At 64.0% G+C, this 112254-nt stretch carries 103 protein-coding genes (1 of these 103 cut by a window edge); 45 read left to right on the forward strand and 58 right to left on the reverse strand.

Translation table 11 applies throughout. From position 1 onward, the window contains the following. Positions 1-523: 523 nt before the first annotated feature. On the forward strand, positions 524-1798 hold the full coding sequence (locus tag AB6809_RS20190) for an EAL domain-containing protein (protein WP_035569922.1): 1275 nt from the start codon (positions 524-526) through the stop codon (positions 1796-1798). Here the strand turns inward: AB6809_RS20190 and AB6809_RS20195 are convergent. Next, on the reverse strand, positions 1754-2995 hold the full coding sequence (locus tag AB6809_RS20195) for a sigma-70 family RNA polymerase sigma factor (RefSeq protein ID WP_371027056.1): 1242 nt from the start codon (positions 2993-2995) through the stop codon (positions 1754-1756). The genes AB6809_RS20190 and AB6809_RS20195 overlap by 45 nt on opposite strands. Positions 2996-3193: 198 nt before the next feature. Here AB6809_RS20195 and clpP point away from each other — a divergent pair, with 198 nt between their 5' ends. Both clpP and AB6809_RS20205 read left to right on the forward strand, forming a co-directional pair. Next, positions 3194-3853, forward strand: coding sequence for an ATP-dependent Clp endopeptidase proteolytic subunit ClpP (gene clpP / locus AB6809_RS20200; RefSeq protein ID WP_029968083.1), 660 nt, complete (start codon positions 3194-3196; stop codon positions 3851-3853). 138 nt (positions 3854-3991) lie between these two features. Next, a complete protein-coding gene (locus AB6809_RS20205) occupies positions 3992-5587 on the forward strand; it encodes an NYN domain-containing protein (RefSeq protein WP_029968086.1) in 1596 nt (531 codons plus the stop codon). Between the two features lie 82 nt (positions 5588-5669). Here the strand turns inward: AB6809_RS20205 and AB6809_RS20210 are convergent, their stop codons facing one another. From AB6809_RS20210 to xseA, 4 genes are all read right to left on the reverse strand, one after another. After that, entirely contained in the window at positions 5670-7433 is a 1764-nt protein-coding gene (locus tag AB6809_RS20210; protein WP_029968088.1) for a hypothetical protein, read from the reverse strand. A 294-nt stretch (positions 7434-7727) separates the two neighbouring features. Continuing rightward, positions 7728-8303, reverse strand: coding sequence for a glycine zipper family protein (locus AB6809_RS20215; protein WP_371027057.1), 576 nt, complete (start codon positions 8301-8303; stop codon positions 7728-7730). 318 nt (positions 8304-8621) lie between these two features. After that, the gene (gene sodB / locus AB6809_RS20220; RefSeq protein ID WP_006050063.1) at positions 8622-9200 is read right to left on the reverse strand and encodes a superoxide dismutase [Fe]; all 579 of its coding nucleotides are present in this window, start codon (positions 9198-9200) and stop codon (positions 8622-8624) included. A gap of 217 nt (positions 9201-9417) precedes the next feature. Further along, a complete protein-coding gene (xseA, locus tag AB6809_RS20225) occupies positions 9418-10797 on the reverse strand; it encodes an exodeoxyribonuclease VII large subunit (protein ID WP_029968091.1) in 1380 nt (459 codons plus the stop codon). Positions 10798-11377: 580 nt separating this feature from the next. Between xseA and lpxK the strand changes: the two genes are divergently transcribed. From lpxK to AB6809_RS20250, 5 genes are all read left to right on the forward strand, one after another. Then, positions 11378-12394 carry a tetraacyldisaccharide 4'-kinase gene (gene lpxK, locus AB6809_RS20230; RefSeq protein ID WP_029968094.1) on the forward strand — a complete coding sequence of 339 codons (1017 nt, stop codon included), beginning with the start codon at positions 11378-11380 and terminating at the stop codon, positions 12392-12394. Beyond that, positions 12375-12578 (forward strand): Trm112 family protein, encoded by a 204-nt coding sequence (locus tag AB6809_RS20235; protein WP_006050060.1) that lies wholly within the window; start codon positions 12375-12377, stop codon positions 12576-12578. Before lpxK ends, AB6809_RS20235 begins: the two co-directional genes overlap by 20 nt. A 290-nt stretch (positions 12579-12868) precedes the next feature. Continuing rightward, positions 12869-13669: a 3-deoxy-manno-octulosonate cytidylyltransferase gene (kdsB, locus tag AB6809_RS20240; protein ID WP_029968097.1), complete on the forward strand. Its 801-nt coding sequence runs from the start codon at positions 12869-12871 to the stop codon at positions 13667-13669. A 208-nt stretch (positions 13670-13877) separates the two neighbouring features. Next, complete coding sequence (adk, locus tag AB6809_RS20245; protein WP_006050057.1) at positions 13878-14543, forward strand: adenylate kinase; 666 nt, start codon at positions 13878-13880, stop codon at positions 14541-14543. Positions 14544-14715: 172 nt separating this feature from the next. Further along, positions 14716-15474, forward strand: a complete 759-nt coding sequence (locus AB6809_RS20250) for a 3-hydroxyacyl-CoA dehydrogenase (protein WP_006050055.1) — start codon at positions 14716-14718, stop codon at positions 15472-15474. A gap of 125 nt (positions 15475-15599) precedes the next feature. Here the strand turns inward: AB6809_RS20250 and AB6809_RS20255 are convergent, their stop codons facing one another. Together AB6809_RS20255 and murJ are read right to left on the reverse strand one after the other, a co-directional pair. After that, on the reverse strand, positions 15600-16442 hold the full coding sequence (locus AB6809_RS20255) for a SirB1 family protein (protein ID WP_029968099.1): 843 nt from the start codon (positions 16440-16442) through the stop codon (positions 15600-15602). 5 nt (positions 16443-16447) lie between these two features. After that, a complete protein-coding gene (gene murJ, locus AB6809_RS20260) occupies positions 16448-17998 on the reverse strand; it encodes a murein biosynthesis integral membrane protein MurJ (RefSeq protein WP_006050053.1) in 1551 nt (516 codons plus the stop codon). A gap of 553 nt (positions 17999-18551) precedes the next feature. Here murJ and rpsT point away from each other — a divergent pair. After that, entirely contained in the window at positions 18552-18830 is a 279-nt protein-coding gene (rpsT, locus tag AB6809_RS20265) for a 30S ribosomal protein S20 (RefSeq protein WP_006050052.1), read from the forward strand. 187 nt (positions 18831-19017) lie between these two features. On the opposite strand, the gene AB6809_RS20270 is transcribed toward rpsT, so the two are convergent. Continuing rightward, the gene (locus AB6809_RS20270; protein WP_006050051.1) at positions 19018-19365 is read right to left on the reverse strand and encodes a DUF3579 domain-containing protein; all 348 of its coding nucleotides are present in this window, start codon (positions 19363-19365) and stop codon (positions 19018-19020) included. Between the two features lie 494 nt (positions 19366-19859). Here AB6809_RS20270 and argF point away from each other — a divergent pair, with 494 nt between their 5' ends. Both argF and AB6809_RS20280 read left to right on the forward strand, forming a co-directional pair. Next, the gene (gene argF / locus AB6809_RS20275; protein ID WP_006050050.1) at positions 19860-20789 is read left to right on the forward strand and encodes an ornithine carbamoyltransferase; all 930 of its coding nucleotides are present in this window, start codon (positions 19860-19862) and stop codon (positions 20787-20789) included. 254 nt (positions 20790-21043) lie between these two features. Further along, positions 21044-22270: an argininosuccinate synthase gene (locus AB6809_RS20280; protein ID WP_029968101.1), complete on the forward strand. Its 1227-nt coding sequence runs from the start codon at positions 21044-21046 to the stop codon at positions 22268-22270. A gap of 176 nt (positions 22271-22446) precedes the next feature. On the opposite strand, the gene murB is transcribed toward AB6809_RS20280, so the two are convergent. Further along, positions 22447-23493, reverse strand: a complete 1047-nt coding sequence (gene murB, locus AB6809_RS20285; protein WP_029968103.1) for a UDP-N-acetylmuramate dehydrogenase — start codon at positions 23491-23493, stop codon at positions 22447-22449. 170 nt (positions 23494-23663) lie between these two features. Between murB and AB6809_RS20290 the strand changes: the two genes are divergently transcribed. After that, a complete protein-coding gene (locus tag AB6809_RS20290) occupies positions 23664-24149 on the forward strand; it encodes a YajQ family cyclic di-GMP-binding protein (RefSeq protein ID WP_006050047.1) in 486 nt (161 codons plus the stop codon). 137 nt (positions 24150-24286) lie between these two features. On the opposite strand, the gene plsY is transcribed toward AB6809_RS20290, so the two are convergent. Beyond that, positions 24287-24928, reverse strand: a complete 642-nt coding sequence (gene plsY, locus AB6809_RS20295) for a glycerol-3-phosphate 1-O-acyltransferase PlsY (RefSeq protein ID WP_006050046.1) — start codon at positions 24926-24928, stop codon at positions 24287-24289. Positions 24929-25073: 145 nt separating this feature from the next. Then, positions 25074-25565, reverse strand: a complete 492-nt coding sequence (locus tag AB6809_RS20300; RefSeq protein WP_029968105.1) for an aminoacyl-tRNA deacylase — start codon at positions 25563-25565, stop codon at positions 25074-25076. Positions 25566-25705: 140 nt separating this feature from the next. Here AB6809_RS20300 and AB6809_RS20305 point away from each other — a divergent pair, with 140 nt between their 5' ends. Next, entirely contained in the window at positions 25706-27274 is a 1569-nt protein-coding gene (locus AB6809_RS20305) for a class I adenylate-forming enzyme family protein (protein WP_371027058.1), read from the forward strand. 13 nt (positions 27275-27287) lie between these two features. On the opposite strand, the gene xerD is transcribed toward AB6809_RS20305, so the two are convergent. From xerD to queG, 3 genes are read right to left on the reverse strand one after another with little or no spacing between them, the layout of a single operon-like run. Continuing rightward, positions 27288-28256, reverse strand: a complete 969-nt coding sequence (gene xerD, locus AB6809_RS20310; protein WP_029968109.1) for a site-specific tyrosine recombinase XerD — start codon at positions 28254-28256, stop codon at positions 27288-27290. Continuing rightward, positions 28253-28723, reverse strand: coding sequence for a methylated-DNA--[protein]-cysteine S-methyltransferase (locus tag AB6809_RS20315; protein ID WP_029968111.1), 471 nt, complete (start codon positions 28721-28723; stop codon positions 28253-28255). Before AB6809_RS20315 ends, xerD begins: the two co-directional genes overlap by 4 nt. 46 nt (positions 28724-28769) lie before the next feature. Further along, positions 28770-30017 carry a tRNA epoxyqueuosine(34) reductase QueG gene (gene queG / locus AB6809_RS20320; protein WP_029968112.1) on the reverse strand — a complete coding sequence of 416 codons (1248 nt, stop codon included), beginning with the start codon at positions 30015-30017 and terminating at the stop codon, positions 28770-28772. 17 nt (positions 30018-30034) lie between these two features. On the opposite strand from queG, the gene tsaE reads away from it, so the two are divergent. After that, positions 30035-30598, forward strand: a complete 564-nt coding sequence (gene tsaE, locus AB6809_RS20325) for a tRNA (adenosine(37)-N6)-threonylcarbamoyltransferase complex ATPase subunit type 1 TsaE (protein ID WP_371027059.1) — start codon at positions 30035-30037, stop codon at positions 30596-30598. Beyond that, the gene (locus AB6809_RS20330) at positions 30580-32208 is read left to right on the forward strand and encodes an N-acetylmuramoyl-L-alanine amidase (protein ID WP_029968114.1); all 1629 of its coding nucleotides are present in this window, start codon (positions 30580-30582) and stop codon (positions 32206-32208) included. Before tsaE ends, AB6809_RS20330 begins: the two co-directional genes overlap by 19 nt. An 88-nt stretch (positions 32209-32296) precedes the next feature. Here AB6809_RS20330 and AB6809_RS20335 read toward each other — a convergent pair whose 3' ends face one another. The 3 genes from AB6809_RS20335 to AB6809_RS20345 all read right to left on the reverse strand — a co-directional run bounded on the left by AB6809_RS20335 (position 32297) and on the right by AB6809_RS20345 (position 33898). Continuing rightward, positions 32297-33178, reverse strand: coding sequence for an O-acetylserine/cysteine exporter (locus AB6809_RS20335; RefSeq protein WP_006050038.1), 882 nt, complete (start codon positions 33176-33178; stop codon positions 32297-32299). An 85-nt stretch (positions 33179-33263) separates the two neighbouring features. Then, positions 33264-33665, reverse strand: coding sequence for a type II toxin-antitoxin system VapC family toxin (locus tag AB6809_RS20340; RefSeq protein ID WP_006050037.1), 402 nt, complete (start codon positions 33663-33665; stop codon positions 33264-33266). Further along, complete coding sequence (locus AB6809_RS20345; protein ID WP_006050036.1) at positions 33665-33898, reverse strand: antitoxin; 234 nt, start codon at positions 33896-33898, stop codon at positions 33665-33667. Before AB6809_RS20345 ends, AB6809_RS20340 begins: the two co-directional genes overlap by 1 nt. 173 nt (positions 33899-34071) lie before the next feature. Here AB6809_RS20345 and AB6809_RS20350 point away from each other — a divergent pair, with 173 nt between their 5' ends. Together AB6809_RS20350 and trxA are read left to right on the forward strand one after the other, a co-directional pair. Further along, positions 34072-34947, forward strand: a complete 876-nt coding sequence (locus AB6809_RS20350; protein ID WP_006050035.1) for a pirin family protein — start codon at positions 34072-34074, stop codon at positions 34945-34947. 108 nt (positions 34948-35055) lie between these two features. Continuing rightward, positions 35056-35904 carry a thioredoxin gene (gene trxA / locus AB6809_RS20355; RefSeq protein ID WP_006050033.1) on the forward strand — a complete coding sequence of 283 codons (849 nt, stop codon included), beginning with the start codon at positions 35056-35058 and terminating at the stop codon, positions 35902-35904. Between the two features lie 42 nt (positions 35905-35946). Here trxA and tcdA read toward each other — a convergent pair whose 3' ends face one another. Next, positions 35947-36798 (reverse strand): tRNA cyclic N6-threonylcarbamoyladenosine(37) synthase TcdA, encoded by an 852-nt coding sequence (gene tcdA, locus AB6809_RS20360; protein WP_029968116.1) that lies wholly within the window; start codon positions 36796-36798, stop codon positions 35947-35949. On the opposite strand from tcdA, the gene AB6809_RS20365 reads away from it, so the two are divergent. The 4 genes from AB6809_RS20365 to AB6809_RS20380 all read left to right on the forward strand — a co-directional run bounded on the left by AB6809_RS20365 (position 36797) and on the right by AB6809_RS20380 (position 40662). Further along, positions 36797-37000: a hypothetical protein gene (locus AB6809_RS20365; RefSeq protein WP_307258132.1), complete on the forward strand. Its 204-nt coding sequence runs from the start codon at positions 36797-36799 to the stop codon at positions 36998-37000. The genes tcdA and AB6809_RS20365 overlap by 2 nt on opposite strands. A 35-nt stretch (positions 37001-37035) precedes the next feature. Continuing rightward, positions 37036-37677 carry a pyridoxamine 5'-phosphate oxidase gene (pdxH, locus tag AB6809_RS20370; RefSeq protein ID WP_006050031.1) on the forward strand — a complete coding sequence of 214 codons (642 nt, stop codon included), beginning with the start codon at positions 37036-37038 and terminating at the stop codon, positions 37675-37677. Positions 37678-37820: 143 nt separating this feature from the next. After that, entirely contained in the window at positions 37821-39035 is a 1215-nt protein-coding gene (locus AB6809_RS20375; protein WP_006050029.1) for a cyclopropane-fatty-acyl-phospholipid synthase family protein, read from the forward strand. A gap of 61 nt (positions 39036-39096) precedes the next feature. Continuing rightward, complete coding sequence (locus tag AB6809_RS20380; RefSeq protein ID WP_307258558.1) at positions 39097-40662, forward strand: DUF72 domain-containing protein; 1566 nt, start codon at positions 39097-39099, stop codon at positions 40660-40662. 33 nt (positions 40663-40695) lie between these two features. Here the strand turns inward: AB6809_RS20380 and msrA are convergent, their stop codons facing one another. Further along, positions 40696-41244 (reverse strand): peptide-methionine (S)-S-oxide reductase MsrA, encoded by a 549-nt coding sequence (gene msrA / locus AB6809_RS20385; protein WP_029968120.1) that lies wholly within the window; start codon positions 41242-41244, stop codon positions 40696-40698. A 257-nt stretch (positions 41245-41501) separates the two neighbouring features. On the opposite strand from msrA, the gene AB6809_RS20390 reads away from it, so the two are divergent. Continuing rightward, entirely contained in the window at positions 41502-42011 is a 510-nt protein-coding gene (locus tag AB6809_RS20390) for a flavin reductase family protein (protein WP_006050026.1), read from the forward strand. Between the two features lie 64 nt (positions 42012-42075). Here the strand turns inward: AB6809_RS20390 and AB6809_RS20395 are convergent, their stop codons facing one another. Next, positions 42076-42591, reverse strand: coding sequence for an Lrp/AsnC family transcriptional regulator (locus AB6809_RS20395; RefSeq protein WP_006050025.1), 516 nt, complete (start codon positions 42589-42591; stop codon positions 42076-42078). A gap of 129 nt (positions 42592-42720) precedes the next feature. Here AB6809_RS20395 and kynB point away from each other — a divergent pair, with 129 nt between their 5' ends. From kynB to kynA, 3 genes are read left to right on the forward strand one after another with little or no spacing between them, the layout of a single operon-like run. Next, positions 42721-43359 (forward strand): arylformamidase, encoded by a 639-nt coding sequence (gene kynB, locus AB6809_RS20400; RefSeq protein WP_029968122.1) that lies wholly within the window; start codon positions 42721-42723, stop codon positions 43357-43359. A 36-nt stretch (positions 43360-43395) separates the two neighbouring features. Continuing rightward, positions 43396-44646: a kynureninase gene (kynU, locus tag AB6809_RS20405; protein WP_029968124.1), complete on the forward strand. Its 1251-nt coding sequence runs from the start codon at positions 43396-43398 to the stop codon at positions 44644-44646. Positions 44647-44656: 10 nt separating this feature from the next. After that, entirely contained in the window at positions 44657-45601 is a 945-nt protein-coding gene (gene kynA / locus AB6809_RS20410; protein ID WP_029968126.1) for a tryptophan 2,3-dioxygenase, read from the forward strand. 81 nt (positions 45602-45682) lie between these two features. Here the strand turns inward: kynA and AB6809_RS20415 are convergent, their stop codons facing one another. Then, complete coding sequence (locus AB6809_RS20415; protein ID WP_307258139.1) at positions 45683-46813, reverse strand: lipopolysaccharide assembly protein LapB; 1131 nt, start codon at positions 46811-46813, stop codon at positions 45683-45685. A gap of 117 nt (positions 46814-46930) precedes the next feature. On the opposite strand from AB6809_RS20415, the gene AB6809_RS20420 reads away from it, so the two are divergent. Next, positions 46931-47197 carry a hypothetical protein gene (locus AB6809_RS20420; protein WP_029968130.1) on the forward strand — a complete coding sequence of 89 codons (267 nt, stop codon included), beginning with the start codon at positions 46931-46933 and terminating at the stop codon, positions 47195-47197. Between the two features lie 88 nt (positions 47198-47285). Here AB6809_RS20420 and AB6809_RS20425 read toward each other — a convergent pair whose 3' ends face one another. The 7 genes from AB6809_RS20425 to AB6809_RS20455 form a co-directional block, all read right to left on the reverse strand. Further along, positions 47286-48023: an SDR family oxidoreductase gene (locus AB6809_RS20425; RefSeq protein WP_029968131.1), complete on the reverse strand. Its 738-nt coding sequence runs from the start codon at positions 48021-48023 to the stop codon at positions 47286-47288. Further along, positions 48020-49564, reverse strand: a complete 1545-nt coding sequence (locus tag AB6809_RS20430; RefSeq protein WP_006050020.1) for an FGGY-family carbohydrate kinase — start codon at positions 49562-49564, stop codon at positions 48020-48022. Before AB6809_RS20430 ends, AB6809_RS20425 begins: the two co-directional genes overlap by 4 nt. A gap of 45 nt (positions 49565-49609) precedes the next feature. Continuing rightward, complete coding sequence (locus AB6809_RS20435; protein ID WP_371027060.1) at positions 49610-50707, reverse strand: alcohol dehydrogenase catalytic domain-containing protein; 1098 nt, start codon at positions 50705-50707, stop codon at positions 49610-49612. A 43-nt stretch (positions 50708-50750) separates the two neighbouring features. Then, positions 50751-51758: an ABC transporter permease gene (locus AB6809_RS20440; protein WP_006050018.1), complete on the reverse strand. Its 1008-nt coding sequence runs from the start codon at positions 51756-51758 to the stop codon at positions 50751-50753. Then, complete coding sequence (locus AB6809_RS20445) at positions 51745-53265, reverse strand: sugar ABC transporter ATP-binding protein (RefSeq protein WP_029968133.1); 1521 nt, start codon at positions 53263-53265, stop codon at positions 51745-51747. The genes AB6809_RS20440 and AB6809_RS20445 overlap by 14 nt, the downstream gene beginning before the upstream one ends. 71 nt (positions 53266-53336) lie before the next feature. Then, the gene (locus AB6809_RS20450; RefSeq protein ID WP_029968134.1) at positions 53337-54284 is read right to left on the reverse strand and encodes an ABC transporter substrate-binding protein; all 948 of its coding nucleotides are present in this window, start codon (positions 54282-54284) and stop codon (positions 53337-53339) included. A 122-nt stretch (positions 54285-54406) separates the two neighbouring features. Then, positions 54407-55387 carry an AraC family transcriptional regulator gene (locus tag AB6809_RS20455; RefSeq protein ID WP_029968135.1) on the reverse strand — a complete coding sequence of 327 codons (981 nt, stop codon included), beginning with the start codon at positions 55385-55387 and terminating at the stop codon, positions 54407-54409. A gap of 386 nt (positions 55388-55773) precedes the next feature. On the opposite strand from AB6809_RS20455, the gene dalD reads away from it, so the two are divergent. The 3 genes from dalD (at position 55774) to AB6809_RS20470 (ending at position 59853) form a co-directional block, all read left to right on the forward strand. Then, on the forward strand, positions 55774-57186 hold the full coding sequence (gene dalD / locus AB6809_RS20460; RefSeq protein WP_006050014.1) for a D-arabinitol 4-dehydrogenase: 1413 nt from the start codon (positions 55774-55776) through the stop codon (positions 57184-57186). 114 nt (positions 57187-57300) lie between these two features. After that, positions 57301-58782 (forward strand): xylulokinase, encoded by a 1482-nt coding sequence (xylB, locus tag AB6809_RS20465; RefSeq protein WP_006050013.1) that lies wholly within the window; start codon positions 57301-57303, stop codon positions 58780-58782. Between the two features lie 123 nt (positions 58783-58905). Then, entirely contained in the window at positions 58906-59853 is a 948-nt protein-coding gene (locus AB6809_RS20470; protein WP_029968136.1) for a sugar-binding transcriptional regulator, read from the forward strand. A 32-nt stretch (positions 59854-59885) separates the two neighbouring features. On the opposite strand, the gene AB6809_RS20475 is transcribed toward AB6809_RS20470, so the two are convergent. From AB6809_RS20475 to AB6809_RS20500, 6 genes are all read right to left on the reverse strand, one after another. Continuing rightward, positions 59886-60995 carry an ABC transporter ATP-binding protein gene (locus AB6809_RS20475; protein ID WP_029968138.1) on the reverse strand — a complete coding sequence of 370 codons (1110 nt, stop codon included), beginning with the start codon at positions 60993-60995 and terminating at the stop codon, positions 59886-59888. A gap of 61 nt (positions 60996-61056) precedes the next feature. Further along, positions 61057-61758, reverse strand: coding sequence for an HAD family phosphatase (locus AB6809_RS20480; protein WP_029968140.1), 702 nt, complete (start codon positions 61756-61758; stop codon positions 61057-61059). Next, positions 61755-62630, reverse strand: coding sequence for a carbohydrate ABC transporter permease (locus AB6809_RS20485; RefSeq protein ID WP_006050008.1), 876 nt, complete (start codon positions 62628-62630; stop codon positions 61755-61757). Before AB6809_RS20485 ends, AB6809_RS20480 begins: the two co-directional genes overlap by 4 nt. Continuing rightward, positions 62627-63562, reverse strand: coding sequence for a carbohydrate ABC transporter permease (locus tag AB6809_RS20490; RefSeq protein WP_006050007.1), 936 nt, complete (start codon positions 63560-63562; stop codon positions 62627-62629). Before AB6809_RS20490 ends, AB6809_RS20485 begins: the two co-directional genes overlap by 4 nt. A 275-nt stretch (positions 63563-63837) precedes the next feature. Further along, positions 63838-65160 (reverse strand): sugar ABC transporter substrate-binding protein, encoded by a 1323-nt coding sequence (locus tag AB6809_RS20495; protein ID WP_029968144.1) that lies wholly within the window; start codon positions 65158-65160, stop codon positions 63838-63840. Positions 65161-65251: 91 nt separating this feature from the next. Further along, positions 65252-66034, reverse strand: a complete 783-nt coding sequence (locus tag AB6809_RS20500) for an L-iditol 2-dehydrogenase (protein WP_029968146.1) — start codon at positions 66032-66034, stop codon at positions 65252-65254. A gap of 317 nt (positions 66035-66351) precedes the next feature. Here AB6809_RS20500 and AB6809_RS20505 point away from each other — a divergent pair, with 317 nt between their 5' ends. The 3 genes from AB6809_RS20505 to AB6809_RS20515 are packed head-to-tail and all read left to right on the forward strand — an operon-like array spanning position 66352 to position 69063. Next, on the forward strand, positions 66352-67302 hold the full coding sequence (locus AB6809_RS20505) for a metal ABC transporter solute-binding protein (RefSeq protein WP_107708632.1): 951 nt from the start codon (positions 66352-66354) through the stop codon (positions 67300-67302). Continuing rightward, the gene (locus tag AB6809_RS20510) at positions 67299-68288 is read left to right on the forward strand and encodes an ABC transporter ATP-binding protein (RefSeq protein ID WP_029968151.1); all 990 of its coding nucleotides are present in this window, start codon (positions 67299-67301) and stop codon (positions 68286-68288) included. Before AB6809_RS20505 ends, AB6809_RS20510 begins: the two co-directional genes overlap by 4 nt. Next, the gene (locus AB6809_RS20515) at positions 68281-69063 is read left to right on the forward strand and encodes a metal ABC transporter permease (protein WP_006050002.1); all 783 of its coding nucleotides are present in this window, start codon (positions 68281-68283) and stop codon (positions 69061-69063) included. The genes AB6809_RS20510 and AB6809_RS20515 overlap by 8 nt, the downstream gene beginning before the upstream one ends. A 68-nt stretch (positions 69064-69131) precedes the next feature. On the opposite strand, the gene fghA is transcribed toward AB6809_RS20515, so the two are convergent. The 3 genes from fghA to AB6809_RS20530 form a co-directional block, all read right to left on the reverse strand. Further along, entirely contained in the window at positions 69132-69998 is an 867-nt protein-coding gene (fghA, locus tag AB6809_RS20520; protein ID WP_029968153.1) for an S-formylglutathione hydrolase, read from the reverse strand. Positions 69999-70036: 38 nt separating this feature from the next. Continuing rightward, complete coding sequence (locus AB6809_RS20525) at positions 70037-71143, reverse strand: S-(hydroxymethyl)glutathione dehydrogenase/class III alcohol dehydrogenase (protein WP_006050000.1); 1107 nt, start codon at positions 71141-71143, stop codon at positions 70037-70039. Positions 71144-71356: 213 nt separating this feature from the next. After that, positions 71357-72853, reverse strand: coding sequence for a xylulokinase (locus AB6809_RS20530; protein WP_371027062.1), 1497 nt, complete (start codon positions 72851-72853; stop codon positions 71357-71359). Positions 72854-73292: 439 nt separating this feature from the next. On the opposite strand from AB6809_RS20530, the gene AB6809_RS20535 reads away from it, so the two are divergent. Then, positions 73293-74702, forward strand: a complete 1410-nt coding sequence (locus AB6809_RS20535) for a nucleobase:cation symporter-2 family protein (RefSeq protein ID WP_029968159.1) — start codon at positions 73293-73295, stop codon at positions 74700-74702. A 194-nt stretch (positions 74703-74896) separates the two neighbouring features. Here AB6809_RS20535 and AB6809_RS20540 read toward each other — a convergent pair whose 3' ends face one another. From AB6809_RS20540 to AB6809_RS20550, 3 genes are read right to left on the reverse strand one after another with little or no spacing between them, the layout of a single operon-like run. Then, complete coding sequence (locus tag AB6809_RS20540; protein ID WP_006049995.1) at positions 74897-76426, reverse strand: efflux transporter outer membrane subunit; 1530 nt, start codon at positions 76424-76426, stop codon at positions 74897-74899. 1 nt (position 76427) lies between these two features. Then, entirely contained in the window at positions 76428-79622 is a 3195-nt protein-coding gene (locus tag AB6809_RS20545; protein ID WP_006049994.1) for an efflux RND transporter permease subunit, read from the reverse strand. Positions 79623-79640: 18 nt separating this feature from the next. Next, entirely contained in the window at positions 79641-80873 is a 1233-nt protein-coding gene (locus AB6809_RS20550) for an efflux RND transporter periplasmic adaptor subunit (protein WP_006049993.1), read from the reverse strand. 427 nt (positions 80874-81300) lie between these two features. Between AB6809_RS20550 and AB6809_RS20555 the strand changes: the two genes are divergently transcribed. Beyond that, entirely contained in the window at positions 81301-81939 is a 639-nt protein-coding gene (locus tag AB6809_RS20555) for a TetR family transcriptional regulator (protein ID WP_006049992.1), read from the forward strand. 57 nt (positions 81940-81996) lie between these two features. Here the strand turns inward: AB6809_RS20555 and AB6809_RS20560 are convergent, their stop codons facing one another. After that, positions 81997-82623 carry a cysteine hydrolase family protein gene (locus AB6809_RS20560; RefSeq protein ID WP_029968161.1) on the reverse strand — a complete coding sequence of 209 codons (627 nt, stop codon included), beginning with the start codon at positions 82621-82623 and terminating at the stop codon, positions 81997-81999. A gap of 206 nt (positions 82624-82829) precedes the next feature. On the opposite strand from AB6809_RS20560, the gene AB6809_RS20565 reads away from it, so the two are divergent. Beyond that, the gene (locus AB6809_RS20565; RefSeq protein WP_029968163.1) at positions 82830-83831 is read left to right on the forward strand and encodes a helix-turn-helix domain-containing protein; all 1002 of its coding nucleotides are present in this window, start codon (positions 82830-82832) and stop codon (positions 83829-83831) included. 273 nt (positions 83832-84104) lie between these two features. Here AB6809_RS20565 and AB6809_RS20570 read toward each other — a convergent pair whose 3' ends face one another. The 6 genes from AB6809_RS20570 to AB6809_RS20595 form a co-directional block, all read right to left on the reverse strand. After that, positions 84105-84839: a CoxG family protein gene (locus tag AB6809_RS20570; RefSeq protein WP_006049989.1), complete on the reverse strand. Its 735-nt coding sequence runs from the start codon at positions 84837-84839 to the stop codon at positions 84105-84107. Positions 84840-84870: 31 nt separating this feature from the next. Continuing rightward, positions 84871-85263, reverse strand: coding sequence for a DUF427 domain-containing protein (locus AB6809_RS20575; RefSeq protein ID WP_006049988.1), 393 nt, complete (start codon positions 85261-85263; stop codon positions 84871-84873). Positions 85264-85390: 127 nt separating this feature from the next. Further along, complete coding sequence (locus AB6809_RS20580; protein WP_006049987.1) at positions 85391-85888, reverse strand: hypothetical protein; 498 nt, start codon at positions 85886-85888, stop codon at positions 85391-85393. Between the two features lie 255 nt (positions 85889-86143). After that, a complete protein-coding gene (locus AB6809_RS20585; RefSeq protein ID WP_029968166.1) occupies positions 86144-87652 on the reverse strand; it encodes a DegQ family serine endoprotease in 1509 nt (502 codons plus the stop codon). Between the two features lie 151 nt (positions 87653-87803). Next, a complete protein-coding gene (locus AB6809_RS20590) occupies positions 87804-89105 on the reverse strand; it encodes an ATP-binding protein (RefSeq protein ID WP_006049985.1) in 1302 nt (433 codons plus the stop codon). A gap of 4 nt (positions 89106-89109) precedes the next feature. Next, entirely contained in the window at positions 89110-89772 is a 663-nt protein-coding gene (locus AB6809_RS20595) for a response regulator (RefSeq protein WP_006049984.1), read from the reverse strand. A 155-nt stretch (positions 89773-89927) separates the two neighbouring features. Here AB6809_RS20595 and dacB point away from each other — a divergent pair, with 155 nt between their 5' ends. The 3 genes from dacB to AB6809_RS20610 all read left to right on the forward strand — a co-directional run bounded on the left by dacB (position 89928) and on the right by AB6809_RS20610 (position 94105). Beyond that, on the forward strand, positions 89928-91649 hold the full coding sequence (gene dacB, locus AB6809_RS20600) for a D-alanyl-D-alanine carboxypeptidase/D-alanyl-D-alanine-endopeptidase (RefSeq protein ID WP_029968168.1): 1722 nt from the start codon (positions 89928-89930) through the stop codon (positions 91647-91649). A 157-nt stretch (positions 91650-91806) separates the two neighbouring features. After that, the gene (locus AB6809_RS20605; RefSeq protein WP_029968170.1) at positions 91807-92769 is read left to right on the forward strand and encodes a sterol desaturase family protein; all 963 of its coding nucleotides are present in this window, start codon (positions 91807-91809) and stop codon (positions 92767-92769) included. Between the two features lie 82 nt (positions 92770-92851). Next, the gene (locus AB6809_RS20610) at positions 92852-94105 is read left to right on the forward strand and encodes an SGNH/GDSL hydrolase family protein (RefSeq protein ID WP_006049981.1); all 1254 of its coding nucleotides are present in this window, start codon (positions 92852-92854) and stop codon (positions 94103-94105) included. Positions 94106-94277: 172 nt separating this feature from the next. Here the strand turns inward: AB6809_RS20610 and AB6809_RS20615 are convergent, their stop codons facing one another. From AB6809_RS20615 to AB6809_RS20655, 9 genes are all read right to left on the reverse strand, one after another. Beyond that, positions 94278-95357 carry an L-threonylcarbamoyladenylate synthase gene (locus AB6809_RS20615; protein ID WP_029968171.1) on the reverse strand — a complete coding sequence of 360 codons (1080 nt, stop codon included), beginning with the start codon at positions 95355-95357 and terminating at the stop codon, positions 94278-94280. Positions 95358-95367: 10 nt separating this feature from the next. Next, positions 95368-96564: a 5-(carboxyamino)imidazole ribonucleotide synthase gene (locus AB6809_RS20620; RefSeq protein ID WP_006049979.1), complete on the reverse strand. Its 1197-nt coding sequence runs from the start codon at positions 96562-96564 to the stop codon at positions 95368-95370. 107 nt (positions 96565-96671) lie between these two features. Next, positions 96672-97190, reverse strand: a complete 519-nt coding sequence (gene purE / locus AB6809_RS20625) for a 5-(carboxyamino)imidazole ribonucleotide mutase (RefSeq protein WP_029968172.1) — start codon at positions 97188-97190, stop codon at positions 96672-96674. Positions 97191-97244: 54 nt separating this feature from the next. Then, the gene (locus AB6809_RS20630) at positions 97245-98135 is read right to left on the reverse strand and encodes a phosphoribosylaminoimidazolesuccinocarboxamide synthase (RefSeq protein ID WP_006049977.1); all 891 of its coding nucleotides are present in this window, start codon (positions 98133-98135) and stop codon (positions 97245-97247) included. 144 nt (positions 98136-98279) lie between these two features. Beyond that, on the reverse strand, positions 98280-99344 hold the full coding sequence (gene fba / locus AB6809_RS20635) for a class II fructose-bisphosphate aldolase (RefSeq protein ID WP_006049976.1): 1065 nt from the start codon (positions 99342-99344) through the stop codon (positions 98280-98282). A gap of 136 nt (positions 99345-99480) precedes the next feature. Then, positions 99481-100917 carry a pyruvate kinase gene (gene pyk / locus AB6809_RS20640; protein WP_006049975.1) on the reverse strand — a complete coding sequence of 479 codons (1437 nt, stop codon included), beginning with the start codon at positions 100915-100917 and terminating at the stop codon, positions 99481-99483. Positions 100918-101323: 406 nt separating this feature from the next. Then, the gene (locus tag AB6809_RS20645; protein ID WP_029968173.1) at positions 101324-102517 is read right to left on the reverse strand and encodes a phosphoglycerate kinase; all 1194 of its coding nucleotides are present in this window, start codon (positions 102515-102517) and stop codon (positions 101324-101326) included. 266 nt (positions 102518-102783) lie between these two features. Next, on the reverse strand, positions 102784-103107 hold the full coding sequence (locus AB6809_RS20650; protein WP_006049973.1) for an AzlD domain-containing protein: 324 nt from the start codon (positions 103105-103107) through the stop codon (positions 102784-102786). Further along, positions 103104-103850 (reverse strand): AzlC family ABC transporter permease, encoded by a 747-nt coding sequence (locus AB6809_RS20655; protein ID WP_006049972.1) that lies wholly within the window; start codon positions 103848-103850, stop codon positions 103104-103106. The genes AB6809_RS20650 and AB6809_RS20655 overlap by 4 nt, the downstream gene beginning before the upstream one ends. 289 nt (positions 103851-104139) lie before the next feature. Here AB6809_RS20655 and AB6809_RS20660 point away from each other — a divergent pair, with 289 nt between their 5' ends. From AB6809_RS20660 to AB6809_RS20685, 6 genes are all read left to right on the forward strand, one after another. Further along, on the forward strand, positions 104140-105063 hold the full coding sequence (locus AB6809_RS20660) for a branched-chain amino acid transaminase (protein WP_006049971.1): 924 nt from the start codon (positions 104140-104142) through the stop codon (positions 105061-105063). A gap of 44 nt (positions 105064-105107) precedes the next feature. Continuing rightward, the gene (locus AB6809_RS20665) at positions 105108-105302 is read left to right on the forward strand and encodes a zinc-finger domain-containing protein (protein WP_006049970.1); all 195 of its coding nucleotides are present in this window, start codon (positions 105108-105110) and stop codon (positions 105300-105302) included. A gap of 167 nt (positions 105303-105469) precedes the next feature. After that, positions 105470-106495 carry a lipopolysaccharide heptosyltransferase II gene (gene waaF, locus AB6809_RS20670; RefSeq protein WP_006049969.1) on the forward strand — a complete coding sequence of 342 codons (1026 nt, stop codon included), beginning with the start codon at positions 105470-105472 and terminating at the stop codon, positions 106493-106495. A gap of 168 nt (positions 106496-106663) precedes the next feature. After that, positions 106664-107110 (forward strand): nuclear transport factor 2 family protein, encoded by a 447-nt coding sequence (locus AB6809_RS20675; protein ID WP_006049968.1) that lies wholly within the window; start codon positions 106664-106666, stop codon positions 107108-107110. A 39-nt stretch (positions 107111-107149) separates the two neighbouring features. Then, the gene (locus tag AB6809_RS20680; protein WP_029968174.1) at positions 107150-108313 is read left to right on the forward strand and encodes a YheT family hydrolase; all 1164 of its coding nucleotides are present in this window, start codon (positions 107150-107152) and stop codon (positions 108311-108313) included. Then, positions 108306-108896: a DUF2946 family protein gene (locus tag AB6809_RS20685; RefSeq protein WP_029968175.1), complete on the forward strand. Its 591-nt coding sequence runs from the start codon at positions 108306-108308 to the stop codon at positions 108894-108896. Before AB6809_RS20680 ends, AB6809_RS20685 begins: the two co-directional genes overlap by 8 nt. A 61-nt stretch (positions 108897-108957) precedes the next feature. On the opposite strand, the gene AB6809_RS20690 is transcribed toward AB6809_RS20685, so the two are convergent. Continuing rightward, entirely contained in the window at positions 108958-110688 is a 1731-nt protein-coding gene (locus AB6809_RS20690) for a M48 family metalloprotease (RefSeq protein ID WP_029968177.1), read from the reverse strand. 173 nt (positions 110689-110861) lie between these two features. Here AB6809_RS20690 and moaC point away from each other — a divergent pair, with 173 nt between their 5' ends. Then, positions 110862-111338, forward strand: a complete 477-nt coding sequence (moaC, locus tag AB6809_RS20695) for a cyclic pyranopterin monophosphate synthase MoaC (protein ID WP_029968179.1) — start codon at positions 110862-110864, stop codon at positions 111336-111338. 52 nt (positions 111339-111390) lie between these two features. Here moaC and AB6809_RS20700 read toward each other — a convergent pair whose 3' ends face one another. After that, a protein-coding gene (locus AB6809_RS20700) for a Wzy polymerase domain-containing protein (protein ID WP_029968181.1) crosses the window boundary here: on the reverse strand, positions 111391-112254 show its final stretch. The gene runs 915 nt beyond the window's last position; 864 of the gene's 1779 nt are visible here — the last part of the coding sequence; its start codon lies off the right edge, out of view — the gene reads right to left on this strand; it ends in the stop codon at positions 111391-111393.

A 112254-nucleotide genomic window follows, 5' to 3' on the forward strand; every position in this document is an offset into this window, starting at 1 on the left:
CGTGGTTCGTGGTTCGTGGTTCGTGGTTCGTGGTTCGTGGTTCGTGGTTCGTGGTTCGTGGTTCGTGGTTCGTGGTTCGTGGTTAAAGGTTAAAGGTTAAAGGTTAAAGGTTGAAGGTTAAAGGTTGAAGGTTGAAGGTTGAAGGTTGAAGGTTGAAGGTTGATGTGTGAGGTCTCAGGGCTGAGGGCTAGCCGCCTACGCGAAGCCGTCATAGCGCCGCACCGTCCGAGCGGCGGCTCAACCGATGCCACGCCGCAGATGGTCGCTTGCTCACATTCAGGCCCAACATGAGCACCACCAACTTCGACCCGCAACGGGGCGCAGCCCGCACCAGCGAAGTGCGATACATCATGCCGGTGCCCGCGTCGTTGACCGACACTCGGCAGCTCGCGCGCCAACTGCGCACCCCGCCAGCCTTTCGTATGCGCATAGATCTTGCTCGCCTATCCTGTAAACTTACGCATTGCGCGTGCAGCTTCCGCATTGAGCCCCTAATCCGGCCGCCACCCACACGACTGACATGATGAGCATGATCGAACTCGATCCTCCCGGTTTTCAGCCCCCCCGCCCGATGGCCGGCGACGAAGGCTCCCGGCGCACCGTTCTCTACGGCGGCTACACCGTTTTCAGCGTATTTCAGCCGGTTTTCTCCGTGTCGCACCGGCGCGCGATCGGCTATCACGCTTCGCTGCGCGCGCACGACGAGCATGCGCGGCAAGTCCCCTCGCACGAGGTGTTCACCCAGGCTGCGCGCCGCGGCGACTTGCTGGAACTCGGCCGGCTGGCCGAGTCGCTCCACCTTGGCAACTTCAATGCATTCGACAGTCATGACGAATGGCTCTTTCTGAGTCTCCATCCGGCCGCGCTGATGGACACGAGCTACGGCGACGCGCTGCTCGCCGGGCTCAAGGCGTTGGGCTTGCCGCCGCAGCGCGTAGTGCTCGAGGTCTCCGAGCAAGCGGGCGGAGAAACGACGCGTTTCGCCGAGATCGTCGACGCGTTGCGCAAGTCGGGCTTCCTCATCGCGCTCGATGGCTTCGGCGCCAAGCACTCGAACATCGACCGCGTGTGGAATCTGCGGCCCGATATCGTCACGCTCGACCGCTGCATTCTTGCGCAGGCAAGCGAGCACTCGCACATTGAACGCGTGCTGCCCGGCCTCGTCTCCCTGCTGCACGAATCCGGCCAATTGGTCCTGATGGGCGGCCTGACCACAGAGCGCGATGCGCTGATCGCACTCGAATGCAACGTCGATTTCGTCCAGGGCGCATTCTTCGCTGGGCCGAGCGTCGAACCGGTCAAGCCGCAAGCCGCTGCCGGCTTGATGGACTCGCTCTCCGCCGCGCTGCGCGAGCGTGTTGCCGCGCGTGAACGCGCGCAGGCGACGCGGCTCGCGCCGTACGTCAGCGCGCTCGAAACCGCAGCCGTACAGCTGGTTGCCGGGCAGCCAGCCGCTGACGCGACGGCCGCGCTGCTCAAGCTCGGCGAGACAGCACGCTGCTTCATTCTGGATGGCTCCGGACGGCAAATCGGCGACAACGTGCTGCCTCCTGGCCGCGCGTCGCAACGCGCGAAACGCTTCCGTCCGCTATTGCATTCCGAAGGTGCAAGCTGGGAGCGCCGGCCTTACTTCATTCAGGCGATGCGTACGCCTGGGCGCGTGCATCTCACTCCTCCTTATCTGTCGATCAATGAAGCGCATTTGTGCGTGACCGCTTCGATCGCCGCGCATACGCCCGGCGGCACGCAAGTGCTATGCGTAGACATCAACTGGGAAGTCGCGGCTCATCGCAATTGAGTCGGCCGAGTCCACCGAGCGCTGCTGAATGCGCGCCAGCAACTCGGTGACCGCCGTGCGGCCCAGCACGCGATTGGCGGCCTGCAATCGCGATGCGCTCGTCACTGCGTGCAACCAAACGATTCTTCCAGCGCCGTTGGCCGGACCGTGGGTCCGCCTATGACCGTGCGCCTCGCCGGTGGTGAGCCCGGTTGTAAGGCCGCTCTCGAAGCCAGTGTCGAAGCCGCCGGTCGTCCCGTTTTTCATGCCGCTCGCCGCGCCGCTGCCTGAGCCCTCGGTGGCGATGTCGATCAACGCAACGACGTCGCCTTCGATAAGCAGCGCGATAGACAACGCCCCCTCCACCGATACCAGTTCCACGTGGCTCGCCTGACGCGCAAGCGACGTCACCTTCTCCATCCAGTCACCCAATGCGCGGTCTGACGCGCCGGTGCGTGCCTGGGCGAACGCTTTCGGCGGCACACCAAGCGCGCGTGCATCGGCGTGTGCATAGCAATTTGTCGAGGCAGCGGCACGCACAACGGCCGGTGAGTCGCCCGGCACATTCAGCGGCGGGCCGCACACCGGCTCGTCGCTGACGACATGCGGCGCATCGCTAAACAGCTCGAGCAGGCTAGTCCTGTCCTGCGCCTCAAGTGCGTTGCGCAAGCGCTCGACAATCCGCGCGTGACTCTCCGGATCGGCCCGATGCAACGGTGCGCCCGCGCGCTGCAGGCGCGCCCTCGCCCGATGCACGATCTGCCGGCAACTGGTCGCGCTACGTTCAAGAATCCTGCCGATCTCCGCGTAGTCGCAATCGAACGCTTCATGCAGCACAAACGCGGCGCGCTCGTCGGGTTTGAGACGCTCGAGCAACAGCATCACGCCGTAGGACATTTCCGCCGCACGCAGCGCAAGTTCTTCAGCCGATGGCGCGAATTCGTCGAGCCACGGCTCAGGCAGCCAGCCGGTCGCCTGAGACTCGCGCTCGCGCTGCACATTTCTCAGACGGTCGATCGCCGTGCGCGTGGTGAGCGTGGTGAGCCACGCGGCCGGCGTCTGCACCTCATGCGTATCAGCGAGATGCCACTTCAGCCAGACGTCTTGCACGATGTCTTCCGCCTCCGCACGGCTGCCGAGCATGCGGTACGCCAACGCGAGCAGGCGGGCCCGCACCGCCCCGAAGCTGGATGCCTTGTCGATTTCGTGTTCTTTCATGCGTAGACCTCCAGATCGTGCGTGGTAAAAGCGCGTGCGCCGCCTGCCAGATTCCTCGACCGCGCGCCGCAAAGACATCCATTGCAGTTTGACGATTGGGCGAGCCGCCGCGTGACAGGCGCGCGAAAAAAAATTTATGTCACGCCGCCGACGGCCGGGTCGTCATAGGGACAGCAGCCCACTTTTGACGAGGCAAATATGCAATCGAGCTATCCACCTGTTACCGGCCTTGGCCTCGTGCCAACCGTGATCGAGCAGTCCGGCCGCGGCGAGCGCGCGTACGACATCTACTCGCGTCTGCTGCGCGAGCGCATCGTGTTTCTGGTCGGACCCGTGAACGAGCAATCGGCCAGTCTCATTGTGGCGCAATTACTGTTTCTGGAGTCGGAGAACCCGGACAAGGACATTTCGTTTTATATCAATTCGCCCGGCGGCTCGGTGTACGACGGGCTCGCAATTTACGACACCATGCAGTTCATCAAGCCGGAGGTATCCACTTTATGCACAGGTTTTGCTGCGAGCATGGGCACATTCCTGCTGTGCGCGGGCCAACGCGGCAAGCGGTACGCGTTGCCCAACGCGCGCATCATGATTCACCAGCCTTCGGGCGGCAGCCAGGGCACGGCGGCGGACATTGACATTCAGGCTAAGGAAGTGCTCTATCTGCGCGAACGTCTCAATGCAATGATGGCCGAACGCACGGGGCGCAGCATCGAGGAAATCGCGCGCGACACAGACCGGGACAATTTCATGTCCGCGTCCGCGGCAAAGACCTATGGCCTCGTGGACGAAGTGCTGGAAACGCGGGCGGCGCTGAACTCGTCTTCGGTGGCGTCGGACAGACACCATGACGTATAGCGCAGCGCGGCTGAACTGTGCCGGGCTCAACTGCCCGCGCTTGCACTGGTCTGCCCGACAAAAGCTGATCACGTTGGCTGGAATCGCTATCATGGTCGCGATTCGTCGACTCCGACGAGCGCTTCAATGGAGATTTACATGGCGTCATCCAACGAAACCGTCAGCATGGCGCTATTCTGCGACTTCGAAAACGTCGCGCTGGGCGTGCGGGACGCGAAGTACGACAAGTTCGATATCAAGCTGGTGCTCGAACGTCTGCTGCTCAAGGGCAGCATTGTCGTGAAAAAGGCGTATTGCGACTGGGATCGCTACAAGAGCTTCAAAGGTGCGATGCACGAAGCCAATTTCGAGCTGATCGAGATTCCGCACGTGCGTCAATCGGGCAAGAATTCGGCGGACATCCGGCTCGTCGTGGACGCGCTCGACCTCTGCTACACGAAGTCGCACGTCAATACGTTTGTGATCATCAGCGGCGACTCGGACTTTTCACCGCTCGTGTCGAAACTGCGCGAGAACGCGAAGCAGGTGATCGGTGTGGGCGTCCAGCAGTCCACGTCTGATCTGCTGATCGCGAACTGCGACGAGTTCTTTTTTTACGACGATCTGGTGCGCGAAAGCCAGCGCACCGTCGCCAAACGGGAGTCCTTGCGCCAGCAGAAGAGTGCTCAGCCGACAGCCAAGGTATCGCAGGACGAAGAGAAAAGCCGCAACAAGGAAGATCTCGAAAAGCGCCGTACCAAGGCGGTGGAGATTGCGGTGCAAACGTTCGACGCGCTTGCATCCGAGCGGGGCGACAGCGGGAAAATCTGGGCGTCCGTATTGAAGAACGCGATCAAGCGGCGCAAGCCCGATTTCAACGAAACCTATTACGGCTTTCGCGCGTTCGGCAATCTGCTCGAAGAGGCGCACGCGCGCGGGCTGCTGGAATTCGGCCGCGACGAAAAATCAGGGGCTTACGTATATCGGAGCACGGTTTCGGGCGCTGCGGGGGAAGGTGCCGGAGAAAGCGCGGGCGAACCGGCGGGCGAGCATGCAGCGGCGCGTGGAAGCGAAACTGTCGACACCGCAGAGGTAGCGGAACAACTTGACGAGTCGCAGACGGTTGGCGCGGCGCAAGCGGAAACAGGCGCCAAACACGAGTCTCGTCGCCGGGGTCGTGGAGATCGGAAGCGAGGCGCAAGCCAGCAAGCCGCCCGCGAAGCCACGCACGAGACGGCACTGGCAAGCGCAGAGGAAGCCGGCCACCAAACGGCGCCGCGAAGGACGCCGCAAGCCGCCAACACCCGACGCACCAGACGCGAAGAAAGCGGAGCCAACCTGAGCCAGGCTGAAGGCGATGCGATGTATGCCCCTGAAACGGAAAACAAGCGCGCGACGTCCGAGCTGCCGCAAGCGCTCACGAACGAACCGAGCCATGTTTCTGATCAGGCGGGCGCGGCCGAAAATGCCGACTTGCACCAGACCGACGAAACGCAGCCCAAGCGTCGCAAGCAACGCGAGCCGCGTAAAACGGCCGCGAAGAAAACGCGGAAGACCGCAGCACGATCGGACGACACGGCAAGCAACACGAACACGGCGAACACGGCGCACACTGCAGACACCGCATCGCCAGCAACCGAACCTTCACCGACCGCAGAGGAAACACCCGCGCCCGCCAGGAAAGCCGCGCGTAAAACCGCGTCGTCGCGCAACCGCCGTCCGCGCAAGACAACGGGAGGCAACGACACCGAGTGACACCGAACGACACCGAATGGCGCCGAACCACACCGAATAGTCCGCGCCTTGCTCCGCACCCGGCAGCGGCCGAAGCCAAGTGTCACCGCAAGCCGAACACCGCAACACCGTTGGTCGCGCCGACATAAACCTTGCCGCGCGCGATCATCGGCGTGATGAACTTGTTGCCCGCGCCCCATTGATCGCGCGTGCCCGCCTGGTTGCTGTTGTACAGCTCGTTGGCAAGATTGCTCGCGTCGTAGGCATGCAGGGCGCCGGTCGAGCCGTTCTCCGCCGCCCAGACAATGCCGTTGCTCGCGCCATTGGCGGATATCGCCGGCGTTGCGCCCGGATAGGCAAAGGTCGTCGGGCTTCGGGATGAAGCCGTCGTTGCGAGGAACGCGCCGGCGATCGGCAGGGCTTTGAGGTTGTCGTTTAGCCCTCCGTAGTACACGACGCCCTTGTAATACGCCGGCGAACCCCAGATGCCGCCAGCAAGCGTGCCGATGAGTTCTTGCCAGATGTTATTGGCCGCTGGGCTGAATTTGCCCATTGAATCGCGGTCGACCACATAAATGTGGTTGTCTTTGCCGGCCGCCACAGCAAGATGCTTGACCACGCCGGCCGCGGTCGTCTGGTCCGGCAGCAACATCACGCCTCCAGAACCGAAGTCGTTGTCCGTATTGGCCTCTTCGACTACGTTGGACATCGCGAAATAGTCGGTGACTTGCAGTTGGCCAGCCGACAGTTTCATCAGCGAGTTGCCGAAGTTGCCGTCGACGGGGAAGCCCTGTGCATTGAGCGTCGTGCCGAACGTGCCGTTGCCGTCGACGACATAGATGGACGAGCCGTCGGAAGCCATGCCGGAGCCGGCCATCCAGATCGAGCCCTGGCTGCCGTTCGGCGTGATGTTGAGCGCGCTGGTCTGCTTGAGTGTGCCGGCGTTGTACGCCATGAGCCAGCCGGTGTAAGCGCCGGACATGCAGTGCGCCGTCCAGCCCATATAGATGTTGCCGCCAACGAGCGTCAATGCCGCCCGCTCCGTGTGCAACGACGCGTTGAACGTAATGACGCCGTTGACGCTCCCCGCGCCGCCGCCCGGATAAGTCGCCGCAATCTCGGTGGGACCGCCCAACAGTTCGGCGCCCGTCGCAAGGTCGAGCGCATGCAGGCGGTGATGGTAGGCGCCGCCGCTGTCTTTCGTCATCGAGACCGCATATAGCGCGCCGTTGGGGCCGCGCGAGCGGTCGATCACCGGCGTCGACGTCACGCCAATCTCGGGCGTGATGTCCGGGCATCCGCGGTCGTCGCTGGGCGTTTCGCCGCTGCCGTTTAGCGTCGCGTGCCACAACTGCGCGTAGCTGGTCGCGTCGTACGCATAGACACTGTTGTGTTCGGTCGCGACGTAGACTACGTCGTGCGGCGCGCCGCCAATCGACAACGCTGTCGCAAAGAGCGGCTGGGCATCCACCTTGCCGTCCGCCGCAAGGAACGCGACTTTGCCGAAGCTCGATGCGTTGACGTTGGCGGGCGTCAGCGTGGTTTCGGCAAGCATCTGGCCGGTGCGCGCAAGGTCGTTGTGGTGCATCAGCACGTCGGTGGCGAATACGGGTCCGGCGGGTGCAGCCCCGCCCGCGCCGCTCCCCGCGCCGGCGCCGGAGCCTGACCCTGAGCCGCTGCTGCCCGCACCCGAGCCACCACCGCTCGCCCCCCCGCCCGACGATGTAGACGCCGCTCCCGGCGATCCGCCCGAGCCGCCGCCACATGAAGCAACCCCCCACGCAACAGTGAGCAGCGCCGCCACTGTGCACACACGAACCCACGGCCCGGCCGATAGCCGGTCGCCGCCACCTCGCGAGATGCGCATGTCCGCCTCGTCTCTCAAACGATGCGACGCTCAGTTCCGCAAGACGAAGGCTGCGCGTGATGCGAACACGTCGCGTGCCGCGAACGGGCGCCCCAAGCACATCTTCCGATGGCTGATGGATGATCACATTCAACGTCCGCGGCCAATTAACCGTACGCCGTTTGCGGAGTTTCATGCCGCCAGGGTCTCGCCACTCTCCGCCAGGCAAACACGCGGCTGGCGGCGCAACGCGAAAGCAAGGCGCGACCGCACGCGCGATCGCGTGCCAGGCATCAAAGCATCGTAATCAAAGCATCAGTAGTACGGATAAGGCGCGTAAATCACGGGCGGCGGTCCGTAATAGCGCGGCCGCGGCGCAACATAAACCGGTTGCGGCGCATACACAGGCTGCGGCGCGTAGACCGGCACTTGCGGCTGCGAGATCGTGTTGCCCTTCGACGTCATGCACTGCGCGTAGGCTGCGTCGTAGCGCGCCTGCAAGCTGTTCGCCGAGTACTGCGCGCCGTTTGCGCCAGCCGCGCCGCCGATCAGCAAACCGCTGCCCGCTCCGATCGCAGCACCCGCTCCGGCATTGCCCGCCGCCGCGCCAAGCAGCGCGCCGACGGCCGCGCCGCCCAACGTTCCCACCGCCGCGCTGTTGACGCTGCTGGTGGTCGCGCCTTGCGAAGCGCCGGCCGCATCGGACGAATGGAACGCATAGTCGCGACACGTGTAGTCGTCCTGTTGAAACTGGCTGAGCGGCTCGCCCCTGCGCGGCATGGCCACCACCGACGGGCCGCTCGGCGGCACGACGGCGCAGCCGCCCAATAGCGCGAGCGCGACGGCCCCGAGAGGCAGCGCGACGCGCAACGGTGTTAGACGTGAAATCATGATGGCGCGAATAGCGTGGATTGGAAATCACACGTTATGCGAATCCACGCTCGCGATGTTTACCGCATCGTTACCGTATGTTTTATGCCCGTGCGCGAAGCCGCGCCGCAAGCCTGAGCCACGCGATGTGCGTTATCGCGCGGTTACGAACGGTGACAAAGATTGTGCAAGCCCATGAACGATGCTCGCGCGGCGACGCGCGCAAAAAGCAGAAAAGCCCTCACAGGGAGGGCTTTTCTTTCTTTCTTGCATAGCGGCCGTTGTGAACCGATTCAGAGCCGGCTCAAAATCGATTCAACGCCGCAACACACCGAAAAATCACGCGAAGTTCTTCGACGCGAATTCCCAGTTGACGATGTTCCAGTAAGCTTCGACAAACTTCGGACGTGCGTTGCGATAGTCGATGTAATACGCGTGTTCCCACACGTCGATCGTGATCAGCGCTTTGGCGTCCGTGGTCAGCGGCGTCGCAGCGTTGCTCGTCGACACGAGGTCGAGCGAACCGTCTGCCTTCTTCACGAGCCATGCCCAGCCCGAGCCGAACGTGCCGATTGCGGTCTTCGCGAACTCTTCCTTGAACTTGTCGAACGAGCCCCACTTGGCGTTGATCGCGTCGGCCAGCGCGCCGGTCGGTGCACCGCCACCTTGCGGCGACAGGCTGTTCCAGAAGAAAGTGTGGTTCCACACTTGAGCTGCGTTATTGAACACGCCGCCCGACGACTTCTTCACGATTTCTTCGAGCGACAGATTCTCGAACTCCGTGCCCTTGATCAGATTGTTCAGGTTGGTCACATAGGTCTGGTGGTGCTTGCCGTAGTGAAACTCGAGCGTCTCTTCCGACATGTGCGGAGCGAGTGCGTTTTTCGCGAACGGCAGCGGCGGGAGCGTATGTTCCATGGTGCTTTCCTTCAGTCTGTATCTGTTGTGGGGAGTCTGCGGATAACGCTTTAGAGCACTCGATTGTAGGCGACTTGGAATAACCCCGCAAACGAACGGACTTTATGTCCGGCATCGGCGAATCGCCCGCAAAACCGCGTAATTAGTGCTTCCGTTTGCTCTACAAACGCGAGCTCGCGCAGTCAAAACTACGCACGCGCAGCGTGTCAGCGCGATGTCAGAAACCGTCGGCAAGACGCGGCTGCACATCGGCGAGAGCGACGTCGGCGGTGCCCTCGGCGAGATGCATCGTCAGGCGGCGTCCCGGTTTCAACGACGACGGCGCGCGCACCGCGCGGCCGGTCTGTGCATCGAGTACCGCGGCATAGCCGCGCTCGAGCGTGCGCTGCGGACTCAGCACTTCGAGCCGCGCCGACAGCGTGGCGATGCGCGCGGCCTGACGTTCATGCTGACGCAGCAATGCGGCGTCGAGCCGTTGCGTGAGATTGCCAAGCCGCGCCTGATGCGCAGCGAGATCCGGACGCCAGCGCTGCCAACGCATCTGCAGCAGCGAAAAACGCGCTCGGGCATCGCGCACGGGCCTTGCCCCTGCCGACGCGAGCCGCGCGCTCAGTTGCTGCAAATGCGTGCGCTGCCGCGCGAGACGCTCGGCGGGCGACACGAGCCGGCGCGCGAGCCAGTCGAGTTGCTGGGCGCGCCGCTCCATCATCCGGCCGAATCCGCGTGCAAGCGTCGCATGGCGATGGTCGAGCTCGCGCAGCAACAGCACGCGCTGCGGGCTCACCAGTTCGGCGGCGCCTGTGGGCGTGGGCGCGCGGACATCGGCGGCGAAATCGGCGATCGTGAAATCGGTTTCGTGACCGACGCCGCTCACGACCGGAACCGCGCTCTCCGCAATCGCGCGCGCAAGCACTTCTTCGTTGAAGGCCCACAGGTCTTCAATCGAGCCGCCGCCACGGCACACGATCAACACGTCGACCTCGCGCCGCGCGCTGACCGCATCGACCATTGCCGCGAGCTTCGCGCTTGCGCCCACGCCTTGCACCGGCGCCGGATAGACGATCACGGGAATATGCGGCGCGCGACGCGACAGCGTCGTCAGCACGTCGCGCAGCGCCGCGGCCTGCAACGACGTGACGATGCCAATTGCGCGCGGATGCGACGGCAGCGCGCGCTTGCGTTCGGCGGCAAAAAGGCCCTCGGCTTCGAGCTGTGCCTTGAGCCGCAAAAACGCTTCGTAAAGACGTCCCTGGCCGGTGCGCCGCACTGCCTCGACGTTCAGTTGCAGTTCGCCGCGCGGCTCGTACATCGTGACGAGCGCCCGCACTTCGATGCGGTCGCCTTCCTTCGGCGTGAACTCGGCGTATTGCGCGCGGCCGCGGAACATCACGCAGCGCATTTGCGCCTGCGCGTCCTTGATCGAAAAGTACCAGTGACCGCTCGCGGCGCGCGTGAAATTGGAGACTTCGCCGGCAACCCACACCAGCGGAAACGAGCGCTCGAGCATGCTGCCGATCGCGCGATTCAGAGCGGAAACTGGGACGACGACTTCGCCGCCGGGCATCGTCGACGAGGTAAGGGAACTGTCGGAATTCATGCGAAGGGATGGTGGTGACTGGCCGGACAGACGATAGACCGAGTGGCTAATCGCGTCCAGCGCGACGCGCAAATTGTTAAAAGTGTCCACATGCCGGGACCGTCAAGGCGAATTCCGCCACGCGCCCGGCAAACTACGGGAAACCGAAGCATCCCGTTGATTTATATGAAATTTACTGATGACCTCCGCAGGTGATCGCCGACGCAAGGCGCTTGCAACGGCCCTTGAGGCGCTGCGGCGGGCAGGTTCTCCACAAAGTTATCCACAGGCTGCAAGAGGCGCAACACGCGACGCGGCAGGCATAGGACGCAGCCACCGCGACTTGCGGCCGGGGACGCGTGCGCGCTAGAGTGGCGGGTTCGACAGTAAGGGAAAGTCACGCACGCAAGCGCCGCAACGTGCGCGTGACGAAGGGCGCTGCTGACACGCGCTGCCTATGCTTCCCTTTCTGTTTTTTAAGTTTTTCGACCGTCCGGAGAATCGCGCTGATGCCTGTCCCGCGTATTGCCCCTGGCGCCTTCACGCCGCCGCGCTCGCGCCGTCCCGCGAGCGGCGAGCCGCTCGTCCGCCCGGCCTGCCGATGAGCGGAATCTTCGATCGTTTTGAAGCGCGCGTGGCGCGCGAGTGGCAGCACCGCGGACCGCTTGCGTGGTCGCTGACGCCGCTCGCATGCGTGTTCGGCGCTGTCGCCGCGCTGCGCCGCGCGGCATTCTCGCTCGGCTGGATTAAGCCGGTGCGCGTGGGCGTGCCCGTCGTGGTGGTCGGCAATGTGACCGTCGGCGGAACCGGCAAGACGCCGACCGTGATCGCGCTCGTCGAAGCGTTGCGCGGCGCCGGCTTCAACCCTGGCGTCGTGTCGCGCGGCTACGGCGCGCGGGTCAAGACGCCGACGCCGGTTACGCCCGCCTCGGCGGCCAGTGTCGGCGGCGACGAACCGCTGTTGATCTCGCGGCGCACCGGCGCGCCCGTCTGGGTGTGCCCCGATCGCGTGGCGGCGGCGGAGGCGTTGTGCGCGGCGCATCGCGACGTCGACGTAATCGTCAGCGACGACGGCCTTCAGCACTACCGGCTCGCGCGCGACGCCGAGCTGGTCGTGTTCGATCACCGGCTCGGCGGCAACGGCTTTCTGCTGCCGGCGGGTCCGTTGCGCGAGCCGCTCTCGCGTCGGCGCGACGCCACGCTGATCAACGACCCTTACGCGAAGACGCTGCCTCCGTGGCCGAACACGTTCGCGCTTCAGCTTGCACCGGCCGACGCGTGGCATCTCGATAACCCGGCGTTGCGCCGCCCGCTCGCGCAGTTCCGCGGCGAGCGCGTGCTGGCGGCCGCCGGCATCGGCGCGCCCGAGCGTTTTTTCGCCACGCTGCGCGCCGCCGGCCTCGCGCCCGAGACACGCGCGCTGCCCGATCACTACGCTTTCGAGCGCAATCCTTTTACCGGCGCCGACGCCGACGCCATCCTGATAACGGAAAAGGATGCGGTAAAATTGGGGTCCTGGCGCGACGCGCGCATCTGGGTTGTTCCCGTCGAAGCCGCGCTCGATCATCGCCTCATTGCATTAGTTGTGGAGAAAGTCCGTGGACGCTCGCCTGCTTGAAATTCTCGTTTGCCCGATCTGCAAGGGCCCGCTCAGCTACGACCGTTCCGCGCAGGAGCTGATCTGCAACGCGGACAAGCTCGCCTATCCGATCCGCGACGGCATCCCTGTCATGCTGGTCGACGAAGCGCGGCAGACTGTCGAAGGCACGCCTGTGGATCTGAATCCGGGGTCGGTGGCCTGAGGCGTGTCGGGCTGGCGCGGCGCGAGGATTTCGCGCGGAGCCAGTTCAGGCCTGTTAGCGGCGGGTGGTTGGCCATGTTTACGAAGCGGCGATTGGTGCAAGATTAGTGTGCCGGTTGGCTTGCGGCTCGGGACTTGGCTGGCTCCTCGGCTCGCAGCTCATCGCGTGGCTTGTTGGCCCTCGTTGATTCGTCAAAATTGTCAGCCCTCGTTAGCCCGCTCCCGCTCCCACCCCCCTGACGCACCCCACACCACATCCCTCTCCTCTTCCCCCACTTCCTCATCTCTCCGATGACCCACACCGACTCCGCCACGCCCCCGTTCATTGCCGTCGTGCCGGCACGCCTCGCGTCGACCCGTCTGCCCAACAAGCCGCTCGCCGATATCGGCGGCAAGCCGATGGTCGTGCGGGTCGCCGAGCGCGCACGCGAATCGGGCGCCGAGCAGGTGTTGATCGCATCGGACGCTCAGTCGGTACTCGACGCCGCCCGCGAGCATGGTTTCGAAGCCGTGCTGACGCGCGCCGATCATCCGTCGGGCACGGACCGTCTTGCCGAAGTCGCGTCGCAATTCGGCTGGAGCGACGAGACGATCGTGGTCAATGTGCAAGGCGATGAACCGCTGATCGATCCGTCTCTCGTGCGTGGCGTCGCGTCGCATCTCGCGGCACGCAGCGATTGCGCGATCGCCACCGCGGCGCATCCTATCGCCGATGCCGCGGAGATTTTCAATCCCAACGTCGTCAAGGTCGTGCTCGACGCGCGCGGCGTCGCGCTCTACTTCTCGCGCGCGCCGATTCCCTGGGCACGCGACGCCTACCAGCCGCACTGGCCCAACGTTGCGTCGATGCCGGTGCCGCCGTCGCCCGCCGTGGTTCATCGGCATATCGGGCTGTATGCGTATCGCGCGAAATTCCTGCGCAGCTATCCCGATCTCGCGATCTCGCCGATCGAACAGGTCGAAGCGCTCGAGCAATTGCGCGCGATGTGGCACGGCGAACGCATCGCCGTCCTGGTCACGCCCGAAGTGCCGTTGCCGGGTGTGGACACGCCCGCGGACCTCGCGCGCGTGCGGGCTTTATTCGGGTCTTGAGCGCAAAAACCCGTGGCATAATCGGACGCTTGTGCGCGCCTCCCGTGATTAGCGAGAGCCAGGGTTTGCCCGGTCGCGCCGTACGTGTTTCAGCAGCGCCGTCGTCGACGTGCAGCGCGAAACGCGAAGCGGCAGCCGACGCGGGTCCCTTGCCCCTCGTGGGACGACCGCAGCGCCACCAAGAATTCACATAGATCTGGAGATACACATGCGTTTGATTCTTTTGGGTGCGCCCGGCGCGGGTAAGGGCACTCAGGCAAACTTCATCAAGGAAAAATTCGGCATCCCGCAAATTTCCACCGGTGACATGTTGCGTGCAGCCGTCAAGGCAGGCACGCCGCTCGGCCTCGAGGCGAAGCGCTTCATGGACGCAGGCGAACTCGTCACAGACGAGCTGATCATCAACCTAGTGAAAGAGCGTCTGCAACAGCCGGACTGCGCAAACGGCTATCTGTTCGACGGCTTTCCGCGCACCATTCCGCAAGCTGAGGCGATGAAGCAGGCCGGCGTCGCGATCGACTACGTGCTGGAAATCGATGTGCCGTTCGACGAGATCATCGTGCGCATGAGCGGCCGCCGCTCGCACGCCGCGTCGGGCCGCACATATCACGTCAAGTTCAATCCGCCGAAGGTGGAAGGTCTCGACGACGTGACGGGCGAGCCGCTGATCCAGCGCGAGGACGACAAGGAAGAAACCGTCAAGAAGCGCTTACAGGTATACGAAGCGCAGACCAAGCCGTTGATCGACTACTACAACGGCTGGGCGAAGAACGGCGACGCGACCACATCGCTGAAGGCGCCGCAATACCGCCGCATCTCCGGCCTCGGCACGGTCGAGGAAATCCGCGACCGCGTGTTCGACGCGCTGAAGTAATTCAACGCCGCAGCTTGCGTTGGCAAAAAACCCGCCTCTTTCCGGCGGGTTTTTTTATGCCTTCAGCACGGCCGTTTTAATTTGCTCCTCGGCGATGGCGATGTGGGATCATCCATGATCGAAAAGATATTCGATCTGGACGTTACTTACCGTATCAAGGAAAGGAGCAGAGATGGAGATTCGTGACAACGCATTCCTGATCACCGGCGGCGCATCGGGGCTTGGCGCCGCGACCGCGCGCCTTCTCGCGGAGAACGGCGGCAAGGTGGTGCTCGCCGACCTGAATCAGGACGCCGGCGAGGCGCTCGCCAAGGAACTCGGCGGCGTTTTCGTCAAATGCGACGTGAGCCGCGAGGACGATGCGACGCGAGCCGTCGAAGCCGCGACGAAACTCGGCACGCTGCGCGGCCTCATCAATTGCGCGGGCGTCGCGCCCGCCGCGAAGACCGTCGGCAAGGACGGCCCGCATCCGCTCGACGCGTTCGCGCGCACCATCTCGATCAATCTGATCGGCACGTTCAACATGATTCGCCTCGCGGCCACTGCGATGTCGAAGAACGAGCCGAATGCGAACGGCGAACGCGGCGTGATCATCAACACGGCGTCGGTCGCGGCCTACGACGGCCAGATCGGACAGGCGGCCTACGCGGCGTCCAAAGGCGGCGTGGTCGGCATGACGCTGCCTATCGCACGCGACCTGTCGCGCAACGCGATCCGCGTGATGACGATCGCGCCCGGCATCTTCGAAACGCCGATGCTGCTCGGCATGCCGCAGGAAGTGCAGGACGCGCTCGGCGCGATGGTGCCGTTCCCGCCGCGCCTCGGCAAACCGATCGAATACGCGATGCTCGCGAAGCAGATTCTCGACAATCCGATGCTTAACGGCGAAGTGATTCGTCTCGACGGCGCGATTCGCATGCAGCCGAAGTAACGACGCGCCGCGAATTGCCGTTGCGATTTGCCGCCGCAATAACGAAAAACGCCTGCACGCGAATCCCGTGCAGGCGTTCTGTTTTTAGCGCGCGGCCTAACGACCGTTGACGGCTTTGCTGCTCGCTAGTCGCGATCGTTATGCTGCGTGCGCTGACGCAATTCCTGCAACTGCGATTCCACAACGGTTGCGTCTTCCGCATCGGGGCACTCGCCGAGATAACGCTCGAGGTCTTCGAGCGCCGGGCGCAAATAGTCCAGACGCGCATACGCAAAACCGCGGTCGCGAATCTCGTCGATACTGTCGGGCAACAGGATCACGAGACGCTGCTGCACGGCAAGCAGGCGCTGCCAGCGCTCGGTCTGCAAATACGTGGACTTCAGATTGCGCAACATACGCGCGATGATCTCGCGCCGCGTGGCCGGCTGCAGCAGCATGCGCAGCGCCCGGCTCACCGACTCGCCGGCCGACGCCACATACGGCTCCAGCATGTCGACCATTTCCGATTCCGACAGCGAATGCCCGCTCGTCGGATCGAGCATCACGTCGCCGTCGGGTGTCGTGACACGCAACAGGAAATGACCGGGAAACGATACGCCGCGCGCCGGAATGCCGATCTGCTCGGCCATCTCCAGGTACAGCACCGCGAGCGAAATCGGAATGCCGCGGCGACGCTTGAGCACCGCGTTCAGATGGCTGTTGTCGGGGTCGTAATAGTCGTTCAGATTGCTGGCAAAACCCAACTCGCGGAAGAAGAACCGGTTCAGAATGCCGACCTTCTGGCGGATGTCCGCGTCATCCGGCATGCGGCGCTGCAGGCGCACCACCAGTTCGTCGATCTCGGCCAGCGTGCCTTGCAGATCGAGGTCCGGGTAAGCGTCCTGCGCGAGCGAGAGCGCCGCCTCTGTCAGCGGCAAGCTCTCGTCTTCGGCGACGAGCGTGCTGAAATAGTCGAGAACCCGCGTGATCGTCATCACTTCACTCGCCTTTTGAAATACGCGTACTTGAAGCCCATCAGCCAAAGCATACCGAAATATAGCGCCGCGAACAGCACGAGGCAGGCAGCGAGCAGCGCCATGCGGTCGATGGGCCGGTCATGCATGCCGATCCAGTCGAAGCTGATGGACAGCCAACGCATGGTGCCCGCGAGGACCAGACACGCGCCGAACAACTGCGCGAAGAACTTGAGCCAGCCGCTCGACGGCGTATAGATGCCGCGCTTGCGCAATCCGAGGAACAGCAACAGCGCGTTGCCGCAAGCACCGAGCCCGACGCTCAGCGTGAGCCCCGCATGCGCGAAGATCGGCACGAACACGTAGTTGCTCAACTGCGTAAGAATCAGCACGCCGATGCCGATCTTCACCGGCGTCTTGATGTCCTGCTTCGCGTAGAAGCCGGGCGCGAGGATCTTGATCAGAATCAGACCGATCAGGCCGACACCGTAAGCGGCCAGCGCGCGCGCCACCATCACGACCGCGTTGCCGTCGAACTTGCCGTAGTGAAACAGCGTGGCCGTCAACGGCTCAGCAAAAAAGAACAGCGCAACCGCGCTCGGCGCAGCGAGCAGAAACGTGACGCGCAAACCCCAGTCGAGCAGCGACGAATATTCGTGAGGATCGGCATCGACGTGCGCCTTCGATAGACTCGGCAGCAGGATCGTGCCGAGCGCGACGCCGAGCAGCGCGGTCGGAAATTCCATCAGCCGGTCCGCGTAATTGATCCACGAGACGGCGCCCGGCCCGATGCGCGACGCGATATTCGTATTGATGATGAGGCTGATTTGCGCGACGGAGACGGCGAACATGGCCGGCACCATCTTCCACAGCACGCGCTTCACGCCGCGATGCGCGAGCGCGCGCAGCGGATTCAGGCCGATGCGCGGCACCATGTCGATCTTCTTGAGGCCCGGCAGTTGCACGACGAACTGCAACAACCCGCCCGCGATCACTGCCCAGGCAAGCGCATAGACCGGCGTGTGCATGCGCGGCGCGAAAAACACCGCGGCGACAATGAACGACACGTTCAGCAAAACCGGCGCGAACGCGGGCAGTGAGAAGTTCTTGTACGTGTTCAGCACGCCGGACGCGAGCGACGTCAGCGAAATGAAGATGATGTACGGGAACATGATGCGCGTCATCGTGACCGCGAGCGCGTAGGCCTGGCCTTCGTGAGCGAGGCCCGACGCGACTACGAACACGACGCCCGACGCGCCCAGCACGCCGACGAGCGACAGCACCGCGAGCGCCCAGGCGAGCACCGTCGAGGTGGCATCGACGAGCGCCTTGGTGGCGTCATGTCCTTGCTGGTTCTTGAACTCGGCGAGGATCGGCACGAAGGCCTGCGAAAACGCGCCTTCGGCGGAAATGCGGCGCAGCAGGTTGGGAATGCGGAAGGCGACGTAGAACGCGTCAGTGTATTGACTGGCGCCGAACGCGCGCGCGATCAGCGTTTCGCGGGCCAGTCCGGTCACGCGCGACAACAGCGTGAAACCGCTGACCGTCAGCAGGGCTCGGAATAGATTCATGGGGCGCTTATTATAAGGGTGCCGCAAAGGCGGACGACGAGCCAGGAAGCGATTCGGACCGATTTCCTCTAGAGACGTTCGGTTGGGGCAGCGAATTCCGCTGCATTTTTTCGCGCGCGCCGGGGGCGGCCGGCAAGGGCTTGTGCAATCGGGCCGCGCTCGGGCGCGGTGAACCGCGGCCGGGCAGCAATCCGACTCGCGCGGGCGGGTCTGGCCTCCCCCGAGCCGGCGGCGCGGCATGCATTCCCGTTGCCACGTCCCTGATTTTGTTGCTATAATCGCCGGTTTCGAAGCTCGCTCAGTTCTCGGACGGCTTCCGGACGAGGGTCGAGGTCGGCGCCAGGTGTCACGAATGTGAACGAATATGGGCCGCCACTTCCTTCAGATATGCCGGAACATGGCGCCGCAAACACGGGCCCGCCTTCGCGTAGTTCGATCGTTTTTCGACACTTTTGCGCTCTTGGGCAATCGCTTCCAAGAGTTCGGATCTAAAAGCAGCGCCTCACCACTTGAAGGTCAGGTACTGGAAACAGGAACAGGATAAGGAACCGTCATGGCTAACTCCGCACAAGCACGCAAGCGCGCCCGCCAGGCCGCCAAGGCAAACTCGCACAACTCGGCACTGCGCTCGAAGTTCCGCACGGCCATCAAGGCAGTGCGCAAGGCAATCGACGCCGGCGACAAGGCCAAGGCCGCTGAAATCTTCCAGGCATCGTCGAAGACCATCGACATCATTGCCGACAAGAAAATCGTTCACAAGAACAAGGCAGCTCGCCATAAGAGCCGCCTCGCCGCAGCCATCAAGGGTCTGCAGGCTCCCGCAGCCCAGTAATTCCGGTCGGCCCGCTCCGGCGGGCTACCTCCTGTTTCCGCTGCGCATGAAGGCCCGCTTTGGCGGGCTTTTTTGTTTGCCACGCGCGCGTAGCGGAAGAGAATGGCCGATTGGCGCAGCAACGCCAGCATGAAAAAACCCGCCGATGTGGCGGGTTTTGCTTTTCTGCGAGCCGGTTTCGCTGGCGCTAGATGATGTGCCGCTTCGTCTGCGGCGGCGGCGCATGCTCCAGTTCCAGCTCGCACGCTTCCGTCACCACGAGGTCGTTGTCTTTGGCGAAGTTCATGACGAAGTCGAACGCCATGGGTTCGATGTCGCGCAGGCGCGAATCGAGAATCACGCACTTGAGGTCGCCGATCATGGTCGGCCGGACGTACACCGAGTACTGCATGTAGGCGTTGGGGCCCTTTCTGGCACCCGGTCCGAAAGATGACATCACACCTGCGAGACGCTCCGACCAGTCGCTCGGCCGGAATCTTTTTCCCGTCGACGTGATGCCCTGAATGAAGTATTCGGTTGGAGCTGCTTCGGCCATGTAGAAATACCTGTGTGACTGCCCAGCGGATGACGGCGACAGCAAGCAACAAAACGGATTTCGAAACGCTGTGCCCGGCGAGTGAACCGCTCCAGAGAGCGCCGCCGCAGGATCGTGCAAAGCGGTTTGGCCGCTATGACGTGCGCGGTGTGACGCACGCGGTGTGCCTAGCTCGAAACGGCGCACTAACGAAGCATCACGCGCGAAGGCGGCGCCTTGCGAACCGCTCGAGCCGCCACGCGACGCCTGTGCCCTCACCACGAAGCACGGGCCTGCTGGGCCTTTGAATAACCCGCAGATTATAGCGCAGCGGACCTTTTTCCGCACTGCACACAAGCTTGTTTCGGCAGCGCAGCGCGGCTTTCAAAGCGCTTTCCCGGCCTTTTGGCCGACTCGTCAAATGAGGCGAAATCCTTTATGCTGCATTGAGTTACCACAAAACGACGGCGGCGCCGTCCGGCAATCCTGCCGGGTGAGACCGCCGTATTTGTTTCATGACCGCCAAGAAAATTCGCCACTATCTGCAGTTCAAGGATTTCTCGCTAGACGACTACGAGTACGTGCTGGAGCGCGCGCGAATTCTGAAGCGCAAGTTCAAGAACTACGAGACTTACCATCCGCTGCACGACCGCACGCTCGCCATGATCTTCGAAAAGAATTCGACGCGCACGCGCCTGTCGTTCGAAGCCGGCATTTTCCAGTTGGGCGGGCACGCCGTTTTCATGAGCACGCGCGACACGCAGCTCGGCCGCGGCGAACCTATCGAAGACGCTGCGCAAGTCATCTCGCGCATGGTCGACATCATCATGATCCGCACGTTCGGTCAGGACATCATTCAGCGCTTTGCAGAAAATTCGCGCGTGCCGGTGATCAACGGGCTGACAAACGAATATCACCCGTGCCAGGTGCTGGCCGACATCTTCACGTATTTCGAGCATCGCGGTCCGATTCGCGGCAAGACGGTCGCGTGGGTCGGCGACGCGAACAACATGCTCTACACGTGGATCGAAGCCGCGCAGATTCTCGGCTTCAAGCTGCGCCTCTCCACGCCGCCGGGCTACAAGCTCGACCGCGGCTTCGTCGCCGCGGAAAGCGCGCCGTTCTACGAGGAATTCGACGATCCGAACGAAGCGTGCGCGGGCGCCGATCTCGTCACGACTGACGTGTGGACCAGCATGGGCTTCGAGGCCGAAAACGAAGCGCGCAAGAAAGCCTTCGCCGACTGGTGCGTCGACGCGGAAATGATGTCGCGCGCGCACGCCGACGCGCTCTTCATGCACTGCCTGCCGGCTCATCGCGGCGAAGAAGTGAGCGCGGAAGTGATCGACGGCCCGCAAAGCGTCGTGTGGGACGAAGCGGAAAACCGTCTGCACGTACAGAAGGCGCTGATGGAATATCTGCTGCTCGGCAAGCTCAATCACTGAGCGCATTGCCGCGCGGCATTTGCGCGAAGCGCGGCGCGGCCTTCGGCCTTGAGTACGACGCAAGCCGTCCACGCCGGGACCGCGTATCGCGCACCTCGCTTCGGCCCGCAGCAGCCTCACCAGCGCTCCGCAATATTCGCCGCAACAGCCAAAAACGCGGACGCGCGCCGTTTTAGTGTCAAAATAGTTGTTTTCCGCGCTCCGGAACCGCCGGCGCGCCTTGTTTTCCCGCTTTCTCCAGCTACGAGTTCACCATGAGCGATATCAAGAAAGTCGTGCTCGCCTATTCGGGCGGCCTCGACACCTCCGTCATCCTGAAGTGGTTGCAGGACAACTACGACGCCGAAGTCGTCACGTTCACGGCCGACATCGGCCAGGGCGAAGAGCTGGAACCGGCGCGCAAGAAGGCACTGCAACTGGGCATCAAGCAGGACAACATCTTTATCGAAGACCTGCGTGAAGAATTCGTGCGCGACTTCGTGTTCCCAATGTTCCGCGCCAACACGATTTACGAAGGCGAATATCTGCTGGGCACGTCGATCGCGCGTCCGCTGATCGCGAAGCGTCAGATCGAGATTGCCCGCGCCACCGGCGCGCAGGCCGTGTCGCACGGCGCGACCGGCAAGGGCAACGACCAGGTTCGCTTCGAACTGGGCTACTACGCGCTCGAGCCGGGCATCAAGGTGATCGCGCCGTGGCGCGAATGGGATTTGCTGTCGCGCGAAAAGCTGCTCGCCTACGCGGAAAAAGCCGGCATTCCCATTGAAATGAAGCACAAGCAAGGCGGCGCGCCGTACTCGATGGACGCGAACCTGCTGCACATTTCGTTCGAAGGCCGTCACCTCGAAGACCCGAAGGCCGAGGCGGAAGCCGACATGTGGCGCTGGACCGTGTCGCCGGAGCAGGCGCCGGATCAGGCCGAGTACGTCGACATCGAATACGAGCACGGCGATCCGGTCGCGATCAACGGCAAGCGCCTGTCGGCGGCGGAAATGCTGACTGAACTGAACAGTCTTGGCGGCAAGCACGGCATTGGCCGTCTGGATCTGGTGGAAAACCGCTATGTCGGCATGAAGTCGCGCGGCTGCTATGAAACGCCGGGCGGCACGATCATGCTGAAGGCGCACCGCGGCATCGAGTCGATCACGCTCGACCGCGAAGTCGCGCACCTGAAGGACGACCTGATGGCTCGCTACGCGGCGCTGATTTATAACGGCTACTGGTGGAGCCCGGAGCGCCGCGCGATTCAGGTGCTGATCGACCACACGCAGGAGAAGGTCAACGGCTGGGTGCGCGTGAAGCTCTACAAGGGCAGCGTGTCGGTTATCGCTCGCGATTCGAAGGAAACGCTGTTCGACAAGACCATCGCCACTTTCGACGACGACGGCGGCGCCTACAACCAGGCCGACGCCGGCGGCTTCATCAAGCTGAACGCGTTGCGTATGCGGATCGCGGAGAACGCGCGCCGTCAGCGCGGTTAAGCGGAGCGCCGTCGAGGCGCGGCTGGACGGAAACCTTGCGGTTAAACAGGGCTTCCCGCTAGCGCGATAGATCCAACGAAAAGAAAGGCGCCGCGAGGAAACTCGCGGCGCCTTTCTTCATGAGCGCTGTAAAACACCGGCAAAGCGGCGTTACTTTGCCCTACAAGCCCGCACGCTCACAAGCAAACCGGCTCCGCCTCCAACTCGACGCCGAATCTCTCCAGCACGTCATGCTGGATCGCACGCGCGAGGGCCAGCACGTCCGCCCCGCTCGCGCCGCCGCGATTCACCAGCACCAGCGCCTGGCGCTCGTGCACGGCGGCGGCGCGGATCGAGCGGCCCTTCCAGCCGCATCGGTCGATCAGCCAGCCCGCCGCGAGCTTCACGCGCCCGTCCGGCTGCGCGTAGGACACGACATCCGGCTCCCGGCTTTTCAGCGCTTCAAACTGATCGGCGTTCACCACGGGATTCTTGAAGAAGCTGCCCGCGTTGCCGAGTTCCAGCGGATCGGGAAGTTTGGCGCGCCGCACGGCGACGACCGCGTCGAAGATGGCTTGCGCATCCGGCTCCTTGCCGTCCGCGTGGTAGCCGTCAGCAGCGAGCTGGCGAGCGAGATCCGCATAGTTCGCGCGCGGTTGCCAGGCTTTCGGCAAACGGAACGTAACCGACGTGATGACGAAACGGTCGCGCCCTTCCCGCTTGAAAAAGCTGTCGCGGTAGCCGAACGCGCAGGCCCGCGCATCGAACTCGACCGACTCGCCGGAAGCCAGTTCCACGGCGCGCAGCCAGGCAAAGCGCTCGCAGATTTCCAGCCCGTACGCGCCGATGTTCTGAATCGGCGCGGCGCCCACCGTGCCTGGAATCAATGCGAGGTTTTCGAGGCCCGGCAAACCCTGCGACAGCGTCCATCCGACGAACTCGTGCCACGGCTCGCCGGCGGCTGCCTCCACATAGACGGCTTCGTCGTCCTCGCCGACGACGCGGCGTCCGCGCAGCGCCACGAGCAGCACCAGTCCCGCGAAGTCGCGCGTCAGCACGACATTGCTGCCGCCGCCGAGCACGAGCCGCGGCAAACCAGCAATGCGCGGATCGTGCGCCGCGGCCGGCAACTGCGCTTCACGCTCGATGCGGCACGCCCACTGCGCGTGGACGTCGAAACCAAAGGTGTTGTGCGCCTTCAGCGGATAGCCGGCAATGAACTCGGCGGAATCGGTTTGAGACATCGGAATGAGAACTATGGGGCGGGCAAACTGCCGTGGGCTGCGGGCCCGCGCGGCGGCCTTGGGCAAATGAGGGTTGCGTCGGTAAAATGACGTCGGTCCGTGATTATAGCGAGTGCCCCGCGACGAGCCGCCGGCCGCGTCGCGCACCGCCGCACTATTGGGAGAATGCAATGCCATCGTTTGACGTCGTCTGCGAAGCGAACATGATCGAAGTCAAGAACGCGATCGAGCAGTCCAACAAGGAAATCTCAACCCGCTTCGACTTTAAGGGGTCGGACGCGCGCGTCGAACACAAGGAAAACGAAATCACCGCCTACGCCGACGACGACTTCAAGCTCGGCCAGGTCACAGACGTGCTGATCTCCAAAATGGCCAAGCGCAACGTCGACGTGCGCTTCCTCGACTACGGCAAGATCGAGAAGATCGGCGGCGACAAGGTCAAGCAGGTCATCAAGATCAAGAAGGGCGTGTCGGGCGATCTGTCGAAGAAAATCGTGCGCCTCGTGAAGGACAGCAAGATCAAGGTTCAGGCGAGCATTCAGGGCGACGCGGTGCGCATCACCGGGGGAAAACGCGACGACCTGCAAAGCGTGATCGCGATGCTGCGCAAGGACGTGACGGACACGCCGCTCGACTTCAATAACTTCCGCGACTGAGCGTTTATGTCATCGACGCAGCGCCGGTTTCAGCGGCGCTGCATTGACAAGCGGGAGCGCCGCAGCGCATCGAAAGTCGGAGCGCGTAGGGCGCAGAGCGCACTTCGCACGTAGCAGCACTCCGCACTGCCACCCGCTCAACGATCCTCGCCGCTCACCGCACTCGCAGCCGCCGCCTTCTTCTTATCGCCGATACGGCTTTCCTCGCCGCGCATCAGCTTGCCGATATTGCCGCGATGACGCCACACGAGCAGCGAGCTCATCACGACGATCGCCAGCGCGATGACGTGCGGCCCGAACAGAAAGCCGTCGAAGATCGGCGCGAACACTGCCGCAGCCAACGCCGCCAGCGACGAATAGCGCGTGAAGAACGCCACGATCAGCCACGTCAGAAGCGTGGCGAGGCCGAGAATCGGATTGATCGCGAGCAACACGCCGGCGGCCGTCGCCACGCCTTTGCCGCCCTTGAAGCGGAAGAACACCGGATACAGGTGGCCGAGAAACACGGCGACGCACGCAATCGCCACCGACGTATCGTCGAGCCCGTAGCGCGCGCCGAAATGCGCGACGAACCACACGGGCAACCAGCCCTTGAAGGCGTCGCCGATCAACGTGAGAATCGCGGCCTTCTTGCTGCCGCTGCGCAGCACGTTGGTCGCGCCGGGATTGCCCGAGCCGTACGAGCGCGGGTCGTCGAGCCCCATCGCGGCGCTCACGATCACGGCGAACGACACCGAACCGATCAGGTAGGCAACGACAGCAACGATCAGGTTTTGCATCTGTGACTCTTATAAGGATCGGCGGTCTGCAACTGGATACCTCAACCGCAACAGGGAACGAAAGCCGGCACGCAGCACGCGGCGGCGAACCGAAGCGGCGCACATTCTACCGAACGCGCGCACCGCGGAAACATTCAGGCAAACGTCAATCGACGCTCGCGCACTGCACCGGCCTCGCGCCCAGCAATCCGGTCAGCACTTTCGGCTCGATACTGACGAGAAAACCGCGCCGGCCGCCGTTCAGCCAGATGCGCTCCATCTCCAGAATGGTGGACTCGACGTACACCGGCATCTGCTTGCGCGTGCCGAACGGCGACGTGCCGCCGATCAGATAGCCGGAATGACGGTTCGCCACTTCGGGCTTGCACGGCTCGACGCGCTTCACGCCGATCTGCCGCGCGAGGTTCTTGGTGCTGACGGTGCGGTCGCCGTGCATGAGGACGATCAACGGCTTCGCATGCTCGTCCTCCATGACGAGCGTCTTCACGACCTGATGCTCGTCTACGCCAAGCTGACGCGCCGATTCGCCGGTGCCGCCATGCTCCACATAATCGTACGGATGCTCGCCGAAAGCCACGCCGTGCCGACGCAGAAACTGCGTGGCGGGCGTTTCGGAAACGTGTCTGGATTTGCTCATCGGCGCATTGTAATGGCGACTTTGCACAACGGCTATTTGCCGAATGGCCAATTGTGCGGCTTCGGGCATTGTGGCACGATCGTTCGAAAATCTTCCGGCGCGATGCACGCCGGTCACGCAATCGCCTTTAGGAGACGCACTTGACCACCGCTTCGGCTTTACGCTCCACGATCGACGTTCCCGCGCTGCTGGCCGCCCTGCCCGCGCGCATTTCCGATATTCCCGCGCTGGCCGCCGCGCGCGATGCGCAACACGTCGCGCTGATCGAGGACGCGCGTCGTCTCACCAATGCGCAGCTCATGGAGGCCGTGGACACGGTCTCCGCGTTGCTGCGCGAGTGGGGCGTGCGAGGCGGCGACCGCGTGATGATCGTCGCCGAGAACAGCATCGCGCAGATCGTGCTGCTGTTCGCCACGGCGCGGCTCGACGCGTGGGCGCTGGTGTCGAACGCGCGTCTGTCGGCGGCGGAACTGGACGCGATCCGCGCGCACGCGAAGCCGCGCGTCACCGCGTATATGGTCGAAAGCTCGGTCGATGCGAGTCAGCATGCAGAGCGTCATCAGGCACGTGAAGCGCCGGGCATGACGCCGGACATCGGCGCATGGTCCTACGTGGCGGACGACTCGGCGCAAACGCAAGCGGAACCGGTAGAAGCCGCGAGCGAGCGCCAATGCGCGGCGCTGATCTACACAACCGGCACGACGGGCGCGCCGAAGGGCGTGATGCTGTCGCATCGCAATCTGCTTTTTATCGCCACCGTGTCGAGCCGGCTGCGCCAGGTTCGTCCCGACGACGTGGTCTATGCCGTGCTGCCCATCTCGCATGTGTACGGCTTCGCGTCGGTGTGCCTCGGCAGTCTGCACGCCGGCGCGACCTTGCGGCTCGCGCCGCGCTTCGCGCCCGAAGCCGTGCGCCGCGCGCTCACCGACGAACGCGTGTCGATCTTTCAGGGCGTGCCCGCGATGCACGCCAAACTGCTCGAGCATTTGCAGACGCACGGGCATGAATGGCGCGCGCCGCATCTGCGCTTTGTGTATTCGGGCGGCTCGCCGCTCGACGCGGCGCTGAAAGCCCACGTCGAAAGCGTGTACGGTTTGCCGCTGCATAATGGCTACGGCATGACCGAAAGCAGTCCGACTGTCTCGCAGACCATGCTCGATGCGCCGCGCGCGGACTGTTCGGTCGGCGAAGTGATTCCGGGCGTCGAAGTGCGCTTTGTCGAACTCGACGGCGCGGACGCCGCGCCCGGCGCAATCGGCGAGCTATGGGTGCGCGGCCCGAACGTAATGCTCGGCTACTACCGCAACCCGGAGCAAACGCGCGCCGCAGTGACCGAAGACGGCTGGCTGAAAACCGGCGATCTCGCGCGGCAGGACGCCGATGGCGCGCTGCATATCGTCGGACGCAGCAAGGACCTGATCATCCGCTCCGGCTTCAATGTTTATCCCGCCGAGGTCGAGCATGTGCTGAACGCGCATCCGCAAGTCGTGCAGTCGGCGGTGATCGGGCGCGCAGTCGAGGGCAACGAGGAAGTGATCGCGTTCGTCGAACTGGCGGCTCACGCGACCGTTACACCGGTTGAGCTTGCCGCGTGGTGCGCCGAACGCCTTGCGCCCTACAAGCGCCCCGCCGAAGTGAAGGTGCTTGCGGCATTGCCCGCGGCATCGACGGGAAAAATTCTCAAGCACCGGCTGCGCGAATTGCTTTGAAGCTGCGTGCACGTCACCCGCGCGGATGATGCACCGCATGCAGCGACTTGAGCCGCTCGCGCGCGACGTGCGTGTAGATTTGCGTGGTCGAAATGTCGGTATGGCCGAGCAGTAGCTGCACCACGCGCAGGTCGGCGCCGTGATTGAGCAGATGCGTCGCGAACGCGTGCCGCAACGTGTGCGGCGACAACGGTGCATGCACGCCGGCCGCCGCCGCATGCCGCTTGATGATGTTCCAGAACTGCTGGCGCGTCATGCCCTCGGCGCGATTCGTGACGAACAGCGCATCGGCGGCGCGCGCGCCGAGCAGCGCCGGCCGCGCGTCGCGCAAATAACGTTCGATCCAGCCGTGCGCTTCTTCGCCGAACGGAATCAGGCGCTCTTTCGAGCCCTTGCCCATCACGCGGACCACGCCTTCGTTCAGGCCGACTTCCACGGTCTTTAGCGTGACGAGTTCGGTGACGCGCAAGCCGCTCGCGTACATCAGCTCGAGCATGGTGCGATCGCGCAGACCCAACGGCGTGTCGATGTCGGGCGCGCCGAGCAGCGCTTCGACTTGCGCTTCGCTGAGCGTCGACGGAAAACGCGGCGGTTGTTTCGCCGAACGAATGCGCAGCGTCGGATCAACCTTCGCGCGATGCTCGCGCACAGCCCAACCGTAATAGCGGCGAAACACCGAGAGGCGCCGGTTCGCCGACGTCGATTTGTCCTTCCGACGCGCCGCGCTGTACGCGTTCAGATCGGCCTCGCTGGCGATGTCGAGCGAGGCGCCGCGCGTTTGCGCGAGCCACTCGCTGAAGAGACGCAGGTCGCGGCGATACGCGTCGAGCGTGTTGCGCGAGAGGCCGTGTTCGAGCCATAGCGCGTCGCAGAATGCGTCGATCGACGCCGAACTCGCCGCGAACAAGGGCGACTGCGCGAAGCCCGCGCTTGCGTCTGCGCCTGGGTCCGCGCTCGCGTCGTCAACCAGGGTATCGCTCATGCGTAGGGAATGCCTTCATGCGCGAGCAGCCAGCGCTTGACGTTGCGAAAGAAGCCGTCGTCGGCATGATGCGCGAATCCGCCGATGCCGCTCGAACTCACCACGCGATGACACGGAATCACGATAGGAAAACAATTGTCGCCGCACGCCTGCCCGACCGCGCGCGGCACACTGCCGAGCTGCCTTGCCAGTTGCCCATACGTGACGACCGCGCCGGGCGGAATCTCGCACAGCGCCTGCCACACACGCCGCCGGAACGCGGTGCCCGCCGTCGCGAGCGGCAAGTCGAATTTCGCCGACGGCTCCGCGAAATACCGCTCGATCTGCTCGACAGCGCGTTGCGCCAACGGCGTGTCCGGCGCGACGTTTTGCATCGACTCCGGCAGATAGACGATCTCGCGCACCGCTTCGCCTTCGGTGCGAATGCCGACCTTGCCGAACGGCGCATCGATCACTGCGTTGAACATGTCGCCTCCTCGCACACCACAACGTAAGCCATGAATTGCCGATAGTTTACGCCGCTTCGAGCGCCCATTGCACATGCTCGCGCACGAGCGCCGAAGGATCGTCGGCACGGCGCCTGAGCGCCTCGACAATCGCCTCGCGTGCCTCCGCGCTCAACGCGTCGCGCGATGCACGCAGTGCATTGCCCATCCCGACCGCAAGGTTGCGCAACCAGCTCTCGTAACCGATGCGCCGTATCGCGCTGCCCTGCATGCGCGTGTCGAAATCGTCCGCGCTCCAGCCGAACAGCTCCACCAGCGACGCGCGGTCGAGCCCATGACGCACGTCGAAATCGGCGACCGGCGCGGCCTGCGCAAACTTGTTCCACGGACACACGAGCTGACAATCGTCGCAGCCATACACGCGGTTGCCGATCAGCGGACGCATCTCCACAGGAATGCTGCCCTTCAGTTCGATCGTCAGATAGGAGATACACAGACGCGCATCCACTTTGTAAGGACCGACGATCGCTCCTGTCGGACATGCGTCGATGCAGCGCGAGCAACTGCCGCAATGCGAGCCCGGCGTTTCGGGCGCGACTTCGGGCGATGTCTCGGCGTCCGTCGGCAACGGCACATCGACGTAGATTTCGCCGAGAAAAAACAGCGAGCCCGCGTCGCGTTGCAAAAGCAGCGTGTGTTTGCCGCGCCAGCCGATGCCGGCCTTCTGCGCAAGCTCGACTTCGAGCACTGGCGCCGAGTCGGTAAACACGCGATAACCGAACGCGCCGATCTCCGCCTGAATTTTCTCTGACAGATGTTGCAGACGGTTACGCATCACCTTGTGATAGTCGCGGCCGCGCGCATAAATCGACACGACGGCAGCAGCAGGATCGGCCAGCCGCGCATGCTCGGCGCCCCGCCAGTCCTGATTGAGCGGCCCTTTGGACGAGTCGCTTTCGGGCTGCTTTCCGTTCAGTACATCAGCGGGCAAATAGGCGATGCGAGCGGTAATCACACGTAGCGTGCCGGCCACAAGCTCGGCAGGCCGCGCGCGTTTCATACCGTGTTTGGCCATATAATCCATCTCGCCGTGGCAACCCGCTTCCAGCCAGGCTGCAAGCGGCGCTTCGGCAGCGGAGAGGTCGGTATCGCTAATGCCGATCGCCCCGAAACCCAGTTCACGGCCCCACGTTTTGATGTTTTGCGCGAGCGCATGCAGCGCCGCTTCATCGAATTGACGCTCGGCACGCGCCTCGTCGCCAGTTGCAGGCGCATTGGACACAGGGCACACGGGGGACTCCGGACTTCGGTTCATCACGTCATTTTACGAGAATGCCTGACCATCCCGATCGCGCGATCGCGCCGCCCGCCGAAGTTCTGCTCGAACGCGTCTTCTCGTTCGCGGACGAAGCCGCCACGCTCGCATTTGGCGAGCGCTTCGCGCGGGCAATCGAAAGCGTCGCCGTCGCGCATGACGGCAACGCGAACGCTCAGGCATTCCACGGTCTGCATGTACAACTGGTCGGCGATCTCGGCGCCGGCAAGACCACACTCGTGCGCGCCACCTTGCGCGGCCTCGGTCACACCGGTCGCGTGCGCAGTCCCACGTACACGCTCGTCGAGCCTTATGTACTCGAGCGGCCCACCGGGGAACTCGCGCTTTACCACTTCGATCTCTACAGGTTCACCGATCCGGCCGAATGGGCCGACGCGGGCTTTCGCGAGTATTTCGACAGCGGCGCGGTTTGCCTCGTCGAATGGCCGCAACGCGCCGGCGCGCTGCTCGGCGTGCCGGATCTCGTCTTCTCGCTCGACCTGGCTGGCGAGGGCGACGGCCGCACACTCGTCGCACAGGCATACAGCGAAACAGGAAAGGCATGTCTCGAAAGATGTTGATCAAACCGTTCCGCTCGATTGAATCGGCGGCCACCGCGACGCATAACTGGCGGCGCCGGCAGATTCTGCGCGCGGGCGCGTCCACGCTCGTGCTCGGCCTCGTCGCGCCGCGTCTCGCGCTGGCGAGTTCGGTGCTCGGCGTGCGCGTGTGGCCGGCGCGCGACTACACGCGCGTCACCATCGAATCCGATCAGCCTCTGCAAAACGCGCAGCAGTTGCTTCAGGGCCCTGACCGGCTCGTCGTCGATCTGAGCGGCCTGGATCTCGACCAGGCGTTGAAGGATCTCGTATCGAAGATCACGCCGAACGATCCGCAAATTCAATCGGTGCGTGTGGGGCAATTCCAGCCGCACGTCGTGCGCATGGTGTTCGATCTGAAGGGCTCGGTGAAGCCGCAGGTGTTCACGCTGCCCCCCGTCGGCGCGTACAAGTACCGGCTCGTGTTCGACCTGTATCCGGCCGTCGCGCCCGATCCGTTGATGGAACTGCTCGCGCAAAGCGAGCGCAAGCAGCAAACGCTGAACGAAGAAAACAGCGCGCCGCCCGCTACGTTGAGCGGCCCCGGCACGACGCCGCCGGCCGCCGACAACAGCGAGGCGTTCTTCGAGCGCTATGCGCAGAACGGCGGCAGCGGGTCCGCGGCGGGCGCACCGCATGCGCCGGCGCACAGTGGGTCGCCGTCCGGCTCTACGTCCGGGTCGCCAGGTTTGCCGCCGATCATTGCGAAGACGCCGACGCCAACGCCTGGCGTGCCGCCCACTCCGGCCACGCCGCCCACGGCGATCGCGCGCAACAAGGGCAGCGGCAGCGGCGCCAACAGCGCCAAAAGTCTGGATAACGACGACAGTGGCGACGACACCTACGCGTTCACCACGCCGAAGTCAGGCAAGAGCAACACGGTGCGCCTGTTGACCGTCGCGATCGATCCGGGACACGGCGGCGAGGACCCCGGCGCGATCGGCGGCTCAGGCACTTACGAGAAGCACGTCGCGCTCGACATCGCGAAGAAACTGCGCGCGAAGATCGACGCGCAACCGAACATGCGCGCGATGATGACGCGCGACGCCGACTTCTTCGTGCCGCTGAACGTGCGCGTGCAAAAAGCGCGGCGCGTCGGCGCGGACCTGTTCGTGTCGATTCACGCCGATGCGTTCACCACGCCCGAGGCGCGCGGCTCGTCGGTGTTTGCGTTGTCGGAGCACGGCGCGTCGAGCGCGGCCGCGCGCTGGATGGCGAACAAGGAGAACGCGTCGGACCAGATTGGCGGCATCAACATCAAATCCGCCGACGCCACCGTGAATCGCGCGTTGTTCGACATGTCCACCACCGCGCAGATTCGCGACTCCATGCGCTACGGCAACTTCGTGCTGAAGGAAATCGGCGGGATCAACAAGCTGCACAAAGGTTCGGTCGAACAGGCGGGCTTCGCGGTGTTGAAGGCGCCCGACATTCCGTCGATCCTCGTGGAAACGGCGTTCATCAGCAATCCCGACGAGGAGCGGCGCCTGAACGACGACGCCTATCGCGAGAAGATGGCCGATGCGATCATGACCGGCATCAAGCGTTATTTCGCGGCGAATCCGCCGCTGGCAAAGAATCGCATGACGTGACGATGTGTCTTTCGCGCGTTGTTCTCGTCCAGCGCTCCAACAAAAAAACGGCCGCAGCAATGCGGCCGTTTTCGATCGTGCACCCGTTTCAACGCGCCAGCGACAAGCGCTGCACGACCCAGCCGCCGAATACGTTCACCGCGAGCCCCACCATCACCAGCACCGCACCGGCGATCTGCGCGGTGGAGAGCCGCTCATCGAGAAAGACCGCCGCCGATGCGAGACCGACGATCGGCACGAGCAGCGAAAACGGCGCGACCTGGCTCGCCGGATAGCGCGACAACAGACGGCTCCATAATCCATAGCCGAGCAGCGTGGCGATAAACGCGAGATAGACGACCGCGAAAATCGACATCGCGCTGATGCCGGAAAGCGCCGCCGCGATCCGCTGCGGACCCTCGAACGCATACGACAGCGCGAAGAAAGGCAGCGGCGGAATCAGACTGCCCCACACCACGAGGCCGACGAGGTCGACCTTGCCGACCTTCTTCGTGACGATGTTGCCGAGCGCCCACGAACACGCGGCGCACAGCGTGAGCAGGAAGCCGGCGAGCGTCATCGCATGGCCGCCCTGCATGCCGATCACGGCGAGGCCCGCGGCGGCGATCAGCAAACCGGCGACATTCGGCAAGCGAAAACGCTCATGCAAGAAGAACGCGGCGAAGATCAGCGTGAAAAACGCCTGCGCCTGCAACACGAGCGATGCGAGTCCGGCCGGCATGCCGACGTACATCGCCGAGAACAGAAACGCGAACTGCCCGAGCGAGATCGTCAAGCCATAGGCCAGCAACCAGCGCCATGCCAATTGTGGACGCTTGACAAAAAACACCGCCGGTATTGCCGCGAGCGTGAAGCGCAGCGCGCCGAGCAGCATCGGCGGCACGCCATGCAAGCCGACCTTGATAACGACGAAATTGACGCCCCACGCAATGACGACGACGAGCGCGAGCAGCAGGTCCCTCGGCGACATGCCGGTCTCCAATAAAGTGTTGAACCCGTCAGTTTAGCGGAGCGTGGGAAATTCGCACGGGACCGAAAGCGCAGTCGCCGTGCGCTCAGGCATTGAGCCAGTTTTCGATACGCAGGCCGGGATAGGCCGTGAAATCGCGCTCATTGTTGGTGACGAGCACGACGTCGAGCGAGACCGCGTGGGCCGCGATCAGCTTGTCGAGCTGGTCCTTCTTGCGCTCGCGCGTGGCTTCATGGATCGGGCCGTAGGCACTCGCCGCCGCGCTGTCGAACGGCGCAACCAGGATGTCTTCGACAAGCGCCGCAAGGTTGCGACGCTCGCGCGCACGATTGGCCGAGACCGCCACGCCGTACTCCAGCTCGGCGAAAGTAATGGCGGACATCACGACGTCGCCGACGAAGCATTCCGCAAAACGCTTCGCAACCTGCTCCGGCTGATTCTTCATCAGGTAGATGCACATGTTGGTGTCCAGCATGTAGCGCGGCATTACAGATCCTCGCGCTCAGCCTGCTCGTGGTCGCCGCGGCCTTCCGCCATGAAATCCGGGCTGAACTTCGAGAATTTCTTTAGTACGCCGGCGAGCGGGCGGCGCGTGGGACGAATGCGCAGTTCGTCGCCGACCCGCTCGATTTCCACTTCCATGTCGACGCTGCTAAACGCCAGTTCAGCCGGAATGCGCACGGCCTGCGAATTGCCATTGCGAAAAACCTTGGTCAGCATGTTGCGCTCCTCGTACGATGATGTACATCCAATGTACATACATCACTATAGACGGGCAGCGGCGCGATGTAAATACATGTGTGTACGCCGAGCCTGGCTGGAGGCGCTGGCTGAGCCAACGCAGTAGAATCATCCATTAAGAATTTTCCTCATCCCTTCTTGCCGAGCGCCCCATGTCCTCTTCGATCAAAGCAGTTCTCAAACCGCATCTGCGCGATGTCGGCAGTCTGACTGTGCGGCGCGTGCTGCCTGCAATGGCCGCGCGTCTGATCGGACCGTTCATCTTCTTCGATCACATGGGCCCGGCGACGCTCGAACCCGGCGTCGGCCTCGACGTGCGTCCGCATCCGCATATCGGCCTCGCCACGGTGACGTTTCTGTTCGAAGGCGCGATCATGCATCGCGACAGTCTCGGCTCGGAGCAGAAAATCGTCCCCGGCGACGTCAACTGGATGACGGCCGGACGCGGCATCGTCCATTCCGAGCGCACGCCCGCCGAAGACCGCGCGCGCGGCCAGACCATCCACGGCATTCAGACCTGGGTCGCGCTGCCGCTCGACGACGAAGAGGTCGCGCCGTCGTTCGCGCATCACAGCGCGGACACGCTGCCGGTGGTCGAGCGCAACGGCGTCACGTTGCGCGTGATCGCCGGCACCGCGTTCGGCCAGCGATCGCCCGTCAGCACGTTTTCCGGCACGCTGTATGTCGCGGGCGAGTTCGCGCCGGGCAGCGCGTTCGCGCTCGAACCGGAGCACGAGGAGCGCGGCGTGTATCTGGTGGAAGGCGATCTCGAGATCGACGGCACGCCGCTCGAAGTCGGTCAGATGGCCGTGCTCGCGCTCGACGAAACCGTGACGCTCGCGAGCACGCACGGCGCGCGCGTGATGGTGCTCGGCGGCGAAAAGCTCGACGGCGAACGCTTTATCGAATGGAATTTCGTCGCGAGTTCGCGTGAGAAGATCGAAGCCGCGAAACTCGCGTGGACGAATCAGGAAATGGGCACAGTGCCGGGCGAAACCGAATGGATACCGCTGCCGCTAAAAAAGTGACGGCGAAAATGACGGCGGATTTCAGGCGCGGGCGCGGCGTCAACACACATTGAATCCGTGCAGTTCGGCCCCAGCTAACAGACAAACCGTTTTATCGACGAGGACGTAATGGACACCACCCTGGCCACATTCGAAAAGGACGTCATCACGGCGTCGACACTGGCCCCTGTGCTGGTCGATTTCTGGGCGCCGTGGTGCGGCCCCTGCAAAACGCTCGGCCCGATGCTGGAAAAGCTTGAAGCCGAAGGCGCCGGCAAATGGAAGCTCGTCAAGGTGAACGTGGACGAGAACCAGGAACTTGCCGCGCACTTCCAGGTGCGCAGCATTCCGCACGTCATGGCATTCGCGGACGGCCGGCCGGTCGATCAGTTCGTCGGCGTGCTGCCTGAAGGGCAACTGCGCGAATTCATCGAACGGCTCGTGCCGCAAGGCGCGGATGCCGCACGTCTCGACGCGCAGGCCGCCTTGGCCGAAGGCCGCCGCGAGGACGCTTACGAGGCGTTGCAGGCCGCGCTCGCCATCGACCCGGCCTTTGACGAAGCGCGCCTCGACCGCATCGAGATGCTGCTCGATGACAACCGTATCGACGAAGCGCGCGACGAGGTCGATTTGCTGTCGCCGAAAACGACGCAAGGCATCGACGCGCGCTTCAACGCGATCAAGACGCGTCTGGACGCCGTGGATGCCGCGGCCGATCTGCCGCCGACCGACGCGCTCGAAGCGCGCGTCGCGAGCCATCCCGACGATCTGGAAGCGCGCTTCGATCTCGCGAGCGCGCTGATCGCGCGCCGCAAATATGCGGGCGCGCTCGAGCATCTGCTGGCAATCGTGCAGCGCGATCGCACGTTCCGCGACGACATCGGCCGCAAGACGATGCTCTCGGTGTTCGATCTGGCCGCGCATCAGCCGGAACTCGTCGCGCAATGGCGCCGCAAGCTGAGCGCCGCGCTGTACTAGATACCAGATCCGGCGCCTTGCGCACCCGCCGCGCACTAAAGGTCACACCGCCTGCTTCGCCAGCGCCCGCAACACATACGCGGCCGCGGCGAAGCCGAAGCTCGCCGTCACGCACACGCTCGAACCAAAGCCCGCGCAATTCAGACCGACCGGCCCCGCATATCCCGGCGATGTCGCGACGTGTTCCGCTTCCGCATCGATGTCGCAGACAGGGGCTTCGGGATAGATCAGCGGCTCGTCGGAATACACGGCGCTCACCTTGAATTTCGCTTTCGGCCCGCGCGGAAAACCATGCTGCTTGCGCAACTGTCCGCGCACTTTGGACAGCAACGGGTCCTGAATCGTCGCTGCGAGATCGTCGATGCGAATGCGCGTCGGATCGAGCTGGCCGCCCGCGCCGCCGATCGTGATCAACGGCTGCTTGCGCTCGACACACCACGCGATCAGCGCGGTCTTGGTGCGCACGCTGTCGATCGCATCGATCACATAATCGAAGCCGCCGCCGAGCGTCGCCGCGAAATTGTCGGGCTCCACGAAGTCTTCCACGAGACGCACATCGCACGACGGATTGATCGCGGCGATGCGCTCGGCCATCGCTTCGACCTTCGGTTTTCCGTAGTTGCCATCGAGCGCATGAATCTGCCGGTTCGTATTGCTTTCAGCAACATTGTCGAGGTCGATCAGCGTCAGCGTGCCCACCGCGCTGCGCGCCAACGCTTCGGCGACCCACGAGCCCACTCCGCCGATACCGATCACCGCCACATGCGCGCTCTCGAAAGCGGCAAGCGCGGGCGCGCCGTACAGACGCGCAATGCCGCCGAAGCGTCGCGCGCGGTCGGCGGCTTCATGCCCGTCGAGGCTGGTAGTAAGATCGGATTGCGCGGTGGTCGACATGATGGAACTCGTTGAAGGCAAAAAAGCAGAAAGCGCTAGGCAGAAAGCGCATGTAATTCGCGCAGTCCGTATTTTGCCTGAACGCATGAATCAGCATTGCCGCGGCAATCACCGTGAGAAAGTCGCCGTTCGAAAACCCGCGAAAGCGCGGCACCGGTGCATCGCGCTTGATCTGGCTGCGGGCAAAAAATTGGCGCCTTAGCTATACTGGGCTGACTGTAGCGTGCGCATAAGAACATGACCTCACTCGCCGAACTTCGAAAAAATTATTCGCTGGGTTCTCTGGACATCGGCGACGTCGACCGCGACCCGTTCCGGCAATTCGACGTCTGGTTTCAGCAGGCCGTCGAGGCGAAACTGCCCGAACCGAATACGATGACGCTCGCCACCGTTGACTCGCGCGGCCGGCCTTCAGCGCGCATCGTGCTGATCAAGGGCGTCGACGAACGAGGCTTCGTGTTCTTCACCAACTACGAAAGCCGCAAGGGCCGCGAGCTGGCCGCGAATCCGTACGCGAGCCTGCTCTTCTACTGGATCGAGCTCGAGCGCCAGGTGCGCATCGAGGGGCGCGTCGTCAAAACGAGCGCGGCCGAGAGCGACGCCTATTTCGCGTCGCGTCCGCCCGGTTCGCGTATCGGCGCATGGGCGTCGAATCAAAGTCAGGTGATTGAAAGCCGTTCGCAGCTCGAAACGCGCGAACGCGAAATGCGCCTGCAATACGGCGATGAACCGCCGCGTCCGCCGCATTGGGGCGGTTATCGTTTGGTGCCCGAAGCAATCGAATTCTGGCAGGGCCGGCCGTCGCGTTTGCACGACCGTCTGCTTTACACGCGTTCGAGCGAAAACAGCGACTGGCAAATCTGCCGTCTGTCGCCCTGAACCAGCACTAACAATGTCGTCAGCGCGTTGCCGACGTAGCAGCGCGCGGCGCAAGGATCGCGTCTCGCGGCATGGGAGTTGCGCCGCGTCGGGCTGCGATCCACACAAGCTTCGCTTTAATTCAACGGACACGGAGAAATCGCATGTTCTGGGAGAAAAAGCTGGCGCAGTGGGTGGAAGAAGTAAAAACCAAGGCTGATTTGCCGGCGCGTCTCGTGCTGTGGGACGGCCAGCAGCACGACTTCGGGCGGTTCGCCGCGCCGCAGGTCACGCTGCACGTCAAGAGCGCAACGGCGTTGCCTTATCTGCTCGAACCGAGCCTCGACAACCTGGGCGAGGCGTACGTCAAGGGCAAGATCGACATCGAGGGCAAGCTCTCGGACATCATCAACGTCGGTTATCAGCTCGCGCGCAACACCGTCAATAGTGCGGGCAAGCTCGCGCGCGTGCGGCGCTATTTCCAGCATTCGAAGGCGTCGGATAAAAAGGCCATCCAGTATCACTACGATGTCTCGAACGAGTTCTACAAGCTCTGGCTCGACGAGAACATGGTCTACTCGTGCGCCTATTTCGAGAACGGCGACGAAGATCTCGCCACCGCGCAGATCAAGAAGATCGACCACATCCTCACGAAGATTCAGGTGCAGCCGGGTCAGCGGCTGCTCGACATCGGCTGCGGCTGGGGCGCGCTCGTGCTGCGCGCGGCGCAAAAATTCGGCGCGCAATGCGTGGGCGTGACGCTGTCGCAAAACCAGTTCGACCTCGCGACGGCGCGCGTGAAAGCCGCGGGCCTCGAGAACCAGATCGAGATTCGTCTGCAGGATTATCGCGACGTCGAAGGGCGATTCGACCGCATCACGAGCGTCGGCATGTTCGAGCACGTGGGCCGCAAGAACCTGCCGGGCTACTTCAAGAAAGTGCACGACCTTCTCGCCGACGACGGCATCGCGATGAATCACGGCATCACGTCGAGCGATGCGGACAGCGGCGAAACGGCGCTGGGCGGCGGCGAGTTCATCGACCGTTATGTGTTTCCGGACGGCGAACTGCCGCACATCAGCCTCGCGCTCGAGTCGATGCAGCGCGGCGGGCTCGAAGCGGTTGACGTGGAAAGCCTGCGCCGTCACTATGCGCACACGCTCGACATCTGGGCGGAAAATTTCGAGACGCACGCGGAAGAAGCCCGCAAGCTCGTCGACGACGAAAAATTCCGCATCTGGCGCGTGTACCTGGCCGGCTGCGCGTATGCATTCGAAAACGACGACGTCTCCATTTATCAGGTCGTCTGCCGCAGGGCCGGCCGCAGTGCGAAAACCCTGCCGTGGTCGCGCCGCTACATGTACGAGAAGCCGCTGTGAGGTGAGCGCCGCGGCGTCGTGCTAACGCGGGCGGTCGCGGTGCTTACTAGTGAAAATCTCGATGGGTCAGAGCGGGACAAGAGAAGAGGAAGAGGCGCTGGACGAACGCGGCGAGCAAAGCGACGTGGGAGTGCGGAGCGGAGTCGAGGCGTCGAGCGAAGCGAAAGCGCCAGGCGAAGCCGCGCAGTTCGATCTGTTCGGGATGCCGGTGCAAGCGGCGCCCGCAGCGCCGAAAGCCGAAGCCCGCGCGAAACCGTCGCGCGCTCGTTCAGGCGCTCAAGCACCGTTGGACGCGCAAGCCGATGCGCCTTTTGTAACTCACGCGCCGAAAATCGAAAGCCGGCAACCCGCCCGCTCTACGACAGCCGCCACCTCGCTCTGGCAAGAAGAAGCAGCGCCCGAGCCGACGCTTATGGCCACACCAACGGGCGCGGCCACCGACGCCCCCAGAAAGCGCCGCACTCGCGAAATCCTCGCGGCCCCGCCCTCGCCGGACATACTCGCGCTCGCCTCACAACTGCCGCCGCAAGTGCACCTCGGCACATCGACGTGGTCGTTTCCCGGCTGGAACGGCATCGTCTACGGCGACGAATACAGCAACAGCAAACTGTCGCGCGACGGCCTGACCGCCTACGGCGCGCATCCGCTGCTGAAGACGGTCAGCATCGACCGGTCGTTTTATCAGGCGCTCACCGTCACCGAATACCTGCGCTACGCGCAGCAGGTGCCCGAGCATTTCCGCTTCATCGTCAAGGCGCCGATGACGATCACCGACGCCACCGTGCGCGCAGAACGCGGCGAACCGGTGTCGCTGAATCCGTGTTTTCTGAACGCGCAAATGGCGATCGACGACTTCGTGACGCCGTGTCTCGAAGGACTGGGCGCGAAGGCCGGCGCGCTCGTGTTCCAGTTGTCGCCGCTGCCCGACCAGATGCTCGCGCAGCCCGCGGTTTTCATCGAACGGCTGGCCGAGTTCCTCGCGGCGTTGCCCACGCTGCCGCAAGGCACCTGCTATGCAATCGAAATCCGCGACGCCAGTTTGCTCACGCCGCGTTTCATTCGTACGCTGAAAGCGGCGGGCGTGCGTTATTGCGTCGGCATTCATGCGCGGATGCCCGATCCGCTGCGGCAGGCGGCGGCGCTCGCACTATTGGACGGCGAGCCGGCCGGTCCGCTGGTCGTGCGCTGGAGCCTGCACGGCGGCTTCAAATACGAGCAGGCGAAGGCGAAATACGAGCCGTTCGATAAGCTCGTCGACCATGATCCGGCCACGCGCGCGTCGCTCGCGGAGCTGGCCGCGCGCTATGCGCTGGCCGGCCAGCCGGTGGTCATCGCGGTGAATAACAAGGCGGAAGGTTCGGCGCCGCTCAGTTGCGTCGAGTTGGCGCGCGAGATCATTGAAGCGTATGCGCGGCTCGCGAATGAGCGCGAGCACGAGCACGAGCACGAACAGGAGGAACACGAGCACGGCCACCGCCGCGAGCAGGAGCCCTCACAGCAGGAAACAGACGCCGTGAATGCCGCAGCGATGCAACACAGTGACCCTCAGGAGCCGCGCCCGCCAGATCCGCCGGGCGACGCAAGCCGCGCTCAGACCAGCGACTCGAACAGCAGCGAGCCGCACTGAGCCGCACTGAACACAGACCCGCGCCGGCCCGCCTCAGCCCGCCTTGATCCGATGCGCAAACTTCTGCCGGAACTTGGCCACCTTCGGCGCGACCACGAACGAGCAATAGCCCTGCTCCGGATGCTGCGCGAAATAATTCTGATGATAGGCCTCGGCAGGCCAGTAGTTGCCGTCGAGCGGCAGCACCTGCGTGACGATCTGGCCGTCGTGGATGCCCTGCTCGCCGATTTCGCGGATCACCTGCAAAGCGGCTTCACGCTGCGCGTCGGAATGCGTGAAGATGACCGAGCGGTATTGCGGGCCGACATCGTTACCTTGCCGGTTCAACTGCGTGGGATCGTGGATCGCGAAGAAGATTTCGAGGATCTCGCGGTAGCTGATCTTCGACGGATCGAACTCGACCTTCACCACTTCCGCATGCCCCGTCGCGCCGTCGCACACCTGCTCGTAGGTCGGACGCTGCGTGTGGCCGCCCGCATAGCCCGACTCCACCGAGTTGACGCCGTCGACGCCCAGATAAACCGCTTCGAGGCACCAGAAACACCCGCCACCCAAGGTGGCGACTTCGCCTGTCTGACTCATGCTGCTCGCTCCTTCTCACTCGTGATCGGCCGATGCCGCATTCGCTTTGCCGCAACGCCCATGCCATCGGCGGTAGCGTTCCAGCTTAGCGGGTTTTGCGATGCGCCGGTTGCGTCGCGGTCAGTGCACCGCGATTGCAGTTAAAATTGGGGCAAATCGACGATTTTCACTATGACTTTCGAATCAACTGTTTCCCGCCGTGCGCGCGAGAGCTTCGGCGCGGCTTCCGGCCGCCACGCATCGGCGGCTTGCGCGCAATGAAGCACGCCAGCCCGCCCAACTTCGACCAGCCGGCCTTCAGGCAGGCGCTCAGCCAGTTCGCTACGGGCGTCACCGTCATCACGACGCGTGCGCCGTCCGGCCAGTTAATCGGCATCACCGCCAGCTCGTTCAATTCGGTTTCGCTCGAGCCGCCGCTCGTGCTGTGGAGCCTCGCCACGCGCTCGGCGTCGATGTCGGTGTTCCGCGCGAACAGTCACTACGTGGTCAACGTGCTGGCCGCGTCGCAGCTCGATCTATGCAAGCGCTTCGCCACGGTGAAGGGCGACCGCTTCGAAGGCGTATCGCACGCGGCGGGCGACAGCGGTATGCCGGTGCTCGACGGCGCGCTCGCGTGGTTCGAATGCCATAACCGCAGCCGTTACGAAGAAGGCGATCACGTGATTTTCGTCGGCGAGGTGGAGCGCTGCGGCGTGCACGAGAATGCCGCCGACATGGCGCCGCTCGTTTTCCAGAACGGCCAGTTCCACGGCCTCAAGTCGTTGTAAGCGCACGGGGCGCTTGCAACCGCCCTTGCCAGGGCCAGGCCGGCGCTGTGCGCCAGAGGGCGCCTCAGCGATCGTTGTGCGGCGCGCCGTGTGTGTTATTGCGCGTGACCAGCGAAACCGGCACGCCCGAATCTTCCTTCAAGGTCTGCAGCACGATATTCGAGCGAATATCCAGCACGCCCGGCGCCTTATAGAGACGCTGCAACACAAAATCCGAATAGTGCTTGAGGTTGTGCGCGAGAACGCGCAGCAGATAGTGCGTCTCGCCCGTCACGACAAAAGCGCCGACCACTTCCGGCCAGTCGCGCAGCGCTTCAGCGAAGCGCTCGTGCCAATTCTGCTGTTCATTGCGCATCGACACCTGAACGAACGCCTCCAGTTCGAAGCCCAGCACTTCGCGGTTCAGACACGCGCGATAGTGCTCGATGACGCCCTGTTCTTCCAGTAGACGCAAGCGCCGCAGACACGCCGACGGCGACAGCGAGATGCGCTCCGCGAGATCGAGATTGCTGATTCGTCCTTCCTGCTGAAGCACCGTCAAGATACGGCAATCGGTGGCGTCGAGCGAGATCGCGTTCATATTCGGTCTCCCTTTCCCATTTAACTCAAATTATGTTCCAAGACCGGGCTTAGAAGGAGATTTTTTCGCAATCACATTTCGCGGCTGGCCACCTATCATTCCGTATAGACCTCCACCTTCCATGCGGACATGCAAACACTCTGGGACATCACCCCCGCCGTCGATACGGCGACGCCCGTCTGGCCAGGCGACACGCCCGTCGGCATCGAGCGCGTCTGGCGGATGGAGGCCGGCTCGCCCGTCAACGTCGCGCGGCTGACGCTCTCGCCGCATACCGGCGCGCACACGGACGCGCCTCTGCACTACGACGCGGAGGGCGCCGCAATCGGCCAAGTGCCGCTCGACGCCTATCTCGGACGATGCCGCGTGATTCATTGCATCGGCGCGTCGCCTGTTGTCATGCCACAACATCTGCGTGACTCGCTGGCCGCGTTGCCGCCGCGAGTCTTACTGCGCACTTACAGAAACGCGCCGACCGCGGCGTGGGACAGCGGCTTCTGCGCCGTCGCGCCCGAAACGATCGACCTGCTCGCGGCCAACGGCGTGAAGCTGATCGGCATCGACACGCCGTCGCTCGACCCGCAGGAATCGAAGACGATGGACGCGCACCACCGTATTCGCGCGCACGGCATGGCGATTCTCGAGGGCATCGTGCTCGACGACGTCGCGCCCGGCGATTACGAACTGATCGCGCTGCCGCTCAAGCTGACCACGCTCGACGCGAGCCCCGTGCGCGCGCTCCTGCGCGCGCTGCCCGACGCGCACTGACTTCCAATCCGCAATACGCGAACGAACGAGACCACCATGAATCATCGCGAAGAAGCCTTGGCGCTCGACAGCGCCGACCCGCTCGCACCACTGCGCGACCAGTTCGCGCTGTCGTCGACCACTATCTACCTCGACGGCAATTCGCTCGGCGTGCCGCCGGCCGCCGCCGCACAACGCGCGCAAACCGTGATCGCCGCCGAATGGGGCGAGGGTTTGATCCGCAGCTGGAACGCGGCGGGCTGGTTCGCGCTGCCGCGTCGCTTGGGCAATAAACTCGCGCCGCTGATCGGCGCCGCCGAGGACGAAGTCGTCGTCACCGATACGATTTCGATCAACCTCTTCAAGGTGCTGTCCGCCGCACTGCGGCTCGCCGACGCGCGCGACCCCAAGCGGCGTGTGATCGTGTCCGAGCGTTCGAATTTTCCGTCCGACCTGTACATCGCGCAGGGCGTGATCGAGCAGCTCGACCGCGGCTATGAACTGCGTCTCGTCGACGACCCGTCGGATCTGCCCGAAGCAATCGGCGACGACACCGCGATCGCGATGATCACGCATGTGAACTACCGCACCGGCTACATGCACGACATGGCCGCGCTGACGAAGCTGATTCACGACAAGGGCGCGCTCGCGCTGTGGGACCTCGCGCATTCGGCGGGCGCGGTGCCGGTCGATCTGAATGGCGTCGGCGCCGACTACGCAGTCGGCTGCACCTACAAGTACCTGAACGGCGGTCCGGGCTCGCCCGCGTTCGTGTGGGTGCCGAAGCGCCATCAGAATAATTTCGCGCAGCCGCTTTCCGGCTGGTGGGGACATGCCGCGCCGTTCGAGATGAACCCGACGTATCGGCCGGATCAGGGCGTCGGCCGCTATTTGTGCGGCACGCAGCCGATGGTGTCGATGGCGCTCGTCGAATGCGGGCTCGACGTGTTTCTGCAGACTGACATGCAGGCGATTCGCCGCAAATCGCTGGCGCTGACCGATCTCTTCATCGAACTCGTCGAAGCGCGTTGCAGCGAGTTTCCGCTGAAGCTCGTCACGCCGCGCGCGCACTCGCAGCGCGGCTCACATGCGAGCTTCGAGCATCCGCATGGCTATGAGGTGATGCAGGCGTTGATCGCGCGTGGGGTGATCGGCGATTATCGCGAGCCGCATGTGCTGCGCTTCGGCTTTACGCCGCTTTATACGCGCTTCGTGGATGTATGGGACGCCGTCGAAACCTTGCGCGACGCGCTCGCACGCGAGACCTGGCGCGCGCCGGAATTTGCCGCGCGCGGCGCCGTGACCTGAGGAGCGCACGATGAACGATCACATGCAAACGCCGGGCTTGCCCGAAGAAAAGCCCGCGCAAGGTTGCCCGTTCGGTCATGGGAGCGCTGCGTCCGCCGACGCTGCGACTACTACTACGAACGCTTCTTCAGCCGAGGATGGCTGGCACGACGCGCAGCTCGACTTCTCCGGCTCGATGAGTTACGGCGATTATCTGTCGCTCGGGACGGTGCTGAATGCGCAGCATCCGTTGTCGCCCGATCACAACGAGATGCTGTTCATCATTCAGCATCAGACCAGCGAATTGTGGATGAAGCTCGCGCTGTACGAGTTGCGCGCCGCGCTCGACGCCGTGCATCGCGACGAGTTGCCGCCGGCGTTCAAGATGCTCGCGCGCGTCTCGCGGATCATGGAGCAGCTCGTGCAGGCGTGGAGCGTGCTCGCGACAATGACGCCGTCCGAATACACGGCGATGCGGCCTTACCTGGGCAGCTCGTCGGGGTTTCAGTCGTATCAGTACCGGCAGATCGAGTTTCTGCTCGGCAATAAGAACGAGCAGATGCTCAAGCCGCATGCGCATCGGGCCGATGTGCTCGCCGAGGTGAAGGCGTCACTGGAAGCGCCGTCGTTCTACGACGAAGTGGTGAAGCTGCTTGCGCGTCGCGGCTTTGCGATTTCGCCGTCGCGGCTCGCGCGCGACTGGACGCAGCCCACGGTTCACGATGCTTCCGTCGAAGCGGCCTGGCTCGAGGTGTATCGCAATCCTTCGCAGCATTGGGAGTTGTACGAGATGGCCGAGGAACTGGTCGATCTCGAGGACGCTTTCCGGCAGTGGCGGTTCCGGCACGTTACTACCGTCGAGAGGATTATCGGCTTCAAGCAGGGGACGGGTGGGACCAGTGGCGCGCCTTATCTGCGCAAGATGCTCGATGTGGTTTTGTTTCCTGAGCTTTGGCATGTCAGGACGGTGTTGTAGATCGCGCTTGCGGCGCTTCTTTAGTCGATAACGCAGCGCGTCGACAAAGCGTTGCGCACTTCGCCGATCACCGGCTGCCACTCACCAAGATTCTGCTGCTGGAATAAGCGCATCGACGGATACCACGCCTTGCCGGCGGAGCCATTCGGCGAAGCGGAGAAACTGGATCTCGTCACCGCGACCTTGCTCGCCTACGAGCAGGAAGCGGCGTCCATTGAGCGGCTCACCGTTCCATCGCGGAAAATCCGGGAACACCAGCGTGGCGCGCGCGAGCGGCGTCGAATACATCACATTGCGACGCATCCACCCGCTTCTGAAATCACCTTGGCTCAACTCGAGGCATGCAAGCTGACACTGCAACATCGGATCGTCGGGCGCGAGCCGCACCGCTTCCCTGCTGTGCGCGAGAGCATCCGCGACTTTGCCGCGCACGCTCAGTGCATGGGCCGCATAGTGATGCAGCGTCACGCGCTGCGGAGCGAGCGCGAGTCCTTGTCGCGCGACGCTGAGCATGTCGGCGAAATGGTCAATCTTGTAGAGCGCGAGACATAGTTCCTGTAGCGCGTCTGCATTGTCCGCTTCGCGCTCCCGGATGTGCGCGACCGTCTCGCTCACCAGCGCGGTCTGCTTGGCTTTCCCCAATGCAACTATTAGATCGAGTCCGTCTTGCAACGATGACGAATCGAGCGACCATGCGAGCGCCCAATAGCGGACGGCATCGTCGATGTCGCCCAGTTCGACGCTGATGCGCGCGATGGCTCGCGCCGCGTGATGTAGGTTCGGCTCGATGGACAACGCGGCCTTGTATTGCGCTTTTGCCTCGACGACGCGCCCGAGCAGCCGCAGGCAATCGCCGAGGTTGCGGTGCAGTGTCGCGGTGCTTCCGGAGAGTTGCAGCGCGCGATGATAGAGAATTTCCGATCGCGTGTATTCGCCCATCATCGCGGCGATCAGGCCCGCGTGTTCGTAGAGGTCGGCTCGTGCGGCGTCGATCTGAAGCGCACGCGTCACATAGTCGTTTGCTTTCGCGATTTCATCCGTGTGTACGCAGATCAGACACATGCGATGCAGCGCGTACACGTCGCGCGGATTCACTGTTAGCAACTCGCGATAACCGCTCGCTGCTTCGTGCATCCGCATCGCGGAGAAATCGGCGTCCGCGCGGCTAATAAGGAGATTTCTGTCTACTGCTTGCGGGGTACTGGCGGTCAAGTCGGACATTCCAAAGAGGCGGATCTGGCGAGTGAGGGACGTCGCGCATATTCCTCCGACTGGCCCAGAGGTAAGCTTCACACCAGGTGGTAACTTTATCGGATTCCGAGGACCAAAATGACACATCTTGCGTTTGAGTTATTCAGCGACGTCAACGCTGCGCATCCCTATATCACTGTCTATCTATTGGAAGACGGCGAGTCGTACGATCCGACCAACTTCAATCCGTTCATGGAGCTTGCGGTCGAAAAAGACAATAGCCTGGTTCTTACCGTCTATCCGACTGACAGACCTCGGTCCATGACCGTAGAGCAGTGGGAAGAGATTTCGAAACGGGCACGCGCATACCACGCCGAAGTTCTTGCCAGCGGCGAGGACTGGTAGCCAACGTGGATCAGAAAGCCGCGCAAATTGTGCGTCTTTCTGCGACACCTGTCTTCAGGGTTTCCTGCAACGGCGAACCAGGAAACCCTCACCGCGCCACAAATCCCCCATCAACCGCCAGCGAAACCCCACTCACCATAGAAGCCGCATCGCTCAGCAAGAACGCCACCACCGAAGCCACTTCAACCGGCTCGGCAAACCTCCCAAGCGGAATAGCCTTAAGTGCAGGCTCGCGCTTGATAGGATCGCTCCACGCTTGCACAGCCATCGGCGTCAGCGTAACAGTCGGATTCACGCTATTCACACGAATCCCAAACGGCCCCAACTCGATGCACAAAGCCCGCGTGATCGCATCGAGCGCAGCCTTCGAAGCCGAATAGCTCAGGTGATCGTCAAGCGCGACAAGCGCCGCCTGGCTCGAAACGTTCACGATACTGCCGGCCCGCTTCGCGTCGATCATCCCTCGCGCCACATGCTTCGCCACCAGCGCCGCGCCGCGCGCGTTCACCGCCATCACACGATCGAAACTCGCGGCCGTTGTCTCCACCGCGCGCTCGAGCAACGCAATGCCCGCGCAATTCACCAGACCGTCGAAAGCACCGAGCGATAGAAACGCTTCGTTGATTGCGGCTTCGTCGCTGACGTCGAGCTTCAACGGCTCGCAGCCGGTTTCTTCGGCGAGACGCGCAAGCTCGTTCGCATTGCGCGCCGCCGCGACGACATCGGCACCGCTCGCGCACAACATCTCGACCGTCGCGCGCCCTATTCCACTCGATGCGCCCGTTACGAATATCGAGCGGCCGGAAAAATCGAAAGTAGCATTCATGATGTTTGCAAGCGATGCATGACCGGCTTCAATGCCGGATACAGGTCTTTATAGATGCCGAAGCGCTCTTCGTAACGCGCCATTCGCGCGGCGTCCGGTTGTGCGCGCTCGATCAGCGTGATCCAGCCGCCCTGCGCCGCCTCGCGCGAAATCAGCCCGACGCCGAGCGCGGCGAGCAACGCGGCGCCCATCGCCGCCTCCACTTCCTGCTCGATCGTATAGACCGGATAGCCGGTGATGTCGGCGATGATCTGCATCCACAAGTCCGAATGCGCGGCGCCGCCGACCACGATCAGCTTGTCCTCCAACGACTGCGCTCCCTGGCGTCCGGCCTCGATGTTGTGCTTCAACGCAAACGACACGCCCTCGAGCACCGCGCGATACAAGTGCGCCCGCGTATGAAAAAGGCTCAGGCCGACGAACGCGCCGCTCGCCTTGGCGTCCCACACGGGGCTGCGTTCGCCCATCAGATAAGGCAAAAACATCACGCCATCCGATCCCGCCGGCACTTTCGATGCATTGTCTTCGAGCAGACGATGGGGATCGCCATGCGGCGTCGCGCGCGCGGCTTCCATTTCGGCATGACAGAACTGATCGCGATACCACGTCACTGACGCGCCCGCGGTAATCGCGCCGCCGAACACATAGATGTCGCGCTGCCCGTTGAAAACGTGAGGCATGCTGATCAATCCGTGGCGCGCATCGACCGTCTGATTGACGTAGCCCCAGCACATGCTCGTGCCGATCATCGCGACATGTTGCCCTGCTCGGCTCACGCCCGCGGCGAATGTCGCGACCGCGGCGTCCACGCCGCCCGCCACAATCGACGTGCCTGCCGCGAGTCCGAGCTGCCCGCTCCATTGCGACAGCAAGCCGCCGACCACTTCCGATGAATCGACGAGCCGCTCCGGCATCATCGTCGCGGGAATGCCGAGCATGTCGAGCGCCTCGTCGGACCAGTCGCGCTGCGCAATATCGTAGATGCCGCCGATGTTGCCCGCCGAGCTGTGATCGACCGCGACTTCGCCCGTCAGCATGTAGATCACATACGCGTTCGGCGGCAGGAAGTAACGCGTTTGCGCCCATACGTCGGGCTCGTGATCGCGCAGCCACAGCATCTTCGTGTAGCCGTAGTAGCTGTCCACGCCATTGCCGGTGATCGCGTACAGCCGCTCGAGGTCGACGTTGCGGTGCACCCATTCGACCTGATCGGTTGCGCGCCGGTCCATCCATATCAGACACGGATAAAGCGGCCGCATCTCGCTATCGACGGGAATGCCCGAGCCGCCATACAGGCTGCTCACGCACACGGCCTTGATGGAATCCGCCGCGACGCCCGCCTGTTTCGCCTTCTGCACGCACGCGGCAATGCATTCGGTGACCGCCTTGAACCACACCGCCGGCCATTGCTCGGCCCATAGAGGCTTCGGCGTATCCGGCTGATAGCTCGACGCGTGTTGCGCAACGATAGCGCCGTGCCGATCAACCAGCAGCGCCTTCGTGCTCTGCGTGCCGATGTCGACGCCGATGACGTATTCCATACAGTCTCCGTTGTTGTAGCGCTGCGCTTCAGTAGATGCCGGCGCTTACGCGCGCGGCTTCATCAGCACCTTGATCGAATCCAGCGAATCGGCGACCTTGATCGCCTCGTCCCATTTTTCCAGAGAAAAGCCGTGTGTGACGATGCCTTTCGACGTCACGAGTCCGCGCGCGAGCAGATCGATTGCAATCGGATAGCAATACGGTCCGAGGTGCGCGCCGCGTACATCGAGTTCCTTGCGGTCGCCGATCACCGACCAGTCGAGTGTCGTATCCGCGCCGAACACGGAGAACTCGACGAAGCGCCCGAGCTTGCGGATCAGATCCATGCCCTGATTGACGCCGACCGGCGCGCCGGTCGTTTCAATATAGACGTCGCAGCCGTAGCCGTCAGTGAGCGAATGGATGATCGCGAGCGCGTCGTCCTGTTTCGGGTTGATCGTCACGTCCGCGCCATACTCGCGCGCGAGTGCGAGACGCTCTTCCACCAGATCGATCACGACGAGTTTCTTCGGCGTTTTCAGATGCGCGACTTGCGTCATCATCAAACCGAGCGGACCTGCGCCTGCAATCACGACCACGTCATCCAACTGCACATCCCCGCGATTGACCGTGTGAATCGCGCACGCCAGCGGTTCGATGATAGCGGCGTCTTCGAGTGAAATGCCGTCCGGAATCTTATGGACGATGGCGGTCGGCGGAATACGCATGTACTCGGCCATGCCGCCGTCGGCGACTTCGCGCTGAAAGCCGAAGATGTTGTGCACTTCGCACATCCAGTACTGGCCGGATTTGCAATAACGGCACTTGCCGCAAGGCACGATCTGCTCGGCGATCACGCGGTCGCCGACCTTCACGCCGAAATGTTCTGCCGCGCCTTCGCCGAGTTCCTGCACGAAGCCGAAGAACTCGTGCCCCGGAATCACCGGCGCTTTAACCCACGGACTCGGCCCGCCCCAGAACATCTTCGCGCCCGAATGGCATTTGCAATCGCTCGCGCAGATCCCGCATGCGGCGATGCGGATCACCAGTTCATGCGCTCGCGCGCGCGGCTTCGCTACCTGTTCGACGCGATAGTCTTTCGGTGCGTGGCAGACAATCGCCGTCATGTCCTGCTTGTCGGATGGAGTGAATTCATTCGTCATTGCATGATCCTGCCGGAAGTGAAAATCAATGGAGAAGAAAGCGTTACTTTCTGCGGTCACGGCTGATGTAAATCGCGAGCAGAATAATTCCGCCTTTGATCACGTTCTGCACATACGGATTCACGCCGACCATGTTGAGTCCGTTGTTCAGCACACCGAGCAGCAGCGCGCCGATCAACGTGCCGATAATCGAACCGCGTCCGCCGGAGATCGACGTGCCGCCCATCACGACGGCCGCGATGGCGTCGAGTTCGAAGCCCACGCCCGCATTCGGCTGGCCGCTCATCAAACGCGCGGTCAACACGATGGCGGCAAACGAAGACGTCAAACCTGCAATCGTGTAGACGATCAGCTTCACGCGCGCGACGCGCACGCCCGACAGACGCGTCGCCTGTTCATTGCCGCCAATCGCGTACACGTAGCGGCCAAACGGCATGCGTTCGAGCAGCACCCACGCGATCACATAGATCACCGCCATGATCACGACGGGCGCCTGAATGCCGAGAATCTTGCCGCTGCCGAAGAAGCTGACCCACTCGGGCAAGCCGTCGATCGGATAGCCGCCGGTGTAAATCAGCGCGAGGCCGCGCGCGATGCCCATCGTCGCGAGCGTGACGATGATCGGCGGCATGCCGGCGAACGCGACGAAGAACCCGTTGGCCGCGCCGAAGCCGAGACCCACCGCAACGCCAACCGCCAACGCGGCAACTGCGTTCATGCCGGCCACCATCAGTCCCGCGGCGAGCGTGCCCGAAAGCGCCATCACCGAGCCGACCGACAGATCGATGCCGCCCGTGAGAATCACGCACGTCATGCCGACGGCGATGATCGCGTTGATCGACACCTGGCGCAGCACGTTCTCGATGTTCGCGCCGGAGAGAAAGCTGTCGCTCGCGAACACCATCACGATGCAAACCACGAGCAAACCGACGAACGGATAGAAGAGCGTCGAGCGCTTCAACGCGGCCCAGGTGAAGCGCACGGGTGCGCCGGGCGTATTGCCGCTGACGCTCGACGTTTTCGGCGGCGAAGAGGGATTAGGCGTGTTCATGCAGGGCTCCACGAGTGCCGGCGGTTGCATAGGTCATCACGGCGTTCGAGTCGATCTGATCGCCTTCGAGCAGCGCTTCGATGCGGCCTTGCCGGAACACGGCGACGCGGTCGCACATGCCCACGATCTCCGGCAGTTCCGACGAAATCATGATGATCGAATAGCCGCGCGCGGTGAGTTCGCGCATCAGCAGATAGATCTCGGCCTTCGCGCCGACGTCGATACCGCGCGTCGGTTCGTCGAAGATGAGGATGTTGGTGTGGTGGTTCAGCCAGCGCGCGATCACGACTTTCTGCTGGTTGCCGCCCGACAGCGTGGCGACTTCCGTATGCATGGTCGGTGCTTTCACGCCGACGCGTTTCATGATGTCGGCGGTGGCGCGCGCTTCGCTGCGCTGATCGATAAAGAACCGCAGCGAGCGGTATTTGCCGAGGTTATTGATCGAGATGTTCTGCTTGATCGAGAAGTCCGTAATCAGCCCTTCCGTCTTGCGGCTTTCAGGAAGAATGCCGACGCCCGCCCGCAACGCGTCGGCCGGGTCCGACAGTTTCGCGGCCTCGCCGTTGATGCGAATCTCCTTCGCATACGCCGCGTCCGCGCCGATCACGGCGAGCGCGGTCTCGGTGCGTCCAGAACCGACCAGTCCCGCGAAACCGAGAATCTCGCCTTCGCGCAGCGTGAATTGCAGCACCGGGCTGTCCTTATGCAACTGCAGCTTCTGTACGTCCAGCACGATCTTCGCGTCGGAGCGCAGCGGCGGCTTCGGCGGAAAACTGCTTTCGATGCGGCGTCCCACCATCATTTCGACAAGCCGGCTCACGTCGGACTGCGCGACATCGGTCATGCCCACGTACTGACCGTCGCGCAGCACGGTGATGCGGTCGCAGACCTCGAAGATTTCCTCCAGGTGATGCGAGATGAAAATCATCGCGACGCCCTGCTTTTTCAGGTCGCGCATGATGGCAAAGAGATGCTCTGCTTCGGCGGGCGTGAGCGTCGCGGTCGGTTCGTCGAGAATCAGAATGCGCGCTTCGAGCGACAACGCCTTGCCGATCTCGACGAACTGCTGCTGCGCAACCGACAGTTCGCGAATCGGCACAGACAGATCAATCGACACGCCGAGCCGCGCGAATATATCGGCCGCCGCGCGCCGCATCTTGCCGCGTTCGAGCAGGCCCAGGCCGTTCTTCATTTCGCGGCCGAGAAAGATGTTCTCCACTGCATTCAAGTACGGAATCAGGCTGAATTCCTGAAACACGATGCCGACGCCCGCAGCGACCGCGTCGTGATAATTTGCAAAGTGCCGCGGCTCGCCGTCGATCGTGATCGTGCCTTCGTCCGGCTGATAAATGCCGCACAGAATCTTCATCAGCGTCGACTTGCCCGCGCCGTTTTCGCCGAGCAGCGCGTGGATTTCGCCGCGCGCTATCTCGAGGTGAATGCCTTGCAGCGCCTTCACGCCCGGAAAACTTTTGCTGATGTTCTCGAGTTTCAATATCGTGTCCATCGGGTGCTCCATCACTGCCCGCCGCCGTGTTCGCATCGACCACCGCAAACACAGCGCGGCGGGCATTGGGCTTACCAGCTAAAACCCTTCGCGTTGCTCTTGTCGATCATCTTCACGTCGACGGGAATCGCTTTCGGTACATTGGCGCCCCACTTCTTCGCGTAGGCGATGCCGAGTGCAATGCGCACCTGGTCGGCAGGAAACTGCGCTGACGTCTCGATGAATTTCGAATTCGGCTTTTGAATCGCGGCAATCGCTTCGGGCGCGCCGTCGACGCTCGTCAGCTTGATGTCCTTACCCGATGACTCAATTGCGGAGAGCGCGCCCATCGATCCACCGTCGTTCACGCTGAAGATGCCCTTCAGGTTCGGGTGCGCCTGAATCATGTTCTCGGTGACGGACAGTGCGGTCGCGCGTTCCTGCTTGCCGTTCTGCGTATCCACGAGCTTGACGCCCGGCGCCTTCGCAAGCGCCGCCTTGCAGCCGCGCACGCGTTCGAGAATCGGCACGACCGGAATGCCGTCGAGAATCGCCACTTCGCCGCTGCCGCCAATCGACTTGGCGAGGTACTCGCAAGCTATCTGTCCCGCGTCGAAGTTCTTCGAGCCGACGAACGAATCGACGGGACCGTTCGCGTTCGCGTCCACTGCGACCACCACCACGCCCGCTTTTTTCGCCGACGTCACCGCCGATTGAATGCCCGTCGAATCGGTCGGATTCACGAGCAGAATGTCGATCTTCTTCTGCAGCATGTCTTCGACGTCGCTCACCTGTTTGCTCACGTCGTGATGAGCGTCGGTGACGACTACCGTTGCACCGGTCGACGCAGCGGCGTCGTTCAACGCCTTCTGCATGGTCACGAAATACGGATTGTTCAGTTCCTGAAACGTCATGCCGATCTTCAGCGGTGCGGCCTGCGCGGCAGGCGCGGCGATCAGCGCGAGGCCGAATGCGAGGCTCGCGAATGTCTTCAACGATGCCTGTTTGATGATGGATTGCGTCACGAGGGTTTGCGTCATGGTTGTCTCCGTTTTTGAAGTGAGCACGTCCGTCACGCTGTCGGCGGACAGCGCGATACGTGTTGAAACGCGGGTGAAACAAAGCGCCTTGCTGAAAAGCCCGGCGGTGAAATACGCAGAGGCTACGTCGGTGGATAAGCTGCGGCGGCAGGACGCGGCAAGCCTGGCGCGAGCACGATGGCGGGCGCGTCGTCGACGCCCCTTCCGCGCGCGGCCGCTTCTTCCGAAGCATCGCGGCTCGCGTCGTTCAATTGCTGATAGCGGCGAAACTTCGAAGGCGCCATCCCCTTCACCGCGAGAAACTGCCGGTTGAAATTCGACAGGTTGTTAAAGCCCGCCTTGAAGCAGATGTCGGTCACGCTCAGCTCGCTATCGGTCAACAACTGGCAAGCGAGATTGATGCGCATGCGGTTCACGTACTGCACGAACGGCAGGCCCGTGTGCCGGCGGAAATAACGCGAAAACGCACTCACACTTTGGCCGGCCAGTTGCGCGAGATCCGATTCGCGCAAATCGTTCGCGAGGTTCTTGCCGATATACGAAAGCACATGGTTGATGCGCGTCGACGCGAAGCCCGTCGGATCGGCCTGATACGCGGGACTCGCGAGCGTCTCGCGGTCTTCGGCGCTCATCAGGATTTCGAGCATCGACATGAAGAGCACGAGGCGGCGCAATCCCCGCGCGCCCAATAGTTCGAGAAAAAGCGGCTGAATCGCCGCACTCGTGCGCGCGCCGAACGACACGCCGCGGCGCGAGTCCGCAAGCAGCGCCTCGACCTGACGCCACTCGGGAAAGCTCTCAAGACAACTCGACACGAACTCCTGGCCGAACTGCACGACGAGATTGCGCTGCGCGATGTTCTCGCCTTCGGGCACATCGCTCACCCAGTTATGCGGCAGGTTCGGACCCATCAACACGAGATTGCCGGGCGCGAAGCTGCTGATGTGATCGCCGACGAACATCTTGCCGGTCGTCGCCACGATCAGATGAATCTCGTACTCGGGATGAAAGTGCCAGCGTACCGTGCGATACGGATAGCCGTGCGACCACACTTTGAACGACTCGTCGCGGCGTACGGCCACGATCTCCAGATCGGGTTGCACTGTCTGCCTCCATGGAGCGGCTCAAGGGAGATGCCGCTCGTCTTCGTCTTGTATAGCGAAAAGTAGTCTTGAAACGCGCGCGCCACCACTAAAAATGAAACCGCGTACCGATACTTTTTTGCATTCGGGTAAGTCCCGACGCGCGCAAGGTCACGAATGATGCAATGCAAAAGAGCCGATGAAGCGCGCCACGAAGCATGTATCGACGCGATTCGTGATGCGTTGCAGCCATGCGCCGCCGCGCTGCGCCACGAAAACATCCTGTGGCCGCCTTGACTTTCGTTTCAGCGGGTACGATCATTCGCTCACATACAGAGCAAATGCTCTAACGACCAATAAATGCGCGCGACAAGCCGCGCAACAGCCCAGACAGATGGAGACGCACAATGAGCAGCGGGCAAGGCAGCGGCGAGGCCGCACAGGTGATCCTGCATATCGGCGCGGGGTCGTTTCATCGCGCGCATCAGGCGTGGTATCTCCATAGATTGAACGAAGCGAAGCTGCCGGGCGAACCGCACTGGTCGCTCACCGTCGGCAATATTCGCAGCGACATGAACGCGGTGCTCGAAGCACTGGCCGCGCAAGACGGCGTCTATACGCTCGAGACCGTCACGCCGCAAGGCGAGCGCGCTTACGAGACGATCCGCTCGATCGAGCGCGTGCTGCCGTGGACGCAAAGCCTCGACACGCTGATCGAAGCCGGCGCCGATCCCGCATGCAAGATCATTGCATTCACCGTCACCGAAGGCGGCTATTACCTCGACGAACACGACCAGCTCGACACCGCGAATCCCGATCTCGCGACCGATCTCAAAGGCGGACACACGACCATCTACGGCGCGCTGGCCGCCATTCTCGACGCGCGCATGAAAGCCGGCGCGGGCCCCGTCACGCTGCAAACGTGCGACAACCTGCGCCGCAACGGCGAGCGTTTCCATGCGGGCATGAGCGCGTTTCTGGAGCTGCGCGGCGCGGACGAACTCGCGCAGTGGTTCGACGACAACACGGCGTGCCCGAGTTCGATGGTCGACCGTATCACGCCGCGCCCGACGCCGGACGTGCGCGAACGCGTAAAGGCCGCAACCGGTGTCGACGACGCATGCCCGGTGATGGGCGAAGCGTTTATCCAATGGGTGATCGAGGAGCACTTCATCGCCGGGCGTCCCGCGTGGGAAAAAGTCGGCGCGGAACTGGTCGACTCCGTGCTGCCCTATGAAGAAGCGAAGATCCGCATTCTCAACGCGACGCATAGCTGCATTGCGTGGGCGGGCACGCTCGTCGGTCTCGACTACATTCACGAAGGCACGCACGACGCCGACATCCGCCAGTTCGCGTTCGATTACGTGACGCAGGATGTGATCCCCTGTCTCTCGCCGAGTCCGCTCGATCTCGAACGCTATCGCGATGTCGTGCTCGAGCGCTTCGGCAATCCTTATATCCAGGACACGAACCAGCGCGTCGCGGCGGACGGCTTCTCCAAACTGCCTGGCTTCATCGCGCCGACGCTCGCCGAATGTTTCGAGCGAGGCGTCACGCCCGCGGCCACCGCGATGCTGCCCGCGCTGTTCTTCCGCTTCCTCGAACGCTGGCAGACGGGCACGCTGCCCTACACGTATCAGGACGGCGTGATGGACGAGCGCGTCGCGCGCGGCTTCTTCGCGGCGCCCGATCCGTTGCAGGCGTTCGCCGCCGACCGTCTGCTGTGGGGCAGCATGGCCGCGACGCAGGAACTCGAATCGGCGCTGGCCGGCGCGCTCGCGCGCGTCGACGTGTGGCTCGCAAAACGCGGTCAGGCGTAAGCCGCGCCGCAAACACACCAGCCGGATTCGCGCGGTGCCAGGCTTAATGCGCATGGCACCGCGCGCGGCGTGCGGCTAAAGTAGCGCATCTCCAACGACGAAGGTTTCGCGCCCATGTATCTCGGCATCGACCTCGGCACGTCCGAAGTGAAAGTCCTGCTGCTCGCGTCGACGGGACGCGTGATCGGCACCGCCGGCTCGCCATTCACCGTTTCGCGCCCGCATCAGCGCTGGGCCGAGCAGAATCCCGAAGACTGGTGGACGGGCACGCAAAGCGCGCTCGCCGCACTGCGCGCGAAGCATCCCGACGAGTTCGCGCAGATTCGCGGCATCGGCCTGTCCGGGCAGATGCACGGCGCGGTGCTGCTCGACGCGGAGAACCGCGTGCTGCGGCCCGCGATACTGTGGAACGACATGCGCAGCGACAAGGAGTGCGCCGAGCTCACGGAGCGCGCGCCCGATTTGCATAGCGTCGCCGGCAATCTTGCGATGCCGGGGTTCACCGCGCCGAAGCTGCTGTGGGTCGCGCGTCACGAGCCCGACATCTTTGCGCGCACCGCCTGCGTGCTGCTGCCGAAAGACTACTTGCGTCTGCAACTGACCGGCGGCAAGGTGTCCGATCCATCGGATGCGGCCGGCACGTTGTGGCTCGATGTCGCGAAACGCGACTGGTCCGATTCGCTGCTCGCCGCCTGCAACATGACGCGCGCGCAGATGCCGGCGCTCGCCGAAGGCAGCGCGCCGTCCGGCACATTGCTGCCCGAGGTCGCGCGCGAACTGGGCTTGAGCGACGGCGTGATCGTCGCGGCCGGCGGCGGCGACAATGCGACGAGCGCCATCGGCATCGGCGCGACGCAGCCGGGCGACGGCTTCGTGTCGCTCGGCACGTCGGGCGTGTTGTGCGTGGTGGGCGACAGCTTCCGGCCGAACCCCGCGTCCGCTGTCCACGCGTTCTGCCACGCGATTCCCGACCGCTGGCATCAGATGAGCGTGGTGCTCTCCGCGGCGAGCTGTTTGCGCTGGGTCTGCAAGCTCACCTCGACCGACGAACCCACGCTGCTCGCCGAAATCGAAGCGCTGCCCGCGGATGCGCTCAACACCGCGCCGCTCTTCTTGCCGTATCTGTCGGGCGAACGCACGCCGCACAACGACCCCTACGCGCAGGGCGTTTTCTTCGGCATGAATCACGCGACGGATCGCGCGTTGCTCGGCTACGCGGTGCTCGAAGGTGTGACGCTCGCGCTCACCGACGGCCTCGACGCACTGCGCGCGGCCGGCACCGAAGCGAAAGCGTTCTCGCTGTTAGGCGGCGGCGCGCGCAGCGACTACTGGGCGCAACTGCTCGCCGACGCGCTCGACACCGCGACGCGCAAGCACGGCGGCGGCGAGACGGGCGCGGCGCTCGGCGCGGCGCGCCTCGGCTGGCTCGCAGCGGGCGGCGATCCGGCGATCGTGCTCGCCAAACCGCCGATCGAAAAAGAGTTCACGCCGAACGCGCGCCGTCATGCCGAATTGCGCGCGCGGCTCGACGCTTATCGTGCGCTGTACCGTCATGTGCGGCCGCTCTTCGACTCCGCTCGCGAGCGGCTCATCTAGGCGCTCATCCAGGCGCATAGCAACGCAGCGCAAACCGCAGCCGGCCGTGCCGCCATGCATCGTGATGCATCGGCATGCATGAACCGGCTGCTATCATCGGCGCCCCTCAAGCGGATCGTCACCGTGCCCAAGTCCACAGAAAAATTAGACCTTGCTACTCGCGCCGCGTGGCTTTACTACGTCGCGGGCAATACGCAGAACGAGATCGCCGAGAAGCTCCAGGTGTCGCGCCCGGTTGCGCAGCGGCTCGTCGCGTTCGCGGTGGAAAAGAACCTGATCCGCGTGCGCGTCGATCATCAACTGGCGGACTGCCTGTCGCTTGCGGACCAATTGTCCAAACGCTATGGCCTGTCGATGTGCGAAGTCGTGCCCATCGACAGCGACACGCCCGAGGAAGTCGACCGCAAACTCGCGGTAGCCGGCGCGCAGGTGATGGAGCGTTACCTCACGGAAGAAAAACCGATGGTGGTCGCCGTCAGCAGCGGCCGGACGCTCAAAGCCGCGGTCGACCAGATCGCGCAGCTAGACCGTCCGCAGCATCGGTTGGTATCGATGGTCGGAGCGATCGCCCAGGACGGCTCCTCGAACCGCTATGACGTCGCGCTGCACATTTCGGAGAAGACGGGCGGCAAGCATTTTCTGCTGCCCGCGCCGTTGATCGCCGATAGCGAGGCCGAACGTGCACAGTGGTGCAATCACCGGCTGTATCGGATCGTCGAATCGTTGTCGGCCGAGGCGGATGTCGCGTTTGTCGGCATCGGCAATATCGGGCCGAAATGCCCGCTGCACGAAGACGGCTTTATTACGTCGGCGGAAGTAAAAGAGCTGGTGCAAGGCGGTGCGGTGGCGGAAATGCTCGGACTGCCAATTAATGCCGCCGGCGCGCGTGTCGAGTCGCCCACAGGCCGGCGCGTGACCAGCATTTCAATCGACTCGCCGCCGCAGCGGCCCACCATTGGCTTCGCGGGCGGCAAGCGCAAGCGCGAGGCGCTGATCGCCGTGCTCAAGGGCGGCTGGCTGTCGGGGCTCGTCACCGATGAGCTGTGCGCGCGCGCGGCGCTGGAGGCGTGAAGCGGCGCACGCCCCCTTCTAGCGGGTAGAACTCAGGCCGCCAGCACTTCGACGATCTTGCGCTGGAACGCCTTACCGTCGCTATCGAACAGATGACAATGCTCGGGCGTCGCGCCGAGCTTCTGCGTCTCGCCCTTCGCATGCCGTTCGAGCGGCGGAATGCGCGCGATCAAACCATCCGGCGCCACGCTCGACTCCGCATACAGATACGCGGCGTCGCCGAGCGATTCGACGGCCATCGTGCGGGCCGATACGCCGTCATCCGTCATGCCGACATGCAGATGCTCGGGACGAATGCCGACCGTCACCTTGTCGCCCTGCTTTACCGAAGCCGGTTCAACAGCGACGCGCTGCGTCTCGCCGGTTTCGTAGCGCACCGTCACGCCGTCGTGCGTGACCGACTGCACCACGCCTTCCATGAAATTCATTTTCGGCGAACCGATAAAGCCCGCGACAAAACGATTGGCCGGCGCGTGATACAGCATTGTCGGACTGCCCACCTGTTCGAGATTGCCTGCGGACAACACGACGATCTTGTCCGCAAGCGTCATCGCTTCGACCTGATCGTGCGTCACGTAGATCATCGTGGTCTTCAGTTCGTCATGCAGACGCGCGAATTCGAGGCGCATTTTCACGCGCAAAGCGGCGTCGAGATTCGACAGCGGTTCGTCGAACAGAAACACCTTCGGCTTACGCGTGATCGCGCGGCCAATCGCGACGCGCTGACGCTGGCCGCCCGAAAGCTGTTTCGGCTTGCGATCGAGCAGGTGATCGATATGCAGAATCTTCGCCGCATTGCGCACGGCCGCGTCGATCTCCGGCTTTTTAGTACCCGCGAGTTTCAGGCCGAACGCCATGTTGTCGTACAGCGTCATGTGCGGATACAGCGCGTACGACTGAAACACCATCGCGATGCCGCGCTTGGCGGGCGGCACATCGTTCATGCGTGTCCCGTCGATGGTGAGATCGCCGGCGCTGATGTCTTCGAGGCCGGCGATCATCCGCATCAGGGTCGATTTACCGCAGCCGCTCGGGCCGACGAACACGACGAACTCGCCGTCCGCGATGTCGAGGTTGATGTCGCGCATCACCTCGGTGTCGTCGTAAGCCTTCCGGATATTGCGCAGAGTTACGCTTGCCATGATGTGTCTCCGTGTAATGCTTGCGCGTTGCTTGTGTGGTGCTATTGCGTTGCTTGTGCGTTCAAGGCGCCGCAGCCGTTGCACTCAGCGTCCATTGCGCGACGAGTTCCGGCAACTGCTGCATGTCGTCGAATACGTGACGCGCGCCGGCTTTATGCAGCTTGTCGATCTGCGCATCGCTTGCATGGCCGCCGCCGATAAAGCCAAGCACCGTCATGCCCGCCGCGCTTGCGGCCGTGACGCCGGTTACGCTGTCTTCCACCACGAGGCACGCCGACGGCGCGAGCCGCAAACCCTGCGCCGCCGCGAGATAAACGTCGGGCGCGGGCTTCGGATTGGCCACGCTGTCGGCGCAAAAGAGGCGATCGCCGAAGAACCGCACGAGGCCCGTGCGAGCCAGAACCGTCTCCACATAAGGCCGAAAACTATTGCTCGCGCAGCCCTTCACGAGCGGCACTTGCGCGAGCGCCTGCTCGATGCCTTCCACTGCCGGCGCCTGCATCGCGGCCGCTTCGACAGAACGGCGAATCGCGTCGATGTCGTCGAGGCCGAGGCTCTTGCCGAGCTGCATCGCGGTGCCCGTTAGCACGCTTTCGATGCGTAGCCCGAGCAGCGGCAGCACGACCGGTTCGACATTCGCGCCGGGCCAGCGCGCCTCGAGTTCCTGCACGAGCATGCGCGCGGCCACCGCTTCGCTGTCGATCAACACACCGTCGCAATCGCAGATCAGCGCGAGATTTGCTGCACGCGTGTCTGCCGTCATTTGACCGCCCCGAACGTGAGGCCGCGCACGAGCTGCTTCTGCGACAACCAGCCGACGATCAGAATCGGCGCCACGGCAAGCAGCGAAGCCGCGGACAGCTTGGCCCAGAAGAGCCCTTCCGGACTCGAATACGATGCGATGAACACAGTCAGCGGCGCGGCATTGGAACTGGACAGATTGATGCTCCAGAACGCTTCGTTCCACGAAAGAATCACGAGCAGCAGCGCGGTGGAAGCAAGCCCCGGCAGCGCCATCGGCATCAGCAGATAGACGATTTCCTGCCAGGTCGCCGCGCCGTCGATGCGTCCTGCCTCGAGAATATCGCGCGGAATTTCAGCGAAGTACGTGAACGACATCCACACCGCGATCGGCAGATTGATCAGCGTGTAGACGATCACGAGACCCGACACGGTATCGAGCAGGCCGCTGTTTTTCCACAGCAGATAGATCGGCACGAGCACGCCGACGGACGGCATCATCTTCGTCGACAGCATCCACAGCAGAACTTTTTGCGTGCGGCGCGTCGGGAAAAAGGCCATCGCATACGCGGCGGGCACGGCCAGAATCAGGCACAGCACGGTGACGCCGACCGAGATCAGAATCGAATTCCACGCAAACGAAAAGTAGTTGCTGCGCGCAAACACTTCACGAAAGCTGTCGAAAGTCGGCGTGAAAAATAGCGACGACGAATACGCCTGCTGCTCGGTCTTGAATGCGGTGATCGTCATCCAGAAGATCGGGAAAAACAGCAGCAATGCGACGAGCCAGGCGAGCACGCCGGGAATTGCGCGGCGGATCGTATCGAACGGCGACTTGGCATGCACGGTGACGGGCGCCGTGGTCGACGCCGGAGTAGAGGCAACGTGGCTCATTTTTCGTACTCCCCTTTGAGGTTCTTCGCGAGCATGCGCACGAGGAAGAACGACACGATGTTGGCCAGCACGACAGCGAGAATGCCGCCCGCCGATGCGAGACCGACGTCGAACTGTTGCAGGCCGAGCGAATAGATCAGGTACGACAGATTAGTGGTCGCGGTGCCCGGACCGCCGCCCGTCGTTGTATAGATTTCCGCGAAGATCGACAGCAGGAAGATCGTCTCCATCATTACGACCACGGCAATCGCGCGTTTCAGATGCGGCAGCGTGATATAGAAGAACATCGCGAACGGCCCCGCGCCGTCAATGCGCGCCGCTTCTTTCTGCTCCTGATCGAGCGACTGGATCGCCGTGAACAGAATCAGAAACGCGAACGGCAGCCATTGCCACGCGACGATCATGATGACCGCGGTCAACGGATATTCGGCGAACCAGTCGATCGGTTGCAGGCCGATTGCGCGCATGCCGCTCGCAATCAGGCCATACACCGGATGCAAGATCATGTTCTTCCAGATCAGCGCGCTCACCGTCGGCATCACGAAGAACGGCGCGATTGCAAGCAGCCGCGCAACGCCCTGGCCGTAGAACTTGCGATCGAACAGAATCGCCATTAGCACGCCACCCACCACCGTGATCACCAGCACCGCCACGATCAATTGCAGCGTATGACCAATCGACGGACCGAACGACGGGTCACTGGCAAGATACTGATAATTGTCGAAGCCGGCGAAACCCTTCAGGTCCGGGTTCAGCAGGTTGTAGCGCGAGAACGAAAACCAGATCGTCATCGCGAGCGGAATCGTCATCCACAGCAACAGCACCGCGACCGACGGCGACACGAGCCAGCGCGCCGAATTGGCTTTGCGGACTTCGCGTTCTTTTTCTGTCTGAGGATGGGCATGCATGAGAGGCAGGCGCAGAGGACGCATGATTGACCACCTGTTCGGTAATGCGCGGGCGGCACGAGCCGCATGAATCGCCATGTCGCTTTTGATGCGAGGACAAAACGGCGTGACGGCTTAGTGCGGCCGTGACGGCCCGCTGTACTGCGTGAGCCGGCTGACGGGCGTCAGCCGGCGCGTGCCACAGGGCTTGTTTCCGTGCTTCGGTTCCGTGCTTCGGTTCCGTGCTTCGGTTCCGTGCTTCGGTTCCGTGGTTCAGTTCCGTTGCTTCAGTCAGTCGCGAAGTGCGACCGACTTCGGCATTACTTCTGGTAGCCGGCCTGCTTCACTGCGCGATCCGCGGTGGCCTGCCCTGCCGCCAACGCCTGATCGACGGTCATCTGACCGGCAATCGCGCCGGAGATGCTCTGACCGACCACCGTGCCGAAGGACTGGAACTCAGGAATCCCGACGAACTGCACGCCGGTGTACGGCACGGGCTTTAACGTCGGATGTTCCGGATCGGCCGTCTCGATGGCCTTCAGCACGAAGTCGCCAAACGGCGCAGCCTGCTTGTATTCCGGACGCGCGTAGGTGGATTGACGCGTTCCCGGCGGCACCGAAGCCCAGCCTTCATCCTTCGCGACGAGTTCGATGTACTGCTTCGACGTCGCCCACGCGATGAACTTCTTCGCCGCGTCGGCCTGCTTCGACGACTTCGGAATCGCCAGCGCCCACGCCCACAGCCAGTGCGAACCCTTCGGCGTGACCGCGACCGGCGCGGCCGCGAAGCCGACCTTGTCCGCGATCTGCGATTGCTGCTTGTTGTAAAGCATGCCGGCTGCCACGGTCGCGTCGATCCACATCGCGCATTTGCCCGAGGACATCAGCGTGAGGTTTTCGTTGAAGCCGTTGGAGCTCGCTCCGGGCGGGCCGTTCTTCTTCAGCAGATCGACATAGAACGTGATCGCCTTCTTCCATTCCGGCGACGTGAGTTGCGCATGCCACTTTTCGTCGAACCAGCGGCCGCCGAACGTGTTCACGACCGTCGTGCCGTAGGCCATGTTCTCGCCCCAGCCAGCCTTGCCGCGCAGGCAGATGCCGTACACGCCGTTGGCTTTGTCGGTGAGCTTCTCGGCGAATTGCGCGATCTGGTCGTAGGTCGGTTGATCGGGCATTTTCAGGCCCTTCGCTGCGAACAGGTCCTTGCGGTAATACGTCATCGAGCTTTCGACGTAAAACGGCAGCGCGTACAACTGGCCGCCGGAGGAAAGTCCGTCGCGGGCCGTCTTCACGACGTCGTTGAGATCGTAGTCGGCGGGCAGGTTCGTGAGCGGCGTGAGCCAGCCGCGCTTGCCCCACTGCGGGGTTTCATAGGCGCCGATCGTCATCACGTCGAACTGGCCGCTGCCGGTCGTGATGTCGGTGGTGGCGCGCTGACGCAGCACGTTTTCCTCGAGAATCACCCAGTTCAGCTTGATGTCCGGATTCGCCTTTTCGAATTCTGGCGAGAGCTTCTTCAGTTCGATCATGTCCGGATTGTTCAGCGTCGCGATCGTCACCGTGGCCGCCGACGCGCTTAGCGCAAAGCAGGCAGCGGCGCCTGCGCTCACCATCTTGAGCGCGGACTTGAGGGCTGGTTTCATGTGTGTTGTCTCCTTTCTCGTGCGTTATGTGATGCTGCGTTTGTTCTACGAAATGGCGCTGAATGACAGAGATAAGCGCGCGGGCAAACCCTCAACTCATCCAGTTACCGCCGTCCACATTAAGCGTTTGCGCGGTGATGTAGTCCGCGTCCGCGGAGGCGAGGAACAGCGCGGCGCCCGTCAGATCTTCCGGCACGCCCATGCGCCCGAGCGGCACCGCTTCGCCGACGAGGCGCTTCTTCTCGCCGAGCGGCCGGTTTTCATAGCGGGCGAAGAGCGCGTCGACTTCGTTCCACATCGGCGTATCGACGACGCCTGGCGCGATGCCGTTCACGTTGATCTTGTGCGGCGCAAGCGCCAGCGCCGCGGATTGCGTATAGCTGAGCACCGCGGCCTTCGTCGCGCAGTAATGCGACACGAGCGCTTCGCCGCGCCGCCCCGCTTGCGACGACATATTGATGATCTTGCCGCCGCGGCCTTGCTCGACCATCCGCCGCGCGACGGCTTGCATGAGGAAAAACATGCCCTTCACATTGACCGCGAAGAGGCGGTCGAACACGTCCCAGGATTCGTCGAGGATCGGGCGCATATCGAAGAGCGCCGCGTTGTTGAAGAGAATGTCGATGTGGCCGAAACGCTCGACCGTGCTCGAGACGATGCGCTCGATGTCGTCGCGGCGCGTGACGTCCGCGGTGACGGTCAGCACGCGCTCGCCATGCGAGGCGCGCAGCGCCTGGCCGAAACTGTCCGCCGGCTTGACGTCGACGAGCACGCATTGCGCGCCTTCATCCAGGTAGCGCCGCGCGACGGCTTCACCGATTCCGCTTGCCGCGCCCGTCAGAATGGCCACCTTGTCTCGCAGTCGTGCCGCCACGCTTTGTCTCCGGTTCGTTTCGCTTTTCGACGCACAATGAGCGAACGCTCATTACGTGATCAATTGCTCTGTTTGTGATCGAATGATCGGATACGCACCGGGTCATGTCAAGGCGCTCTATCAGATTTCGATGGTGCAGCGCGCAACGAGTGTGTCGGCTGCTTGCCAGCTTCTGTCGAGTCCGGGATGACACGAAAACGAGATACGTTATATCATTTCGGCCTCGTCGGACGGCCCATGCTTACGGCTACATGACATCGGCTGAACCATCGCCGTCATGTCCGCGATCCACTCAACCTCTTGCAGCAGGACACACCATGAAGAAGCTCGTCACGATGTCGCTCGCGAAGTATGTCGCCGCAGTCACAGCCGCGTTCGCGTTAAGCCATGCAGCGTTCGCGGCGGATGCGAAAATTCCGGTGGTCGCCGCGGAAAACTTCTACGGCGACGTGGTGCAGCAACTGGGCGGCGACCGTGTCGACGTGACGAGCATTCTCAGCAATCCGGACGAGGACCCGCATCTGTTCGAAGCGAGCGCGAAGACGGCGCGCGCTTTGCAGCATGCGCGCCTTGTCGTGTACAACGGCGCCGACTACGATCCGTGGATGGCAAAATTGCTGGCAGCCTCGAAGAGCGCGCAGAGCGGCAAGCGCACGACCATCGTCGCCGCGCAACTGACCGGCAGGAAAAGCGGCGACAATCCGCACCTCTGGTACGACCTTGCGACCATGCCGAAGGTGGCGCGCGCGGTCAACGAGGCGCTCGTCGCGGCTGACCCGGCGCACAAGTCGGCGTACGATGCGAACCTCGCGAAGTTTCTCGACTCGTTGAAACCCGTCGAGGCCAAGGTCGCCGAACTGCATGGCCGTTATGCGGGCACGCCGGTCACGGCAACGGAGCCGGTGTTCGGCTATATGTCGGACGCCATCGGGCTCGCCATGCGCAACATGCGCTTCCAGATGGCGGCCATGAACGAGACGGAGGCGAGCGCGTCGGACATCGTCGCGTTCGAACGCGATCTGCGCGAGAAGCGTGTGCGTGTTCTGATCTATAACAGCCAGGCAACCGAGGCCCTGACCAAACGCATGTTGAAACTCGCGCAGCAATCCACGGTGCCGACGGTGAGCGTCACCGAAACGCAACCCGCGGGCACCACCTATCAGACGTGGATGCTGTCGCAGCTCGACGCACTCGGCGCAGCTTTGGCAAAAGGCGGCGCGGACAATGCGGGCAATGTGCCTGGCGGCGTCAAAGGAAAAAGCCAATGAATGTCACTGGCCGCGGCACGCCAGCCTATCCGTCAACCACGGCGTCAACGGCGGCGTCCACCGACACGCCCGCGGCAAGCCGCGCACCCGTGCTCGAACTCGATCACGTCACGCTCGAACTCGGCGGCCGCACGATCCTGCGCGATACGGGCTTCGTCGTGAATCAGGGCGAATTCATCGGCGTGCTCGGGCCGAACGGTGCGGGCAAGACCACGCTGATGCGCGCGGTGCTCGGCCTCGTGCCGGCGGCAAGCGGAACGATCCGTGTGCTGGGGCATCCGGTGGAACGCGGCAACGCATCGATCGGTTATATGCCGCAAACGCGCAGCGCGCTCGCCGGACGGCGCGTGCGCGGCCGCGATTTCGTCGCGATGGCCGCCGACGGTCACCGCTGGGGCCTACCTCACGCCGACGCGAAAACGCGCGCGGATGTCGAGCGCGTGCTTGAACTCGTGGACGGCCGCAAGCTCGCCGAGCGGCCGCTGTCCGAGCTCTCGGGCGGCGAGCGTCAGCGCCTTCTGCTCGCGCAATGTCTGCTCGGCTCGCCGAAACTGCTGCTGCTCGATGAACCGCTGATCAGCCTCGATCCACATCATCAGAAAAGCGTTGTCGAACTGGTGCGCCGCGTGCAGCGCGAACTCGGCATTGCCGTGCTGTTCTCCGCGCACGAACTGAATCCGCTGCTGAACTCGCTCGATCGCGTGCTGTATCTCGGCAGCGGCGTGGCGGCGCTCGGCACCGTCGACGAAGTCATCACGCGGCCCGTGCTGTCGCGCCTCTATGGCTCGCCGATCGACGTGATGCGCGTGAACGGCCGCATCTTCGTGATGTCGGGCGGCGTCGAAGTGGAAAAGCACGATCACGAACACGAGCACGACGAGAACGGCGGACACACGCATTCGCACAGCCATTCTCACAATGCGCACGGCCACTCACACGAGCAGCATCAGCACGACTCACGCGACGGGCACAAACACGATGTTTGAATACGACTTCATGGTGAACGCGTTTGCCGCGTCGGGGATCGTCGCGGTGCTCGCCGGCGTGGTCGGCTATTTTCTCGTGATGCGCGGACAGACCTTCGCGGGCCACGCGCTCTCGCATGTCGGCTTCACCGGCGCGACCGGCGCGGTGCTGATCGGCATCTCGCCGATCTGGGGCATGGTCGGCTTCACGCTGGCGGCGGGCATCGGCATGGGCGCGCTCGGCGAACGCCTCGCCGGACGCGACGTGGCCATCGGCGTGATTCTGTCGTTGTCGCTCGGCTTCGGCCTGCTGTTTCTGCACTTCTTCACGGCCTATGCAACGCAGGTCACCGCGCTGCTGTTCGGCAACGTGCTCGGCGTGAACGAATCGACGCTCGCTGTGCTCGCGGGCCTGGGCGTGGTCAGCCTGGTCGCGCTCGCGGCCATCATGCGGCCGTTGCTGTTCGCTTCGTTGCAACCCGAACTGGCCGAAGCCAAGGGCGTGTCGTTGCGCCTCGTGTCCGTGCTGTTTCTCGCGATTGCCGCGCTCGCGGTGGCGGCGTGCACGCAGATTGTCGGCGTATTGCTGGTCTTTACGCTGATGGTCGGGCCCGCCGCCGCCGCGCAAAACATGACGACGCGGCTCTCGGCCGGTCTCGTGCTGGCCGCCGGCCTCGCGCTGCTGCAAGCCTGGCTCGGCGTGACGCTCGCGTTCTATACCGACTGGCCGACGAGCTTCTGGATCACCGCGCTCTCCGCCGTCGTGTATGGCGCGAGTCTGCTGAAGCGCCGCTGAAACCGCTTTAACGCAAAGCACGCGATGGCGGCCCGCAACGGCGCCGCCATCTGCCTGCACGACTAAAGTCAGCCGAGCAGCACCTTCGCGTGATGCGCGATGTGATCCTCGATGAACGTCGAGATGAAGTAATAGCCGTGGTCATAGCCCGCATGACGGCGCAACGTCAGCGGCTGGCCCGCGTCACGACAGGCTGCCTCGAACACGTCCGGGTACAACTGCTCGGCGAGGAACTGATCGGCGAGTCCCTGATCGACCAGAATGCCCTCTGCAAACTTGCTCGACGCGCGCGCCACAAGTTCGCTCGCGTCGTACTCCTTCCACGCCTCGCGGTCGTCGCCGAGATAGCCGGTGAACGCTTTTTCGCCCCACGGGCAGCGCGTGGGCGCGGCAATCGGCGCGAACGCCGACACCGAGCGATAGATGTCCGGATTGCGCAGCGCCAGCATCAGCGCGCCGTGGCCGCCCATTGAATGACCGAAGATGCCGAGCCGCGAAGCGTCGACGGGCAGTTCGTTCAACACCGTCTCGCGAAGCTCGTCGCGCACATACGAGTACATCCGATAGTGCCGCGCCCAAGGCTCCTGCGTCGCGTCGATGTAAAAGCCCGCGCCGACGCCGAAGTCCCACGCCGCGCTCTCGCCCGGAATGCCCGCGCCGCGCGGACTCGTGTCCGGCGCGACGAGCGCCACGCCGTGTTGCGCAGCGAAGCGCTGTGCGCCCGCCTTGATCGCGAAGGTCTCTTCGGTGCAAGTGAGGCCCGCGAGATAAAAGAGCGCGGGCACCCTCGCGTTTGCATTTGCCTGCGACGCTTGCAACGCCTGCGGCGGCAAGTACACCGAAAAGCGCATCGGCAGGCCGATGGTATGCGACTCGTGGCGGTAAAAACGCTGCTCGCCGCCATGACAGGCGTGCGACGACAATAGCTCAAGCATCGTCTTGCTCCTTGTTCAAGCGCTCTGAATGAGCCGCGTTAGTACAGCACGACCGAGCGGATCGACTCGCCCTTCTTCATCAGATCGAAGCCTTCGTTGATGCGCTCGAGCGGCAGACGGTGCGTGATCAGATCGTCGATATTGATCTTGCCTTCCATGTACCAGTCGACGATCTTCGGCACGTCCGTGCGACCGCGCGCGCCGCCGAATGCGGAGCCTTTCCACTCGCGGCCCGTCACGAGCTGGAACGGACGCGTGCTGATCTCCTCGCCCGCCGCCGCCACGCCGATGATGAACGACTGACCCCAGCCCTTATGCGTGCATTCGAGCGCCTGACGCATCAGCTTCACATTGCCGACGCACTCGAATGAATAGTCCGCGCCGCCATCGGTGAGCTGCACGATGTGATCGACCACGTTCTCGACATCGTTCGGGTTGATGAAGTGCGTCATGCCGAACTTCTTCGCCAGTTCGACGCGGCCCGGATTGATGTCCACGCCGATGATCTTGTCCGCGCCGACCATCTTCGCGCCCTGAATCACATTGAGACCGATGCCGCCCAGGCCGAACACGACGACGTTCGCGCCCGCTTCCACCTTCGCCGAATACACGACTGCGCCGACGCCGGTCGTCACGCCGCAGCCGATGTAGCAGATCTTGTCGAACGGCGCGTCTTCACGCACCTTCGCCACCGCGATTTCCGGCACGACGATGTAGTTCGAAAACGTAGACGTGCCCATGTAGTGAAACAGAGGCTTGCCGTCGAGCGAAAAGCGTGAGGTCGCATCGGGCATCAAACCCTTGCCTTGCGTCGCGCGGATCGCCTGACAAAGATTCGTCTTGCGCGACAGACAGAACTTGCACTGACGGCATTCCGGCGTGTAGAGCGGGATCACGTGATCGCCCTTCTTCAGCGTGCCGACGCCCGGACCCGTATCGACGATCACGCCCGCGCCTTCGTGGCCGAGAATCGCCGGGAAGATGCCTTCGGGGTCCGCGCCGGAGAGCGTGTAGTAGTCGGTATGGCAGATGCCGGTCGCTTTCACTTCGATCAGGACTTCGCCGGCGCGCGGGCCTTCGAGATCGACTTCCTCGATCGTCAACGGTGCGCCGGCTTTCCATGCGATTGCTGCTTTGGTCTTCATCGTGAATGCTCCTGTGAGTCGGTGAATGCGTTGAATGTCGCGCCGTCTAGTGTGGCAGTGCGTTGGCAGTGCATTTGCAGTGCATTTGCAGTGCGCTTGCAGTGCGTTAGGGCGCGCGAATGTCCGGGAAGGCTACGGTCGATGCCGTGCTGCGCGAGCTACAGGCTAACGCATGAAAAGCGTCATGGTATTGAAAAGTGCGTCACGGCATTGTCAGCACGTGACATCGCCGCTTTGTCCTTCGGGCGTCGGTGCGTCGAACCATGTTTCGACGCGTCCATACAGATCGAGAAAACGCGCATAGCGATCGGCGAGCGCGCGATCGCCTCGCGGGCTCGCCACGTGCGTCGCGCCCGGCGCGAGCGCGGCGAGATCGTGCGCATGCCAGTAACCGCTCGCGATGCCGCCGAGAATCGCCGCGCCGCGCGGCGCCGCATTCGGGCAATCGACCGCATGCAGTTCGGCGTTCAGCGCATCGGCGAGCAACTGCCGCCAGCGTGCATCGACGGAACCGCCTCCTGCGAGCTTCAGTGCCGTCACCGTTGCGCCGCTCGCGCGAATCGCGTCGAGCCCTGCTCGCAGCGAAAAGGCGACGCCTTCGAATGCCGCCCGCATCATCGCGCCGCGCGTGTGATCGAGCGCAAGTCCGAGCCAGCCGCCGCGCGCCGATGCGTTGAGCCAGGGCGTGCGCTCACCTGTGAGGTAGGGGAGGAAGGTGAGCGGTGCACCAGGCGCGACGTTGTTCGCGTGCGCGTTGCCCTCAGGGCTCAGGCTGACACAATCGCCAAACGCCTCGTTATAAGCATCGGCCCATTCATACGACAGCCATCCGCGCGCGCGTTCCAGCGCGATGCCGACGTTTTGCATCGCGGCCATCCGATACCAGTGATCGCTCGCCGCCCGATAACGATGCAAGCCTCTGACCGCGGCAGGCTCATGCTCGGCGAGCACGACGATCTGGCCGCCAGTGCCGGTGGTCAGCAGCGCGTCGCCGTCGCGAGCAAGGCCGCTGCCGAGCGCGGCGCAGGGCGTGTCCGCGGCGCCTGTCGCGAGCACGATACCCGCGCGCAGTCCCAACGCCTGCGCAGCACCCGGCGACAGCACGCCGGCAGCAGCATACGACGGCTCCACAGGCGCGAACCATTCATGCGGAATATCGAGGCGCTCAAGCAGCGCTGTGTCCCACGCGCCGTCAGGATCGGCGAGCGCGGTCGCGCACGCGTCGGAAGGATCGGTCGCGACCGCGCCGCCCAGCGCCACGCGCAGCCAGTCTTTCGGCTGCAGCGCCCAACGCGTGCGGCGCGCCGACTCCGGCTCGTGCCGCACGATCCAGCGCAGCAACGGACCGGCCATGCCCGGCGCGACCGGATTCGGCTGCGGCTCGGGCCACGCGTCGAGCAGGGAAAGCGCGCGCGTGTCGGGCCACAGCATCGCGGGCCGCACGGCATTGCCTGCTTCGTCGATCAACACGACGCCGTGCATCTGCCCCGACAAGCCGATCGCCTTGACCTCGCGGCGCAGCGCTTCGGGCAAGCGCGCCGCGGCTTCGGTGAGCGCGCGCCACCACGTTTGCACCGACGTTTCCGCCCAGCCGGCATGCGGCGTCTCGAGCGCATAAGCGACGCTTGCGACCGCCTGCTCATGACCGTCGTCATCGACGATTGCGACTTTGAGGGAACCGGTGCCGAGGTCGATGCCGAGAAAACTCATGAGGGGTCAATGTGGTCGGTTGAGGCGCGAAGAAGCGCGCGCCGGAGATGCGGCAAGTCGCCTGGTATTGCCCGCCGCACGCGCGCTTTGCGTGGCCACCTGGCCGCGTGGCCGCGAGCTGAAAAGTCGGCAAATCGCGGGTTAACCCCGCCCCGCGGCGAGCCGCGCCAAAATACGACTATGCGCGCGGCCGGATACACGTCATCGATTCTCACATATATCGCCGTGGCTCGGGCACGCGGCGCGAGCGCGCACGCAGCGCCGCCACAAGGGGCTGGCCGCCGATGAAACCGCTCTTCGGCGCGATTTGAAGCCTCGCAGCGGAGATACCCATATCGTGACCGGGAATGCCGGAATAGGCGCCAGCGGTCTTGTTGCGCTTTTTCGTCCCCGATACCTTGGAGTCCATCCCAAAACTCAGACGGTGGAGAGAGACGTTATGCAATCGAACACGGTTCACCCGTGCGACGAGCGGCTGCCCGCAGGCCAGTTGCTCACCCTCGGCATCCAGCACGTCCTGGTGATGTACGCCGGCGCCGTCGCCGTGCCGCTGATCGTCGGCGCGGCGCTCAAGCTGCCGAAAGACCAGATCGCGTTCCTGATCAGCGCCGATCTGTTCTCCTGCGGCATCGCCACGCTGATCCAGACGCTCGGCTTGTGGATCTTCGGCATCCGCCTGCCGGTCATCATGGGCTGCACGTTCGCCGCGGTCGGCCCGATGGTCGCGATCGGCACGAACCCCTCGCTCGGCATTCTCGACATCTTCGGCTCGACGATCGCCGCTGGCGTGATCGGCATTCTGCTCGCGCCGGCCGTCGGCAAGCTGCTGCGCTTCTTCCCGCCGGTCGTGATCGGCGTGGTGATTTCGGTGATCGGCCTCTCGCTGATGGGCGTCGGCATCAACTGGGCAGCGGGCGGCGTCGGCAATCCCGACTACGGCAATCCGGTGTACCTCGGCCTGTCGCTGATCGTGCTGATGCTGATCCTGCTCATCAACAAGTTTGCGAAGGGTTTTGTCGCCAACATCTCGGTGCTGCTCGGCATCGTCGCGGGCTTTGCGATCGCGCTCGCGCTCGGCCGCGTCGATATGGACGGCGTCACGCATGCGCCGTGGGTCGGCTTCGTGATGCCGTTCCACTTCGGCCTGCCGCACTTCGATCCGCTTTCGATTGCGACGATGGTGACCGTGATGTTCGTCACGTTCATCGAATCGACGGGCATGTTCCTCGCGGTCGGCGATATGGTCGATCGGCCGGTCGATCAGAAAACGCTGGTGCGCGGCCTGCGCGTGGATGGACTCGGCACGCTGATCGGCGGCATCTTCAACTCGTTTCCGCATACGTCGTTCTCGCAGAACGTCGGCTTGATCGGCGTGACGGGCGTGAAGAGCCGCTTCGTCTGCGCGATGGGCGGCGTGATTCTCGTCATGCTGGGCCTCTTTCCGAAGATGGCGCAAGTGGTCGCCTCCGTGCCGGCTTTCGTGTTGGGCGGCGCGGGCATCGTGATGTTCGGCATGGTCGCGGCCAACGGCATCAAGGTGCTGTCGAAGGTGGACTTCGTGAAGAATCACCACAACCTGTTCATCGTCGCGGTGAGTGTCGGCCTCGGGCTCGTGCCGGTGGTGTCGCCGCACTTCTTCGCGAGGCTGCCGGCTGCGCTGTCGCCGCTTCTGCACAGCGGGATTCTGCTGGCTTCGGTGTCCGCGGTCGTGCTGAATCTGATTTTTAACGGCGTAAAAAGCGAGAAGAAGGCGCAGTGCGAAATCCGCGCGGCCGGCCATGATTTCGACGGACGCGGCGGCAAAGAACCGCCGCGCGATGAAATGCTGCGGGCCGCGGATTTGCATTGAGGCTCGTGGCTCTGCTGAGGCTTATGGCTTCGAGGCTTATGGCTTCGCGGCTTATGGCGGCGAAGCGCTGAGCGCCGCTCAGTCGCGAAGCCACGCTAGCTAGGCGAGCCGCTGTCTGTCAGAGAGCCGCCACAAAAAACAACGCCACGGCATGCCGTGGCGTTGTGCTTTTCAAGCGTCGATTACCGCAACGCTCAGCCCGCGGTAGCAGCCGAAGCCGCCGCCGGCGCGCTGGCCGCGCCGTAGTCGACGGGGGCATCGGGCGGACGCGGCTGATCGCCGTTATGCTCGATCCACCCGCCGCCAAGCGCCTGGTACAGCGTGACCAGGTTCTGCAGGCGCTGCATGCGCGCGGTGATTAACGACTGCTGCGCCGAATACAGATCGGTCTGCGCGGTCAGCACCGACAGATAACTATCGACCCCGTTCGTATAACGCAGAGTCGACAGATCCAGCCGGCGCTGTTCTGCAAACGCATTGCGCTCGAGCGACCGGATCTGCTGATCGTACGTGCCCCGCGCGGCGAGCCCGTCCGCCACTTCGCGGAAGGCCGTCTGGATCGCTTTTTCGTACGTGGCGATTTGCGCGTTCTTCTGGATGTTGGCGAGGTCGAGGTTGGCCTTGTTCTGGCCGCCTTCGAAAATCGGCAACGTGATGGACGGCGCAAAACTCCACGCGGCCGAACCCGGCTTGAACAATCCGCCGAGCGTCGGGCTCAGCGTGCCGAAGCTGCCCGTGAGCGAGACCCTCGGGAAGAACGCCGCCCGTGCCGCGCCGATATTCGCGTTGGCCGCGAGCAGATTCTCCTCGGCCTCCATGATGTCCGGACGACGCGTCAGCAGATCGGACGGCAAGCCCGCCGGAATGTCCGTCAGCAGATTCTGGTCGCTGAGCGTGAGGCCCGGCGGCAGATCAGCCGGCAGCGGCTCGCCGAGCAGCAGCACGAGCGCATTCTCGGCCTGTGCGCGCAAGCGCTCCTGCGCCTGCAGGTTCGCGCCCGCTTGCTCGACCACGGTCTGCGCCTGACGCAGATCGAGTTCGGAGCCCGTGCCGTTGTCGAACTGCAGCTTCGTGATCCGGTACGACTCCTCGGCGGTCTTCAGCGTGCCTTGCGTGACTTTCAGCAGATCGTCGAGTTCGAGCACCGTCAGATACTGATTCGCGACCTGCGAAACCAGCGCGATTTCAGCCGCTTTGCGCGCCTGCGCGGTGGCCAGGTACTGCGCCAACGCCTGATCCTTCAGGCTCTGAATGCGGCCGAAGAAGTCGATTTCCCACGAAGCGTTCAGACCGACCGAATACGAGTTGCTAATCGTCCTGCCGGCCACCGACAGATTCTCCGGCGTGCGCGATTTGCTTTGCGAAGCCGCGGCGTCGAGCGTCGGGAACAGACCCGCGCGAACGATGCGGAACTGCGCCTGCGACGCCTGCATGTTCAGCACCGACACGCGCAAATCGCGGTTGTTCTTCAGCGCGATGTCGATCAGCCGCTGCATGCGCGGATCGACGAAGAAATCGCGCCAGCCGATGTCCGCCGCGGCCACGCCGTTCGCGCTGCGCGCGCCCGACTGGCCCGGTTGAGTCGCGCCCGGCTGCGTTTCGTACACGCCGCCGGTCGGGAAGTTGCTCGTCACCGGCGCGGCGGGCCGCTCGTACTTCGGCGCCATCGTGCAACCGGCGGCGAACAGCGCGACCGCTACTGCAATCAAAGAGTGTTTTTGCATCTCAATGTCCGTCCTTGCCCGAGGCATTGCTGTCCGGATCATGCGGATGGTGCTGGTTGTAGTGTGCAAGCGCCACATCCGGGTCTTCCGTCTCGCCGCCGAACTTCGCGCGAATCACGACGAAGAACATCGGGATCATGAAAATCGCGAGGAAGGTCGCCGTCAACATGCCGCCGATCACGCCCGTACCGATTGCGTGCTGGCTCGCCGAGCCGGCGCCGTTGCTGATCGCGAGCGGCATCACGCCGAGAATGAACGCGAGCGAGGTCATCAGAATCGGGCGCAGCCGCAGACGCGCCGCTTCCAGCGCGGCCTCGATCGGGCCCATGCCTTCGCTCTGCTGCAACTCGCGCGCGAATTCCACGATCAGAATCGCGTTCTTCGCCGACAGCCCCACCGTGGTCAGCAGACCGACCTGGAAGAACACGTCGTTTTCGAGCCCGCGCAGCGTCGCGGCCAGCAGTGCGCCGATCACGCCGAGCGGCACCACCATGATCACCGAGAACGGGATCGACCAGCTTTCATACAGCGCCGCGAGACACAGGAACACGACCAGGATCGAGATGCCGTAGAGGATCGGCGCCTGCGAACCGGACTGACGCTCCTGCAGCGACAGACCCGTCCACTCGTAGCCGATACCCGCGGGCAGCTTCGCCACGAGCGCTTCCATCGCGGTCATTGCCTGACCGGTCGACTTGCCCGCCGCCGCCGCGCCCTGGATTTCCACCGCGGAAATACCGTTGTAGCGCTCGAGCTTCGGCGAACCGTAAGTCCACTCCCCGCTTGCGAACGACGAGAACGGCACCATGCCGCCGCCCGTGTTGCGCACGTACCAGGCGTTCAGGTCTTCGGGCTTCATGCGGAACTGGGCATCGCCCTGCATGTAGACCTTCTTGATCCGGCCGTCGGTATCGAGGAAGTTGTTGACGTACTGCGACGCCCACGCGATCGAGAACGTCTGGTCGATCGCCGACAACGACACGCCGAGCGCCGCCGCCTTTTCGTGGTCGATATTCACCTTGAACTGCGGCGTATCGTTCAACCCGTTCGGACGAACCTGAGCCAACGTCGGATCTTGCGCGGCCATGCCGAGCAGCATGTTGCGCGCTTCCATCAGCTTGGCGTGACCGACACCCGCGCGGTCCTGCAGCTCGAAGTCAAAGCCCGCGGCCGTGCCGAGTTCCGGAATCGACGGCGGATTCACCGGGTACACCAGCGCGCCCTTATAGCTGCCGAAGTGCATGAAAAGACGGCCCACCAGCGCCTGCACCTTTTCGTCCGCATGCTGACGCTGCGCGTAGTCCTTCATCCGCACGAACACGAGACCCGCGTTCTGACCGCGGCCCGCAAAGCTGAAGCCGTTCACCGTGAAGGTCGATTCGACAATCGCCTTCTCGCCGTTGAGCAGGTAGTCCGACACGTCCTTCAACGCGCGCGCCGTGGTTTCCTGCGTCGAGCCGGACGGCGTTTGCACGAGCACGAACATCGTGCCCTGGTCTTCATCGGGCAGGAACGACTTCGGCAATTTCACGAACAGCAGGCCAACCGCGAAAATCACCACCATATAGATGATGAGCCAGCGGCCCGAGCGCTTGATCACGTGGTGCACGCCCGAGTGATACTTGTCGCGGCTCTTGTTGAAAGTGCGGTTGAACCAGCCGAAGAAGCCCTTCTTCTCTTCGTGATGACCTTGCGGAATCGGCTTGAGAATCGTCGCGCACAAGGCCGGCGTGAGAATCAGCGCGACCAGCACGGACAGCACCATCGCCGCCACGATCGTCAGCGAGAACTGCCGGTAAATCGCGCCGACCGAGCCGCCCGAGAACGCCACCGGCACGAACACGGCCGACAGCACGAGCGCCACGCCGACGAGCGCGCCGGTAATCTGGTCCATCGCCTTGCGGGTGGCGTCGCGAGGCGATAAGCCCTCTTCCGCCATCACCCGCTCGACGTTTTCCACCACCACGATCGCGTCGTCCACCAGGAGGCCAATGGCCAGCACGAGACCGAACATCGACAGCGTATTGATGGAGAAGCCCACCACGCTCATGACCGCGAACGTGCCCAGCAGCACCACCGGCACGGCGATCGTCGGGATCAGCGTGGCGCGCAGGTTCTGCAGGAACAGGTACATGACCAGGAACACCAGCACGATACCTTCGAGCAGCGTCTTGACCACTTCCTCGATCGACAGACGCACGAACGGTGTGGTGTCGTACGGGTACTTCACGACGAGACCGTGCGGGAAGTACTTCGACAACTCGTCGACCTTCGCGCGCACCGCCTTCGCGGTAGCCAGCGCATTCGCGCCCGTGGCGAGCTGAATACCGAAGCCCGCGGTCGGCTGACCGTTGTACTTCGTGTCGAAGTTGTAGTTCTCGCCGCCCAGCTCAACACGCCCCACGTCCTTGATGCGGACTTGCGAGCCGTCCGGATTCACCTTCAGCAGAATGTTGCTGAACTGTTCCGGCGTATTAAGCAGCGTGGCTTCCGTGATGGTCGCCTGCAACACCTGCCCCGGCACCGACGGCGTGCCGCCGAGCGAGCCGCCCGCGACCTGAACGTTCTGCGCCTGCAACGCGCTCTGCACATCCACCGGCGTGAGGCCGAAGTTGGTGAGCTTGTTCGCGTCGAGCCAGATGCGCATCGCGTACTGCGAGCCGAACAGCGTGACCGTGCCCACGCCGTCGATACGGCTGACCGGGTCCTGCACGTTCGACGCCACGTAGTTCGCGAGGTCGTACTTGTTCATGCTGCCGTCTTCGGACACGAACGCCATGACCAGCAAGAAGCTGCTGCTCGACTTCGTGACCTTCGTACCCAGTTGCTGCACGGCTTGCGGCAACAGCGGCGTGGCGAGCTGCAGCTTGTTCTGCACCTGCACCTGCGCGATGTCAGGATTGGTGCCGGCCGCGAACGTCAGCGTGATGGTTGCCGTACCCGAGTCGTCCGAAGTGGACGACAGATACAGCAAGTGGTCGAGACCACTCATCGACTGCTCGATCACCTGCGTGACGGTGTTTTCGACCGTCTTCGCCGACGCGCCCGGATAGGTTGCGCTGATCTGCACAGCCGGCGGTGCGATGGTCGGGTATTGCGCGATCGGCAATGTAAACACCGACGCAATGCCCGCGAGCATCAGGATGATGGCGATCACCCATGCAAAAATCGGGCGATCAATAAAGAACTTTGCCATGTGGCGGGCTCCCTGTTATTACGCGCCCGATGCTGCGGAAGCGGGTTGAGCCGTCTGCGCAGCGCCGCTGGCGGCCGGCGCGCCCTGGGCGGCTGCGCCCGAGGCTGGCGAGGCGGGAAGTTGTGCGGCAACGGCTTTGACCTGCATGCCGGGCTTCGCCTTGTCGGTGCCCTGCACGATCACGCGGTCGCCCGGCTTCAGGCCGTTCTCGACCACCCAGTTCGAACCGTACGTACCCGACGTGACGAGCTGGCGCAGCGCGACCTTGTTGTCTTCGCCGACGACGAGCGCGGTCGGCTGACCCTTCTGGTCATGCGTGATACCGACTTGCGGCACGACGAGCGCGTTCTCGTTCACGCCTTCCTCGATCTTCGCGCGCACGAACATACCCGGCAGCAGCACCTTGTCCTTGTTCTGGAAGATCGCGCGGACGGTGACGGAACCGGTGCTCTGGTCGACCGTGACGTCGGTGAACTGCAGCTTGCCCTTTTCCGAATAGGTGCGGCCGTCTTCGAGAATCAGCGACACCTTCGCTGCGTCAGGTCCGTTCGTCTTGAGACGCCCTTCCTGAATTTCGCGGCGCAGCTTCAGGCCGTCGAGGCTCGATTGCGTCAGGTCGACGTAGACCGGGTCGAGCTGCTGGACGGTGGCGAGCAACGTCGCGGCGCTCGCCTGCACATACGCGCCCGGCGTGACTTGCGATACACCGACCTGGCCCGTCACCGGCGAGGTGACGTCCGTATAGCCGAGGTTGATCTGCGCCGTCTCGACCGCGGCCTTGCCGGCGGCGACGTCGGCCGCGGCCTGGCCTTGCGCGGCCACCGCGTTGTCGTAGTCCTGCTTGCTGACCGCGTTGGCGGCGACCAGCACCTTGAAGCGGCTGGCCTGCGCCGTGGTCGACGCAAGGTTGGCCTGCGCCTTTGCGAGCGAGGCCTTCGCGTTATTCAGCGCGGCGATATAAGGCGCCGGATCGATCTTGTACAGACGTTGACCCGCCTTGACCTGACCGCCTTCCGTGAACTCGCGGCGCAGCACGATGCCGTCGACCCGCGCGCGCACTTGCGCGACGAGGAAGGCGCTGGTGCGGCCGGGCAATTCGGTGACGACAGGTACGGTAGTCGGCTGGACGGTGACGACGCCAACTTCGGGCGTCTGTTGCGGCGGGGCAGATTGTTTTGGTCCGCATGCTGCCAGCAATATGGCAGCCGTCGCGGCACTGATTAAGCGGAATGGAACCCGTTCGACGCGCATGGAGCGACCTCTGTCTATGACTGAGAATGAAAAAGTGCGCGCATCCCTACCCCGGGGACAGCAGCGCACACATGCGTCTTGCGACGCTCGACCGGAAGCCCGTGAAGACGTACCGAAGTTACGAGGCACCTGGGCGATATGCGCCAAACCGGGAAATGCCGCACGGCGCCGCCCGTTCGGGCGCGACGCAAAGAGCGTTTTGAAAGGCAACAGTGACGGATATTAACTGGTCGTCACGGCTTGGGCTATCCGATCGTGGGGTGCTATTATATATACATTCAAGAATGAATGTAAAAGTGCGTTGCTTCTCGTGCAGGGCGGGGACCGGCAAGAATGCTTCGGCAAACACTCAAGAGCAGACGGATTGTCACCGGGCGTACTTAAAAAAGCTCGGGAAAACCCCACAATCAGGGCAGGTCATATAACCATGGTGCGACGAACCAAGGAAGAAGCGCTGGAGACGCGCAATAGCATTCTCGACGCGGCAGAAAGAGTGTTTTTCGAAAAAGGCGTATCGCGCACGTCGCTCGCGGACATCGCGCAAGCGGCCGGCGTCACGCGCGGCGCCATCTATTGGCATTTCTCGCACAAGAGCGACCTGTTCACGGAGATGTTCGACCGGGTGCTGCTGCCGCTCGACGAACTCAAGGCCGCGTCGCTGGACCCCAACGAGCCCGATCCGCTCGGCCGTCTGATGGAAATCTGTATTGTGTGCGTGCGCGACACGGCGAACGATCCGCGCCGCCGCCGCGTGTTCGACATCCTGTTTCTGAAGTGCGAGCTGGTCGAGGAAATGGGACCGGTGATGGTCCGCTATCAGACCAACATGCGCGAGGCGCTGGTCAAGATCGAAGGCGGCTTGCGCAATGCGATCTCGAAGGGGCAATTGCCCGCGGACCTCGACACGAAGCTGGCCGCGGCGATGGTGCATGCGTTTGTCGGCGGATCGTTGCGCGACATGCTGTTCCTGCCCGATGCGACCGATTTCGCCGCGCTCGGCGAACGCATGGTCGAAGGCATCTTCGATGCGCTGCGCATGAGCCCGGCGCTGCGCAAGTTGGCGTAAGGCTGTCGGCGGCTCGGGCTCGTCGCGGCTTTTCAGCCGCGTCCGTGGCTCTGCGTGTCAGCGGTTTCTGCTGCGCGCTTTCTGATTCGACGCATAGATATTGCCGCGTTCGAGCGGCACGCCGCTTTTCACCGCGGCAAGCCATTCGTCCGTGCTCGCGACCGCCGCGAAGCGCGACTGCAGCACCACGCAAAATACCCGGTGGATGTCCTCTGCGCTCGCAAAGCCCGCGCTGTTTTCGTACGGGACCGAGCCCGTCGCGTCATGCAGAAACTCGACCGTGAGCCCGGCGTGGACCGCGTGGTTGATCGTCGACGCATCGCAGTTGTGCGTCATGTAGCCGGCGACCGTCAGCGTGTCGATCTGACGCGCGGTCAGCCACTCGGCGAGATCCGTGCCGGTGAAGGCGCTCGGCAGCGACTTTTCCACGTAGTGATCGTGCTCGCGCGACGCGACGACCGGGTGCAGTTCCGCGCCGTCGCTGCCGCGCGCGAAGATCGGCGAGCCGCCCGGCGCGAAATTCTGCACGACGACGACCGGCACGCCGGCCGCGCGCGCCGCATCCATCGCGCGGCCGATGTTGGCGAGCGAGCTTTGCACCTCCGGATATTCGATCGGCAGATCGCCGCTCACGTATTCGTTCTGCACGTCGATGACGATGAGCGCGCGGCGCGGGCTGGTCATGGCAAGACTCCTGTGGGTGTTGATCGAGGTCGCGCGCCGCCGTTGCTGCGAGCGCGGAAGACCGGGCTGCAAGCCGCAACGGCAGCGGCGATGACGCATTGTTCCTCCGCCGCGCCTTCGACAACAGCGGCCCGTTTGACAATCTTCGCTAGAATCGGGCCATTGGTTTTCCCATCGACGCTGTCATTCCACCAGGTGCCCGACTCATGGCTGCATCCGCCGCATCGGCTGCGCTGGCCGCTTCGTCCGATCCACAGCACGCGCACATCGTCGCGGTGATCGCCTTCGACCGCATCAGTCCATTTCACCTCTCGGTGCCGTGCGTGGTTTTTGGCGAGGACCGCAGCGGCGCCGTGCCGCATTTCGATTTTCGCGTGTGCGCGGCCGAAACCGGCCCGCTGACGACGACCGCGGGTTTCTCGATCGCCGTCACGCATGGCCTCGAAGCGCTCGCCGAAGCCCACACGATCATCGTGCCGAGCTGGCGCGATCCCGACGAGCCGCCGCCCGCGGCCTTGCTCGACGCGCTGCGCGCGGCCCACGCGCGCGGTGCGCAGCTCGTCGGACTATGCCTCGGCGCGTTCGTGCTGGCCGCGGCCGGCATTCTCGACGAGCGCCCGGCGTCGACGCACTGGGCGTGGGCCGACGACTTCGCGCGCCGCTACCCGCGCGTGAGGCTCGACCGCGACGTGCTGTATGTCGACGACGGCAACGTGCTGACATCGGCGGGCACGGCGGCGGGGCTCGATTGCTGCCTGCATGTGCTGCGCAAGATGTGCGGCGCGGAAGTGGCGAACTTCGTCGCGCGCCGGCTGGTGGTGTCGCCGCATCGGCAAGGCGGGCAGGCGCAATACATTCAGCAGCCAGTGCCGCCGAACATCCGCGAAGACCGGCTGTCGGGCCTGCTCGACTGGGTGCGCGGCAATCTCGACGCGGCGCATACGCTCGACAGCCTCGCGGCGCGCACGCTGATGAGCCGCCGCACTTTCACGCGGCGCTTCAGGCTCGCCACGGGCACGACTGTCGGCGCATGGCTGCTCGCGCAGCGGCTCGGGCGCGCGCAGCAGTTGCTCGAGAGCACGGATGAGTCGGTGGAGGCGATCGCGGGCATGGCCGGGTTTGGGTCGGCGGCATCGTTGCGCCAGCATTTCGCGGACGCGTTTCGCACGTCGCCGTCGGCGTGGCGAAGGGAGTTTCGCGGTGCGTGACGCTGTGTAGCCGATGTGAGTGGCGCGATAGGCGAAGCTCGCGCGGCCCGGCGCGCGGGCGGGCGATGAAGCTCGCGACGCATCAGGCGCTCAGCGAGAAAGCAACCCCCGTCCGGCAACGAGCGCGCGACAAGACGAAGCGCGGCCCGGAACGACGTCCTTTCGTAGGCGCGCACCGCGATTTCGTAGGCGCGTCGGCGCGACAGTCACCGTCATGGGTTGCGCGTGGCGCATCACGCGTCATGCGTCAACACGCCACGGCCTAAGCGGCCCTCACCGCTCACTAATCCACCGCGCGACATACAACAACAACGCGACCAGAAAAATCATCGCCGCCCATGCCCAGTTCGGCACGGCATGCGGCGTCGGTTCGTGATGCGAGACGCTGTGCGATACGCTCGCCGCCCGTCCGCCGAGCGCGCCGCCATCCTCGCCGCGAGTGCGCCGCGCGATGCCGCCCAACGTGATCGGCCGCAAAAACACATGCTGGCGACGCGCCGCCGAACCGCGCGCGCGATTCGGACCCTGGCCGTGCTTCGCGCACACGACCGCGCTGAATTCGGCGAAGAAATCGTCGGCGAGTTGACGCAGCGCATTTTCGAGTTGGCGTGTGGGCAGTTGCGCGAGCGGTCCCGACGACGTCGCCCAGATCGTGTAGTCGATCCGCGTGCCGCGCTCGCGACCGCCCGCCGCGCCCTCTTCCGCGCGCAGCCGCACTTCGATCTGTCCGCGCAGCGACCCGACACCGTCGGCGCGCGCCTTGAAGTTGATGGTGCGGCGTTCCGCATCGGCGGGGCCCGAATCCTGGCCGGCGACGTGCGCGCGAACTTCGTAACGCGCGCGCAGCGGCCCGAGCGGAACCGTCATGGTCAGCGCGTATTCGCCGTGCGCAAAGCGCGTGAACGACTCGCAGTTATCGAGGCTGGCGCGCAGGAGCGCGAGGTCTTGCAACGCGTCCCAGACATCGGACGGCGCAAGTGGAATCCGCAACGCGTCGTTCAGTTCCATGCCAGCCTCCCGACGAACGCGCGACAGCCGATCAGGACGTCTGATCGATGCGGTCGACGCGCGATGAGTAAAACGCGAGATAGCCCTTGATTCGGCCCGCCTGCTCGAACGGCGTCTCGTAACTCCATACGGCGTTTTCGATCAGGCCGTCTTCGGTGCGCAGATGAAAGTACGACGCGTCGCCCTTGAACGGGCAGTGCGTGGTGTGCGTCGAGCGCTCGAGCCGCGCCATGTTCACGTCTTCGCGCGGAAAGTAGAACACGTCGGGCAGGCCGGTTTCGCTGAGTGTCAGCGCGGCGTGCGTGTCGGCCATCGTCACGCCGCCGTGGATCACGCGGACGCGGTGATCGTTGCCGGTGATCGCGATGGCATGTCCGCCGGCGGACTTGTCCCGGCTTCCGTGGGGTGTCAAGGCATCGCTCATGTCTCGGCTCCGTGAAAGTGTGCGGTCGTGCAAACAGCAAAGCCACGGGACAGGCCCGTGGCTTCATTATCTGTCAAAGTTCTCACGATTGCGCGGCGTCCATGCGGATACCCCGTCAGCCTCGGGTTTACTGGGTGTTCCAGTAGAACGCCGCTTTCGCCGTGCCCTTCGCCGGAACAGTCAGGGCCTTCGACTGGTCGCGGTCCTTGTAGGCCGCATGCACCGTGTAGCGGCCCGGCCGCAGCTTCACGAGCATGTACGGACCGCGCGACGTCGTGCTCAACACCTCGCCGTTATGCGCGTCGACGATCCGCACATGGACGTCGGCGAGAAAGTCCGAGCCCGGCCCCGTGAAGCGCAGCGACAGCGGCCACTGGCTTTGCGCCTGCTGCAGCGCCTTCGACTCGTCGAGACCGACGCCGCCCGAGACGAACGAAACGTCGCCTTGCTGCTGGATTTGCGGCAGACCTCCGCCGTTGACGTTGCCTGCGCTCGTCTGGTCGGTGGTGGTGCCACCGGTTACGTCGCTCGCCTGCTGCGCGTACGCGCCGCCCACCAGACCGAGAGTGAGCGCCACGCTGGCCGCGGCGGCTACGATCTTTCGCTGAGTGCGTTGGTTTTTCATCGGTTTGCTCCTTATTGACATCTTCGTCCGGCGCCCGTCGATGGGGCCGGATTCAGGATGGATGCAACCTGCGTGCCACACGGCCGCTCGCCAGGCCGGCAAACCGCCGCCGTGCACGCCCCCTGCCGCAAAGCGCCTGCCTCGCGGCTTCAGCCCTGAAAACAAAAATGCCGGTCTGTGTGCAGTAACTGCAAACAGACCGGCAAGCCTTACTTCATGCGATACGCCGGAACGGAACTCGCCCTGCGCCGTCGATCAGCCGAGGTCCACCGGCACGAAAATCTGCGCGTTGTCGCGCTGGATCAGCAGCGCGATGCTATTGCCTGCGCCCGCAACCATCTGCTTCAATTGATCGACGCTCGCGACGGGCCGGCCGTTGACCGCGAGAATCACGTCGCCCGGCTGGATGCCCGCGCTTTCCGCCGCGCCGCCCGACTGCTGCACCAGGAGCCCGTGCGAGATCGCAGCGCTGCTCTTTTCTTCCGGCGTCAGCGGACGCACGGCGACGCCCAGACGCCCTTGCAGTTGCGTCGGCTGGTCGGCCTTGTCGGAGCCGACCTTGCTGTCGGACAACGAGCCGATCGTCACCTTCAGATCCTTCGTGCCCTTGTCGCGCCACACTTGAACCGCGGCCGTGCTGCCAGGCGCGAGACCGGCGATCTGCGAGGGCAGCGCCGACGAATCCGTCACTTGCTCGCCGTTTACCGAGAGAATCACGTCGCCCGGCTGCAAGCCGGCCTTCGCGGCGGGGCCGCCCGGATCGACGGAGCTGACGAGCGCGCCTTGCGGCTTCTGCATGCCGAACGAGTTCGCCAGCGTCTGGTTCATGCCCTGCACCGCGACGCCGAGGCGTCCGCGGCTCACGTGACCGGTCTTGACGATGTCGTCCTTGACCTTGATCGCCTCGTTGATCGGGATTGCGAACGAAAGTCCCTGGAAGCCGCCCGTCTGCGAGTAGATCATCGAATTGATGCCGATCACTTCGCCCTGCAGATTAAAGAGCGGTCCGCCCGAATTGCCCGGATTCACCGGCACGTCGGTCTGGATAAACGGCGTGTAGTTTTCGTTCGGCAGCGAACGCGACTTCGCGCTGATGATGCCCGAGGTCACCGTATTGTCGAAACCATACGGCGAGCCGATGGCGACGACCCACTGCCCGACCTTGCTCTGACGCGGATCGCCGATCTTGACCGTGGGCAGATTGCCCGCATCGATCTTCAGCACGGCCACGTCGGACTGCTTGTCGGCGCCGACCACCTTGGCCTTGAATTCGCGCTTGTCGGTGAGCTTCACGGTGACGACATTGGCGCCGTCCACCACATGCGCGTTGGTCAGAATATAACCGTCGCTGCTGACGATGAAGCCCGAGCCGAGGCTCGCGCTCGGCTGGTCGGGCACATCGCCGCCGTCGCCGCCTTGCATGCCCGGCATGCCGCCGAAAAAGTGCTTGTAGAACTGATAAAACGGATCGCTCGGATCGATCGGCAACTGGTTGCCGCCATTGCCACCGTTGCCGCGCAGCGCAGCGCGCTTCACGACATGCTTCGCGCTGATGTTGACGACGGCCGGCCCGTAGGTTTCGACGAGACCGGAGAAATCGGGAATGCCGGTTTTCGCAGCGGCTTCGGCGGGCATCATCGCGGCTTGCGCCGGCGTGATGACCTGCGGCGCCGGCACGTCGCGATGGCCCGCCACATAGCCGGCGGAAAGCGCTACGGCGACAGCAGCCGCGACGGCGCTGCGGGACAAGGTTTTCGCGTTCATTGTGTGCTCCTGACTGGAGAAAGAAACTCGGATGTCAGGAAGCGTAAGCGTTATCGCTTAAAGGAGACTTAAGCAGCGACAGATCGCGTTCGACTAGTTTAGCCCTTGTTTCAGGGGCTTTTCTTTAGAAAGGAAGTTGAAACCTTGCTGGTCAGAAACGCACTGTGACCTGGAGCCCGCCCGCCGGCGATTCGTCGAGCGATATCGCCGCCTGATGCTGGGTCGCGATGCGCCGCACGATTGCGAGGCCCAATCCGCTGCCGGCGACGTCGGTACGCACGCGATTCTCGCCGGCTCCCGCGCGGTAGAAACGGTTGAACACGCGCTCGCGTTCGGCCGGCTCGATGCCCGGTCCGCTGTCGGCGATACGCACGACCGGATGCCCGCCTTCCACATGCAGGCTCACGTCGACGCGCCCGCCTCGCGGCGTGTACTTGGTTGCGTTGTCCACGAGATTGTTGAACATCACGCGCAGCGATTCGGGGTCGCCGATCACCGTGGCCGACTCGCTCGCCTCGATGCCGAGATCGACGCCGCGATCCTGCGCAAGCGGCGCATACGCGAGCACGCAGTCCGAGAGCAGCGCGCGCAAATCGATCGCATCGGTCGCGGCAAGGCCGTCCGGCTCCGAGCGCGCGAGCGCGAGCAGTTGCTCGGCGAGGCGCGTCGCGCGCGTCACGCCGGCTTGCAGATCGGCGAGCGCTTCGCCGCGCGCGGCGTCGTCTTTCGCACGCGACACCAGTTGCGCCTGAATCTGCACGGCGGCGAGCGGCGTGCGCAGTTCGTGCGCCGCATCGGCGACGAAAGCCTTCTGGATGTCGAGCGCGGTGGCGAGCCGCTGCAACAAGCCGTTCAGCGCGCGAACGAGCGGCTGCACTTCGAGCGGCAGACGTTGATCGGGCAACGGATCGAGCGCTTCGGGATGCCGCGTGTCGAGCGCACTCGTCACGCGCCGCAAAGGACGCAGCCCGCGTCCGATGATGACCCACACCGCGAGCCCGAGCACCGGCAACAGCACGATCAGCGGCCACAGCGTGCGCAACGCGACGTCGGCGGCAAGGCGGTTGCGCACCGAGAGCGGCTGCGCCAGCTGCACGACGTTATCGCCGACGATCGCGCCATACACGCGCCACTCGCCGCGTTCCGTGTGCTCGGTCGAGAAGCCGAGTTCGGCGCGCGGCGCGAGCGGCGCACGCGGACGCGAGTAGTACATCAGCACGCCGTTGCGATTCCAGATTTGCAGCACGATGCCTTCGTCGCCGGTATCGCGCGAGCCGAGCACTTGCGAGAAAGGTTCGGCGGGCAGCGCCGCCGCGATCTGCTCCAGCTGGTAATCGAACAGTTCGTTGGCTTCGGCAAGCGCCTGGCGATAGATCAGCCAGCCCGCGATGCCGACGCCGAGCAGCACGAGCGCAAGCAGCCAGACCAGCAATTGACGGCGGATGGATCGCATCGGCTCAGGCTTCCTTCGCGATCATGTAGCCGAGGCCGCGCACGTTGCGGATCAGCTCCGCGCCGAGTTTCTTGCGCAGCGCGTGAATGTAGACCTCGACCGTATTGCTGCCGATCTCCTCGCCCCAGCCGTACATTTTTTCCTCGAGCTGACTCTTCGACAGCACCGCGCCTGGCCGCGCGAGCAGCGCTTCGAGCAAGGCAAATTCGCGCGCCGACAACGCGACCGGCGCGCCGTCGAGCGTGACCTGATGCGACGCGGGATCGAGCGTCAGATTGCCGTGGCGGATGGTCGAATCGCTGCGTCCCGACTGGCGGCGAATCAGCGCCCGCATGCGCGCGCCGAGTTCGTCGAGATCGAACGGCTTGACGAGGTAATCGTCTGCGCCGGCGTCGAGGCCCTTCACGCGGTCGGCCACCGCATCGCGCGCGGTGACGATCAGCACCGGCAACGCGTGGCCGCGCGCACGCAGCGTGCGCAACACGTCGAGACCGTCGCGCTTGGGCAGGCCGAGGTCGAGCAGCACGAGATCGTAGGGCTGGCTCGACGCCGCGCTGAGCGCCGCTTCGCCGTCTTCCACCCAGTCGACCGCGAAGCCTTCGCCGCGCAGCGCCTTGCGCACGCCTTCGGCAATCATCCGGTCGTCTTCGACTAGCAAGATGCGCATGGTCACATTCCTCAACATTCGATGATGCCGCATTCTAGCGCCCGCTTCGCACTGCGCGCCCGACGACGCATTTTTCGCCGCAGGCTGCACGCATGTCACTACAATGGGCGCTTTGCGTCGCACAACGCCCTGACATTTTGCTTTCTCGCCCGTTCATGACGCACGCTTTCATGTCTTCCGTCGCACGCCGTTTTCATTACGCGGCGCTGCGTTCGCGCCTGAGTTCCGCTTTCATCGCTTTCATCGCCTGTTCGGCTGACGCTTCCGTTTCGACGCCGCCTTCAGTATCGCCACGCCGCATTGCGACGCGCGCGAACGCGGCGTGGCTGTTCGTCTGCGCGGCGCTCGTCGGCTCCGCATCGTTGCCGCTCGCCGCCGAGGCGCGCGTCAGGGCCACGCATCCGAGCGTGAACGTCAGCACCGTGTTGCCGCAGTCCGTCATGATCGGCTTGCAGCGCGCGCACGTACCGTTGTCGTCGATCAGCGTGGTCGTCGAGAAAGTCGGCGACCGCACGCCGATCGTCGCGTTGAACGCCGGCAAGCCGATGATGCCCGCATCGACGATGAAGCTGGTCACCACTTACGCCGGCCTGTCCATTCTCGGCCCCGATTACCGCTGGCGCACGAGCGCCTATAGCGACGGCACAATCGACGCCAACGGCGTGCTGCACGGCAATCTGTACATTCAGGGCACGGGCGACCCGAAGCTCGTGCCCGAGGAACTGATCGACCTCGTGGAGAAGATCCACAAGGCCGGGATTCGCGGCATCGACGGCGCGCTCGTGCTCGACAAGCGCTACTTCGATCCGTCGACGCGCGACCTGCCCGCCTTCGACGACGACGCCAACGCGCCGTACAACGTCGGTCCCGATCCGCTGCTGTACGCGTTCAAGTCGCTGTCGTTCACGCTGACGCCTTCGCCGGACGGCACGGTCGCCATCGACGTGCTGCCCGCCCTCGCGCAGTTGCAGATCGACAATCAGATGCGCGCGGTCAACGGCCCGTGCCGCGGCGAAGCGGCGTCCGTCTCGCCCACCGTCACGCCGACGCCGAACGGCACGGTCGTCGCGTCGTTCGCCGGCGACTATTCGGTGCGCTGCGGCCCGCGCACGATCAACGTCGCGGTGCTCGATCATTCGGCGTTCTTCGCGGGCGGCTTCCTTGCGCTGTGGCAGCAAACCGGCGGCACGTTCAGCGGCACGACACGCGAAGGGGCGGTCCCCGTCGGCGCGAAGCTCGTCGCCACGCATCAGGGGCCGATACTGTCGGACGTCGTGCGCGACATCAACAAGTTCAGCAACAACACGATGGCGCGCAACCTGTTCCTGTCGATCGGCGCGGCCGAAGAAAAGCCGCCCGCCACGCCCGCCAAATCGGCGCGCGCGATCGAAGCGTTCCTGCGGCGCGACAGCATCGACATGGAATACCTGACGCTCGACAACGGCTCGGGCCTCTCGCGTGACGAGCACATCACGGCGCTCTCGCTCGCCGATTTGCTGCAACGGGCGAACGCGAGCCCGGTGGCGCAGGTGTTCGTGCAGTCGCTGCCGATTGCGGGTGTCGACGGCACGATGCGCAACCGCCTGACCAACCAGGGCGCGGGCGGCAACGCGCAGATCAAGACCGGCACCTTGCGCGACGTGCGCGCGATCGCGGGCTATGTGGCATCCGCGGACGGCAACAGCTATGTCGTGGTGAGCTTCATCAACGATCCGCATTCGGAAGCCGCGCGCGCGGCGCACGACGCGCTGCTCGAATGGGTTTATCAAGGACCGGCCACGGGCTTCAGCAAAATCTCCGCGCCCGCCGCCGAACCGGCGAGCGCGGCACCCCGCGGCAAGCCCAGGAAAAACCCGCGCACGCGCGGCGCCCATTGAGGATTCCTTCTAGCGAAGGCCGCGCGCGCCACGCGCGTAACCGTGTACGCTGTCGGGCAGTGTTCAGGCCGCATGTCGAGCCCGAACCATAACAACAACCCACGGCAGAACACCGCGGCATGTCACGCGGCGGCAAGGGACCACGGAGGAAGACACCATGCAATTCGATGCCGAATTGCTGCTGCTCGCCATGGCGCCAGTCTTTCTCGCATGTATCGGCTGGGAGGCGTGGCACCTGCGGCGAACGCGCCCCGGCGCACGGCTTTATAGCTGGCGCGACACGCTCTGCAATGCAGCGCTCGCGCTCATGCAGCAAGCCGCCGACAAGCTCGCGTGGCTCGCGATTCTCCCCGTCTATGCGTTCTTCTACGATCACTACCGCGTCCACACGTGGCACGCGGGCTGGCTCTCGTTTGCGCTGCTGTTCGTCGCGCAGGATCTGCTCTACTACGTGTTTCACCGTTGCAGTCATCGCGTGCGCTGGTTGTGGGCCGCGCATGTCGTACATCACTCGTCGGAGCGGATGAATTTTTCGACCGCGTTCCGGCAGAGCCTCATGTATCCGGTTGCGGGCATGTGGCTCTTCTGGATTCCGCTTGCCGTGCTCGGCTTTCCGCCGACGCAGATCGTGGCGATCGTGCTGATCAATCTCGGCTTCCAGTTTTTCGTGCATACGCAGGCGATCGGCAAGATCGGCGGCAAGTTTGCGTGGATCGAATACCTGTTCAATACGCCGTCGATTCATCGCGTGCATCACGCGCGCAACGACCGCTATATCGACCGCAACTATGCGGGCGTGCTGGTGATCTGGGACCGGCTGTTCGGCAGTTACGTCGACGAAGACCCGCGCGAGCCGCCGGTCTACGGCATCGTCGAGCCGCTTCATACCTACAACCCGCTGAGGGCGACGTTTCACGAATGGGCGTCGATGGCGCGCGACTTCGCGAGCGCGCGCAGTGTGCCCGACAAGCTGCGCGCGCTGTTCGCGCCGCCCGCGTGGGCCGCCGATTATCATGCGCGGCGCATGGCTGCTTCAACGGCCCACACAACGCTCAACGACAACGAAAACAACAACAAGGCCGCGTTATCAGCACGACGCAGACCCTGGAAGATTCTGTAAGCTGTCGTCACGCCGCCGACGCGGCGGACGCGGCCTGCAATACATGGCGCAAGGGCCAAACATACGAGGAGATGTAGCCAACATGAAGCAAACAGCATCGAGGAAACAGGATTGGTTGCGCGTCACGCAAATTGCCGTAGCCAGCGCCGCGTTTGCGCTGCTCGCCGCTTGCGGCGGTGGCGGCGATGACAACAACAACGCCAGCAGCAGCACGCCGGCAGGCGGCGTCAAATTGCAGGTCGTCTCGTTCGGCGACAGCCTGTCGGACGTCGGCACGTATGCGCCGGTCATCCAGGGAAGCTTCGGCGGCGGCCGCTTCACGACCAACCCCGGCGAAGTGTGGACGCAAAAAGTCGCCGAGTATTACGGCGACACGTTGAAGCCCGCCTACCTCGGCGGCTTCGGTAAGCCGCTCGCCGCGGCAGGCGGCTTCGGTTACGCCCAGGGCGGCTCGGACGTCGTCAATGCTCAAGGCAAAGGCTGGGCGCCGAACAATATGGCGGCCACGACCGTGCCTATCGTGGGTCAGGTGCAGAACTACCTGAGCGCCCATACGAGCTTCAATGCGAACCAGCTCGTGCTCGTGAACGGTGGTGCGAACGACATCTTCCAGTTCGCCGAAAACACCGCGAATCTCACGGCGCTCGGCGCCGCGCTGCAGACGCAGTTCCCGTTGCTCGTGCAGGCAGGCAAGCTGCCGAATACGCAGGCGGGCCAGGTTGCGTTCATCGTCGGCTATCTGCAGCAGTTGTCCAATCCCCAGGTTGCTCAGGCTGCCAGCCAGCTCGCCGCGCAAGTCAAGACCATCGTCAACGCGGGCGCGACGCACGTCGTGGTGTCGACGGTGCCGGACATCGGCAATACGCCGCTCGGCGTCGCGGCCAACGCGAGCACGCCCGGCTCGGCCGCGCTGCTGTCGGGAATCTCCGCGGCGTATAACTATCTGTTCGTGCAGAACCTCACGGCGCTCGGCCTGCTCGGAACGGGCAAGGTGATCGTGGTCGACGCGTTCACCTGGCAGGATCAGCAGTTGCCGAACTACAAGGCGCTCGGCTTCACGGTGTCGAACACCGGCACGGCCTGCAACCTCACCGCGATGCAGACCAACGCAACCGCTTACGCCCGCGCCAATCCGAGCGCGACGAACGGGCTGACGCCGGAGCAGTACGGCGCGCAGTTCGGCTCTTCGCTGTTCTGCTCGCCGCAGACGTACACGGTGGCCGGCGCGGATCAGACCTACATGTTCGCGGACACGGTTCACCCGAGCTCGCACATGCACGCGCTGTTCGCGCAGTACGTTCAGCAGCAGATCGCGGCGACGGGACTGGGTAAGTAAGTGGAGTGAGTGGAGTTCGGCCGCGCGGCGCGCGGTCGTTTTCCGCGAAGGAAGGATTGAGCAACGCCTGGCTTATCGATTCTGTCGATTGAGTAGCCAGGCGTTTTTTTATTGCGTCTTCGTTCGGTCTTTGATCGAGCGCTTGCGAAGCAACAGCCAAGCGCAGCAAAACTCAGTGCCCTTGCGCCTCGAACGCCGCCGCGGCGCGGCCGAGCCGATCGTTCACGGCGATCCATTCGATCGTATCCGGCAGCTTCTCAATCAGAATACGCGCGACGTTCGCGCGATCCAGCGCCCGCAGCAAGCCGTACAGCTCGCGTGCATACACATGCGGATCTTCCGGCGCGGCGATGAAGTGCACGCCCTCGGCGTCGGCCCAATGCCCCGCTCGCGATGCCCGCGCGACGAGCGCAACGCGCTCGCCGGCTGCGCGCGCGGCGAGCAACGGCTCGAGCGCATTGAACGGCAGCAATGCGAGCGGCGTGCGCGGCGCGTAATGCGCCTTCAGCGTGCCGGACGCACGTGGCGCGGTGGCGTCGGAACCATCGGGCAGGCGCGGCGCTTCGCCGAGCACATCGGCGATGTCTTGCGGCGTGACGCGGCCCGGCCTCAGCAACGCGGGGAATCCGCGCGACAAATCCACAATGGTCGACTCGATGCCGACGTCGGAAGCGCCGCCGTCGAGCACATGAATCGCACTGCCGAACTCGTCGCGCACATGCTGCGCGGTGGTCGGGCTCACATGCCCAAAACGATTCGCCGACGGCGCCGCCACGCCGCCGTGCCCGCTGCGCAACGCGCTGAACGCTTCGAGCAGCGCCTGCGCCACAGGATGCGACGGACAGCGCAAGCCAACGGAATCCTGCCCGCCGCTGACGGCCGCCGGGATGCGCGCCGCGCGCTTCAGAATCAGCGTGAGCGGCCCCGGCCAGAAGGCGTCGATCAGACGCTGCGCCTCTTGCGGCAAGTGCTCGACCCAATAGTTCGGATCGCCCTGCGGCGCCAGATGCACGATCACCGGATGATTGGCCGGCCGGCCCTTTGCCGCGTAGATGCGAGCGACGGCGTCGGGATTTTCGGCGTCGCCGCCGAGGCCATAGACGGTCTCCGTCGGAAACGCGACGAGACCGCCCGCGTCGAGAAGCGCCGCCGCATGCTCGATCTGCGCGGCGCTGACAGGCAGCGCGTTCGCGGCGCCTTCGCCGGATTGGTCGGAATGGCCGGCCTGGCCGGGTGTCTGTCGATCGGGCATGGCGCGCGCGTCAGCTCGTGGGGATATGCAGAAGGCGCGCGCAATCGCGTGCCGCCGTGCGGGCTTCTTCGAGCGTCGCGGCAGTGAAGTTCACGTGGCCCATCTTGCGGCCGCAACGCGCTTCTTCCTTGCCATACAGATGCAGGCGCGCGGCCGGCATCGCCGCCACCTCGTGCCAGGGCGGCGTGACCGACGCGCCCTTCGGCCCGCTTGGGAACCACACGTCGCCGAGAATGTTCAGCATGACGGCCGGCGAATGCTGACGCGTGTCGCCGAGCGGCATCCCGGTCATCGCGCGCACTTGCTGCTCGAACTGGCTGGTCGCGCAGGCGTCGACGGTGTAGTGCCCCGAGTTGTGCGGACGCGGCGCCATTTCGTTGGCCACCAGCGAACCGTCTTCGAGAATGAAGAATTCGACGCACAGCACGCCGACATAGCCGAGCTTGTCGGCGATTTGCAGCGCGGCCTGTTGCGCCTGCTGGACAAGCGTCGCGCTCGCGTCCGGCGCCGGCACGATGGTGTGCGACAGCACGCCGTCGCGGTGCGTGTTCTGCGCGAGCGGATAGACGGCCGACGTGCCGCTCGAGCCGCGCGCTATCAATGCGGAGACTTCGAACTTGAGCGGCAAACGCTTTTCGAGCACGCACGGCACGCCGCCGAGCGACGCGTGCGCCTCGCGCACTTCCTCGGCATTGCGCACGCGGATCTGGCCTTTGCCGTCGTAGCCCATGCGCGCCGTTTTGACGATGCCGGGCAGCACGGCGTCGAGTTGCGCATCGTCCATTGCGGCGAGCGCGTCCGATGATTCGATCACGACATGCGGCGCGACCGCCACGCCCGACGACGCGATAAAGCGCTTCTCGGCGATGCGGTCCTGTGCGACGGCCACGCAGCGGCCGGCGGGGCTGACGAACGTGGTCTTCGCGAGGAAGTCGAGGCTTGCGGCCGGGACGTTCTCGAATTCAGTGGAGACCGCCGCGCACAGCCGCGCGAGTTCGGTCAACGACGCTTCGTCGTCGTAAGCCGCGCGCAGATGGCGGTCGGCGACCGAGCCTGCCGGGCTGTTTTCGTCCGGATCGAGCACGGCGACGCGGTAGCCCATGGCCTGTGCGGCAAAGCAGAACATGCGGCCGAGCTGGCCGCCACCGACCATGCCAAGCCATGCGCCTGGCAGAATCGGTGAAACCGGTGTGTTGTCTGGGTTCATCTTGGTGGTCGGTCGCGGCCGGGCGTGCGTGCGGTTCAGCAGTGGCAAGCGCCCGGCGGGTAGGTCGGACAGGGGACGTCGTGTAGCAATCGCGGGTCAGTTGGCGCTCACAGCGCCGGCAGAACCATCGCGTGAGCCGCTTCGTTCTGGCGCACACGGAACGCCGCCAGCTTCTCCGCGTATTCCGCGCTCGTGCCGCTGAGGATCGACACGGCAAAGAGCGCTGCATTCGCCGCGCCCGCCTCGCCGATCGCAAAGGTCGCGACAGGCACGCCCTTGGGCATCTGCACGATCGAATGCAACGAGTCGACGCCCTTCAGATACTTGCTCGCCACCGGCACGCCGAGCACCGGCACCGTGGTCTTGGCGGCCAGCATGCCCGGCAGATGCGCCGCGCCGCCCGCACCCGCGATGATCGCGCGGATGCCGCGTTCGCGCGCGCTTTCAGCATAGGCGAACATTTCGTCCGGCATGCGGTGCGCCGACACGACCTTCGCTTCGTACGGCACGCCGAATTCCTGCAGAATCGCGACGGCGTTCTTCATCACTTCCCAGTCGGAGCTGGAGCCCATCAGCACGCCGACAACCGGCGCGCCATGCGTATGGGCGGTCTGTGCTTCACTCATCTTGCGGCTTTCCTCTTGCGGCTTCGCTGCTACGGGTTGGCGGGTCGGAAGCGGTCAGGCGAGCTTGTGCCCGGTCAGACGCTCGAGCGCTTCCTGGTATTTTTCGCCCGTCTTCTGGACCACGTCGTCCGGCAGCTTCGGCGCGGGCGGCTCTTTCGCCCAGTCTTGCGTTTCAAGCCAGTCGCGCACGAACTGCTTGTCGAACGACGGCGGATTCGTGCCGACCTGATACTGGTCGGCCGGCCAGAAGCGCGACGAATCGGCGGTGAGCGCCTCGTCCATCAGATACAGCTTGCCGTGGTTGTCCAGACCGAACTCGAACTTCGTATCCGCGATGATGATGCCGCGCGTCGCCGCATAGTCCGCGGCTTCCTTGTACAGCCGGATCGAGATGTCGCGGATCGTGGCCGACAGTTCGGTGCCGATGCGGCGTTCCATCTCGTTGTAGGTGATGTTTTCGTCGTGATGGCCCATTTCGGCCTTGGCTGCCGGCGTGAAAATCGGCTCGGGCAGCTTCTGCGCGTTTTGCAGCCCCGGCGGCAATTCCACGCCGCAGACCGAACCGGTGGCCTGGTAGTCTTTCCAGCCGCTGCCGGCCAGATAACCGCGCACCACGGCTTCGACGAGAATCGGCTCCAGGCGCTTGACGACCACCGCGCGGCCCTTGACCTGCTCGACTTCGTCAGCCGCCACGACCGACTCGGGCGCCACGCCCGTCAGGTGATTCGGCACGACGTGCTTGAGCTTCTCGAACCAGAAGTTGGCCATTTCGTTGAGCACGCGACCCTTGTTCGGAATCGGCTCGCCCATGATGACGTCGAACGCCGACAGACGGTCGGTCGTGACGATCAGCAACTGGTCGTTGCCCACCGCATAGTTGTCGCGGACTTTACCGCGGCCGAGCAGCGGCAGCGAGCGGAGCGTGGATTCGTAAAGGGTAGACATCGTCGTGGTTCGCTAAAAGTGAGGCAAAAAAGTGTGAGCGGAACAAAAGGGAAACGCCGTTCCCCGGATGATGCGGGAACGGCGATCTGACGACAACCTGGCCAAACGGCCAGGCGCACAGCAAAAAATGACGCAACCGGGAGCTTAACGGACGACTTGCGCGAGTTCGCCCGACTTGTACTTCTCCGCGATTTTATCAAGCGAAACCGGCTTGATCTTGCCGGCCTGGCCTTCACAGCCGAATTGCGTGTAGCGCTCGATACAAATCTTCATCGCGGCTTCGCGCGCCGGCTTCAGATAATCGCGCGGATCGAACTTGCCCGGATTGGTCGCCATGTAGCGGCGAATCGCGCCGGTGATCGCGAGACGCAGGTCGGTGTCGATATTGACCTTGCGCACGCCGTGCTTGATGCCTTCCTGGATTTCCTCGACGGGCACGCCGTAGGTTTCCTTCATGTCGCCGCCGAATTCTCGGATCTCCGCCAGCAGTTCCTGCGGCACCGACGACGAACCGTGCATCACCAGGTGCGTGTTCGGAATGCGCTGGTGAATTTCCTTGATGCGCTGGATCGACAGAATATCGCCCGTCGGCTTCTTGCTGAACTTGTACGCGCCGTGCGAGGTGCCGATGGCGATGGCCAGCGCGTCGCATTGCGTGAGCTTGACGAAGTCGGCGGCCTGCTCCGGGTCGGTCAGCAATTGCTCGCGGGTCATCGTGCCTTCCGCACCGTGGCCGTCTTCCTTGTCGCCCTTCATGGTTTCCAGCGAGCCCAGCACACCGAGTTCGGCTTCGACCGTCACGCCGATCGAGTGCGCCGCTTCCACCACCTTGCGCGACACTTCGACGTTGTACTCGTACGAAGCGACGGTTTTGCCGTCGGCTTCCAGCGAGCCGTCCATCATCACGCTGGTGAAGCCGCTGCGGATCGCCGCCATGCAGACCGCCGGCGACTGGCCGTGGTCCTGATGCATCACGACGGGAATGTGCGGATAGGACTCGACCGCTGCTTCGATCAGATGGCGCAGGAACGCTTCGCCCGCGTACTTACGCGCGCCGGCCGATGCCTGCATGATGACCGGAGCGTTGACCTTGTCGGCCGCCGCCATGATCGCCTGCACCTGCTCCAGGTTGTTCACGTTGAATGCCGGAAGGCCGTAGCCGTTTTCAGCGGCGTGGTCCAGCAGTTGACGCATTGATACGAGAGGCATGCTGTACTCCTTAGATTGAAACGAATTCTTTTGCCGCCGGCATCTTTTGGGCGATCAGAAAGCGAAGCAAGCCGCATACCTGCCGGCCAGCCTGCTTCGCTCGATCAAGCCTGCGCCAGTCGGCCAGTACCGCCGGTCAATACGGCTCACCGACGCGCACGATCTTCAGCGTGTTGGTGCCGCCGGCCTGGCCCATCGGCTCGCCGACGGTCAGCACGACCATGTCGCCGCGCGACGCATAACCCTTGCCGACGACCGTCTCCAACGCCTGTTGCAACGCCGTGTCGCGATCGGTGTTCGTGTCCAGATGCAGCGAAGTCACGTTGCGATACAACGCCATCGCCCGCTCGCTGCCGACGCGCGGCGTGAGCGCGAAAATCGGCACGTGCGTCCAGTGACGCGACATCCACAGCGCGGTCGAGCCGGATTCGGTCAACGCGACAATCGCCTTCGCGCCCAGATGAAACGCCGTGAACAGCGCGCCCATCGCGATGGACTGGTCGATGCGCGTGAACGTGCGGTCGAGGAAATCCTTGTCCAGTTCCGACTGCTCCGACTTCTCGGCTTCGACGCAAATCGCGGCCATTGTCTCGATGGTCTGCACCGGATACTTGCCCGCCGCCGATTCCGCCGACAGCATCACCGCGTCCGTGCCGTCGAGCACCGCGTTCGCGACGTCCGACACTTCGGCGCGCGTCGGCACCGGCGCGTAGATCATCGACTCCATCATCTGCGTCGCGGTAATCACGAACTTGTTCGATTCGCGCGCCATCCGAATCATGCGCTTTTGCAGCGCGGGGACTGCGGCATTCCCCACTTCCACGGCGAGATCGCCGCGCGCGACCATGATGCCGTCCGATGCGTCAAGAATGCCTTGCAGCGCCGGAATGGCTTCCGCGCGCTCGATCTTGGCGATCATCTTCGGCTTGATGCCATACGGCGCGCCGGCGATGTTCGCGAGCTGCCGCGCCATTTCCATATCGGTCGCGTTCTTCGGGAACGACACCGCGACGAAATCGACGCCGAGCGACATGGCCGTGCGGATGTCTTCCATGTCCTTGGCGGTCAGCGCGGGCGCTGTCAGGCCGCCGCCCTGGCGGTTGATGCCCTTGTTGTTCGACAGGTCGCCGCCGATCTTCACGATCGTGTGGATCTCGTTTCCGAGCACGCGCTGAACGTTCAGCACGATCAGGCCGTCGTTGAGCAGCAGCACGTCGCCCGGCTTCAGGTCGCGCGGCAGGTCCTTGTAGTCGAGACCCGCGCGTTCCTGGTTGCCGAGCTCGCAGTCGGCGTCGAGGATGAACGGCTCGCCGGAGACGAGCGTGACCTTGCCGTTTTCGAATTTGCCGACCCGAATCTTCGGGCCTTGCAGGTCCGCCATGATGGCGACCTCGCGGCCCGCCTGGCGAGCCGCCTCGCGCACGAATTCGGCGCGCTGGCGGTGGTCGTCCGCGGTGCCATGCGAGAAATTGAGCCGCACCACGTCGGCGCCTGCCTGAATCATTTGCAGCAGGATCTCCGGCGTGCTGGAAGCCGGTCCGATGGTAGCGACAATCTTGGTGGCGCGATGCATGAGTCTCCTCGTCTGGATAGGATCGCTGGAAAGAGCGCTGCGAGTCGGATGCGGAGGCTGCGCACCGAAAGATGCTGCCAGGGGCTGCGCGCCGGTTGAAACCAGCGTCGCTTTATGGGGTGAAGCGGTATTCGACACCGGCGCGGGGGGCGCGGGTGGAGATGTAGCTGTAGATGCGACGGATTGTTCCGATTCGCTGACGGCCGGCGTGGCTTCGCCGGCGGCAGCTTCGAGTGCGGTGGCCAGCGCGGCGGCAACCGTGCCGGCAAGCTCGGACTCCTTGGCCGCCGTCGCGGCGTCGGGGCGCGCTGTACGCTCCCCCGCCGTTGCTGCCGCGGTGTCGCGCGGCTTGCCGCGCTGACCGTTCGCTTTCGCAGACTTCGCCGTTGGGGAGCGCGCCGCCACGTTAAGCCCGCGATTCCAGAACTTCGACCGCCGGCAGCTTCTTGCCTTCGAGGAACTCGAGGAAAGCGCCGCCGCCCGTCGAGATATAGCTGACCTTGTCGTGGATGCCGTACTTGGCGATCGCAGCGAGCGTATCGCCGCCGCCCGCAATCGAAAACGCCGACGACCTCGCGATCGCGTCGGCCAGCGTCTTGGTGCCGTTGCCGAACTGGTCGAACTCGAACACGCCGACCGGCCCGTTCCACACGATGGTGCCGGCCTTTTCGAGTTGCGCGGCGAGCGCCTTCGCGGTGTCCGGTCCGATGTCGAGGATCATGTCGTCGTCTTCGACGTCCGCGACGGCTTTGATTTCGGCCTTGGCGGTCGGTGAAAACTCCTTGGCCGTGACCACGTCGGTCGGAATCGGCACCGATGCGCCGCGCGCCTTCGCTGCGTCGATAATGGCTTTGGCTTCGCTCACCAGATCGGCTTCGGCCAGCGATTTGCCGATCTTCAGGTCCGCGGCCAGCATGAACGTGTTCGCAATGCCGCCGCCGACGATCAGCTGATCCACCTTCTCGGCGAGCGACTTCAGAATGGTCAGCTTCGTCGAAACCTTGGAGCCCGCGACGATCGCGACCAGCGGGCGCTTCGGCGCGCCCAGCGCCTGGCCGAGCGCTTCGAGTTCGGCGGCCAGGAGAGGACCGGCGCAAGCCACGGGCGCATATTTAGCGATGCCGTGCGTGGTCGCTTCGGCGCGGTGCGCGGTGCCGAACGCGTCGTTCACGTAGATGTCGCAGAGCTTCGCCATTTTCTGCGCGAGCTCGTCGGAATCCTTCTTTTCGCCCTTGTTGACGCGGCAGTTTTCCAGCAGCACGACCTGGCCCGGCGCGACGTTCACGCCGTTTTCGACCCAGTTCGCCACCAGCGGCACGTCGCGGCCGAGCAGTTCGGCAAAACGCTTCGCGACCGGCGCGAGCGAGTCTTCCGGCTTGAAATCGCCTTCGGTCGGACGGCCCAGGTGCGACGTGACCATCACCGCGGCGCCCGCGTCGAGCGCGGCCTTGACCGCCGGCACCGAGGCGCGGATGCGGGTGTCTTCGGTGATGTTGCCCTGATCGTCCTGCGGCACGTTGAGATCGGCGCGGATGAACACTCGTTTGCCGGACAGCTTGCCTTCGGCGATCAGATCGGAGAGACGCAGTACCTTGTTCATGGGCGTTTGTGTGCGAGTTGATGGAAGGCGATGGCGGACGGCGCACACGGCTTTCGGCGCAGCAACTGCGGCGCGTCGGCACGGCGGCCCCACGAAGCGGGAGGCCGGTGCGAACGCCGCGGCGCGGGCGCCAGGCGTTGGCGCGGTCATCCCGGAAAGGGGCATTTTAACTGATCCGCACAGCCTTCTGACCCGCCCGCGGGCGAATCTCCCGTATTCGAATGCCGCGCGGCGCATGCCGCAATGCAACATCGCAACGCCTGAAACTACATCAAGAGGCGCAAGACCGTGAACACGATCATTCCGACGACGATCGTACCGAGCATGGTGCGCCGCCACAAAAACCAGCCGAGACCGGCGAGCGCCGCATAGAACTCATGGTTCGACGGCGCGAACGACAGGCCGTCGGGCGTGCCGAGCACGTCCGGCAGTACGACGGCGGCGAGCGCCGCGGCGGGTGCGTAGCGCAGCATGCGCTGCACGCGCGCCGGCAAAACCGTGCGCTCGCCGCCGATTAGAAACATGGCGCGTGTCACCGCGGTGACGACGGTCATGCCGAGAATGGCGAGCCACACTTCCACGGACGTCATCGCGAATCTCCCGCGCTGTTGCGAACGCGGCGCAAGTCGGCGCGCTCGGCCATCAGATCGGCCGCGCTGCCCGCGAGAATCGCCGCGATGACCGCAAGCGGCAGCCCGAGGCGATACGGCAAATCGAACGCGAGCAACGACACGATGCCCGCGATGCACACGGCCACCAGCGTGGAACGCGTGGCAATTGCCGCGACCATGATGGGCAGCAGCGCCAGCGTGCCCGCGAGCGCGAGTCCCCAGTTATCCGGAATCAGGCTCGCCAGCAGAATGCCCGCTATCGACGCCACCTGCCACGACAGCCAGCTGGACACCGCCATGCCCCAGAAGTACGCCTCCTTGCCGGGCACGTAGCCGGTCGGGAAGTTCTTCTTGAGGAACAGCAGATAGATCACGTCGCCGTTGAAGTAGCCGAGCGCGATACGCCGCCACATCGACAGATAGGAAAAATGCGGGGCAAGGCCGACGCTGAAGATCACGAAACGCGTATTCACCATCGCGGCCGTGAGCAGCACCGTCCACATGGGCAGCTTGGCGGCGAGGAGCGGCAGCACGGCGAGTTGCGACGAACCGGCGTAACACAGCAGCGACATGGCGAGCGCCTGCGGCAGCGTGAGCACGGACTTGCTCATCGCGATGCCGGTGACGAGCCCCCACGAGCAGATCGCCATGAGCGTGGGCGAATAGGCGCGCGCGCCCTCGAGGAAAGCGCGGCGATCGGTATCTGACAGGCGAGCGAGCATGAGGCGAAAAGCGCGGGCGCCGAAGGCCGCGATGAGGAAATGGAGCGAAATCGGCGCCAGGTCGTGAAGCACCCGCTGGCGCGTCCGGATGTGAATTATGCGTGCGCCGAATTATAGCGCCCGACCTGCGTCCAAATGCCCGTTTCGTGTGCAAAAGACGCTAAAATAACGCTCTTCGCTGCACCCCATCGGAAATTTCGGGAGCGTCCCGGCTTTCCCGCGCTTCGGGCGCCCGCGCGAGTCGACGGGCTTGGGGTTCCACACCAACACGCACCTGCTGGAGAACCGTATGTCAATGGCCGACCGCGACGGCAAGATCTGGATGGATGGCAAGCTGATCGACTGGCGCGATGCCAAGATCCATGTGCTGACCCACACGCTGCATTACGGCATGGGCGTTTTCGAAGGCGTGCGCGCCTATAAGACGGCAGACGGCGGCACCGCGATTTTCCGTCTGCAGGAACACACCAAGCGTCTTCTGAACTCGGCCAAGATTTTTCAGATGGACGTGCCGTTCGACCATGAAACGCTCGCCGCGGCGCAGCGCGAAGTGGTCCGCGAAAACAAGCTCGAGTCGTGCTATCTGCGCCCGATCATCTGGGTCGGTTCGGAAAAGCTCGGCGTGTCGGCCAAGGGCAACACCATTCATGTCGCGATCGCGGCGTGGCCGTGGGGCGCTTACCTCGGTGAAGACGGGCTTGCCAAGGGCATCCGCGTGAAGACGTCGTCGTTCACGCGTCATCACGTGAACGTGTCCATGGTCCGCGCGAAGGCGTCGGGCTGGTACGTGAACTCGATCCTCGCGAACCAGGAAGCCGTCGCCGACGGTTACGACGAAGCGCTGCTGCTCGACGTGGACGGCTACGTGTCGGAAGGCTCGGGCGAGAACTTCTTCCTCGTGAACAACGGCAAGCTGTACACGCCGGACCTGTCGTCGTGCCTCGACGGCATCACGCGCGACACGGTCATCACGCTCGCGCGCGACGCGGGCATCCAGGTGATCGAAAAGCGCATCACGCGCGACGAGGTCTACACCTGCGACGAAGCGTTCTTCACCGGCACCGCCGCGGAAGTCACGCCGATTCGCGAACTGGATAACCGCACCATCGGCGCGGGCGCCCGCGGCCCGATCACGGAGAAGCTGCAGTCGGGCTTCTTCGACATCGTCAACGGCAAGAGCGACAAGTACGCGCACTGGCTGACCAAGATTTAACGCGCACTGCACCGCGCGCACCCTGCATACAACGAGAAAGTCTCATGAGCGATATCAAGGAAATGCCGCTGGTCGAACTCACGGCAAAGGACCTCCCGGCGTACTGCCCGAATCCGGCCATGCCGCGCTGGAGCGCGCACCCGCGCGTCTTTATCGACGTCTCGCACGGCGAGGCGCGCTGCCCCTACTGCAGCACGCGTTACAAGCTGCGCGACGGCGAAGTGATCAAGGGTCACTGAACCTCACACCTGAGCGCCGTTCGTCTGCGTCATCGGCTGTCGACTGATTGCGGGCGCGCCGTTGCGGCGTGCCCGCGGCCGACGGCCTTTTCCCTTTACTTTCATTTAAACGAAGCGCCACGCGCATCGCGCGCGGCGCTTCGTTTCGACACCGGACACCCACTCTGATGCGTCGCGCGTTGGTTATCGCACCGAACTGGATCGGTGACGCATTGATGGCGCAGCCGCTTTTTGCGCGCCTCGTGAAACTGCATCCCCGCATGGCGATCGACGCGGTCGCGCCCTCGTGGGTCGCGCCCGTGCTCGAACGCATGCCGGAAATCCGCGACGTCTACGCGACCGATCTCGCGCACGGCAAGCTGCAGATGCTGCGTCGCTGGCAGCTCGCGAGCGACTTGCGCGACGTCGGCTACGACGCGGCCTATGTACTGCCGAACTCGCTGAAATCCGCGCTGATTCCGTGGATGGCCGGCATCCGGCTGCGCATCGGCTATACCGGCGAAAGCCGCATCGGCCTGTTGAACGTGCGCCACGCGAATCCGCGCAAGGACGAGCGTCCGCCGATGGTCGGCCATTACGCCGCTCTCGCCTACGCGCCCGGCGCGAAGATTCCCGACGACCTGCCGATGCCGCGGCTCGACGCCGATCTGAACGAGGCGGCGCGCGTATCGGCGCGCTTCAATCTCGACACGCGGGTGCCGTTGCTCGTGTTCTGCCCCGGCGCGGAATACGGCCCGGCCAAGCGCTGGCCGCCGGAGCACTTCGCGGCGCTCGCGCAAATGGTCGGCCAGTCGTTCCCGTACACGCAGATCGTCGCGCTCGGTTCGCCGAAAGATGCGCCGCTTGCGCAGGCCATCGCCGAAAAAGCGCCGAACGTGCGCAATCTGTGCGGCCAGACGGCGCTCGGCGAAGCGTGCGCGCTGATCTCGCGGGCCAATGCAGTCGTCACCAACGATTCCGGGCTGATGCACGTCGCGGCCGCGCTGCGCCGGCCGCTCGTGGCCGTCTACGGCTCGACCGATCCGCGGCACACGCCGCCCTTGTCGGAGCTTGCGAAGGTACAATGGCTTCATCTCGAATGCAGCCCCTGTTTTCAGCGCGAGTGTCCGCTGGGTCATCTGAACTGCCTGAAGCAGTTGAGCGCCGAGCAGGTTTTCGGCGATTTGCGCGGCATGTTGCTCGCGCACCGCTGAGCCGGCTGACACTTGCACGCAACACCGCACGCCCCTGAGCGCGTCGCGTCATGTTCGCGCCTTGCGGCGCGGGCATTCTGGCGCTCGGGTGCGAATGTCCGGCGCACCGGACTGTCCCGCTGACCGCTGCCTTGCAACCGCGCGCCGCGCACAAGAGACTGACGAGCCATGCCACGTTTTGCCCACATCTTCGAAGCCGCCGCCGATACCCTCAACGCCTATTACCAGGCCGTCGCCGAGGTCAATATCGACAGCCTGATGGGCCTGTGGATCGATGAGGAGTTCGTGAGCTGCATTTGCGCCGACGGCTCGCATCTGCACGGCCTCGAAAGCATCCGCACGGGCTTGCAGATCCAGCTGGAAACCGCGCCGGTCTCGATCGAGCCGCTCGACATTCGCGTCTACGACAGTCTCGGCACGGTCGTTTATGCGATCGCGGAAGCGCATCGTCCGGTCGATCCGAAAGCCACGCCGGCGATGGTCTTCACCACCTACGTGATGGTCCATGAACGCGGCGAATGGCGCATCGCGCACATCCACGCGAGCCCGATGCCCAATGAAGCAGCCAGCCAGTTCGCGACCAAGATGCGGCACGGCCAAGGGTCGCTTCACTGACGCGCGCTCCGCGCCGCCACACTCTCGCTTGAAGCCGGCATGAGCACGCCCCGCAGCAAGTCCCCGTGGGGGACGCCACAAGAGCGCCCCACTCCCGACGACGCGGCTCGCCCCGCGGCGGCTGTCGAAGCCACTGTGCAAGCAAGCGTCGAAGCCACAATCGAAGCCACCGTCGAGGTCGCCAAAGACCTGCTCTATCGTGCGCCGCTCTGGTTGCCGAACAAACATGTGCAGACCATCGTGCCGTCGCTGTTCGCGCGCCGCCCGGCGGTGTCGTTTCGCCGCGAGCGCTGGGACACGCCTGACGGCGATTTCATCGACGTCGACTGGGTTCGGCACGACAACGTGCCAGCCTCGGTCATGACAGCAGACGCGGCGCTTAGTCAGAGTCCCTCAGCCGAAGCGCCGTTGCTCGTCCTGTTTCACGGCCTGGAAGGCAGCTCCGCCTCGCATTACGCATCGTCGTTGATGGCGGCCGCACGCGAATATGGCTGGCACGGTGTGGTGCCGCACTTTCGCAGTTGCAGCGGCGCGCTGAACCGCTTGCCGCGCTTCTATCATCTGGCCGACAGCAACGAAGTCGACTGGATTTTGCGACGCCTGCGCGCCGCGCATCGCGGGCCGCTCGTCGCCGCGGGCGTGTCGCTCGGCGGCAATGTGCTGTTGCGCTGGCTCGGCGAGCGGCGCGAGGACGCGGCGTCGGTCGTCCACGCCGCCGCTGCGATCTCCACGCCCATCGACGTGCATGCCGGCGGCCGCGCGTTGTCGCAAGGCTTCGGCATGATCTACACGCGCAGCTTCCTCAAGACGCTCAAGCAGAAAGCCGAGCAGAAGCTCGTGCAGTTTCCCGGCCTGTTCGACCGCGGCGCGATGCTCGCGAGCCGTACGATGTACGAGTTCGACAACGTCGTGACCGCACCGCTGCACGGCTTTCGCGATACCGACGAGTACTGGAGCGTCGCCACCACGCGGCCGTTGCTGCCGCACATTCAGGTGCCCACGCTCGTCCTGAACGCGCGCAACGATCCGTTCCTGCCGGCCGAGGCGCTGCCGTCGCGGCATGAGGTGTCGGCGGCGGTGGAACTCGATCAGCCGAGGGATGGCGGCCACGCCGGCTTCATGACCGGACCGTTTCCTGGCCGGATCGACTGGTTGTCGCGGCGCGTGTTCGGCTATCTGGAGCAGCACGTCGATCATGGATGACATCGTCAAACAGGCGTTGGCCAAGTGGCCGAACGTACCGGCTTGCACCGGCTGGCTGATGCTCGACCGGCGCGGCCAGTGGCGCATGCGCGACGAAGCCGCGCAGGCGAGCGGATCGCCCGGCACGCCGATCCGTCACGAAGCGCTGCTCGGCTTCATCAATCGCAATTACGAGCGCGACGAACGCGGGCAGTGGTTCTTTCAGAATGGACCGCAGCGCGTGTATGTCGAGCTGGGCTATACGCCGTGGGTCGTGCGTTTGTCGGTCGAGGCGGACGGCGCGCTCGCGCTGAAAGATCAGGCGGGCAATGGTTTCGAACCGTCGGCCGTGTTTGCCGACGATGAGGGCGGGATTCTGTTCGCCGGTGCTTCCGATCCTGGCAATCCCTCAGCGCCGCCGCGCATCGCCGTTCTGCACGACCACGATCTGGAAGTTTTCGCGGACCACGCGACGCTCGCCGACGACTCCCTGAGCGGCGAGTTCCACTGGAACGGCGGCGTCACGTTGCCGCTTCAGCCGATACGGAGCGAAGAAGTTGCGTCGCGCTTTGGGTTTGTGGCGAGTCCGGCGGCGATGGTTTGAGGTTCGGCATCTCGTCGCGCAGCTTGCATGCTTCAGAGGAGCGGGTTCATGAACTTCGCGCCTAACCCTTCTCATCCAGCCGCTCTTCCTTGTAGCGGTTCTCCATCTCGTGCAGCCTCGCGTCGACGGTAGCCAGATCGTAATAGCCGATCGTCTTCATATCGCGCGCGTCCTTCAATTGACGAATCGCGGACGGCCACGCGCCTTCCAGCGCAAACTTCTCGGCAAGCGCGCGATGACGCGTGAGCGCATCGCCCGTCCCCGCGCTCGCCTGCGCCAGATACAACCACCAGGCCGGCTGATCCGGCTGCGCGCGCGTCTCTTTCTGCGCCAGCGCCTGCGCCTCGGCGAATCGCCGCAAGCTCAGCAAGGTGCGAATGTGCATGTCGATGGCGGCGTTCGATTGCGGCCAGCGCTTTTGCGCGAGATCGGCAAGACGCACGGCGTCTTCGTCGCGGCCGGCACGCCGCGCGATGTCGGCGGCGAGCACGTCGAGACTTGGGGAAGTGCGCGCGGCGTCGCCGTCCGCCTGTGCCCCAGCCGAAAACACCGCACGCGACGACGCCAGCGACGAAGCCGCGTCGTCGTAACGCTCGAGCAGCATCTGGCCATACGCGATGCCATACCAGTTCGCCGCGACGTTCAGCGCCGTGCGGTCTTCGATCTCCGAGCGCATGCGCGAAATCTCGTCGGCGTATTCGCTGCGCGAGCGGTCCTGCAGCAAGCGCGCCCGCGCGCGCACGAAACCGTACTCGGCCACCTGATGCGGTTGCCGGTAAGGCGCACGCCGCGCGCGATCTTCCATGTCGGCGATCCGCTCGCCGGTCAGCGGGTGCGTGCGCGCGTAGGCCGGAATGCCGGTATCGCTCATCGCCGCACGGTCGAGACGGGCGAAGAACGCCGTCATCGCGTACGGATCGTAGCCTGCGCCGGCGAGCAGCAAAAAGCCGACGCGGTCCGCCTCGTGCTCGGCGGAGCGCGAAAAACGCAATTGATTATCGACGGCGTAAGCCTGACCGCCGATCGCAATCGCGCTGCCCAGGTCGCCGCTATGCGCAAGCACGCCCGCGAGAACGCCGAACAGCATGCCCGCGAGCGCCGCGTAGCCGCTGCGCTCGCCGGTGGTGATCATCCGCGAGATATGGCGTTGCAGGACGTGGCCCATCTCGTGGCCGAGCACGGACGCGAGTTCGGATTCGGTTTGCGTCGCGACGATCAGCCCCGTGTTCACGCCGATGAAACCGCCGGGCAGCGAAAACGCGTTGATCTGCGCGTCGCGCACGGCGAAGAGATCGAAGTCCGGCCGATAGCCGCCGATATACAGCGCGTTCGCCGCTGCGGCGAGTTTCGCGGCGACCGAGTTCAGGTAGTCGCGCACCAGCCAGTCGTCGAGATAGTCGGGGTCGCGCCGCAAGTCGCGCATCACGCGTTCGCCTAGCTTGCGCTCGGCTTGTGGCGTGAGCGTCCCCGCGCCGCCGCTGCCGAGGTCGGGCAATTGCTGCGCGACGATCGGCGCACGCCAGCCGCCAGTGCCACCGCCGTTGGCCCCGCGGTTCGCGCCCGAGTTGCCGGAGAAGCGGCTTTGCGCGCCGCCGTACACGCCGAATACGCCTTGCGCGATGTCCGGCGGCACGATCGGATCGGCGTATGACTCGACCGGCCCGCTGACGAGCGGCGGCTCAGCGGACTGCATCGGCGCAGCGCCGGACGCCGCGCGTGTCTGCGCGAACGCGCCAGGCGGCGCGGCCAGCGCAACACAGAGCAACGCAGCAAGAGACCGTTTCAGACGCATTGCGAGTTCGTATGACGGAGTCGAAAGCGACGCCCGCCGCTCGGATCATCGCGCGACTAAGATAGCGGGCATGGCGCAATTGTAATCAGTCGACGCACTCATCCGGCAGGCCGGCGCCGGGCCGGGCGGGCGCACCGCACTGCTATGATAGGCGCCCTCTGAAGGAGCCAACCATGCCTGAACTCACTCATTTCGACGCTGCCGGCGACGCGCATATGGTGGACGTCGGCGGCAAGCAGGAGACGAAGCGCATCGCCATCGCGCGCGGCTCGATCCGCATGCTGCCCGAAACCTTCGCGCTGATCCGCGACGGCAACGCAAAAAAGGGCGACGTGATCGGCGTTGCGCGTATCGCCGCGATTCAAGGCGCAAAGCGCACGGCGGATCTGATTCCGCTGTGTCATCCGCTCGCGCTGACACGCGTGAAGGTGGACTTCGAACTCGACGACGAGACGCCTGCGGTGCATTGCACCGCGCAAGTCGAAACGCTAGGCAGAACCGGGGTCGAGATGGAAGCGCTCACCGCCGTGCAGGTCGGGCTGCTGACGGTGTACGACATGTGCAAGGCGGTGGATCGCGGGATGACGATCACCGATGTGAGGGTGATGGAGAAGCATGGTGGGAAGTCGGGGGATTGGGTGGCGGCGTAAGCCGACGCTCGCGATCACGCTCCTCCTCCGATACTTCCACCCAAGACCCGCCTCACTCCTCGTCGTCTTCCTGCTCGACATCGCCCGACGGCAGACCGTAACGCTTGACGAGTTCCGCCTTGAAGCCGGCGAGCGTCTTCTGCTCATCGCACAGTTGATACAGATAGCTCAACTGCGACGGCCAGTCTTTCAGTTCCTCGGCGAAGATTTTCAGTCGCTCGACGGTATCGAATGCCGCGGCCGTGTCTCCGCTCAACGCCTGTAGCACCGCGTAACGACGCAGCACGGTTTCGCCTGGCAACAGCGCCATCGCCTGACGATGCATTGCGAGCTTGTGCTGAAGGTCCATCGAGTTCATCGGCAACAGCGTTGCCATGCCGTACCCGCCCCACGCCCGGAAAAGGAACGACGGGTCCGCGCGATATTGCTCGGCCGGACGCGAGCCGTAGTACAGCACCTCGGCGCGCGCGTAATCGCGGTACACCGGATAAAGCGCGGCAATGCCGCCGAACACGATCGCCGCGAATACGCCAAACGACAGACGCGCAGGCACGAGCCGCAACGGACGCGTCTCGAGCAGGCCGAACACGAACATGGCCGGCAGCAGGAAGAACATGTACTGCTGCGGATATTCGACGAGTGCATGCATGACGAGCACGCCGATCAGCGCAATGCCGAATACGCGCCCGGCGCTCTGCGGTGCGCGCACCACACGCACCAGCCACGTGACGAGGCCGAACAGCACGATCGCAAGACCGATCAAGCCGGTTTTCGCGAGGAGATCGATGAAAACATCGTGCGAATTATTGGCGATCTCGACGCCGCCGAGCGTCTTCGCGTACTGATACTGATAGCTCGGAAACTCGCCCCAGCCGACGCCCAGCAACGGATGCGTGCGGAACATCGTCCAGCCGTA

This window comes from Paraburkholderia sp. RCC_158 (assembly GCF_041355255.1).
Lineage (GTDB): Bacteria > Pseudomonadota > Gammaproteobacteria > Burkholderiales > Burkholderiaceae > Paraburkholderia > Paraburkholderia graminis.

What these genes read in the sequence shown, in the direction of transcription:
- AB6809_RS20480 (WP_029968140.1), bottom strand. Translation starts at nt 61,758, where the DNA reads ATGACGGCAGACACGCGTGCAGCAAATCTCGCGCTGATCTGCGATTGC.
- AB6809_RS20540 (WP_006049995.1), bottom strand. Translation starts at nt 76,426, where the DNA reads ATGCAAAAACACTCTTTGATTGCAGTAGCGGTCGCGCTGTTCGCCGCC.
- AB6809_RS20345 (WP_006050036.1), bottom strand. Translation starts at nt 33,898, where the DNA reads ATGCTGACCAAGGTTTTTCGCAATGGCAATTCGCAGGCCGTGCGCATT.
- AB6809_RS20375 (WP_006050029.1), top strand. Translation starts at nt 37,821, where the DNA reads ATGTTCTGGGAGAAAAAGCTGGCGCAGTGGGTGGAAGAAGTAAAAACC.
- AB6809_RS20595 (WP_006049984.1), bottom strand. Translation starts at nt 89,772, where the DNA reads ATGCGCATCTTGCTAGTCGAAGACGACCGGATGATTGCCGAAGGCGTG.
- AB6809_RS20660 (WP_006049971.1), top strand. Translation starts at nt 104,140, where the DNA reads ATGTCAATGGCCGACCGCGACGGCAAGATCTGGATGGATGGCAAGCTG.
- AB6809_RS20495 (WP_029968144.1), bottom strand. Translation starts at nt 65,160, where the DNA reads ATGAAACCAGCCCTCAAGTCCGCGCTCAAGATGGTGAGCGCAGGCGCC.
- murJ (WP_006050053.1), bottom strand. Translation starts at nt 17,998, where the DNA reads ATGAATCTATTCCGAGCCCTGCTGACGGTCAGCGGTTTCACGCTGTTG.
- AB6809_RS20210 (WP_029968088.1), bottom strand. Translation starts at nt 7,433, where the DNA reads ATGCGCATCTCGCGAGGTGGCGGCGACCGGCTATCGGCCGGGCCGTGG.
- moaC (WP_029968179.1), top strand. Translation starts at nt 110,862, where the DNA reads ATGCCTGAACTCACTCATTTCGACGCTGCCGGCGACGCGCATATGGTG.
- trxA (WP_006050033.1), top strand. Translation starts at nt 35,056, where the DNA reads ATGGACACCACCCTGGCCACATTCGAAAAGGACGTCATCACGGCGTCG.
- AB6809_RS20570 (WP_006049989.1), bottom strand. Translation starts at nt 84,839, where the DNA reads ATGGAACTGAACGACGCGTTGCGGATTCCACTTGCGCCGTCCGATGTC.
- AB6809_RS20580 (WP_006049987.1), bottom strand. Translation starts at nt 85,888, where the DNA reads ATGAAAAACCAACGCACTCAGCGAAAGATCGTAGCCGCCGCGGCCAGC.
- kynU (WP_029968124.1), top strand. Translation starts at nt 43,396, where the DNA reads ATGAATCATCGCGAAGAAGCCTTGGCGCTCGACAGCGCCGACCCGCTC.
- dalD (WP_006050014.1), top strand. Translation starts at nt 55,774, where the DNA reads ATGAGCAGCGGGCAAGGCAGCGGCGAGGCCGCACAGGTGATCCTGCAT.
- AB6809_RS20280 (WP_029968101.1), top strand. Translation starts at nt 21,044, where the DNA reads ATGAGCGATATCAAGAAAGTCGTGCTCGCCTATTCGGGCGGCCTCGAC.
- AB6809_RS20585 (WP_029968166.1), bottom strand. Translation starts at nt 87,652, where the DNA reads ATGAACGCGAAAACCTTGTCCCGCAGCGCCGTCGCGGCTGCTGTCGCC.
- AB6809_RS20420 (WP_029968130.1), top strand. Translation starts at nt 46,931, where the DNA reads ATGACACATCTTGCGTTTGAGTTATTCAGCGACGTCAACGCTGCGCAT.
- msrA (WP_029968120.1), bottom strand. Translation starts at nt 41,244, where the DNA reads ATGAGTCAGACAGGCGAAGTCGCCACCTTGGGTGGCGGGTGTTTCTGG.
- adk (WP_006050057.1), top strand. Translation starts at nt 13,878, where the DNA reads ATGCGTTTGATTCTTTTGGGTGCGCCCGGCGCGGGTAAGGGCACTCAG.
- AB6809_RS20380 (WP_307258558.1), top strand. Translation starts at nt 39,097, where the DNA reads ATGGGTCAGAGCGGGACAAGAGAAGAGGAAGAGGCGCTGGACGAACGC.
- AB6809_RS20630 (WP_006049977.1), bottom strand. Translation starts at nt 98,135, where the DNA reads ATGTCTACCCTTTACGAATCCACGCTCCGCTCGCTGCCGCTGCTCGGC.
- xerD (WP_029968109.1), bottom strand. Translation starts at nt 28,256, where the DNA reads ATGAGCGATACCCTGGTTGACGACGCGAGCGCGGACCCAGGCGCAGAC.
- AB6809_RS20430 (WP_006050020.1), bottom strand. Translation starts at nt 49,564, where the DNA reads ATGGAATACGTCATCGGCGTCGACATCGGCACGCAGAGCACGAAGGCG.
- kynB (WP_029968122.1), top strand. Translation starts at nt 42,721, where the DNA reads ATGCAAACACTCTGGGACATCACCCCCGCCGTCGATACGGCGACGCCC.
- waaF (WP_006049969.1), top strand. Translation starts at nt 105,470, where the DNA reads ATGCGTCGCGCGTTGGTTATCGCACCGAACTGGATCGGTGACGCATTG.
- fba (WP_006049976.1), bottom strand. Translation starts at nt 99,344, where the DNA reads ATGCCTCTCGTATCAATGCGTCAACTGCTGGACCACGCCGCTGAAAAC.
- AB6809_RS20350 (WP_006050035.1), top strand. Translation starts at nt 34,072, where the DNA reads ATGTCCTCTTCGATCAAAGCAGTTCTCAAACCGCATCTGCGCGATGTC.
- AB6809_RS20675 (WP_006049968.1), top strand. Translation starts at nt 106,664, where the DNA reads ATGCCACGTTTTGCCCACATCTTCGAAGCCGCCGCCGATACCCTCAAC.
- AB6809_RS20250 (WP_006050055.1), top strand. Translation starts at nt 14,716, where the DNA reads ATGGAGATTCGTGACAACGCATTCCTGATCACCGGCGGCGCATCGGGG.
- AB6809_RS20560 (WP_029968161.1), bottom strand. Translation starts at nt 82,623, where the DNA reads ATGACCAGCCCGCGCCGCGCGCTCATCGTCATCGACGTGCAGAACGAA.
- argF (WP_006050050.1), top strand. Translation starts at nt 19,860, where the DNA reads ATGACCGCCAAGAAAATTCGCCACTATCTGCAGTTCAAGGATTTCTCG.
- AB6809_RS20505 (WP_107708632.1), top strand. Translation starts at nt 66,352, where the DNA reads ATGAAGAAGCTCGTCACGATGTCGCTCGCGAAGTATGTCGCCGCAGTC.
- AB6809_RS20390 (WP_006050026.1), top strand. Translation starts at nt 41,502, where the DNA reads ATGAAGCACGCCAGCCCGCCCAACTTCGACCAGCCGGCCTTCAGGCAG.
- pdxH (WP_006050031.1), top strand. Translation starts at nt 37,036, where the DNA reads ATGACCTCACTCGCCGAACTTCGAAAAAATTATTCGCTGGGTTCTCTG.
- AB6809_RS20525 (WP_006050000.1), bottom strand. Translation starts at nt 71,143, where the DNA reads ATGAAGACCAAAGCAGCAATCGCATGGAAAGCCGGCGCACCGTTGACG.
- xseA (WP_029968091.1), bottom strand. Translation starts at nt 10,797, where the DNA reads ATGAATTCCGACAGTTCCCTTACCTCGTCGACGATGCCCGGCGGCGAA.
- AB6809_RS20490 (WP_006050007.1), bottom strand. Translation starts at nt 63,562, where the DNA reads ATGCGTCCTCTGCGCCTGCCTCTCATGCATGCCCATCCTCAGACAGAA.
- AB6809_RS20545 (WP_006049994.1), bottom strand. Translation starts at nt 79,622, where the DNA reads ATGGCAAAGTTCTTTATTGATCGCCCGATTTTTGCATGGGTGATCGCC.
- AB6809_RS20610 (WP_006049981.1), top strand. Translation starts at nt 92,852, where the DNA reads ATGAAGCAAACAGCATCGAGGAAACAGGATTGGTTGCGCGTCACGCAA.
- AB6809_RS20510 (WP_029968151.1), top strand. Translation starts at nt 67,299, where the DNA reads ATGAATGTCACTGGCCGCGGCACGCCAGCCTATCCGTCAACCACGGCG.
- AB6809_RS20485 (WP_006050008.1), bottom strand. Translation starts at nt 62,630, where the DNA reads ATGAGCCACGTTGCCTCTACTCCGGCGTCGACCACGGCGCCCGTCACC.
- fghA (WP_029968153.1), bottom strand. Translation starts at nt 69,998, where the DNA reads ATGCTTGAGCTATTGTCGTCGCACGCCTGTCATGGCGGCGAGCAGCGT.
- murB (WP_029968103.1), bottom strand. Translation starts at nt 23,493, where the DNA reads ATGTCTCAAACCGATTCCGCCGAGTTCATTGCCGGCTATCCGCTGAAG.
- dacB (WP_029968168.1), top strand. Translation starts at nt 89,928, where the DNA reads ATGACGCACGCTTTCATGTCTTCCGTCGCACGCCGTTTTCATTACGCG.
- AB6809_RS20205 (WP_029968086.1), top strand. Translation starts at nt 3,992, where the DNA reads ATGGCGTCATCCAACGAAACCGTCAGCATGGCGCTATTCTGCGACTTC.
- AB6809_RS20515 (WP_006050002.1), top strand. Translation starts at nt 68,281, where the DNA reads ATGTTTGAATACGACTTCATGGTGAACGCGTTTGCCGCGTCGGGGATC.
- AB6809_RS20680 (WP_029968174.1), top strand. Translation starts at nt 107,150, where the DNA reads ATGAGCACGCCCCGCAGCAAGTCCCCGTGGGGGACGCCACAAGAGCGC.
- AB6809_RS20605 (WP_029968170.1), top strand. Translation starts at nt 91,807, where the DNA reads ATGCAATTCGATGCCGAATTGCTGCTGCTCGCCATGGCGCCAGTCTTT.
- AB6809_RS20555 (WP_006049992.1), top strand. Translation starts at nt 81,301, where the DNA reads ATGGTGCGACGAACCAAGGAAGAAGCGCTGGAGACGCGCAATAGCATT.
- sodB (WP_006050063.1), bottom strand. Translation starts at nt 9,200, where the DNA reads ATGGAACATACGCTCCCGCCGCTGCCGTTCGCGAAAAACGCACTCGCT.
- AB6809_RS20590 (WP_006049985.1), bottom strand. Translation starts at nt 89,105, where the DNA reads ATGCGATCCATCCGCCGTCAATTGCTGGTCTGGCTGCTTGCGCTCGTG.
- tcdA (WP_029968116.1), bottom strand. Translation starts at nt 36,798, where the DNA reads ATGTCGACCACCGCGCAATCCGATCTTACTACCAGCCTCGACGGGCAT.
- AB6809_RS20195 (WP_371027056.1), bottom strand. Translation starts at nt 2,995, where the DNA reads ATGAAAGAACACGAAATCGACAAGGCATCCAGCTTCGGGGCGGTGCGG.
- AB6809_RS20215 (WP_371027057.1), bottom strand. Translation starts at nt 8,303, where the DNA reads ATGATTTCACGTCTAACACCGTTGCGCGTCGCGCTGCCTCTCGGGGCC.
- AB6809_RS20335 (WP_006050038.1), bottom strand. Translation starts at nt 33,178, where the DNA reads ATGTCGCCGAGGGACCTGCTGCTCGCGCTCGTCGTCGTCATTGCGTGG.
- AB6809_RS20300 (WP_029968105.1), bottom strand. Translation starts at nt 25,565, where the DNA reads ATGAGCAAATCCAGACACGTTTCCGAAACGCCCGCCACGCAGTTTCTG.
- AB6809_RS20530 (WP_371027062.1), bottom strand. Translation starts at nt 72,853, where the DNA reads ATGAGTTTTCTCGGCATCGACCTCGGCACCGGTTCCCTCAAAGTCGCA.
- AB6809_RS20330 (WP_029968114.1), top strand. Translation starts at nt 30,580, where the DNA reads ATGTCTCGAAAGATGTTGATCAAACCGTTCCGCTCGATTGAATCGGCG.
- AB6809_RS20450 (WP_029968134.1), bottom strand. Translation starts at nt 54,284, where the DNA reads ATGACGCAAACCCTCGTGACGCAATCCATCATCAAACAGGCATCGTTG.
- kdsB (WP_029968097.1), top strand. Translation starts at nt 12,869, where the DNA reads ATGACCCACACCGACTCCGCCACGCCCCCGTTCATTGCCGTCGTGCCG.
- AB6809_RS20535 (WP_029968159.1), top strand. Translation starts at nt 73,293, where the DNA reads ATGCAATCGAACACGGTTCACCCGTGCGACGAGCGGCTGCCCGCAGGC.
- AB6809_RS20315 (WP_029968111.1), bottom strand. Translation starts at nt 28,723, where the DNA reads ATGTTCAACGCAGTGATCGATGCGCCGTTCGGCAAGGTCGGCATTCGC.
- clpP (WP_029968083.1), top strand. Translation starts at nt 3,194, where the DNA reads ATGCAATCGAGCTATCCACCTGTTACCGGCCTTGGCCTCGTGCCAACC.
- purE (WP_029968172.1), bottom strand. Translation starts at nt 97,190, where the DNA reads ATGAGTGAAGCACAGACCGCCCATACGCATGGCGCGCCGGTTGTCGGC.
- plsY (WP_006050046.1), bottom strand. Translation starts at nt 24,928, where the DNA reads ATGCAAAACCTGATCGTTGCTGTCGTTGCCTACCTGATCGGTTCGGTG.
- AB6809_RS20425 (WP_029968131.1), bottom strand. Translation starts at nt 48,023, where the DNA reads ATGAATGCTACTTTCGATTTTTCCGGCCGCTCGATATTCGTAACGGGC.
- AB6809_RS20270 (WP_006050051.1), bottom strand. Translation starts at nt 19,365, where the DNA reads ATGGCCGAAGCAGCTCCAACCGAATACTTCATTCAGGGCATCACGTCG.
- AB6809_RS20650 (WP_006049973.1), bottom strand. Translation starts at nt 103,107, where the DNA reads ATGACGTCCGTGGAAGTGTGGCTCGCCATTCTCGGCATGACCGTCGTC.
- AB6809_RS20340 (WP_006050037.1), bottom strand. Translation starts at nt 33,665, where the DNA reads ATGCCGCGCTACATGCTGGACACCAACATGTGCATCTACCTGATGAAG.
- AB6809_RS20290 (WP_006050047.1), top strand. Translation starts at nt 23,664, where the DNA reads ATGCCATCGTTTGACGTCGTCTGCGAAGCGAACATGATCGAAGTCAAG.
- queG (WP_029968112.1), bottom strand. Translation starts at nt 30,017, where the DNA reads ATGAACCGAAGTCCGGAGTCCCCCGTGTGCCCTGTGTCCAATGCGCCT.
- AB6809_RS20440 (WP_006050018.1), bottom strand. Translation starts at nt 51,758, where the DNA reads ATGAACACGCCTAATCCCTCTTCGCCGCCGAAAACGTCGAGCGTCAGC.
- AB6809_RS20565 (WP_029968163.1), top strand. Translation starts at nt 82,830, where the DNA reads ATGGCTGCATCCGCCGCATCGGCTGCGCTGGCCGCTTCGTCCGATCCA.
- AB6809_RS20655 (WP_006049972.1), bottom strand. Translation starts at nt 103,850, where the DNA reads ATGCTCGCTCGCCTGTCAGATACCGATCGCCGCGCTTTCCTCGAGGGC.
- rpsT (WP_006050052.1), top strand. Translation starts at nt 18,552, where the DNA reads ATGGCTAACTCCGCACAAGCACGCAAGCGCGCCCGCCAGGCCGCCAAG.
- tsaE (WP_371027059.1), top strand. Translation starts at nt 30,035, where the DNA reads ATGCCTGACCATCCCGATCGCGCGATCGCGCCGCCCGCCGAAGTTCTG.
- AB6809_RS20690 (WP_029968177.1), bottom strand. Translation starts at nt 110,688, where the DNA reads ATGCGTCTGAAACGGTCTCTTGCTGCGTTGCTCTGTGTTGCGCTGGCC.
- AB6809_RS20575 (WP_006049988.1), bottom strand. Translation starts at nt 85,263, where the DNA reads ATGAGCGATGCCTTGACACCCCACGGAAGCCGGGACAAGTCCGCCGGC.
- AB6809_RS20665 (WP_006049970.1), top strand. Translation starts at nt 105,108, where the DNA reads ATGAGCGATATCAAGGAAATGCCGCTGGTCGAACTCACGGCAAAGGAC.
- AB6809_RS20190 (WP_035569922.1), top strand. Translation starts at nt 524, where the DNA reads ATGAGCATGATCGAACTCGATCCTCCCGGTTTTCAGCCCCCCCGCCCG.
- pyk (WP_006049975.1), bottom strand. Translation starts at nt 100,917, where the DNA reads ATGCATCGCGCCACCAAGATTGTCGCTACCATCGGACCGGCTTCCAGC.
- AB6809_RS20445 (WP_029968133.1), bottom strand. Translation starts at nt 53,265, where the DNA reads ATGGACACGATATTGAAACTCGAGAACATCAGCAAAAGTTTTCCGGGC.
- xylB (WP_006050013.1), top strand. Translation starts at nt 57,301, where the DNA reads ATGTATCTCGGCATCGACCTCGGCACGTCCGAAGTGAAAGTCCTGCTG.
- AB6809_RS20550 (WP_006049993.1), bottom strand. Translation starts at nt 80,873, where the DNA reads ATGCGCGTCGAACGGGTTCCATTCCGCTTAATCAGTGCCGCGACGGCT.
- AB6809_RS20685 (WP_029968175.1), top strand. Translation starts at nt 108,306, where the DNA reads ATGGATGACATCGTCAAACAGGCGTTGGCCAAGTGGCCGAACGTACCG.
- AB6809_RS20365 (WP_307258132.1), top strand. Translation starts at nt 36,797, where the DNA reads ATGATGGAACTCGTTGAAGGCAAAAAAGCAGAAAGCGCTAGGCAGAAA.
- AB6809_RS20475 (WP_029968138.1), bottom strand. Translation starts at nt 60,995, where the DNA reads ATGGCAAGCGTAACTCTGCGCAATATCCGGAAGGCTTACGACGACACC.
- AB6809_RS20395 (WP_006050025.1), bottom strand. Translation starts at nt 42,591, where the DNA reads ATGAACGCGATCTCGCTCGACGCCACCGATTGCCGTATCTTGACGGTG.
- AB6809_RS20620 (WP_006049979.1), bottom strand. Translation starts at nt 96,564, where the DNA reads ATGAACCCAGACAACACACCGGTTTCACCGATTCTGCCAGGCGCATGG.
- AB6809_RS20435 (WP_371027060.1), bottom strand. Translation starts at nt 50,707, where the DNA reads ATGACGAATGAATTCACTCCATCCGACAAGCAGGACATGACGGCGATT.
- AB6809_RS20645 (WP_029968173.1), bottom strand. Translation starts at nt 102,517, where the DNA reads ATGAACAAGGTACTGCGTCTCTCCGATCTGATCGCCGAAGGCAAGCTG.
- lpxK (WP_029968094.1), top strand. Translation starts at nt 11,378, where the DNA reads ATGAGCGGAATCTTCGATCGTTTTGAAGCGCGCGTGGCGCGCGAGTGG.
- kynA (WP_029968126.1), top strand. Translation starts at nt 44,657, where the DNA reads ATGAACGATCACATGCAAACGCCGGGCTTGCCCGAAGAAAAGCCCGCG.
- AB6809_RS20615 (WP_029968171.1), bottom strand. Translation starts at nt 95,357, where the DNA reads ATGCCCGATCGACAGACACCCGGCCAGGCCGGCCATTCCGACCAATCC.